Raw genomic sequence first — 113,807 nt, forward strand, 5'->3', positions numbered from 1 at the left:
GGCGCCGATCCTCCTCGTTCGCGGGGCGGATCTCCCGGCGGTCGAGGTCGAGCCGATAATCCGCGCCCTGCTGCGCCACTTCGTCGCGGATGTCGGGGATTTCGAGCGCGGCGCGGTGAATGCGCGGATGCGAAACGAAGGTGCCGGCGCGCTTGCGGCTTTCAATCAACCCCGCCTCGACCAAGGCGCGCAGCGCCCGGTTCACGGTCATCCGCGAACAGCCATAGGTCGCCATCAATTGATGTTCATAGGGGATGCGGTCGCCGGGCTTCCATTCGCCCGACATGATCCGCGCTTCGATATCGCGGCGGATCTGCGCATGGAGAGCGCCGCTCTGCTTCATGCGAGCAGCGCCTGCATCGCGGCCCGATAGCGCGCGTCGATCGCCGCGCGCGCGACATGGCGGCCGCCGGCAACGCATTGGACGCCGCGGCGCCAGACGCAGTCGACCAGCCGCGCCCCACGCCCGAATATCCAGCTATCGAGGATCGCATCGCCGCGCCGCGCGGCGAGCGCGGGGTCGGCCGCAGTCAGGCTGACAAGATCGGCCCCCGCGCCGGTCGCAATGCCGTGCCCCGCCTGGCCGAGCGCCTGTGCCCCGCCCGCCTGCGCCGCCTGGTGGAGCGCGGCGCCGGTCGAACGCCCCGCACCGCCCGCGAGCAGATTGCGGCCGCGATGCGCCAGCCGCTGACCATATTCGAGCAGGCGCAGTTCGGCCGCCGCGTCGATCTCGACATTGGAATCCGAGCCGACCCCGAAGCGGCCACCGCCTGCCAGAAATTCGCGTGCCTGGAACAAACCGTCGCCAAGATTGGCCTCGGTGATCGGGCACAGCCCGAGGACCGCCCCGCTCTGCGCGACCGCGCGCCATTCGGCTTCGGTGACATGCGTCGCGTGAACGAGGCACCAGTCGGCGCCGACCTCGGCGTTCGCCATCAGCCATTCGACCGGCCGCGCGCCGCTCCATGCGCGGCATGCCTCGACCTCGGCGATCTGTTCGGCAATATGGATATGCAGCGGCGCAGCGGCGGCCATCGCGGCAACCGCGGTCAGTTCGGCGGCGGTCACCGCGCGCAGGCTGTGCGGCGCGACGCCGATGATGGCATCGCCCAGCCCCGCAACCGCGGCACGCGAAGCCTCGATCAATGCGGCATAGCTGTCGAGGTCGTTGACGAAGCGCCGCTGCGCCGCAGTCGGCGCCGCGCCGCCGAACCCCGAATGGGCATAGAAGACGGGAAGCAGGGTCAGCCCGATCCCCGTTTCATCGGCCGCCGCCGCAATCGCCTGTGCCATCGCCGCCACATCGCCGTAGGGTCGGCCGTCAGGCGAGTGATGCAGATAATGAAATTCGCCGACGCGGGTAAAACCGCTCTCCAGCATTTCGGCATAAGCGAGCGCCGCGATCGCGCGCATACCGTCGGGATCGAGGCGATCGACGAAGCGATACATGACCTCGCGCCATGTCCAGAAACTGTCGTCGCCTTCGCCCGCGCGCTCGGCAAGGCCCGCCATGCCGCGCTGAAAGGCGTGGCTGTGCAGATTGGGCAGACCGGGGATCAGAATGGCGTGCCGGTCGTCGCCCGGCTGCGGCGGCGCCGCCACCTCGATCGCACCGACATGGCCATCGGCGATCGTCAGCCGGACATTCTCAGCCCAACCCTCCGCCAACCATGCCTGTTCGCACCAAAGCGCCATCGCCTCATCCCGTCTGGACAATCTTCCGCGTTCGGATTTATGTATATACATTATTGAGTCGATGCCACAAGCCGGAGGAGAGGGCATGCGCTGCGATCGCCTGTGGACCAACGCCCGTCTCGCCACGATGCGCGCCGACCTGCCCGGTCTCGGCGTCGTCGAGGGCGGCGCGATCGGTTTGCGCGAAGGCCGGATCGCCTTTGCCGGCCCCGCAGCCGACGCCCCCAATGCCGCCGATGTCATCGACTGCGACGGTCGCTGGATCACCCCCGGGCTGATCGACGCGCACACCCATCTGGTCTTCGCGGGCGACCGCATCGCCGAGTTCGAACTGCGCCAGAAGGGCGCGTCCTATGAAGAGATTGCGCGCGCGGGCGGCGGTATCGCGTCGACGGTGGCGGCGACGCGCGCGGCGAGCGAAGCGGCGCTGGTCCGCAGCGCGCTGCCGCGCCTTGACGCACTGATCGCGGAGGGCGTCACGACGATCGAGATCAAGTCGGGCTATGGCCTGACCCTGACCGACGAAGCGAAGATGCTGCGCGCCGCACGGGCGCTGGGCGACGCGCGCCCGGTCACAGTGCGGACGACCTTTCTCGGCGCCCACGCGCTGCCAGGCGAATTTGTGGGCGACCCCGACGGCTATATCGACTTGCTATGCGAGCAAGTGTTGCCCGCCATCGCGGCCGAAGGGCTCGCCGATGCCGTCGATGCCTTTTGCGAAAATATCGGCTTCACGCCCGCGCAGACCGAACGGATGTTCGCCGCCGCCGCCGCGCAGGGCCTGCCGGTCAAGCTGCATGCCGAGCAGCTTTCCAACCAGCATGGCGCGGCGCTCGCCGCGCGGCATGGCGCGCTGTCGGCCGATCATCTCGAATATCTCGACGGACCGGGAATTGCCGCGATGCGCGATGCGGGGACGGTCGCAATGCTGCTGCCCGGCGCATTTTACTTCCTTCGCGAAACGAAGCTGCCGCCCGTGGCGGCGCTGCGCGCGGCGGGCGTGCCGATCGCCCTCGCAACCGATTGCAATCCCGGCACCTCGCCGCTCACCTCGCTGCTGCTGACGATGAACATGGGCGCGGTGCTGTTCGGCCTCACTACCGACGAATGCCTGCTCGGCGTAACGCGCCATGCGGCGCAGGCGCTCGGCCTGTCGGACAGCATCGGCACGATCGAGGCGGGCAAGCGCTGCGACCTTGCGATCTGGGATATCGAACGGCCGTCCGATCTGGTCGGCCGCATGGGCCTCAACCCGCTGCACCAGCGGATATGGATGGGACAGACGACGTGACGCAGATTGTCATCAAGCCGGGCGGCATGACGCTGGCCGACTGGCGGGCCATTTACGAAGGCGCGGCGGCGCGGCTTGCCGCGCCGGCCTGGGACGCGATCGACGCAAGTGCCGCGGCGGTCGCGCGCATCGTCGCGCGCGGCGCCCCGGTCTATGGCATCAACACCGGCTTCGGAAAGCTGGCGAGCGTCCGGATCGCCGACGACGAGCTGTCGATCCTGCAGCGCAACATCGTGCTCAGCCACGCCGCCGGCACCGGCCTCGCTTCACCCACGCCCGTCATCCGCCTGATGATGGCGCTCAAGCTCGCCAGCTTCGGCGTCGGCGCCTCGGGGGTACGGCGCGAAACGGTCGGACTGCTCGAAGCGATGCTGGCCAAGGGCCTCTCCCCCGTTGTCCCGTCGCAGGGTTCGGTCGGCGCAAGCGGCGACCTCGCCCCACTGTCGCATATGGCGGCCGCGATGATCGGCGTCGGCGCGATCGAGGTCGGCGGCAAGATATTGCCCGCGGCCGAGGCCCTTGCCGCCGCCGATCTGGCACCGCTCGAGCTCGGCCCCAAAGAGGGCCTGGCGCTGCTCAACGGCACGCAATTTTCGACCGCCAACGCCCTCGCCGGGCTGTTCCGCGCCGAAACGCTGTTCCAGTCGGCGCTGATCACCGGCGCGCTCTCGACCGAAGCCGCCAAAGGCTCCGACGCGCCGTTCGACGCGCGCATCCACGCGCTGCGCGGTCATGCGGGGCAGCGCGAGGTCGGCGATGCGCTGCGCGGCCTGATGGCGGGTTCGGCGATCCGCGCCTCGCACGCCGAAGACGATCCGCGCGTGCAGGATCCCTATTGCCTCCGCTGTCAGCCGCAGGTGATGGGTGCGGCGCTCGACCTGCTGCGGCAGGCCGGCACGACGCTGCACGTCGAGGCCAATGGCGTTTCGGACAATCCGCTGATCTTCGCCGATAGCGACGAGGCGCTGTCCGGCGGCAATTTCCACGCCGAGCCCGTCGCCTTCGCCGCCGACATGATCGCGCTGGCGCTGTGCGAGATCGGGTCGATCGCCGAACGGCGCATCGCGATGCTCGTCGATCCCGCGCTGTCGGGCCTGCCCGCCTTCCTCACCCCGCGGCCCGGCCTCAATTCGGGCTTCATGATCCCGCAGGTCACCGCCGCCGCGCTGGTCAGCGAGAACAAGCAGCGCGCCTATCCCGCCAGCGTCGATTCGATCCCAACCTCTGCCAATCAGGAGGATCATGTCTCGATGGCGGCGCATGGCGCGCGGCGCCTGCTCGACATGGCCGATAATGTCAGCGCAGTGATCGGCATCGAATTGCTCGCGGCCTGTCAGGGCATCGACTTCCACACCCCGCTGACATCGAGCGCCGCGCTCGAGGCGTCGCGCAGGCATCTGCGCGCGGTCGTCCCCACGCTCGGCGACGACCGGCATTTCCATCCCGATATGGAAGCCGCGACCGCGCTGATCCGCACCGGCAGCCTTGCAACCGCGGTGGCCGCGGAGCTTCCGGGGATCGGCTGATGGACTGGCTGCGCATCCACCGCGGCGACGCCCCGCTGATCGTCGCCTTCCCGCACGGCGGCACCGATCTTGCGGGCCTCGATGATCAGTTCGTCTCGCCATGGCGCGCGCAGCTCGATACCGACTGGTGGATCGCCGATCTTTACGCCTTCGCGCTCGATCTGGGCGCGACGACGATCGCGACCGCGATCTCGCGCAGCGTGATCGACATGAACCGCGATCCGTCGGGCGCCTCGCTCTATCCGGGGCAGGCGACGACCGAGCTCTGCCCGACGACGACCTTCGACGGCGACCCGCTCTATCGCTTCGGCGCGCCAGACGAGACCGAAGTCGTCCGCCGGCTGGGCCTCTATCACCGCCCGTATCACGATGCGATCGCGGCAGAGATCGAACGACTGAAGGCGCAGCATCGCAAGGTCATTCTTTACGACGCCCATTCGATCCGCAGCCATGTGCCGCGCCTGTTCGACGGCGAATTGCCGCAATTCAACATCGGCACCAACAGCGGCGCGACCTGTGCGCCCGAACTGGAAACCGTGGTTGCAAGCATCTGCGCCGCGAGCGGCCACAGCCATGTCGTCAACGGCCGCTTCAAGGGCGGCTGGACAACGCGCCATTACGGCCGCCCCGACGCGGGCATCCACGCGATCCAGATGGAGCTCGCCCAGCGCGGCTATATGGTCGAACCGGCGTCTTTCGACCCCGGCAACTGGCCAAGCCCGCTCGACTCCGATCCCGCGATCCTGCCGACGCTGCAGCAAGTGATCGCCGCGACCCTCGATTTTGCGAAAGGATATCCATGAGCCGCCTCGACAACAGCCGCGTCATCAAGGCACCGACCGGCGACCGGCTCAACGCCAGGAGCTGGCTGACCGAAGCGCCGCTGCGCATGCTGATGAACAATCTTCATCCCGACGTTGCCGAACGCCCCGAGGAACTGGTCGTCTATGGCGGCATCGGCCGCGCCGCGCGCGACTGGGAAAGCTATGACCGCATCGTCGAGACGCTGAAGCGCCTCGAAGACGACGAGACGCTGCTTGTCCAGTCGGGCAAGCCGGTCGGGGTCTTTCGCACCCACCCCGACGCGCCGCGCGTGCTGATCGCGAACAGCAACCTCGTCCCGCATTGGGCGAATTGGGAGCATTTCGGCGAACTCGATAAGCGCGGGCTCGCCATGTACGGGCAGATGACCGCGGGATCGTGGATCTATATCGGCACACAGGGCATCGTGCAGGGGACGTACGAAACCTTCGTCGAAATGGGGCGCCAGCATTATGGCGGCGACCTCGCGGGCAAATGGCTGCTCACCGCCGGGCTTGGCGGTATGGGCGGGGCACAGCCGCTCGCGGCAGTGATGGCGGGCGCATCGTGCCTCGCGATCGAGTGCCAGCCGAGCCGGATCGAGATGCGGCTGCGCACCGGCTATCTCGACGTCGCGGCGCAGACGATCGAGGAAGCGATGGCGATCATCGAAAAGAGCTGCGCCGACAAAAAGCCGGTGTCGGTCGGCCTGCTCGGCAACGCCGCCGAAATCCTGCCCGACCTGTTCGCCCGCGGCATCCGTCCCGATCTTCTGACCGACCAGACGAGCGCGCACGACCCGGTGAACGGCTATCTCCCCATCGGCTGGAGCGTCGCCGAATGGATGGAGAAGCGCGAAAGCGACCCGCAGGCTGTCGCGAAGGCGGCCAAGGCGTCGATGGCGGTGCATGTCCGCGCGATGCTCGATTTTCAGGCCGCGGGCGTGCCGACGACCGATTATGGCAACAATATCCGGCAGGTCGCGAAGGACGAGGGCGTCGAAAATGCCTTCGATTTCCCCGGCTTCGTTCCCGCCTATATCCGCCCGCTCTTCTGCCGCGGCATCGGTCCGTTCCGCTGGGCGGCGCTGTCGGGCGATCCCGAGGACATCTACAAGACCGATGCCAAGGTGAAGGAACTGCTGCCCGACGACGCGCATCTGCACAACTGGCTCGACATGGCGCGTGAGAAGATTCACTTCCAGGGCCTGCCCGCGCGCATCTGCTGGGTCGGGCTCGGCGATCGTCACCGGCTTGGGCTCGCGTTCAACGAGATGGTCGCGTCGGGCGAACTCAAGGCACCCGTGGTCATCGGCCGCGATCATCTCGACTCGGGATCGGTCGCCTCGCCCAACCGCGAAACCGAAGCGATGCGCGACGGGTCGGACGCGGTCAGCGACTGGCCGCTGCTCAACGCGCTCCTCAACACCGCGAGCGGCGCGACCTGGGTGTCGCTGCACCATGGCGGCGGCGTCGGCATGGGCTTTTCGCAGCACAGCGGCATGGTGATCGTCGCCGACGGCACCCCCGATGCGGCCAGGCGGCTCGAACGCGTGCTGTGGAACGACCCCGGCACCGGCGTCATGCGCCACGCCGACGCGGGCTATGACATCGCGATCGACTGCGCGCGCGAAAAGGGACTCGACCTGCCCTCGCTCGGTTAGGCGGGCTGCGCTGTTACCGTTTCTCCGGCACGTATGCGGCGGCGGAGCAGGAACAGCCCGGCGCCGAGAAGGGCCGTCGGCACCAGCATCAGCGTGAAGGCGGTGCGCCCGTCGAGATGCGCGAACAGCGCCCCGGTAATCAGCGACCCGGTCGTGCCGCCAAGCGCCGAAAAGACGACGACCAGCCCCATCAGCGACGGGTGGTGCCGGTTCGGCATCGCGCTCAGCATCACCGAAATGATCGTCGGATAAATGGGCGCGAGCGCGAAGCCGATCATCGGGAAGAGAAAAGCCGCGACCGGCGCATCGCGCCAGCTTTCGATCGGCACCGGACGCAGGCCATCGGCGAGCGGCAGCACGAGGATGATCAGCGCCGCGAGTACGGCCAGGCAGGCATTCAGGACCGGATACCAGTCGAAGCGCGCCATCACCGCGCCGGCGCCGAAACGGCCGAGCGCGATGCACGCCGCGAACAGACTCGCCGCCTGCACGCTCATCTGCGCCGGCAGGTGCAGCACCTCGTTGTTGAAGGTCGGCAGCCAGGTACCGATGCCCTGCTCGATCAGGACAAAGACAAAGGCGCAGACGATGAAGACGAGCACCAGCGGCAGCGCCGCGAGCCGCAGCATCGCGACGAGCGGCGGCCCCTGTTCGTCGGCGGCCTCCTCCCCCGCATGGGTGCGGCGCTCGTCAAGCGATGCAGACAGGATGAAGGCCAGCGCCAGCGCCGGGATCACCGCCAGCACCCAATAGGCGTTGAGCCAGCGCAGGCCCATCGGGTCGATGAAGGCGCTGAACACCCAATAGGACGACAGCACGCCGACCATGAACATGCCTTCGATCAGGCTGGTCAGGCTGGCGTGGTGCCGCGCGTCGTCGGTGACGAGGCCGATCATCGAATAGACGACGACTTTGGCGACCGCGAAGGCCGCGCCGACCATCGCGAAATGCAATTGCGCTGCGCCGAAGCTTCCCGCGAGCGGCATGACCGTACACGCCGCGATCGCGAGGAGCAGCGCCCCGATCAGCGCGTTACGCAGGCCGATGCGCGGCAGATAGCTCGCGGTCAGGAAAGAGACGATCGCAATCGTGATATCCTTGAAACCTTCGAGCGTGCTCGCCTCGGGCTTCGTGACATGAAAGCTGGAAATCGACTGCAGGATCACCGTCCCGACGCTGTTGAGCAGCATCGCGAAGGCGACATAGGTCAGAATCATTGCGGCAATCAAACGCGTGCGGGCCATGCCAAGTCCTTTGCCGCAAAGAGGGGTGGTCGCGAAGAGGCCGCGACCACCCAGGGAGGGATGACCTAGAATTTATAGGCGGCGCTGAAGCGGAACGACCGGCCGAGGATCGGACGGGCATTCAGCACTTCAGCCGCATTCTGGCCCAGCGTGCGCGGATCGCCTTCGGTCAGACCGATCTCGTTGGTCAGATTGTCGGCGGTGACCGCAAAGCTGAGCGCACGGTTGACGTCGACCGTCACGCCGGCATCGATCTTGAAATAATGCGGCAGCGACTGGGTGTTGCCGGTATCCGAGAAGCGATCGCCGATATAGGTGAAGGTCGAATAGACGCCGACCTTGCCGTCGTTGCCGAACGGCAGTTCATAGGCCGGGGTCACGCGCCATTGCCACTTCGGCTGCCGCTGGACGCGGTTGCCGCTGAGGTCGGTCGCACCGTTGTTGGTGAAGAAGTCGCGATATTTGGCGTTGAGCCACGTGCCCGAGAAGGCGAGCGTGAAATTGTCGACCGGCCGAAGCTGTCCTTCCAGCTCGACACCCGTGCTGCGCGCGCCGCCGATCGACGCCTGCGGTGCGCCATTCTGGATGACAGTGGTGACAAGGCCTTCGAACTTCGTGTGGAACAAGGTGGCATAGAGCGACAGCATGTCGGTCCGCACCTTCACCCCGCCTTCGAAATTGTCGACGCGCGGCGAGACGCGGATGCCGTCGCGCAGATTGTCGAAGAAGGGATTGGTGTTGCCGCGGTTGTAACGGACATAGGCGCCGACCGACGACGAGAAGTCGTAGTTCAGGCCCGCCGTCCATGACCAGGCGCCCTTGCTGTACGAAATATTGCGGAAGGTGCCGTCGAGCACCGCGACATTCTGGTCGTAAAGCGTGTTCGGGTCGCCGTCGGCGTCGAGCACGGTCGCGTTGTTTTCCAGCGTGCCGGTTGCCTTGTAATGCTGATAGCGCAAGCCCGCGTCGAAGCGCAGTTCGGGCGTGATCTGGAACTCGTCGACCGCATAAAAGGCATATTCGCGGCCGTCATAGGCGGCGTTGACGTTGAAGAAGCTGCCTTGCGTAAAGCCGCGATCGGTCACGACCCGGCCATCGGCGAGCGTCAGGTTGAGCAGCCGCGCATTGTTTTCGGCAGTCAGCAGCTGGATGTTGCCGAGGTTCCACTGGTCCTTCGACGAAAAGTCGGAGAAATAGGCGCCCAGCGTGAACTTGTTGTTGCCGCTGTCCCATTCGACGTTGAGGTCGTTGGTGAAATCCTCGATCTGCTTGCGCACGATCCAGGTGCCGGCGCGGATCACCTGCTGGCTGCCCGCATTGGCGACCGCATCGCCCCCATTGACATAGGTCAGGCTGCCGATCGTGCTGCCGAGGCTCGCCGCATAGTCGGCGGCCGACATCGCGGTGCTCGCGGGAACCAGTCCGGTCGTATCGGCATCGCCCTTCAGATAGCTTGCGCGATACCGCAGCTGGAGCCCGTCGCCGATCTCGTAATCGAAATTGGTGCCAAGGTTGATCAGCTTGGCGCCGCGACCGTCGCCAAGGTCGGCGCGCGTGCCGTCGGGAAGCACCGACAGGCGCGTTTCGGGGCCGGCGATCACGCCGGTGCCGGGGTCGATATTGCCGAACTGGCGCACCTTGTCGCCGTCGCGGATCACCGGGATCGGCAGCAGCCACTGGCCATGATCGTTGAGATAGCGCGCGAAGACGAGGATCGAACCCTTGTCGAGGTCATGGCGGATATTGGCGGTGATCTGCCCGCCCTTTTCGGCGGTGAAGCCCGGATTGCGGATGCCGTGGCCGCTCGAATAATAGCCGCCGACCATGAAGGTCGTGTTGTCGCCGAGCGGACCCGACAGGCGCAGGTCGCCGCGCATGTCGCCGAAATCGGTGACGCTGGCCTTCACAAGCCCTCCGAATTCGGGGCCGCCCTCTTTCTGGACGAAGTTGACGGTCAGGCCGGGTTGGCCGTTGGCGAACAGCGCGCCGGTGCCGCCGCGCACCGCCTCGACCCGCGCGATCGTTTCGTCGATGCGGATAAGCTGCGTGTTTTCGAGGAACGACAGCGTCGGCGGCGAGAAGAAGGGCACGCCCTGCGTCGTCAGCGTGACGAATTCGGCGTCGCCGCCCGACGGATAGCCGCGCACGAAGATGTTGGCGCCATTCTGGCCGCCCGAGCTTTCGGCCATGACGCCCGGCACGACCTTCAGCAGGTCGGCGGTGCTGTTCGGCGCGGCCTGTTCGATGGCATCGGCCGAAATGCTGGTAATCGCAAAGGCCGCGGCTTGGCGGCTGACCCCGCCGCCGGCGGTGCCGGTTACGACGATTTCATTGCCTGCCGCATCGTCGGCGGGCTGAGGCGCTTCCTGGGCATGGGCCACCGCCGGCAGCGCGATGAGCGCGATCGACGAGAGCAGATAGGTCCGTTTCAACATGGCTGTTCCTCCACTTATCCTGTTTTCTTTGAAAGGTTGCCCGCGCTCGCCGCTTCCCGTTCTGCTGACAGGATCTGGTCGACCGAAAGCGCCCCGATGGCGGGGACGTGCACGTCGGCATCGGGCAGCGCCTCTTCAGACCCGATGCCAATCGCCACCATGCCCGCCGCATGGATGGCTGAAATTCCGGCCTGCGCATCTTCGATACCGATGCAGCGTTCCGGGGGGAGGCCCATGCCGTCGGCACAGGCCAGGAATATGTCGGGCGCCGGCTTGTTCGCCGCGATCGCGCCCGCGTCGGCGATGAAATCGAACTGGTCGGCGATGCCGAGCAACCGAACGACGTCGCCGGCATTGCGGCTCGCCGAGGCGAGGCCGATCTTGATGCCCGCGCTGCGCAGCGCGGCAAAAAGCGCGCGCACGCCGTCGAACAGATTGGCGGGCGAATAAGCGGCCAGCCGCGCGCGGTAGAGCGCATTCTTCTCTGCAAGCATCGCCTCGAAGCGCGCGTCGTCGACCGACGCGCCCGCGCCGTCCAGGATAAGGCGCAGCGATCCCGCGCGATCGACGCCCTTCAGCCGGTCGTTGGCGGCGCGGTCGAAGGCATAGCCATATTGATCGGCCAGCGCCTGCCACGCATGGTAATGATCCTCGGCCGTGTCGGTCAGCACGCCGTCGAGGTCGAAGATCACGCCCTGCACCGCCGGGCGCGCCATCCGGACCGCCGCGTCGGCAAGACGAACCGGGCGGCCGTGATCGACAATATCGACCGGCGCGCCCGACAGGCGGCGATAGGTCGCCCCTTCGGCATCGACCGCAACCTCGATCACGCTGCCGCGCCACATCAGGCGGAAATGATAGCGCGCCCAGCCGGCGGGGATGCGCGGCGCGAAGGCGGGGCAATCGCCGCCGAGCCACAGACCGCCCCAGCCGTGCGCAAGCACGAGCCAGCTTCCCGCAAGCGCCGCCATGTGCAGGCCGTGCGAGGTGTTGCCGTGGCGATTTTCCAGATCGACGAAGGCGGCCTCGCGATGGAAATCGAGCGCCTCCCCATCCTCGCCGAGCCGCGCCGCCACAATTGCGAAGGCCACCGACGACAGCGTCGAATCATGCGCGGTGACGCGGCTGTAATAGTCGAAATTGCGCCGCTGCAACGCGAGCGGCAACGACACGAGATCCATCGCCATCGCCTGCAGCACATTGCCCTGCTTGGCGATTTGGTGCCGGAACAGGATCATCGGGTGATAGCGCATCAGCAGCGGCCCGCGCTCGTCGAGCGGTGCCAGATCAGCCAGCTTCGGCCGTCCCAGAAAGGCGTCGTCCTGCGGGCTTACCCCGGCCTCTGCATCGACCGGCAACCACATCGCCTCGGCGGCGCGGCGCCACATCGCGACTTCTTCGGCGTCGAGGCCGATGGCCTGCGCCAGCGCCGCGAAGGCCGCGGGATCGGTGTGCGCCAGCCAGTCGGCGGTGTCGGCAGCATAGGCAAGGTGCCGCGCCGCGATCGCGTTGGTGTAATAATCATTATCGACGAGCGCCGAATATTCGTCGGGCCCGGTCACGCCATAGATGCAGAAGGCCCCGCCGCGGCGCGGGTCGAAGGCGCCGATCTCGGGCCAGATGCGCGCGGTTTCGAACAGCATTTCGGCCGCAGCGCGGCGGACGTCGCTATCGCCCGTCGCCGCGACATACAGCGCAACGCCATGCGCCATGTCGCCGTTGATATGATATTGCGCCGACCCCGTCGGATAATGTGACGAACATTCGGCCCCGCCGATGGTCCGCCACGGATAGAGCGCGCCGCGCGCATGGCCAATGCCGCGCGCATGCGCCCGCGCCGCCGCAAGCTTGCCGATGCGATACTGCAGCAGGGTGCGCGCCCGGTCGGGCATCTGGAGCGCCAGCACCGGGAGCATGAAGGATTCGGCGTCCCAGAAATAATGGCCCTCATAGCCTTCGCCCGACAGCCCCTTGGCCGCGATACTGTGGTCCGGGTCGCGGCTGGCCGACTGGTGGAGCTGGAACAGGTCGAAACGCAGCGCCTGCGTCAGCGCGTCGTCGCCCGCGATCGCAAAATCGGCATGCGCCCACAATTGGTCGACCGCGCGCTGCTGCGCCGCCGCAATGGCGTCGAACGGCTGCGGTTCGGGCAGCGCATCGATGTCGACCGGGTGGCCGCGGGTGCAGGTCATGGCGACCACCCGGTCGACGCTCAGCGTGCCGCCGGCGACCAACGCGCCGCGCACCATATGGCCGCCGTCGATGCGCACCACCGGCGCATCGAGGCTGGCGACCCGCTGGCGATAGGCGAGTTCGACGGCACCCTGGGCAAACCGGACCACGGAAGGGGTGTCGCCCGGTTCGGAAGGCTGAACGGTCCAGACCGGCCGCAGCCGCCCGGAAATACGCGGATCGTCGGCCGCATCGGCGTTGCCGCCATCGGCATCGGTGCCGAAGATCAGATCGATCTCGATCGTCGCGGCGAAATCCACCGGCGAGACCGACAGACGCGTTGCGACGCAGGCATCGCCGTCCAACGGAACGATGCGAACGGCCGCAATCTCGATCGTCCGGCCATCGGCGAGACGCCAGCGGGTGCGGCGGCGAAGCTGTCCCCAGGCAAGATCGAGCAGGCTCTCGGCTTCGAGGCGCTCGGCAGCCGCAAAATCGACCGGCGCGCCGTCGATCCGCAGGCGCAGGGCCACCGGGCTCGGGCATTTGATCCGCGTGTCAGTCGCGGTCGCGTAGCCGGGAAAGCTTTCATGATAATCGATCGGGCGGCTGACATAGGCGCCGGGGAGATAGGCGCAGGGCGCAGCGGCGCATTCGTCGGCGACGCCCTCAACGCCGACCAGGCCGTTGGCGAGCGCGAACAGCGCGGCCGCCTGATCGCCGACGGCGTCGCCGCCGTGTCGGACAAGCCGCATCGTATCAGAAGCTGCGCTGGAAATTGCCACTGTCATCCTCACCCGCGGCGCACGCTCGGCCGGCGCGCGCTCCATCGAAGCCATCTTGTGGTGCAAAAATGGTATCGATGTCAAGTTATCGATACCATTGCGGGAAAGGACGTGCGAACTACGGCGCGTTCGCGCAGTGATTCAGCTTTCGCGTGCGACCAGTTCCACGCTCATGGCGCGCGAATCGGCGCCCTTGCCCGCGACGAGATCGAGCACCTTCTTGGCGAGCAATTCGCCGCCGACCGCCCAGTCCTGCCGGATGGTGGTGAGTTTGGGCGATACGATCGCTGCGCCGGGGGAATCGTCGAAGCCGACGACCGATACGTCGCCGGGTACGGACAGGCCGCGCGCCTGCAACGCTTCGATCGCGCCCATCGCAATGGCATCGCTCGCCGCGAAGACGCCGTCGAAGGCAGTGCCCTTGGCCAGAAGCCGATCGATCGCCTCGCGCCCGGCGGCGGCGGTGAAGGCGCAGGCGATCCGCTCAATCACCGCGGCGTCGCTGCCCTTCAGCGCGTCGGCAAAGCCCTGGAGCCGATCCTCGACCTCGCCATGCTGGGTTTCACCAAGGAACAGCAGCGCGCGGCGCCCGCGCGCGCGCAGATAGTCGGCGGCGAGCCCGCCGCCCGCGCGATTGTCGCTGCCGACGACGACGCGTCCGGGCGGGCCGTGCGCCGCGCCCCAGACCACATACGGCAGCCCGGTCGCCTCGATCGCCGCGGCGGCATCGTCATGCACGCCCTGCCCCAGCAGGATGACCCCGTCGGCCGACGGCGGGTGCTGTGCGAACAACTCGATCGTCGTCAGCACCATATTCTGTCCGGCTGCAGTCAGTTCCTGCATGATCCCGCCGAGCAGCGAGAGCGGATAAGGTTCGCTCATCAGGCGGTCGTGCGAGGGGGCCATTTCGATGACTACGGCGATGGTCCGGGTGCGTTGCTGCCGCAGATTGCGCGCCGAAATATTGAGCCGGTAGCCCATGCGTTCGGCGGTGTCGCGGATCAGCCGGCGCGTGCTTTCCTTGACCGTCGGGCTGTCCGAAAGCGCGCGCGAAACGGTGATCTTCGCGACGCCCAGCTCGCGCGCGATGTCGGCCATCGTCGGGCGCGCATTGCCGCCGCCAAGGGGACCGGTGCCATTAGCCATGGCTCCCCTTAACGCGCGTCCGCCTTGTTTCACAAGCGCCTAAGAGGAGGGCGGCGGGGACGGAAGCCCGCCCCCGCCGCGACCGGTCAGAGCGCCGATCCTCCCAATTTGTAGGTGAGCTGCAGGAACACGCTGCGTCCGATGCTGTCGAACCAGCTGGTGTTGTAATAGGGATAGCTCGACCAGGTCGGGTCCTTGACGGGGTTCGTGTCGAACAGGTTGCGCACCGTCAGCGAGCCGCGCAGATGATCGGTGAAATCATATTGCATGGTCGCATTGAAGAGGTAGCTCGCCTTGATGAACGCATCCTCGTCATAATTGGGCAGCTTGCCGAGCCGGGTGCCCGAAAAGGTCAGCTGAAAGCCCTCATTTTCGTATGAGATGCTGCCGTTCGACTTGTCGCGCGGCAGGTAATAGCCGCTATCGACGGCGAGCTTGTCGACGAACGGATCGCCCGGATATTGCTGGAAACTGTGCTTGAACACATGGCTGTGCGCGAGCGACAGGGTGAAGTTGCCGATACCGGTTGGCAGGCTGCCGCGGAAGGCGATATCGATCCCGCTCGTCCTTTCGCGCGCAATGTTGATCGGATTGACGCGGATCGACGAGATCTGCCCGGCATTGCCGCCGCTGGCAAAGCGCGTGATGCGCGCGAAGGCATCCTGACAGGTCGGCGAATTGGGATCGAGCTTGGGCGTGCCGCCCGCGGTCAGCACGCTGCAGTCCGCCTCGGTCCGGGCCAGCGTGTCGATGCTGAGATCGTCGACCTGATTGTCGAGCGTCACGCGGAAATAATCGACCGAAACATGGAGGCGGCTCGACGGCGAAAAGACGATGCCTCCCGTCAGCGTTCGTCCGGTTTCGGCGTCGAGGTTGCGGTTGCCGGTCCGGTTCACGACGACGCCGGTCCCCGAATAGCTGCAATCGCCGATATCCTCGTCGGGCTCTTCGACCGCGCACAGATAATAGTCATCGACGCTGCTCTGCACATTGCCCGGCCCCGTAAAGACATAGTGGAGGTCGGGCGCGCGGAAGGCAGTGCCATAGGCGGCGCGCAGCAGCAGGCTGCTCGTCGGTCGGACTTCGACCCCGCCATTATAGGTGAACTTGCCGACATCGCGGCCGGCAAAGCCGAAGGTGTCATAGCGGCCGGCACCCGTCAGCGTCACGAAATCGAGCACCGGCACGCGCACTTCGCCGCCGATCGCGGCATGGCTGCGCTTGCCCGCACCGTCGCTGTCTTTCCAGCTGTAATAATAGTCGGTGAGCGCCAGCGGATCGGGACGCAGATTATAGCCCTGCTTGCCATATTCGGCGACCACCGCGACCCCGACCGGGCCGGCCGGAAGCTGGAACAGCTCGCCATTGGTCAGCGTCGCCTGCAAATTGCTGGTCCAGCTATACGGACGATAGACCGTATCGGCCGAAATGCTGTCATATTCGGCAGGCGTCAGCGCGGTGTAGAGCCGCGCGGGATCGGCGTTGAAAATCGGATAGCCGCTGTCCTCGTCGACCCCCAGCTGTTCGCCCAGAAAGAAGGCGATCGCCTTGGAATTGACGATCTGGGGCCAGCGCACGACCGACTGGTAGCGGCTGTAATTGAAAGATGCCTCGTAATTCCAGGCATTGCCAAAATTGCCGCGGATACCGGGCGTGATGCTGTAGGTCGTCTGCTTGCTGCGCTGCATTTCCAGCCCGCCGGTTTCTTCCGGGGCAAACTGGCGCGACCAGTCGTCGATCGTATCGTCGAACGCGTTGTAAACCCACATTCTCCAAGTAAGTCGCTGATTTCGCTGTCGTAATCGTGATATTTCGCATATAAATCATGGCGTTGACGGCTGCGAGGGGCGCGTTTCATGGATCACCTGGAGGGTGCGGGCTTGGCGCGGGGAGATCGGGTTGATTTCGACCGCCGTGTGCGTCTGGAGTTCCGTGGTGCGCAGATCAGTTCAGACGGTGGCCTGCTGGTGATGCGCGAGCTTGATGACGTGCTCGGCCTGTCCAATCTGGCGTCGGAGGCGCTGCGAGACAGCCGCACCGGGAAGAACACGCTCCATCGGCTTGACGGATTGTTCCGGCAATCGGTGTTCGGACGACTGGCCGGATACGAGGATGTGAACGATGCCGACCGCTTGGCCCTCGATCCCGTGATGCGTCAGGTCGTTGGCGGCAGGGCCGTCGAGGCGCAAGCTGCTTCGGCATCGCAGATGGGACGGTTCGAGACCGAGACGCTGGCTCTGGCCGCGAACCGGGCGGCGCTGGCCGATCTGAACGGCCAATGGATCGACCGGTTTCATGACCGCAACGGGTTGAAATACATCGTGCTGGACATGGACAGCTCGGTCAGCCCCACCCACGGCGATCAGGAAGGTACTGCCTGGAACGGGCATTTCGACTGCACCTGCTATCACCCCATCTTCTTGTTCAACCAGTTTGGCATGCTGGAGCGCTGCGCCCTGCGTAACGGCAATGTCCACAGCGCCGATGGCTGGCGGGATGTCCTTGATCCCGTCATTGCCCGATATGCTGGCCGCGACCTTGGTGGACGCTTCTTCCGGGCCGACGCTGCCTACGCGATCCCCGCGATCTATATGCGGCTGGAAGAAGCCAGGTTCTTCTACGCCATCCGTCTGCCCGCCAACGCCGTCTTGCGCGAGAAGATCGCGCATCGGCTGACACGGCCCGTGGGACGGCCTTCGCTGACCAAGGTCAAACGGTTCTTCGAGGACTTCGAGTATCAGGCGGCGTCCTGGGACAAGCCGCGCCGCGTCATCGCCAAGATCGAATGGCATCCGGGCGAGCTGTTCCCCAAAGTCGGCTTCATCGTCACCAACCTGCCGATGGAGCCAGACTGGGTGGTGAGGTTCTACAACCAGCGCGGCACCGCAGAGCAGCACATCAAGGAAGGCAAATATGCCTTTCGCTGGACGCGGCTGTCATGCCGGAAGTTCCGGCACAACGAGGTGCGGCTGCAACTGCACGCGCTGGCCTACAACCTGGCAACCTTCCTGCGCTGCATCGAACTGCCCGAGGCCATGGCGGACTGGTCGTTGACCAGCCTGCAACTCAAGCTGATCAAGATCGGCGCCCGCGTCGTCCGCCACGCCCGCGCCATTACCTTCCAGTTGGCCGAGGTCGCCGTCACCGGCCCGATGGTGCGGGCCGTCCTTGCCGCCATCCGCCGTCTTCGAACGCCTCCGTCATGCGCATGACCACGATCCATGCCCAAGCTGAACGAAAGCGGCAGGACAGGTCCGTCTGCCGCGCGGAAAAGCGGCTCTGCCGGGCCAGAATGCTGCGGGTTCGAGGCTTGATCCACCCGACTTCGGCCGTTTGCGCGACGACAGACACCGCTCGGGGCGAAAAACGCTTGCCCAGCGAGCAAAATCAGGCGATCTTGAAGTCAAGCGGCGGGCCACTTGGGGAATGTCGGGTGATTAGCAAGATCGGGACCGCCATGGCGTCGACCTATGCCTTCAGCGCCGGAGCGCACGGAGACTGGCGTATCTCCTCGATCGCGGCCTATCGCGGCGCCGGCCTCGCACCGGCCGAGGCCCTGACCATCCACCCCTGGGAGCCCGGCCCGATCGATGACCCTACAAGTTGGCGCCTGCTCGGCACGGTCAGCAACCTCCGCTATGCGACGCGAGACGAGGTGGCCGGCCTGAGGGCGCGCCAGGAGGGCCTCGACCGCCGACAGGCGACCCATGCAGCCCTGATCCCAATCAAAAAGTCGGCGGCCTGGTGGGACCTCGCGCAGGATGACAGACGCGCGATCTTCGAAGAGACCTCGCAGCACACGGCGATCGGCATGGAGTACCTTCCGGCGATCGCGCGCCGGCTGCACCACAGCCGCGACCTCGGCGAGCCGTTCGATTTCCTGACCTGGTTCGAGTTCGCACCGGCCGATGAGCCGGCGTTCGACAGGCTTTTGGCGCGGCTGCGAGCGACGCGGGAATGGGATTTCGTTGAGCGCGAGGTCGATGTCCGGCTTGTCCGGACCGAGCCTGTCTAAGCGAAGCCTCAGACCCGCCCCGACACCGGAATGAACGCACCGGTGACGCCGCTGGCATCCTCGGCGAGCAGGAAGGCGATGGCGTCGGCGATCTCACGCGGCCGCACCCAGGCGGTGTGGTCGGCGTCGGGCATGGCCGCCCGGTTCTGCGGGGTGTCGATGATGCTGGGCAGGATCGCGTTGACGCGTATGCGGTCGGCCTTGAGCTCGTCGGCGAAGCTCTCGACAAGCCGATGGACGGCGCTCTTGGCACCGGCATAGGCGCCAAGCCCCGACGGCGCCTTCACGGCCGCACCGGCGCCGATGGCCAGCAGGCTGCCGCGACCGGCTGCGCACATGGGCGGCAGCGCGGCCCGGAAGATGTTGAGCGTGGTCAGGACGTTCAACCGGTACATCTGCTCCCAGAGATCGGGGCCTCCCTCGGCGGCGGCGGCCGAGGCGAAGCCGCCCACGGTATGGGCGATGCCGTATAATGGCTATCCGTCGCTGACCATCTCCGGCCAGGCGGCGCCGGGCGAGTCCTCCGGGACCGCGCTCAAGGAGATGGAGAAGATCGCGTAAAAACTGTTGTCCGAACTCGACGACGAGCTTTCGAACGCCCAGCTCGTGACGTCGTACATCAGCCGGACCTTACTGATTCCGAACTGAAAGTCGGCGAACAATTTGGCATTGTCCGACAGCTCGTACGACATCGTGCCGAAGCTGTTGAAGCCCTTGCGACCCGAAACGATCGTGCCGTAGCCGATCGACGTCTTGCTGCCGCAGTAATAGCCGGGGCCGTAATCGTCGATCGCCGGATCATAATCGCCGTAGCGCGGACGCGACGTATAGATGGTCGAACCGCCGTTGAGGTTCGCAACCCCGGCGCAGGCCGCCGGACCCGGATCGATATAGCTGTCGTTTTCGATGCTGTAGCGCAGGAAGGTGCGGCGCGCGATCGTGCTGCCGGGACTGTCGTCGGTGCTGTCCTGGATCGAACGATCATAAGCCCACAGCGGACGCTGGTCGAGATATTCGATACCGGCCGCGATGCTGAAACGGTCGGTCGACCAGCCGCCGGTCGCGGTGAAGCGATGCGACATGCCGCCACCATGCTGGGTGCGGCCGTGGCGATAGTCGAGCGTCAGGCCGTCCAGATTTTCCTTCATCTTGAAGTTGATGACGCCCGCAATCGCGTCCGAACCATAAATGGCCGAGGCTGCACCCGACAATATCTCGACCTTGTCGATCAGCCCCACCGGGATATTCGAAATGTCGGTGAAGTTGCTGCGGCCGATATAGGGCAGCGGGAAATCGGCGATGCGGCGCCCGTTGACGAGCACGAGCGTGTGGTTGGGGCCAAGCCCGCGCAGGTCGACCTGCTGCGCGCCGGGGGTGAAGTCGGCGCTGCTGCCCGACTGCGGGCTTTGCGTCTCGCCGCTGTTCTGGGTCATCGCCGCGAGCAGTTCGGGGACGCTGGTATAGCCGTTGGCGCGGATCGCATCGGAATCGATGGTCGTGACCGCCGACGGCCCCTGATCCTTTATCGTGGGAATGCGCGAACCGGTGACGATGATCTCCTGCACCGCGCCCTCGTCCGACGCGTCCTGCGCCAGCGCCGGCGTGGCGAGCGCGGGAAGGCAGACGCCCAGCCCTAGAATGATGCGAAGCGACCGTCGGCCGAGATGTTCCATCGAAAAGCCCCTATCCTGTCTGCGGCGCGAATCGGCGCCCCCAATGCCCTGTCACGAGACGCGCCCTATCAGCCAGAACGGACCGAAAATTTCAATCATTATGACTAAAACAGGAATCATATTGTCATTTTGCGTGTCGATTATGTAACATCCATCGATCAGAGTTGCCGAAGGAGATATGCTGATGCCGCCGATCAGACTGTTCAAATGGATCACCGCACTGCTGTACGCGCTCCTTCTCGCCGCGCCGCCAGCGGCGGCGAAAGACCAGCCCTACGAACATTATGTCTATGGCGCGCTGAACACGCCGACGCCGGGTCCGGTATCGGGCGGACTGCTGCTGATGGGCGGAGGCGACCGGAATATCGACGCGATGAAATGGTTCTTCGGCAAGGCCGGAAAGGGCCACATCGTCGTCCTCAGCGCTTCTTACGGCAAGGAAATCGGCGAGGAATTCTATCGCGACATCGGCGGCATCCAGTCGGTCGAAATCTTCGTTTTCCACGCGCGTTCGCAAGCGACCGACAAGAAGATTCTCGACCGGCTGCGCAAGGCCGACGGCATCTTCATCGCCGGCGGCGACCAGTCGCGATATGTGCGCTTCTGGCGCGGCACGCCGGTCAACGAGATCATCGACGCGCATGTCGCGGCGGGCAAGCCGCTCGCCGGGACCAGCGCCGGCCTCGCGATGCAGGGCGAAAAACTCTATGGCGCGATGGACGACGGCAGCATCAAGAGTCCTGAGGCGCTCGCCGATCCGCTCGGCCCCGCTAACACCATCGAAGGCGAATTCCTGCACCTGGCGCTGCTCAAGGGCATCGTCACCGATACGCATTTCAAGGAACGCGACCGGCTCGGCCGCCTTTTCGCCTTCGTCGCCAAGGCGCAGGTCGGACGCGCTGCCGACGCGCCCGCGATGATCGGGCTCGGCGTCGATGAAAGCGCCGCGCTCGCGGTCGAACCCGACGGGTCGGGGCGCATCTATGCGACCGCACCCGACGGCTATGCCTGGGTCGTGGACGGATCGGAACTGCGCAACGTCAGCGACCGCAGGCCGCTCGATGTGCCGCGGGTGAAGGTGACGGGGGTCGGGCCGGGCTCGGTCGTTCACCTGCCCTCGGGCCGCGTCGATGCGCCGGTGTTCGTGCGCAACTATGCCGCGCGCGCGGGCGAACTGGTCGAGGTGCCGCGCTGGTCGCTCGCGATCCATGGCGGCGCCGGGGTCATCAAGCCCGGCTCGCTCACCCCCGACAAGGAAGCCGCCTATCGCGCCGGCCTCGACGCCGCGCTGCGCGCCGGATCGGCGGTGCTCGACAAGGGCGGCCCGGCGCTCGACGCGGTCGCGGCGGCGGTGCGCGTGCTCGAGGACAATCCGCTTTTCAATGCCGGTCGCGGCGCCGTGTTCACCGCCGAGGGGACCAACGAACTCGATTCCGCGATCATGGACGGCGCCACGCTCAAGGCCGGTGCCGTCGCGGGTGTCACGCGCACCCGTCACCCGATCGACCTTGCCCGCGCGGTGATGGACAAGAGCCCGCACGTTCTCTTGGCGCGCGACGGCGCCGACCGCTTCTCGGTCGAACAGGGGCTCGAACAGGTCGACCCCGCCTGGTTCCGGACGGATCAGCGGTGGCAGCAGTTGCTCGCCTGGCGCAAGAAGCATCAGGCCGCGCTCGACCCGACGCATCTGTTCGGCACCGTCGGCGCGGTTGCGATCGATGTCAACGGCAATCTCGCCGCCGCAACCTCGACCGGCGGCATGACCGGCAAGCGCTGGGGCCGCATCGGCGATTCGCCGATCATCGGCGCGGGCACCTATGCCAGCAACGGCCGATGCGCGGTTTCGGCGACGGGATCGGGCGAATATTTCATCCGCGAAAGCGCGGCGCGGCAGGTCTGCGACCGCGTCGCGTGGAAAGGCGAAAGCCTGAACGACGCGGCGCAGGCGACCATCGCGGCGGTCGGTGCGATCGGCGGCGACGGCGGCCTGATCGCGATGGGCCCCGACGGCCGCCCGGTCTTTGCACTCAACGACCTTGGCATGTATCGTGGCCGGATGACGGCCGGGGCGGAACCACAGACGGCGATCTTCGCTGACGAGGCATGGGCGGACTGATGGCGCCGATGACCGTCAGTCTCGACGAGATCGACGATCGCCTGCTCACCCTGCTGCGCGACGATGCGCGCCAGACCATCGCACAGCTTGCGAAGGAACTCGGCATCTCGCGCGGCCAGGTCTATTCGCGGCTCGCGCGGCTGGAAGAGGATAATATCGTCGCGGGCTATACGGTGCGGCTGGGACAAGCCTTTGCCGCCGGCCGCGTCCGCGCCCATATGATGATCAAGACGTTGCCGCGCTATCACCGCGAGGTCGAGGCCGCCCTCGCCGGCTTTACCCAGGTTCAGGCGATCCACGCGATCAGCGGCGAATATGACATCATCGCGATGCTGGAAGCGGAGGACAGCGCCCTGCTCAACGAGCTGATCGACGAGATCGGCCTGCTCGACGGGGTCGAACGCACGACGACGTCGGTCATATTGGTGACCAAGATCGAACGCTGACCCCTTCCCTCCGGCGACGACCGAACCGGTCAGTTGGTCCAGTAGATATAATCCTGCCCGTCCTTCCACGGCGCGTTGAGCGGCACGTCGATCCGCACCGGCCCCTCGATCAGCCCCGGCCAGATCGGCTTGGCCATCCCCTTGTTCTGCGCCTCGATCATCGCACGAAGCTGTGCGACGCGCTGCGGCTCCTGCGCCGACACATCATGCTGTTCGGTCGGATCGATAGCGACATTATAGAGGCGAACCTTTTCGGGCCGCTTCGTTACCTGCAATTTCCAGTCGCCCGCGCGCACGACGCGATAGTCGCCCGAACGCCAGTACATCTCCTGGCGATGCGCCGGCCCGGCAAGGATATTCTGGCTGTCGACGATGCGATCGGTCGGCACCTTCGCCCCCGCCGCGGCGGCGATCGTCGAATATATGTCGATATGCCCGGTCACGTCGGCGCGGGTAGAACCCGGCGCGATATGGCCCGGCCAGCGCATGAAGAAGGGCGTGCGGATGCCGCCCTCGAAGAAGGTCGCCTTCCATCCCCGATAGGGCGCGTTGAGGTGCGGGATGCCGGTGTACCAGGCCCCGCCATTGTCGCTGGTGAAGATGACAAGCGTATTGTCGTCGATCCCCGCCTGCTTGAGCTTCGCCATGACATCGCCGATGCGGCGGTCGAGCTGCGCGATCATCGCTCCGTAAACGCGCGTCTTGTGATCCTTGATCTGCGGCAGCCGGTCATATTCCTCGCGCGTTGCCTGCAACGGCGTGTGCGGCGCATTGAACGCCAGATACATGAAGAAGGGCCGGTTCTTGTTCGCCTCGATCGCCTTTTCGGCTTCGGCGGCGAAATAGTCGGTCATATGCCCCTGGGGATGAAAGCGCTTGCCGCCGTTGAAGGTGACGGCGTGGCGCAGATTGGCCCAGATGAAACGGTCGATCGGATCCCACGGCAGCTTGGCGTTGACCGTATCGGGATCGTCGTCGGGCAGGAATTTCGCGCCCCCCGCCAGAATCGCGAGGCTTTCGTCGAAACCCTGCGCATTGGGCTGCAAGCGCGGCGCTTCGCCCAGATGCCATTTGCCGATGTGGATGGTGTGATATCCCGCCGCCTTCACCGCTTCGGCAATGGTAATTTCGCTCGGCGGGACGCCCATGTCGGGATAGTCGGGAATATCGTCGGTGATCAGTTCCTTGTGGAATACCGCCTTCAGCGGGCCAAGGCCGCCGCCATGCGCCAGATTCTCGGCAAAGGCGGTCGGCACCGCGGTGAACTCGAAACCGAAGCGAGTCGGATAGCGGCCGGTCATCATCGCCGCGCGCGACGGCGAACAGGTGGCGTTCGCGGCATAGGCGGTGGTGAAGTTCAGCCCCTGACGTGCCAGCGCGTCGATGTTGGGCGTCTTGACGATCCCGCCCGCAACGCCGCCGCCGTTCAGGCTGATGTCGTTCCAGCCCAGATCGTCGGCGACGATCAGGATGATGTTGGGCGGGCGCTTGGTCCCCGGCGCGGTGACGGGGGCCGCACCCGGCCCCTGCTGCCAGACCACCGCGTGGTTCGGCTGCACCGGGTCGCGCCAATCCTGGATCATCCCGGGCAGACGATATTTATTCTCCTGAAAACCCCAATAGCCACCCGCGCCGATCAGCGCGACGACGCCCAATGCAATCCAGCGTTTCTTCATCGGTCCCCTCCGGCCCCCTCTAAGCCCATGTCAAAAGCGCGATATGCGCAAGCGCCGCAGCGAGCGCGAGCCCCAGCCCCACCGTGACCCGCGGGCTGGCATAAAAGGCGATCTGTCGCTGCGTCGGGAAAGAGAAGGTCGTCTCGATCCCCAGTGTCTTGTTCGGATGCACGGCGCGAAAGGCCGGATCGGCCGCCATGCGGATCAGATCGCGGCGGCTGCGGTATCGCATCGTGCCGACCAGCGACCAGCCGGGGTCGGCGGGTGTGTTCCACGCGTCGATATAGCCGCCGACCTTGGCGCCGACATAGAGCGGATGCCCGCCGCGCGCGATCAGCCCGCGCACGAAGGGGTCCGAATAGCGGCGCAGCCATTCGCTGCCCGCGCGCGTCTCGCCGCTGGCGGGATCGGTGACTTGGCCCGGCCGCGTGCGGACAAGATTGACCATGACGAATTCGCGTCCGTCGTCGTCCTCCAGAAAAGCGCGCAGGCGGGCGCTGTCGTTGCCCGTTTCCTCCATGCGATCGCCGAGCGTGCCCAGAAAGGCGTCGATCTCGGCGCGCGTCAGCGGGCGGTGGAACCCATCGTAGAACAGCAGGAAGGCGAGCCAGAGCAGCAACGCGCCCGCCCAAATCGCGCCGACAAGAAAAGCCTGCTCCCCCATCATTCCCCCGACTCTTCGGTTGCCCCGAAACTATTGGCACTATATGTGTCATTATATCGGGCGCGGCGCAAGATGCTTCGAAGCGGGCATTGACCACGGCGCCAAGCTGCGCCAGCGGGGAGGACATGACGACAACGGCGAAAGCGGAGGGCGAGGCAAAGGCGAATCCGGCGAGCGAGACGCCCCGGATCGATGGTCGGCGCGAACGCAGCCGGTCGAGCCACAAACGCATCGTCAAGGCGATGATGGAGCTGATCGCTGGCGGCGACCTGATGCCCAGCGCGGCGCGCGTCGCCGACGAAGCCGGGATCGGCATTCGCACCGTTTTCCGCCATTTCGACGATATGGATTCGCTCTATAGCGAGATTTCGGCGACGATCGCCGAACGGGTGATGCCGATCGTCACCGCCCCCTATCTCGACAACGACTGGCGTGCGAACATGCGCGATCTCGCCCGCCGCCGCGTCCGCGTGTTCGAAACGATGCTGCCGTTCCGGCTCGCGGCCAATATCAAGCGCTATCAGTCGCCCTTTCTGATGGCCGAATATGGCCGCGTCATCACGGTCGAGCGCGAACTGGTAATGCGCCTGCTGCCCGCGCCTGTCCTTGCGAACAAGGTGGCGGCGGAGGCGCTATGTGCCACCCTCTCCTTCCAGAACTGGCGCGCGTTGCGGCACGACCAGGGCCTGCCGGCCGAAGAAGCGGGGACCGTCACCGCGCATATGGTCGAAGCGCTGCTTGCCGCGCTTCCGCAAGGCGGCGATCGGTGAAGCGCAGCGCAGCGCTGATCGCTTTCGCCGCGCTGGGCGCCCTGGCCGCATGCGGCGCCAAAAAGACCGAACAGCATGCCGAAGCGCAGACCCCGACCTGCCCGCCGATGCCGGCGCGCGACTATGTCTGGATACCCGGCGCGACCTTCACCATGGGCGCCGACGCGACGCTGCCCGAAGAGGCACCGGCGCGCGAGGTTTCGGTCAAGGGTTTCTGGATGGCAACGCATGAGGTGACGAACGCCGAATTCGCCGAATTCGTGAAGGCGACCGGCTACAAGACGCTTGCCGAGAAAGACCCGCCGAAACTGCCCGGTGCGCCGCCCGACATGCTGATCCCCGGATCGGCGGTGTTTACAGCGCCGACTGACGGCAATCCCAACTGGTGGCGCTGGGTCGTCGGGGCCGAATGGCGGCATCCCGAAGGACCGAAGACCGGCATCGCCGGCCGCGATCGCGACCCGGTGGTCCAGGTCGGCTACGAGGACGCGCTCGCCTACGCGCACTGGAAGGGCAAGGCGCTGCCCGACGAGGCGCAATGGGAACTTGCCGCTGCAACCGGCGGCGCGCGGCGCGATGTTCCCGTCGATGCAAACGGCAAGCCGACCGCCAACTATTATCAGGGCGTGTTCCCGGTCCGCGACCTCGGCACCGACGGCTTCAAGAGCCGCGCGCCCGTCGCCTGCTTCCCCGCCGACAAGCACGGCGTCCACGACCTGATCGGCAATGTCTGGGAATGGACGGCAAGCGCGATCGACCCCGACCGCAATGTCATCAAGGGCGGCAGCTTTCTGTGCGCGGCGAATTATTGCGCGCGCTATCGCCCCGCCGCGCGCCAGTTTCAAGAACGCTCGCTAGGTACCGATCATGTTGGCATTCGCCTGATCGACACCGCGCGCCCGCCGCCGCCGGACGAAAAGCCACAAGAGGGCTGACAGCGCGACGATCGCCCCGCCGAGCACCAGTCCGGCCTGGATCGCCCGCTTGCGGCCCTGTTGCCGCCACGCATAAAGGTTGATCTGTTCGTCGGCGGTGTAACCCGCCGGCATTTCGAGCACCTGGTTGGTCTTGGCGAACGCCGCATAATCGGCCTTCATCGCCGCAAAGCGATCGGGCATCGCGGCGGCCAGATCGCGCGTCTCGCCGGGGTCGCTGGCGATGTCGAACAGTCGCCATTGACCGTCGCCCGTCGGCGGCAGATTGCGCACCAACTTGTAATCCCCCCGGAACAGCGCGGCATTGCCCGACAGTTCATAACCAATCGGCGCGTCGCCATGAACGCTGCCCGCGCCGCCTGCCAGCATCGGCACCAGACTGCGCCCCGCGATCGGCTCGACCGTCCGCCCGCTCCAGCTGCCGCCGTGACCCGGCACGCCGGCGAGGTCGGTCAGCGTCGGGACGATGTCGGTGACATGCGCGAGCCCCTTCGAGATCGCGCCCGCGCGCACCTGCGGATGGCCGGGCCAGGCGATTATCAGCGGTACGCGCAGCCCGCCCTCGGTCGCGCTGAACTTGTACCCCGATAGCGGCGCCGCAGCCGCGCTGGCCCAGCCCGGACCGATGGCGCTGAAGCTGTGGCGGCGGCCGATGTTGCCGATCGACGTGTTATATTGCATCCCCAGGAACAGCCGGTTGCGCAGCCGGTTATAGGGGTTGGTCGGTTCGGGGCCGTTGTCCGACAGAAAGACGAAGATCGTATTGTCGTAATCGCCCGTCGCCTTCAGATGCGCGACAAGGCGCCCGATCTCGCGGTCGGCGGCGGTCGCCATCCCGGCATAGGCCTGCATGACGCGGACCGCCGCCTTGCGTTCGTCGCTGTCCAGCTTTTGCCAGTCGGGGGTGGTCGCCATCGTCACCATCGGCGCGCCCGCGGGCATGATGCCGAGCGCCGCGGCGCGCTTGGCCCGTGCGGCGCGCAGCGCGGTCCAGCCTTCGCGATACATCGCCTGATAGCGCGCGATATCGCTGTCGGGCGCCTGCACCGGAATATGGTTTGCTAGGAAATTGACCGACGCGAAAAACGGCTTTCCGCTCGCGCGGTCGGAGTCGATATAATCGATCATCTTCTGGACGACGAAGCGCGACGAATAATAATCCTTGGGCAGCACCCCCGGCTTGCCATTGTCGGTCCAGTTCGCCTTGTCGTAGAGGCCCTTTATCGGCTCCTGATCGAAATTGTCGGCGCCCGCATCGGCCAGGCTGAAGGCGCGATCATAGCCGCGCGCTTCGGGAAGCCGCGTCGGATCGCTGCCCAGATGCCATTTGCCGGTCAGATAGGTGCGATAGCCCGCCGCCTTCAGCATTTCCGCGATCGTGACGACGCTGTGGTTCATCACCGTCTCGTACCCCGGCTTGCCGCGGTGCGCGTCGGGGATCGTCTCGGGCATATTGCCCAACCCGGCGCGGTGGTTCATCACCCCCGTCTGCAGCATCGCGCGCGTCGGTGAGCAGGAACCCGACACATGGAAATTGGAAAAGCGCATCCCGGCATGCGCCAGCGCGTCGATGTTCGGGGTCGCGAATTCGGCCCCGAAAGCGCCGACATCCGAAAAACCCCAGTCATCGGCCAGCAGGATGACGATATTGGGATGGCGCGGCGCTGCGGGCGCGGTCGGCACCGCGGTCTGCGCGGCCAGCGGCGCCGCGACCAGCGCAGCGGCGATCCCGGCGGCGAACGCGCGCCTCATGCCGACACCAGCGCGGGCAGGCAGCCAGTCCGCTCGAGCAGCGGATCGACCGCGGCGCGCGCCGCGTCGTTCAGCGCCGCGTAGCGCATGCGCAGGTCGGCAAGGCATTTCGCCTGATATTTGAACACCCCCTGGTCATAGCCATGCCCCATCGCCTCGAACCGTATCATCGCCTCCCCCTTTTCCAGTGCCGCCGCATTCGCCCGCAAGAAGGGCAGATAGACCGCGCCCGCCACCGCCAGCAGCGCATCGACCACGGGCGGCAGCCGCGCATCGGCCGCGTCCCATTCGCCGTCGATCCCCGACATGTCATCGATGTGCGAAAGCCAGCGATAGGCAAAGGGATAGTCGGTGCGCATCATCGCCTGCGCGGTCGGATCGACGCCGAACTGCGACAATTGGCCAAAGAGGCCGAATTCGGCGAGCGATGGCCGCGTGCCGAACAGGCAGTGCCGGTCCTGGACATGCGTCTCCAGCGCCGCGAGCACCGCGCGGGTCGACGCTTCGATCAGCGGGAAATTCGCCGGCGTGCAGCCGACGATCGCCAGGCGCCCCACCTGCCGCTCGCGAAAGCTCGCCGCAAAGCGCTCGCGCTGCTCCGCACCGCCGCCCTTGAACGCGTCGAAGGCCAGCCAGCGACTCATCTGAAGCTGGTCGACCTCGGCCTGCCAGCGATAGCCGAACATCGCCTTGGTCAGCCATTCGTCAGCGAAATCCTCGATCAGATGCGCCAGAAAGGCGCGCGCGGGATCGGGCGGCACCACCGAACGGCTGCCCGGATGGCGATCCTCGAGCAGATAGAGGAGCGGGGTCGAATCATTGTGCCAGCTATCGTCGGGAAAGCGCACCACCGGGATCACCGGCGCGCGGACATGCGCCAGCGCCCCGCCCTGCGTCGCGGCGCCATGCACCCAGATATGGGGCAAACGGCGATAGCGCATCGCCGCGCGAATCTTCATCGAATAGGGCGAACCCAGCGCACCATGGACTTCATAAGGCCGTACGTTCACCCGTCCCTCCCCATGTTTTGACATATGCTATGCCAATATATCGGCGAGCGCAATGGGCGGCGTCCCGGACAGCCACACGGACAAATCAGGGGAGCGTGTGGGACGCGGCCCTGCATGGCGCCGGAAAGGGTGACGAGGGCCGCATATTCAGCGCGCACTCGAATTTCCTGCGTCAAAGGCATGAACTACCCTCAGTTGAGCGGTCCCTCGCATTCGCATAGCGGCGCTTTGCAGAAGAGAGCGTGAGGTACGCTGCCGCTCCCTCGGCTCAATCAGATTTGCCCGGCGGGTCAAGAACCCGGTCTATGCGCGCGAGCGCGCGTTCGAGGCGCGGAATGACGAAATCCATGAATGCGCGCAGCTTCAGCGGTTGCAGCGTCTGGGCGGCATGGACGAGATGGACGGGGATCGGCGGCGGGCTGAAGGTTTGGAGCACCGGCACCAAGGCGCCGTCACCGACGGCTTGCGACGCCTGATAGGACATGATTCGGGCAATCCCCAGTCCGTTGATGGCCCCGTCAATGACCGCGTCGGCGGTGTTGACCGAAAAACGCGGCCGGATCGTCACCGACAATGGATGCGTCCCGGCAAGGAATGGCCATTGGCGATAGGTCTGGAAACCTTCGAAAGCGATGCAGTCGTGGCGGACCAAATCCCCCGGCGCGCTCGGCGCCGGGTTATAGGAAAGATAGTGGGGGCTGGCGCAGATCAACCATCGCACCGTGCCCACCCGCCGCGCAATCAGGCTGCTGTCGGGCAGCTTTCCTATCCGCACCGCCACATCGACGTGATTTTCGACCAGGTCGACCAGCGTATCGGCCAGCACGAGTCGCACAGTGACCTCGGGATAGGCGGACAGGAAGTCATGGACGATCGGCGCGACGTGCAATTTGCCGAACATGATCGGTGCCGTGACCAGCAACTCCCCGCGCGGGGCCCGATATTCGCCCGAGGCAACGCGCTCCGCCTCGCCCAGATCTTCCAGAACGCGCCGCGCCGCCACGAGGAAAGCGGCGCCCTCCTCGGTCGGTATCAGTTTGCGGCTCGTGCGAACGACCAGGCGGGTGCCGAGCCGCGCCTCCAAATCCGATACCCGCCGGCTCACGGTCGCGAGCGGGATGCCGAGCGCACGCGAGGCCGCCGACAGGCTGCCCCCGTCGATGGCAGCGACAAGCGTCCGCATAGCCTCGAAACGATCCATTTTCCTTCCATATTACGGAAGGATGGTTTGCGCAATTGACCCATACTCTCGAAAATCAGGAGGACCTACTTCGCGGCCAGGCCAAATCCGGCCCAGACGAAAGGTCCACCTAATGTCCCTGATTCCCACCCCCGCCACTGTCGAAGCCGCCCCGGTCGCATCGCAGGCGATGCTCCAGGCCGTGCAGGCCCAACTCGGCAGTGTACCCAACCTGTTCCGGTTGGTGTCGACCAGCCCTGAGACGCTCGAAGGCTATGTCGGCCTGATGGGCGCGCTCGGCAAGGGAAGCCTGCCCGCCGCAACGCGCGAGCGTATCGCGCTGGCCATCGCAGAGATCAACGGCTGCAGCTATTGCCTGTCGGCGCACAGCTATCTCGGTCGCAATCTCGCCAAGCTCGACGATGCCGAAATGACCGCAAACCGGAGCGGGGCTTCGAATGATCCGGTTGCCGATGCCGCCGTTCGCTTCGCTGCAGCGCTCGCGCACAACCGCGGCCATGTCACCGAGGCCGAAGTCTTGGCGCTTCGCGAGGCCGGTTACACCAACGCGCAGGCGCTGGAAATCGTCCTGCACGTCGCGCTCAACAGCTTCACCAACTACGTCAACGAAGCCTTCGGCACCGAAATCGACTTCCCCGTGGTGCGCGCCCGAACCTCGGCCTGATCTTCAGGTAACGGGCTCCGCAACCCGGTATCCGGTCCGTGCCCTCCCTACATTCCATCAACAGGAATTCTCATGACCCAATCTTCCAAACTGATCCACGCGGCCGCGGTCGCGCTTTCTGCCGCAGCCCCGCTGGCCGCCGAGGCGGCACCAGCTGCTCCGGCCGCGACAGCCGCGTCCGCGCATCCCACCAGCTATCATTTTGCGACGGTCAACGGCCGCAAAATATTCTACCGCGAAGCCGGCGACCCGGCCGCGCCCACGATCCTGCTGCTTCACGGCTTTCCCAGCAGCAGCCAGATGTATCGCGACCTGATCCCGCAGCTGGCCGACAAATTTCACATCATCGCCCCCGACTATGTGGGCTTCGGCCAGTCCGACGCCCCATCCGCCGCAGAGTTCGATTATAATTTCGACAATCTCACCTCGCATGTCGCCGGTCTGATCGATCAGCTCGGGCTCCAATCCTATGTTCTCTATATGCAGGATTATGGCGGGCCGGTCGGCTTTCGCCTCTTCGCGCAGCGGCCAACGCATGTGAAAGGGTTCGTGATCCAGAACGCCAATGCCTATCTCGACGGCGTCGGCGACCCGGTGAAGCAGGCGCTGCTCCCCATCGGCCAACAGCGTGACGCTGCATCGGAAGCCGCGGCGCGCACGCTTCTCACGCTCGACACCACCAAGTTCCAGTATAGCTATGGCGCGAAAAACCCGGCGGCGATCAATCCCGACAATTGGGTGATCGACCAGGCGCTGCTCGACCGGCCGGGCAATGATGCCATCCAGCTCGACCTGTTCGAGGATTATCGGTCCAATGTCGCGTCCTATGACAAATGGCACGCGCTGTTCCGCCAATATCAGCCGAAGACGCTTATCCTGTGGGGCAAAAGCAATCCGATCTTCATCGCACCGGGGGCAGAGGCCTACAAGCGCGACTTGCCCGGCGCGCGCCTCGTCTGGCTCGACGCTGGCCATTTCGTGATCGACGAAAATGCGGCAACCATCGGCCGCGAAATCAAGGCGAGCTTCGCCGGCCGCTGAGCGGCAAGGCAGGCAAAGGGTTGATGTCGGGTGGGCGGCGCGCAGCCGTCCGCCCGGCATCTTCGGGCGCGATCAGGCGATCTCGCGCCACGTTCCGGGCGCCAAATCCCCAATCTCCCACCCCCCGATCCGCCACCGCACCAGCCGCAGCGTCGGATAGGCGACCGCGGCGGTCATGCGGCGGACCTGGCGGTTGCGCCCCTCTGTGATCGTCAGTTCGATCCAGCTATCGGGCACGCTTTTGCGATATCGCACCGGCGGATCGCGGTCCCATAGCTGGGGCGGGTCGATGCGGCGGACGGTCGCGGGGCGCGTCGGGCCGTCGTTCAGCGTGACGCCGCGGGCGAGCGCCGCCAGCGCGGCGTCGTCGGGCTCGCCCTCGACCTGCGCCAGATAGGTTTTGGGCATCTTGTGCTGCGGCGACGAAATCCGCGCCTGCAGCGCGCCGTCGTCGGTCAGGATCAACAAGCCCTCGCTGTCGCGGTCGAGCCGGCCGGCGGGGTAGACGCCGGGTACGTCGATATAGTCTGACAGCGTCGCGCGCGGGCCGTCGGCAGGCGCGGTCGTGCCCTTGTCGGTAAATTGCGACAACACGCCATACGGCTTGTTGAACAGGATCAGGCGGTTCACCGCGTCTTTCCTCGCATGGCCTCCCGCCTCCCTCTTCCTTCGTCACGCCGGACTTGATCCGGGGTCCATGACTTCAGCGCTGCGATGGATCCCGGGTCAAGCCCGGGATGACGAAGGCGAGGAAAAGACTGGGACAAGCCGTCAAAAAGAAAGAGGGCGACCATCGCTGGCCGCCCCCTTGATCTTACGCCGCTTCCTTCTTGCGGCTCGCCTTCTTCCGCTCATGCGGATCGAGGATCGCCTTGCGGATGCGGATGTTCGCGGGGGTCACTTCGACCATTTCGTCGTCGTCGATATAGGCGATCGCCTGTTCCAGCGTCATGCGGCGCGGCGGAGTCAGGCGGATCGCATCGTCCTTGCCCGTCGAACGGAAGTTCGTGAGCTGCTTCGACTTCATCGGGTTGACCTCAAGGTCGTCGGGCTTCGCATTCTCCCCGATTATCATCCCTTCATAGAGCGCCTCGCCGGGCGAGACGAACAGGATGCCGCGTTCTTCCAAGGGGCCGAGCGCATAGGCGACGGCTTCCCCCGCGCCATTCGAGATGAGGACGCCGTTCTTGCGGCCCTCGATCGCGCCTTTGTAGGGGCCATATTTTTCGAAGAGGCGGTTCATGATCCCGGTTCCGCGCGTGTCGGACAGGAATTCGCCGTGATAGCCGATCAGGCCGCGCGACGGGCCGCTGAAGCTGATGCGAGTCTTGCCGCCGCCTGACGGGCGCATGTCGGTCAGCTCGGCCTTGCGGATCTGCATCTTCTCGACAACCGTGCCGCTATGCTCGTCGTCGACGTCGATGACGACGGTTTCATAGGGCTCGGTGCGCTGGCCGTTCTCGTCGGTCTGGTACAGCACCTTGGGGCGGCTGATGCCGAGTTCGAAGCCTTCCCGGCGCATTGTTTCGATGAGCACGCCGAGCTGAAGCTCGCCGCGGCCCGCGACTTCGAAGCTGTCCTTGTCGGCGCTTTCGGTGATGCGGATCGCGACATTGGTTTCGGCTTCGCGGTACAGGCGGTCGCGGATCATGCGGCTCGTCACCTTGCTGCCTTCGCGGCCAGCCATCGGACTGTCGTTGACGGCGAAGCGCATCGACAGCGTCGGCGGGTCGATCGGCTGCGCGGCGATCGGCTCGCTGACGCTCGTGTCGGCGATCGTGTTCGCGACCGTCGCGTTGGTCAGGCCCGCGATCGCGACGATGTCGCCTGCGCGCGCTTCCTCGACCGGAACGCGGTCGAGCCCGCGGAACGCCAGCAGCTTCGACGCGCGGCCGGTTTCGATGACCTTGCCGTCCATGTCGAGCGCGTGGATCGGCTGGTTGACCTTGACCGTGCCCGACTGGACGCGGCCGGTCAGGATGCGGCCGATGAAATTGTCGCGGTCGAGCAGCGTCGCGAGGAAGGTGAAGGGCGCCTCTTCGTCGAGGCCGGGCGTCGGAACATGCGACACGATCGTCTTGAACAGCGGCTCGAGCGTGCCTTCGCGCGCGTCAGGGCTTTCCGAGGCATAGCCGCCGCGACCCGAGGCATAAAGGATCGGGAAATCAAGCTGTTCGTCATTGGCGTCGAGCGTCAGGAACAGTTCGAATACTTCGTCGAGCACTTCGGCTGCGCGCGCGTCGCTGCGGTCGATCTTGTTGACGACGACGATCGGCTTGAGGCCGAGCGCCAGCGCCTTGCCGGTGACGAACTTGGTCTGCGGCATCGGGCCTTCGGCGGCATCGACGAGCAGGATGACGCCATCGACCATGCTCAGGATCCGCTCGACCTCGCCGCCGAAGTCGGCGTGGCCCGGCGTGTCGACGATGTTGATGCGCGTCGCATCGGCGCCTTCGCCCCACTCGACCGAAGTACATTTGGCGAGAATCGTGATCCCGCGTTCCTTTTCCAGGTCGTTCGAATCCATCGCTCGTTCTTCGACACGCTGGTTGTCCCGAAATGTGCCCGACTGGCGGAAAAGCTGATCGACGAGGGTCGTCTTGCCATGGTCGACGTGTGCGATAATCGCAATATTGCGCAAAGACATGCGGTAGGAGCCTTGATGGAAGGGGGCAGCGCCTGGAGCGCCGCTAAACGCCGCGCCCCTAACAGAAGCGGTGCTGCGGCGCAACAAGAGAGGCGCGGGCGTCCGATTTGACACTGTGTTGCTCGAGCGATACACCATGGGCGTTCAGCTCAAGGAAATATCGATGCGCCTCTCCCTCGCTCGCGGTATCGTCGCCGCCCCCCTTTCCGCTGCCCTAGCTGCCACCCTCGCCGCCGTCACGCCTTCGAGCGCGGCCGAGCCCGATGCGGGCCTCGCGCTCACCTATCAGCCGGTCGTCGCAGCCGACGGCCGTTTCCGCGCGATCGAAGTGACGCTGCGCTTTCGCGGCGCCGCGAGCGGCGTCACCATCGTCGATCTGCCGGACGAATGGGGGGGCTTTGACAAGCTTTATAATTATCTGGGCGACATCCGCGCCGAGGGCGCGACGCTGGCCCCATCGTCCGACCCCGCCAAGATCGCGTTGCGGCACGCTCCCGGCGCCCCGATCGTCCTGCGCTACCTTGTGCGCGGTGCCAACCGGGCCGAGCAATTGCAGGACGGCGAAGTCGTCAATGACTATCGCCCGCTCATCCAGCCGACATGGTTCCACCTGATCGGCGACGCGGTGGTGGCGCGGCCAGAACATCTGGATGGCGATACCCCGGCAAGCTTTTCGGTCCGCGGGATGCCGGCGGGGACGCGCTTTGCGTCCGACCTCGAACATCCCGGGCTGACCGTCGATGGCCTGATCGAAAGCATCGCCGTCGGCGGCGATTTCCGCCTGATCGATGCAGGACATGGCGCACGGCTCGCAGTGCGCGGTAGCTTTGCAACACGCGACGATGCCGGCTGGACGCAAAGCTTCCGCCGCGTCGCCGCAGCCATGTCAGAATATTGGGGCAACGACGCCGGGCGCTACCTCGTCACCATCATTCCCTTCGCGCCGCCGGGACCCGGCGCAACCTCGATCGGCGGCACCGGACGCGGCGATGCGTTCGCCTTTTTTGCGACGACCAACGCGCTGCCCGAGATGCTCGACCGGCTGATGACGCATGAAATGGCGCATAGCTGGGTCAATGCCCGGATCGGCGGCTTTTCCGACACAGTGCCCGAAGCCGAGCAATTCTGGCTGTCGGAGGGCTTCACCGATTTCACCTCGTGGCGGGCGCTGGTCCGCGCCGGAGTGTGGACGCCCGAACAATATTTTGCGCAGTTCAACGACGCGCTGCGCGAATATGATGCCTCGCCGCTTCGCGCCGCGCCCAACAAGGAGGCGGCGCGGCTGTTCTGGACCGACGAGAAGGCGCAGCGGCTCGCCTATTTGCGCGGGATGCTTTTCGCGCACTGGGCTGACGACCGGCTGCGGCGCGCGCCAGGCGGATCGTCGATGCGCAACCTGCTGCTGGCGATGCAGGCAGCTGCTCCGGCAGCCCGCAGCGATGCTGTTACCCTGTTCAGTGCCGAGGCGCAGCGCCGCGACGCGGCGATCGGCGAAGGCATCGCCCGATTCATCGATCGCGGCGAACCGATTGCGCTGCCCGCCGACATGCTCGCCGCGTGCGGCACGTTGCGCCAATTCGAACGACTGGTGTTCGATCGCGGCTTCGATGTCGACGCGACGCTCGCGAACGACCGCATTATCGCTGGCGTCGCCCAGGACGGCCCGGCATGGCAGGCCGGGATGCGCGACGGCATGACGCTGATCGGCCGCAGCGGCGGGGAGATCGGCAACAGCCAGAGCGAAATCGCCTATGATGTCGACGATGGCGGCACGAAGCGCACGCTGCGCTATATGCCGCAGGGGCGAGCCCGCGAAACGGTGCGCGAATTCGCGCTCGACGATCTTTCGCCTCCCGCCGCGCGGCAGGCCTGCATCGGTGCGCTCAGCCGCTGACCCGCGCGACCAGACGCTCGATCGCCGCTCCCGCGATGCGCGCCGCGCGCACGAGATTGGCACGGAAGTCGCCCGCGCTGTCGCCGTTGGCGTCGTCGGTCACCGCCTTGATTGCGGCCCAGGGCTTGCCGAGCCGCATCGCCGCCTGCGCCACTGCGCCGACCTCCATATCGACCAGCGCGGCGCCCAGATCGCGCACCAGTCCGGCCGCGGCGTCGGGGCAGGCGACGAAGCTGTCGCCGCTTGCGATGCGCGCATGTGGCAGGTTCAGGCCGGGGTCGGGCATCGCGGCGAAATGCGCCTCGCCCGCTTCGCCGATCGGCCATTCGCCGGCCCGATAGCGGCGGAACAAACCGGGCTGGGCCGCGCCATAATCGTGCTGCACCGCCTCGGCGATCCAATAGGCGCCAGGTCCGGGGCCGAGCGAGCCGCAGGTGCCGCTCATCACCAGCAGATCGGCCGCGCCGCCGAGCATCCCGGCGCATAGCGCCGCGTTGACCTTTCCGAGACCGCAGGTGGCAATCGTTACGCCATGCTCATGCACTGACAGCGAACGAAGCGCAAAAGCGGCCGCTTCGGCGGCGCCTTGGCCGGGAAAAACGGCATCGGCCTCTTCGGGCAGCGCGGCGAGGATTAGGATGCGGGCCATCCGCGCGCCATAATCCTCTTTCGCGCCATGTCGAGTGTTGTCGCCGCCGCGACCGACGCGCGGACTTGCCAAGGCGCCGCCTTCCGGCCATCGCTCCGCCCCATGCTCGCGCGCCTGTTCCCCGACCGCTTTGTTCCCGTCCTCCTCGCCACCATCGTCGTCGCGAGCCTGCTGCCGGTGCGCGGAAGCGCGGTGCCGGTCGCGCAAGGGATTTCGACCGCGGCAATCGTGCTGCTCTTCTTCCTCAACGGCGTCCGCCTGCCGCGTCAAGAGGTACTGCACGGCATCCGCAATTGGAAATTGCAGGGCGGCACCTTCGCCTTCTGTTTCGGCGCGATGGCACTATTCGGGCTCGGCGCGCAGGCGTTGACGGCGCCGCTCCTGCCGCCGACACTGGCACTCGGCTTCCTCTTTCTCGGCATATTGCCTTCGACCGTCCAGTCGGCGACCGCCGCCAGTTCGATGGCGGGCGGCAATGTTGCCGCAAGTATTGTCGCGGCGGCGCTGCTCAATCTGGCCGGCGTGTTTCTGTCACCGCTCCTCTTTGCCGCACTCGCGGGCAAGGCGGGGGCGATCCACGGTGCCGCGGCGCTGCGCATCGTCGCAATCCTGCTGCTTCCCTTTCTGGCCGGACAAACGGCGCAGCGCTGGCTTCGCCCGCTGGTGCTACGGCACCGCGGCCTCGCGACGCTGATGGATCGCACCGCGATTGCGACAGCGGTTTATGTCGCCTTTTCCGCGGCCGTGGTTGGCGGCATCTGGACGCAGCTTGACGGGCGCGAGATCGCGATCGTGCTCGGCGTCGATGCGCTGCTGCTCGGTAGCGCCTTCGGCGGTGCCTGGCTGCTCGGCTGGCTGCTCGCGCTCCGCCGATCCGACCGGATCACCCTGCTGTTCTCGGGCGCGCAAAAGAGCCTCGCCGTCGGCGCGCCGCTCGCCGCGACGCTCTTTCCCTCGCCGATCGCCGGCATGGTGCTGCTGCCGATCCTCGTCTATCATATGGCGCAACTGATCCTCTCGGCATGGATCGCGCCGGCGCTGGCGCGCCACCAAGAGGTGTAGTGCTTGAATAACACAGGTCCGCATGTCATATAGGCAGGCGGCCCACTATCGACCTGGGGCTGGAAGGATTGTTATGAGCGAAGAGACCGCGACGGCGACCGCAACCGACGAACTGAAACTGACGCCGCCCGAACCCGTCCCCGCCGTCGCGCCCGAAAAGGCCGCCGGCCTTGTTCCGCTCTCGACCGAGCAGAAATCTAAGCTCGAGGAACGCGTCGACAGCTTCATCGACGATCTGGTGGCACAGGACGAAAATTCGCCCGAGTTCGGCAAGCGCATCGACCAGATCACCAATATGGGGCGCAAGGAAATGCTGGAGGCGGCGAATCATTCGAACCGCTTCCTCGACCGCCCGATCAAGGCGATGGATCGCGATACCGACATCGGCCAGAATCTGATCGAACTGCGTACCACGGTCGAACGTCTCGATCCCTCGGCGAACGGCAAGCTGCTGACCAAACGCGGCTTTCTGGACAAGATCCTGGGCAGCAAGATCAACAATTATTTCGCGCAATACCGCAGCGCCCAGACCCACATCGGCGGCATCCTGACCGCGCTTGCCAACGGCAAGGACGAGCTGCTGATGGACAATGCCGCCATCGACGTCGAGCGCCGCAAGATGTGGGAATCGATGGGCAAGCTCGAACAGATGATCCACATCGCGGGCACGCTCGATCAGCGGCTAGAGGCGAAAGCGGCCGAACTCGACGGCAGCGATCCCGCCAAGGCAAAGGTCATCCGCGAAAATGCCCTGTTCTATGCGCGGCAACGCACGCAGGATCTGCTGACCCAGATGGCGGTGACGGTACAGGGATATCTCGCCCTCGATCTCGTCAAAAAGAATAATGTCGAGCTGGTGAAGGGCGTCGATCGCGCCTCGACCACCACCGTCGGCGCGCTCAAGACCGCGATCACCGTCGCACAGGCGATGACGAACCAGAAGCTCGTGCTCGAACAGATTACCGCGCTCAACACGACCACCGCCAACATCATCGATGGCACTTCGAAGATGCTGAAGGACAATACGGCGCGCATCCACGAACAGGCGGCGTCGAGCACGATCCCGATGGAGACGCTCAGCCGCGCTTTCCAGAATATCTACGACACGATGGACGCGATCGATACCTTCAAGCTCAAGGCGCTCGACACGATGAAGACGACCGTGACCTCGCTCGAGGGCGAGGTCGCCAAGTCAAAGGGCTATATCGCGCGCGCCGAAGGCGCGAGCCAGGCGCAGGCAAGCGTCGGCGGCGCCGAGAGCCCGCTGGCGGCGATCGAGGGCTAGGATGAGCATGAGCGAGGTCGACAAGATTAGCGCGCTCGGCAACGCCGCGATCGAACGCTCGCGCGAACGGCGGCGACCGATCGGCACCAAGAGCGTCGCGCTGCGCCGCCAGCATCTCTACAAGAAGCTCGGTCGCGTCCTTGTTGCAGGCGGGATCGTGCTGATCGGCGCGGCGCTGTTCGGCGCGCTCATCAAGCCGCTCGGCTTCACGGGCCTGCTCGCGCTCACGGTGCTGTTGATCGGTGTCGCTGTGCTGTTCGGCAAATGGCCGCCCTTTCCCGAACCGCGCCAGACCGATCTGCCCAAGGCCGACCTTAAGCAGCTCGCCGGCCGCACCGAAATCTGGCTCGAGGCGCAGCGTCCGGCGCTTCCCGCCCCGGCACGCCAGCTCGTCGACGGGATCGGCGTCCAGCTCGACCTGCTCGCCCCGCAGCTCCAGACGCTCGACGCCGCGACGCCGGCGGCAGCTAATATCCGTAAGCTGGTCGGCGAGGATCTGCCCGAACTCGTCGCGGGCTATCAGCGTATCCCCGCGGGGCTGCGCGGCGAAGCGCATGCGGGACGTACGCCCGACGAAACGCTGCTTGGCGGGCTCAAGATGCTCGAACGCGAGATCGGCGACGCGGCGCGCAGCCTGGCGGCTGGCGAGATCGACAAGCTGGCGACGCGCGAACGCTATCTCCAGCTCAAATATCAGGGTCTCGAAGCCGACGACACGCCGGGCGCGGCCTGATCCGCCTCAGGCGGGATAGGCTACTCCGCGATCGTCGGCGCCGGGTTCCCCGTCGCCGCGCGGCGGCACACGCTGGACATTGATCCGGTTCCGGCCGGCGCGTTTCGCATCGTAGAGCGCCTCGTCGGCGATCCGATAGAGATATTGAAAATCGGGGGCCGGCCGCACTTCGGCGACGCCGACGCTGGCGGTCACCGGCCGGTCGCCCATCGTGTCGCTATGATCGCACAGCGCGATTTCGCGGCGGATGCTCTCGGCAAAGCGATCGAGCATGATGCCTTCCATCCCGATGGTCAGCAGGCCGAACTCCTCGCCGCCCAGCCGCGCGACGCTGCACATCGTCCCTTCCCACCGGGCGATGCGTTCGGCGATGCGGCAAAGGACCGCATCGCCGGCTTCATGGCCGTAGATATCGTTGATCGACTTGAAGCGATCGACATCGACGAGCAGCAGCGCCGCCGGCAGCGCCCCTTCGCGCGCCTGATCGAGCAGCGGGGTGACGGCATCGACGAAGCCCCGCCGGTTGAGCAATCCGGTGAGCGGATCGCGGCGCGCAAGCTCGTTCGCCTGCGCCTCGGCCGCCAGCGCATCGTCGCGTTCGATGCGCAGATGCGCGAGCCGCCGCGTCGATGCCGCCGACAGCCACAGCGCCTGCCAGGTTGCGGCGACCAGCACCGCCAGTTTCGACCCCCCGCCCCAGAATCCGTCCTCGACATCGACCAGATGAATGATCGCGAGCGTCGCCATCGGCAGACACCAGGCGAGCGCGAAATCGCGCGCCTCGACCGATCCCTTGCGCCAGCTCCAGCCGATGCACAGCGCGACCGCGACCAGATCGACGAGGACCGCGATGCCCAGCAGATTGCCGAGCATCTGCAGATTGTCGGTGCGAATCAACGCCAGCGGCACGCCAGCGATGGCGATCGCCAGCCCCAGCGCGAGGGTTCCCCGGCGCAAAGCCCGCGGAAGATGCCGGGCGTCGATCGCGGTCACCGCGCTGGCGGTCGCGACGCCGATGGCAAGGCAGGCGAGCAAGGTCGATGCCTGCGCCGAGACCGTTCCCGCCATGGCGGGAAAGATCACCAGATGAATCTGCGACCAGAAGGCGCCCCAGACGATCATTACGCCCGACCATGCCGCCTGCCACAGCAGATATTGGCGGCGCACCGCGACCGCGAGCGACAGGCTATAGATGCCGCTGACGAGCAGCAGGGTGAGCGAGGCGCCGACGAGCGCCGCCATCCCCGCCGCCTGCAGGCTCGCATTTTCCTTGGGGATGAGGCGCGCGCGCAGCAGGCTGTGGTCGGCGAGGCGGTCGAAGCGCATGGTCACCGCGGTCAGCGGCGCGCCGCGGGCCGGGGCCTCGAACAATATCTGGCCGCCGACGCGCCAGTGCGCGCCATAATCGCCGCGGCGCACTGTCTGCCAGCGCGTTTGTCCGTCGGCATAGGTGAACCCCACCGCAACCCGGTCGAAGCGCGAGAAATGCACCATCAGTGCGGCGCCGTTGCGATCCTCGGAACGATTGCCGACATCGGCCCGCAACCACAGGCTGCCGTCGCGATACCCCGTCGGCTCGCCGCTGCAGGAAAAGCGCAGCGCGGACAGCGCGTCGTCGGGTGCGGCCAGCGGTCCGACCGAGTGGCAGAGCGGCGCATTGATGTGCAGCGGCGTCGCCGCAGCGGGCACGGCCCAAAGCGCGGCAGCAAGCCACAGCAAAACAAGCGTCCAAGACGCCCGTCTCCGTCCGCGATTTTCCTCCGCCCCGATCATGCGATTCCCTTTAGACCCCAATATCTTGGGAAAGCGTAACCGCCCAGCCCCGATCACGCTGTGGCCGCAATCACTGGCGCGGCCGGTTGGCGGCAAGGGAGGCGCCCAGCCTCGGCTTCTCGCGCTCGGGTTCTTCAGGCGTTCGCTCCCTCAATCCACGGGGAGATTGCCGCAATGCGAGGCGTCCTCGAGATCGTGCGACGGCTAGGCTATCAATATCCTATGGGTGATGAAGCCCGGGCGCGTCAGAACAAGGAAACGGGCAGGCCTAGCCGCGCCGGGCCAGACCATATTGCATCAGGCCTTCGGGTCCGAACAAGCGGTTGCGCGCGTCGGGCTGCGCCGCCGCTGCGCGCAGCGCGTCCGCCCTCGGATCGTCGATCGGCCAGCGACCATCGTTCAGAAACGCGATCCACGCATCGATGGCGTATTCGATCGACGGGCAGGTGCCGCCGCGCCTTTGATGCCAGGCCCGCGTTTCGAGCCAGCGCTGCGGGATCTTCTGGCTGCCGTCCATTGCGATCTGGATCAGGCGATGATCGAGCGCCGGGTTGGCGAAGCGATCGAGCAGCGCATCGGCATAAGCATTAAGGTCTTGCCCCGGCGCGGCGTCGATGGTCGGTGCGGCCTCCTCGCGCATCAGCCGTTCGACGAGCGGCCGGATAGCGGGATCGGCGACCGCCCGATGGACATGCTCATGCCCCGCCAGCAGTCCGATATAGGCCAGCGCCGAATGCGCGCCGTTGAGCATGCGCAGCTTCGCGGTCTCATAGGGCGCGACGTCGGCAACGAATTCCGCCCCGACCGTATCCCATCGCGGACGCGGGCCAGCGAAATCATCCTCGATCACCCACTGGCTGAATGCTTCGGTGACCACCGCACCTTCATCGCGCACGCCCAGCACCGCCTCGACAGCCGCACGGTCGGCATCGGTCGTCGCGGGCACGATGCGATCGATCATCGTCGCGGGGCATCGGCACGTCGCATCGAACCATAGGGCGACGTCTGGATGGTCGGTGGCGAGATATTGGCGCATCAGCGCGCGCAGCACTGCGCCATTATTCGCCAGATTGTCGCAGCTGAGCAACGTCAGGCCGGGCAATCCCGCCGCCTTGCGCGCCGCCAGCGCCGCCCCGACGAAGCGATAGAAGCTCGATGGCCCCTTTGCCGCGTCAAGATTGAGCTGGCCATCGGCGGTGCGCAGATAGCCCTTCTCGGTCACGGTGAAGCTGACGATATGCGTTGTCGGAGCAGCGAGGACGTCGATGACGGCCTGCGGTTCCTGCGCCGCGACGAGCACGCGCTGAACCGCCCCGATCAATCGAATTTCAGGTCCGGCAGCGGTCCGGCTGCTCACCGTATAAAGCCCGTCCTGCGGGCCAAGCTGTGCCGCGACATCGCCCGAACGCAGCGACACGCCAACGATGCCCCAGTCGCGATCGCCCGCGCCCATCGCATCGTCGGTATAAACCGCCTGATGCGCGCGGTGAAAGGCACCGATACCGAAATGGACGATCCCTGCCGCTTGCCGGCGACGGTCGTAAGCGGGCGCGCGCACGGCTGCCGGCAGCGCGGTTTGCGCCGACAGCCTCACAGCCGGTACGCGGCCTTGGCGAGATTGTAGCTGAGGTCGACCGCCAGCTCGGCCGCCTCCCATTCCTCCATGCGATGCTCGGCAACCAGCGCAGCGAGGAAGCCGCAATCGATGCGCCGCGCGACATCGTGGCGCGCCGGGATCGAGAGAAAGGCGCGGGTGTCGTCGTTGAAACCGACGCCGTTGTAAAAGCCCGCCGTCTCGGTGGTCTGGGCGCGAAAGCGGCGCATGCCCTCGGGGCTGTCGTGAAACCACCAGGCGGGGCCAAGCTTCAGCGCCGGATAATGGCCCGCCAGCGGCGCAAGCTCGCGCGCATAACTGCTTTCGTCGAGCGTGAAGAGGATGATCGTCAGCCCCGCTTCATTGCCATAACGGGCGAGCAGCGGCCGCAGCGCCCGGACATAGTCGGTGCGCGTCGGAATATCGGCGCCCTTGTCGCGGCCATAATGCGTGAACAGCCACGAATTGTGGTTGCGCAGCGCGCCGGGATGGATCTGCATGACAAGGCCGTCGTCGCGGCTCATCCCCGCCATCACCGTCAACATATGCGCTCGGAACAGCTCGGCGTCGGTGGCGCTGACGTCGGCGCGGGTAACGCGCACGAACAGCGCCTCGGCCTCCGCGTCCGACAGATCGGCGGTTGCCGCGGTCGGATGCCCATGGTCGGTCGAGGTCGCGCCCATGCCCGCGAAGAAGGCCCGGCGGTTGCGATGCGCGGCAAGATAGCCGGCATAGCTGAAAGCGTCTTCGCCCGATATATCAGAGAAGCGCGCGAGATTGTCGCGGAACCCTTCATATTCGGGATCGACGACCGGATCGGGGCGATAGGCGGTGATGACGCGCCCGCCCCACTCGCCGCGCACATTGGCGTCCTTGATGACCCGATGATGATCGAGCGTGTCGAGCGGACTTTCGGTCGTCGCGATCACTTCGATTCGGTAGCGATCGAAAAGCGCGCGCGGCCGGAACGCATCGGTCGCAAGCGCCTCGGTGATCCGGTCATAATATAGGTCCGACGTTTCGGACGAGAATTGCACGTCGAAGCCGAAGGCTTCGGCGAAAACCCAGTCCATCCACATCCGCGAGGGGGTGCCGCGAAAGAGATGGTAATTTTGCGCGAACAGCCGCCAGCTTTCGCGCGGATCGGCGTCCGGATTGCCGATACCGAGCGCATCGAGCGCGATGCCCTGCGAATAGAGCATCCGGAACACATAATGATCGGGATGCAGCAGAAGTTCGGCGGCATTGCCGAACGGCGCATTGCCGGCGAACCATGACGGATCGGTATGCCCGTGCGGGCTGATGATCGGCAGGTCGGCGACCTCGGCATAAAGGCGGCGCGCGATGGCGCGCGGAACCGGGTCCGACGGAAAGAGCCGGTCGGGATGGAGGGAGAGCGGCCGCGTCATCGGCGTCTAGACCTCGACGCGATCGAGCCGCGGCGACAGCAGATGCACCGCGAGTAGCGCAATGAAATAGGCGCTGGCGCAGATGCCGAACAATATCTGATAATTATTGTTCGTCGTCTCGAGGATGTAGCCGGTGAACAACGCCATGCTCATCCCCCCGATCGCGCCGACCGTGCCGCCGATCCCGACCACCGACCCCACTGCGCCGCGCGGAAATATGTCCGACGGCAACGTATAGAGATTGGCGGAAAAGGCCTGATGCGCGGCTGTCGCGAGACCGATGATCAGGACCGCGGTCCACACGCTGTCGATATCTTGGGCGAAATAGACGGGCACGACGCAGCAGGCACACACGAACATCGTGAACTTGCGCGCGAAATTGGGGGTGCGCCCCGCCTTGATCAGCCGCGAGGACATCCAGCCGCCCGCGATGCTGCCGAAGTCGGAGATGAGATAGATGGCGGCGAGCGGCAGACCGAAGGTCTTGAGGTCCATGTCGTAGCGTTCGAACAGATAGCCCGGCAGCCAGAAAAGAAAGAACCACCAGATCGGGTCGATGAAGAATTTGCCGAGCGCATAGGACCATGTCTCGCGAATACCGAGCAGGCGGCCCCAACCGATCGGCGTCACCGGGTCGGCCGGGTCTTGCTGAATCCAGGCGCGCTCGCCTTCCGACAGCTTCGGATGCTCGTCGGGATGGCGATAGATCAGCCACCACGCGATCAGCCACAGCACCCCGAACAGGCCGGTGACATAAAAGGCCACGCGCCAGTCGAACATCAGGACGAGGAAGGGAACGAGCAGCGGCGTAACGATGGCGCCGACATTGGCCCCGGCGTTGAACAGCCCGATCGCAAAGGCGCGTTCCTTTTGCGGGAACCAGTCGGTGACGGCCCGGATACCCGCCGGAAAGTTCCCCGATTCGCCGATGCCCAGCCCGAACCGCGCGAGCGCGAATTGCGTCACGCTCGACGCCAGACCATGCGCCATATGGCTGATCGTCCAGATGATGATCGCGACGGTGTAGCCGATGCGGGCGCCAACCATGTCGACGATGCGGCCGAAGCCGATGTAGCCGACGGCATAGGCGACCTGAAACCAGAAGACGATGTTCGCGAAGTCGCCTTCGGTCCATCCCATTTCCTGTTGCAGCGTCGGCTTGAGAACACCGATCATCTGCCGATCGACATAGTTGATGGCAGTGGCAAGAAACAGCAGGCCGACGATCACCCAACGATAGCGTCCGACATTGGGCTGCGGCGGCGCGCCTCCCTCTGCGATTGCCTGTGCCATTTCTCTCTCCCTTTTCCTGCCTTCTAGAGGCTTTCGATGCGGCAGCCGACGCGGATTTTTCCGTCGAACAGTGCTTCGGCGGTCTGACCCGCCCGGATTTCATGGACGCCGGTGATGGCGCCTGCCGACACCCATGTTCCCGGCGCAATGGGGATGCCGCGGGCGCGCAAGGTGCGGGCGAGGAATGCCGCCGACCCGAAAGGCCCGTCGAGCATCGTTTCCATCGTCGCCGCGCCGACCTGCGCGCCGTCGATGAACATCGCGACGGGCATGCGGATCAGATCGGCGTCGCGCCAGTCGGCGATCGGCGGACCGAGTACGAGCCCCTTGTTGTTGCCGTAATCGGACGCGGTAACTGCGGGGCCGTGCAGGTTGATTTCGGCGAAAGGAGAACTCGCGATCTCGATTCCGGTGCGCACCTCGTCGATGCAGTCGCGAATCGTATCGGCGTCATAATCACCGTCGCCGACGGCGCCGAAGCGCAAAAGGATTTCGGCCTCGGCTGCGGCGAATCCCGGCACGAAGACCGGCATAACGGGCCGGTCGCCCGCCGATCCGTCGCGGATTTCGTCGCTGAATATCGGCCCGGTCAGACGATTGCCGCCATAGCGGCCAACGAGCTCGGCCGCGATCCGCCCCACCTTCCAGCCACCGATTTGCCGCCCGTCGAGCCGGATCGCATGATCCTGGATCGCATAGGCGTCGGCTAGGCTGTCCGGCATGACGCCGGGATAGGAGGTAAGCGGTGTCTTTTTGGCGCGCGCGGCGAGAAGCGCCTGGGCCACATTTTCCGCTTCGCTGTTCGCGCTCATCTTTGTCATTTCCCTCTTCCGGCTTTCGCTCTAAAAGACACCGGTGTCAAAAGCAAGCGAATAGCCGCCGACCCGGTTGATTTCGGCGCCATGAACGCTCACTAGGTGGGAAATGGTGCCGATCTGCGGAACATCCGGCGGGGCAGCGAGCGGAGTGCAGACAATATGCCAGCGACGAAGGGCGGACAGGGTACGAAGCAGCCGACGATCAACGACGTCGCGGCGCTTGCCGGCGTGTCGAAAAAGACCGTCAGCCGCGTCATCAACCGGTCCGAATTCATCGCCGAAAAGACACGCAAGGCGGTTCAGGAAGCGATCGAAACCCTGGGCTTCGTGCCCAATCCGCAGGCGCGCGCCCTCGCCTTTCGGCGCAATTTCCTGATCGCGCTTCTGCACGACAATCCCAATGCCCAGACGGTGCTGAATTTTCAGCAGGGCGTGCTCGACGCGATCAAGGACAGCGACCTGGCGCTGCTCGTCCGCCCGGTCGATCGCGGGTCCGACCGGATGCTCGAGGATGTCCGCGTCTTCCTGGAAAAGCAGCGCCCGATCGGCGCGATGCTGCTCCCGCCCATTTCCGAGAATGATGCGCTCGCCGCTCTGTGTAGCGAATTGGGGGTGCGCTATGTTCGCGTCGGCTCGGCGCCGCTCGACGATGCCGCGCATTGCGTCTCGTCGAACGACCGCGAAGTCGTGGCCGAAGCGGTGCGCAAGCTGATCAGCCTCGGCCATCGCCGCATCGGCTTCGTGCGCGGCCCTGTCGGGTTCCGGTCGGCCGCCGAGCGCGAGGAGGGTTTTCACGCGGCCCTTCGCGAAGCCGGCCTGACGTTGCCGCCCGATTATTTCGCGCCGGGTAATTATCGCTATGCGGCGGGGGTCGAGGCGGGCGAAAAGCTGCTGTCGCTCGCCGAACCGCCAACTGCGCTCTTCTGCTCGAATGACGAGATGGCGGCCGGGGTTATGAGCGTGGCGCACGGCAAGGGCATCGCGGTGCCGGGCGACCTGTCGATCATCGGGTTCGACGATTCGCCGACTGCCACGCATATCTGGCCTGCGCTGAGCACCGTCCGCTGGCCGATCCGCGAAATGGGCGCGCGCGCCGCGCGAACGCTGGTCCCCGATTTTCTCGACGGGGCAGCGCGCACCGCAGCGGCCGACGAAAGCCCGGTGCTCGCGTCCACCTTTGTCGAGCGCCAGTCGGTCGCTCCTCCCACCACAGCCTGAGCCTTCCGGCGGATGGCAGAGAGAAACGCGCATATGACACCGGTAACCGCTATCAGGATCGCGCCCGAGGACAATGTGGCCACGCTGTTGGCCGACGCCGCGGCGGGCGACAGCGTCGCCGTCGATGGCGGGCGAATCGTCGCGGCGAACGCCATTCCGCGCGGGCATAAAATCGCTACCGCGGCTGTAGCGCGGGGCGACGCGGTGACCAAATACGGCTTTCCGATCGGGCGCGCCTCGGTCGCGATCGAAGCCGGCGACCATGTTCACAGCCATAATCTGGCGACCGCGCTCACCGCCGACACCGCCCCCCTTCCCATGTTCGCGCAGACCGATTCCAGGTCCGTCCGCGGCGCGGACCGCGCCTTCCGCGGCCATCGGCGCGCCGATGGCCGGGTTGGGACACGCAATGAGATCTGGATCATCCCGACCGTCGGCTGCGTCGGCAATCTCGCCGAACGGGTCGCGCGGATTGCGGCGACAAAACACGCCGGAAGCGTCGATGGCATCCACGCTTTCAAACATCCTTTCGGCTGTTCGCAACTTGGCGACGACCTTTCGCACACGCGTGCGCTGCTGGCCGGGCTGGCGCAGCATCCCAATGCCGGGGGTGTCCTGATCGTCGGCTTGGGATGCGAGAATAATCAGCTCGGGGCGTTGATCGAATCCATTCCCGCAGCGAGGCGGACGCATATTCGCAGTCTGGCCGCCCAGTCGGTCGAGGATGACGAGGCGGCCTGCCTGTCGCTGATCGAGGAACTGGTCGGCATCGCGGGGCAGGCCGAACGGAGCGAAGCGCCGCTTTCCGAGCTCGTCCTCGGGGTCAAATGCGGCGGGTCGGACGGCATGTCCGGATTGACCGCCAATCCGCTGGTCGGCCGTACGGGCGACAGCATTGCGGCATCGGGCGGGCGGGTGATCCTGACCGAAATTCCCGAAATCTTCGGTGCCGAGCCCATGCTGCTGAGCCGCGCGGCATCGCGCGACGTCTTCGATCGCGCGGTGGCACTGATCGACGACTTCAAGGCCTATTTCGTACGCCATGGCGAACCGGTGAGCGAAAATCCCTCGCCGGGGAATGTCGCGGGCGGCATCACGACGCTTGAGGAAAAGTCGCTTGGCGCGGTTCAGAAGGGCGGCAAGGTTCCGCTGACCGATGTGCAGCGCTATGGCGGTCGGGCGACGCGCCCCGGCCTGACCCTGCTCGAAGCGCCCGGCAACGATGCCGTGTCGTCGACAGCATTGACCGCGGCCGGTGCGACGCTGATCCTGTTCACAACGGGCCGCGGAACGCCGCTCGGCTTTCCCGCCCCGACGCTCAAGATCGCATCCAACACCGCCCTCGCCGACCGCAAGAGCGGCTGGATCGACTTCGATGCCGGCCGGGTGCTCGACGAAGGCTTCGGTGGCGCCGCCGACGCGCTGCTCGATCTGGTGATCGAGACGGCATCGGGACGCCCAACGCGGTCGGAAGCCAATGGCGAACGCGATATCGCGATCTGGAAATCTGGCGTTACGCTCTAGGGTCAGCTCAGCGCCGAGAAGCGGAAATTCCGGAAACGCGCCTGCCCCGACCCCGCTGCGTACAGCCCCGGGCGCAGCATCAGAAAGCCGCCGCGGACATTGTGGTGATAACCTGACACCTCCATCCCGCGATCGAAGCGGGTCCAGCTTTCGCCACCATCGCCGCTGGTGTCGAAGGTGACGATATGCGCATCGTTGGTAACCCGTAGGCGCATCCGGCAGCCATGCGGATTGACGGGCTGAGCCCGTTCGATCCCATATTGATGCGTCACGAAGCGGTCGGCATCGAAACCCAGTCCGCAATAGAGACGCTCGTCGTAAAAGAGGATCAGGCCCGCCGTCACGCCAGAGTCGATATCGATATCGCATTCGAAGCGGTAGGACCGGTCGCCCGCGATTAGGAGCAGCGGCGATGAATCGGACGGCGCCCGCCCGCGCGCCGCAAGGTGCAGCGCGCCGTCCGCAACGGCGGCACGCGCGCGCTCGTCGCGTGCGGGCTTGAAGAAATTCCATTTTGCGCCGAGCGCCAGCGACGTGAAATCGTCCGACAGCGCCATGCCATGCAGACCGGCAACGCCGCCAAGCGGCTTCGCGAGCGGCCGCGACAGGTCGCCCCCTGTCATCCGCGGCCAGCCGTCGGTGGTCCATTCGACAGGATCGAGCAGCGTCTGGCGCCCCAGCGTCCAGAAGTCCTTCTCATAGCCGTGATAGACGCTCCACCAATCGCCCGACGGACCTTCCACAAGCGTCGCATGGCCGCGCGACCACCAAGCCTCGTCGCGCGAAACGGTGCGGACGATCGGATTGGCAGGGCAGTTTTCCCATGGCCCGTGGATCGAGAGGGCGCGCGCCGCGATGACCATATGGCCGGTGGGCGGTCCCGCGGTGCCGCCCACCGCGGTGATCAGATAGAAATAGCCCTCGCGGCGCACGATCTTTGGCCCCTCGGGCGAAAATCCTTCGACGACCCAGTCGGCGGGGTAGCGCCAGGGATCATAGACATGCTCGGGTTCGCCTATCCGCGACAAGCCATCGTCCGACAGCCGCACGCGGTCGCCGCCCGACAGGAACAGCCAGCGCGAACCATCCTCGCCGACGGCATGCCCGGGGTCGATATGATCGGGCAGGTCGAGGTCGACGGGATCGCTCCACGGACCCTCGATGTGGTCGGCCCAGATCACCCAGCTCGTGTTCGGTCCCTTGGTCGGAATGTAGAGAAAATAACGGCCGTCATGCTTGCACAGCTCGGGCGCCCAGACCGATCCGATATTGCGGGTGAGCGCCGGGGCGACGGAGCGCCAGTTCACCAGATCGCGCGAATGCCAGATGACCAGGCCGGGATAGGAATCGAAGGTTGAAAAGGTCATGTAATAGTCGTCGCCGTCCTTGAGGATCGACGGATCGGGATGATCACCGGCCATGATCGGGTTGAGGAAGCGGCCGTCGCCGCAATCGGCGCGGCGCTGCCCATCGGCACCCCGCCCCCATTGCGGCTCCGATGCCGGGTCCGCGGGAGCCGACATGGCCCGCGCCTTGCCCGGCGCCGGACCGAGCCCGGCCGCCAGCAGGCCGGCGCCAGCCATTTTGAACAGGTCGCGGCGATCGGTCACAGGCGTCCTCCTCTTGCGCCAAAGAAAAAGGCCCGGCCCTCGCGCGCGAAGACCGGGCCTATTTCCGGGACTAATTCTGATGGATCACATCTTGAAGCGCGCGCCGAACAGGATGGTGCGGCCAAAATGATTATTCTCGTAATTCCGGTCAGCATCGAAATCGGTGTAGCGATAGCGATAGGTGTCGAGCAGATTATTGCCCTCGACCGACAGTTCGACCCAATCGGTCAACTTGTACCGGATCGAGGCGTCCATGTTCCACGTCGCGCCATAGCCTTCGAAGACGTTGCCGGTGCCGCTGTTCGCATCGATGTAGCGGCTGCGATAGCTGGCCGACACGCGCGCGCTGAAGGCGCCGTCGTCGTAATAGAGCGTGCCGTTGTAGGCGCGCTTCGACACGCCAAAGAGCGTCGCCGAGCGCACCGCATTGACCAGCGCCCCACCCGGGACCACCGCCGGCCCCTGAACATTATAATCTGCGTCCGAACTGATGAAGGTCGCGTTCGCAAGCACCCCGAAGTGGCTGATGAAACCACCGCTGGTGAAGGCGCTGAACGGAACCTGCGCAGCGAGTTCGACGCCTTTCAGCGTGGCCCCGGCCCCGTTAACGTTGGCAGTGATCGTATAGATCTGATTGGGATCGAAATTGAGGAAAGCCGGCGAACTCGGCGGGATCGCGTCCTTCGGCAGGCCGGTGGATGCAAAGCTGGCGCTGAAGGCCTGGCTGATCGGGAAGCTTTCAACCTTCTTCACGAAACCGGCGATCGACAGAACCGCCTGCGGCGCGAAATACCATTCGACACCAAGGTCGAAATTGGTCGCCCGATAGGGATCGAGCTGCGGGTTGCCATAGCTGATCTTGTAGTTGAAGCCGTCGATCGAGCCGCCTGGCGTCAGATTGCCGAGGGTCGGACGCGTGATGACCTTGGCGATCGCACCGCGGATAATCACGTCGCGGCTCGGGTAGAGCGCCACGTTGAACGACGGCAGCCAGTCGTCATAGGTGCGATCGACCGTGACGGTGGTTCCCGACAGGACGCCGGTCGACGATTGCGCCGTATGCGCATAGCGGATGCCGGCATTGCCCGCATATTCGAGCCCGAACAATTCGCCCTTGGCATCGAACTCGATATAGCCGCCCGAGACGGTTTCCTGGACCGCACGCGTATTGCCCGTGTCCGGATTGGCGGTGCGGCTGTAAAGCTGGGTGAAGTCCGTGGCCGCAGGGAAGGACGGGATAAGCCACTGGGTCGTCGTTCCCGCCGGCTGACCCGCCTTGCCGAGCGTGAACAGTTCGGCAAGCTGCGAGGTGACCGGAAAGCCGTAGACGGCAGTCGGCCCAAAGACTCCCGACGCCGAGCAGGTCAACGTACCCAGAACGCGGTCGACCCCGCCGTTGCCGCAAACCGCCGTGTCGCGGGTGAAGGCGACCGCATCGAAGTTGAAGCGGCGCCACATCGCGCCGGCCTTGACCTGAAAACCGTCGGTCACGTCCCATTCGGTACGGAGCTGGGCGGTCTTGAAGCGGTTGGTGACGTTCGAGGGACGATCGCGAATTTCGGCGAGCTGGAAATTCGCCGGATCGGTTACGCTGGTGCCGAAGGTGAGCACCGGGTGCTTCATGTCGCTGTAGTCGTAGGAATAGCCCTGCGCATCGCGGTCGTCGAACACGACGGTCGTTTCGACGGGAATGTCGGCGTCAGACTTCGACAGGCCGCCCAGAACGGTGAAGCGGAAACGGTCCGAAACATCCTGGTCCCAGCTTCCGCCGAACTGATAGAAGCTCGTCTTCGACTGGCGCAGATAATGTTCGGTGCGCACCCACGCATCGTTGAGCGTCGCCGAGATCATGTTGCCGTTCGAGTCATAGACGGGATCGACGACGTTGATCGACCGCTCATTCGAACGCAGCAGCACTTCACCCCATTTTTCCTCGCGATCTTCGCGGAAGCGCGAATAGAGGGCGTCGAGCGAAATCCGGGTGCTTTCGGTCGGTTCGAACTGGATCGAACCGGTCAGGCCGAGGCGTTCGCGGCGGTGTTCGATCTCGCCATAGCGCGGGATGCGCGGATGAAATGCGAGAGCCGCCGCGTCGCACGCTGCACCAGAGACATAGGTGCCGCCGCTGTTCGGGGCCGTCCAGCAATTGGTACCATCGACCGAGTCAAAACGCGCCTGCGCCCAACGCACGCTATTGTTGCCGAGTTCAAGCGTATTGCCCTTCGAATAGGCTGCGGAAACCGAGGCGCCAAAGGTGCCCGCATCGTTGCGCCAGCTGAGCAGCCCGGCGACACGCGGCCCCAGATCCTTCGACAGGTCGTTGTAGGAACCGACGACCGACAGCGCGCCGTGCAGCCCGGCCTTGCCGCCGAGCGGATTGCCGGTGTTGAGATCAACCACCGCGCCGAGCGAGCCTTCGTCGAGCGAGGCTTCGGCGGTCTTGTGGACGACGATGCTGCTGAAAAGCTCCGATGCGAAGACATTGAAGTCGAAGGCGCGATCGCGATTGGCCGAGGCGCCGTCGGTCGAGGTTGCGACGGTTTCCAGGCCGTTCAGCCGAACGCGGGTGAATTGGGCGCCCAGACCGCGCACGGTGATTGCGCGCCCTTCGCCGCCGTCGCGCTGGATCGAGATGCCGGGAATGCGCTGAAGCGATTCTGCAAGATTCTGATCGGGAAATTTGGCGATGTCTTCGGCCACGATCGCGTCGACCGCCGCCACCGAGTCGCGCTTGACGTTGAGCGCGGCCTGCAGCGACTGGCGAAAACCGGTCACGACAATCTCGTTGCTTGCCGCATCGTCGGCAGCGCCCGCATCTGCTGCGTCCTGCGCCCAGGCCGGCGTCGCGACCAGCACCGCAAGCGAAACCCCCGAAGCCAGCCTGACCAGAGTGCGGCCACCCCGCGCGTTATGAAAAGCCATCGTCATCCTCCCTTTTCGCAGCGCATTCCTGCCTTTGGCAAGGAATGACACCGGTTACTTTCGTCGAAGTGCAAAATCGGATCGACTGCACGTCCCCTGCGATAGAGAGTTGCGGATTGGCCGCCGTCATTGCGGTCGGCCCAAGCGCCCTCTCCCCAAAATATGTTCTTGACCGGTTTAGGTAACCGGTGTCAAAAATGATTGAAGCAAGCAGCGGTCTATGTCAAGACCCAATGCGAAGGAGAGATGCCATGTCGAAAAAACTGTGGATTGCCGCGCTGTTTCTGGCTGCGGCCGTACCCGGAGGCGCCGCGATGGCGGCTCAGGCGCAGGCAATCGCCTTCCCCGGCGCGGTCGGACCGGCCGCCGCGACTCCGGGAGGACGCAGCGGAAAAATCCTTCGCGTCACGACGCTCGCCCCCGACGGTCCGGGGTCGCTGAAGGCCGCGATCGAAACGCCGGGTCCGCGAATCGTCGTGTTCGAGGTCGGCGGCGTGATCGACCTCGGCCGCAGTACCCTGACCATCGACCAGCCCTATCTGACGATTGCCGGCCAGACGGCCCCCGGACCCGGCATCACGATCATTCGCGGCGGCATCGACGTGAAAGCGCATGATGTCGTGCTGCGCCACCTGCGCATCTATACCGGCGTTGACGGGCAGCCGAAGCGCAGCGGCTGGGAAGCCGATGCCTTCTCGACGGTCGCCGCGCACGATGTCGTGGTCGATCATTGCACCTTTTTGTGGGCGCTCGACGAAAATATGTCGGCATCAGGTCCGCGCTTCAAGGGCGCGACGGTCGCCGAATGGCGCGACGGGACCAGCCGCAATGTGACCTTTTCGAACAATCTGGCGGCCGAGGGGCTGGCCGACGCCAGCCACCCCAAGGGCGAGCATAGCAAGGGGTCGCTGATCCATGACAACACCACGGGCATCGTCTTCTATCGCAATGTCTGGGCGCACAATGTCGAACGCAATCCGCTGATCAAGGGCGGCGCGCAGGCGCTGATGATCAACAATCTGATCTACGATCCGGGCCACCGCGCGGTGCACTATAATCTGATGAATCTCGAATGGGTCGGCCACGACTATGTGACGGGCGAGATCACCGCGATCGGCAATGTCATGCGCGGCGGCAATCATACCGACGAGGGGCTGCCCTTTCTGATGCTCGGCGGCGATGGCGACCTGCGCTTCTATGGCCGCGACAATATTGCGGTCGACCGGCACGGCAACGCGCTGCCCGAATTCGGCCGCTATGGCGAAACCCGCGCGCAGCTTATCCGCTCGGAGGCCCCGCTTGCGCCCACCGATGGGTACAAAATCCTGCCGGTCCACGATGTCGAAACGTCGGTTCTGGCGACCGCAGGCGCGCGGCCCTGGGCGCGCGATGCCGAAGAGATCCGCATCCTGTTCTTCGTCGCCGAAGGACGCGGCGACATCATCGACGACGAAAAGCAGGTCAGCGCCTATCCGAAGGTGACCGAACCCGTACGCGCGCCCTTCGTAGAGAAGGATTGGGATCTGGCGACGATGGAACCCAAATCGGGCACTTATCCGGGCCAGACCACCCCCATGCCGCAAGAACATCTGTCGGCGCGCGACCTCGATTCGCGCGGCGGCGTCAAATGACGCCGCTGCTCGCGCTGCTGCTCGCCGGAAGCGCGGCACCGGCGATGGTGGTCATCGACGAGGCCGCGACGATTCGGGAAGAGCCGCCGCCGCACGGCGCCATCGGCCAGTCGACCGCGTGGCGGATCAGCGACGCCGTCCCCGCCCCGCGCAGTTTCGAATTTCGCAAGCGCGCGCTGCACGCGGGTGCGGCGATCGGCATCCACCCGATCGACCATGACGAAATCTATTATGTCGTCTCGGGGACCGGCATCGTCCATTCGGACGGCGAGGAACAGGCGCTGAAGCCGGGGATGGCGGCGTGGCTCTATCGGGGCGCCCGCGTCGGCATCCGCCAGACCGGCGACGAGGCCTTGGTGCTCATCATCGCTTATCCAGACGCCGATCCGAAACCGGAGGCACCGTAGATGGTGCTCGGTCGCCGCGAACTGATGGCCGCCAGCCTTGCGCTGCCCTTTGCGGGCGCCGCAGCCGGAGAAGTATGGACGCGGCCCGCCGGCCTTGTCCCCGACGCCAGCATCCCGCTGTGGCCGGGCGGGCATATCAAGCCGCCGCCGGGCCTTTCCGAAGAGATTGTCCAGCGCAGCGACGATCCCGACGCCAGTGACCGGATGCTTCAGCACATTACGCGGCCGCGGCTCGACATTTTCCGGCCCGACAAACCCAATGGCGCCGCGGTCATCCTCGCGCCCGGCGGCGGCTATCGCTACGTCGTGATCGACAAGGAAGGCTATGAGCTGGCGCGCTGGCTGAAGGCGCGCGGCGTGACGGTCTATGTGCTCTTCTATCGCCTGCCCGGCGACGGCTGGACGAACGGGTCCGACGTTCCGCTCGCCGATGCGCAGCGGGCGATGCGGGTCGTGCGCCGCCGCGCTGCGCTCGACGGCATCGATCCGGCACGCGTCGCTTTCGGCGGGTTTTCCGCGGGCGGGCAGGTCGCAACAAGTCTGCTGACGCGCTTCGATGCGCAGGTCTATGCACCGCTCGATGGGGCCGATACGCTGTCAGCGCGCCCCGACGCGCTCGCCGCCATTTATCCGGTCGTGTCGATGGACCCGGCAATCGCGCATGCGGTCAGCCGCGAAAAGCTGATCGGCGCGCATCCCGACGCGGCGCGCGAGGCGCTTTATTCGCCCGAGCGCAACACACGCGCCGACATGCCGCCGCTGTGGCTGCTCCACGCCGAGGACGACAGCGTCGTGAAGATCGACAACAGCCTGCGTCTGCAGGCGGCAACGCGGCGCGTCGGCGTGTCGTGCGAGGCACATTATTTCGCCGAGGGCGAGCATGGCTTCGGCCTGCTGAAAACGGCGGGCCTGCCCGTCGCCATCTGGCCCGAATTGCTGTGGGGCTGGTTGAAGGGGCGACAGATCGTCTGATCCATCGACGCTGCAGGCCGAATCAGGTTCCGGGCTGAATATAGGGGACACGCGCGAACAGCTCGCGCTCCCATCGCCGGGGATCGTTTTCGACGCGGCTCACGGTGTCGAAGATCATCGTCTCACGCTGCGCCAGTGTATAGGCGGACCAGCCCGGGTTGCCGGTGCGCGCAAAGCGCACGAAGGCGCCCATCACCACGTCGCTCATCGCCCGCTGTGCCGGCGTGGGATCGGATATGGTGCCGAAGCTGAGCCCGATGTCATCGGTATGCTTCGCCTGCTCGAAATCGAGCTGATAGACGAAGGCCGGCGCGCCGGCGCGGGCGCGCGCCTCGGCCTCCTCGACCTGCCCGCGCCAGCTCCGCGCTGCGGTGACGATGCGGTGGAACAATTCGGTCACCTCCGCCTGCGGATAACGGGCACGAAATTCGCTCACGACCCATTCGGGCAAGATGTCGATCCGCATCTGCGGCGCGATCCGGGCGGCCAGATTGTCCATCGTCAGCCCCGCAAGTGGCGGCTTGTCGGGCGCATAAAAGGCGCGTGTTTCCATCACGACATTGCCGAGCATCATCGGAATATCCAGCGACTGCGCCGGCGCGTCGGGCCAGAAGGGGTGGCGCATCAGATGCGTCATGTCGAGCACCGGCCCCATATAGAGGCCGCCGCCAAGGACCGGATCGGTCGCCGACAGCGCGGCGATCAACTGTTCGACCGGCGCGGTCGCGGGATCGACGCCGGGGCCGAGCCTGGCGAGAAAGGCTTCGGCGCGCTTTGTCGCGTTGAGCGGCCCCGACGCAGTGACCTGCTGCCCGCTCATCGTGATCGCTTTGTGGAACAGCCCCTTCGCTTCGGGCATCGCCATCAGCGTCGCGATCTTCGCGCCGCCGCCCGACTGGCCAAAGACGGTGACATTGCCCGGATCGCCACCGAAGGCCGCAATATTGCGCCGGATCCATTGCAGCGCGACGATCAGGTCGAGCTGCCCGGCATTGCCGCTGTCGGGAAAGCGCGGGTCGAGTCGCGCGAGATAGAGATAGCCGAGCGCGTTCAGCCGGTGGTTGACGGTAACGACGACGACATCGCCGCGCGCCGCCAGATTTGCGCCGTCGTTGATCGGGTCGGTGACGCTGCCGGTCGAATAGGCACCGCCGTGGAAATAGACCAGGACGGGGCGCTTGCGCTTCTCGTCGAGCGCGGGTGTCCAGACATTCAGGAAAAGGCAGTCTTCAGATTGCGGCTGGTAACGATCGCCGGTCTGGGGACAGGCAGGGCCGAAGCCGCTATCCTGCTGTTCGGCGTGGAGGACGGGAACGGGCGCACGAAAGCGCGCCGCGCGGGCATAACGGATCCCGGGATAGGCTAGGATTGGGGCAACCTCGTCTTCTCCCCAGCCCAGACTGCGATATTCCCCGTCGGGGGCGTCGATGACAGCATGCACGGGCGTAGCGCGGGCCGTTGGCGATGCGGCCACGACCAGCAGCCCCGCCGCGCCGCCCAGCAACGCGCGACGACTCATCCTCTCAGCGCCGGACATCGAGTCCGCCGCCGTGGAAGGCATCGATATCGGTTTCACCAAACCGGCTGGCATCGCCCGGCAGCGAATGTTTGAGGCAGGTGAGCGCAAGGCCGGTTTCGGCCATCGCCTTGACGTCGGCGCCCTTCAGGTGCGCGTGCAATACGCCAGCGGCAAAAGCATCGCCCGCCCCGATCCGGTCGACGATGCCGGTCACATCGACCTCGGCGGTCTGATGCGCGCCCCCGCGCAAATCGACGCGCGCGGCGATGCGGTGGTGATCGGCGGTCACAATGTGGCGCGCGGTCGAGGCGATGAGTTTGAGCGCGGGGAAAGCGGCAAAGCCAGCCTCGGCCGCTTCGCGCCGACGATCCTCGCCCTCCCCCGAAAATTCGCGCCCCAGCACGAGCGAGAGGTCGCGGTGATTGCCGAACAATATGTCGGCGCTGCCGATCAGTTCGGACAGGATCGCACGCGGATCGCTATCCCACGCGTCCCACAGCATCGCGCGGTAATTGCCGTCGAAACTGACGGGAACGCCGAGCCGCCTTGCGGCGCGTGCCGCCGCAAGCGCCGCCGCGGCCGAACGCGGCCCGAGCGCCGGGGTAATTCCCGACAGGTGGAGCAGCCGGGCGCCCGTCAGCAGCCGGTCGAAGTCATAATCCTCCGCCCCGCTTTCCGCGAAACTCGATCGCGCGCGGTCATAGACGATTTCGGAGGCGCGCAGCCCGGCGCCGACGCTCAGGAAATAGAGCCCCATGCGCCCCGGATGAAGCGTGACGGCGGTGCAATCGACGCCTGCGCCGCGCACCGCCGCCACTGCACCGCGACCCAGTGCATTCGAAGGAATTTTGCCAACCATCGCGCAATCGTGACCAAGATGCGCGAGGCCGATCGCGACATTCGCCTCGGCTCCCCCGACTTGGAGCGCAAGCGAGGGCGATTGCATCAGCAGCTCGTTGCCCGGCGCGGTCAGGCGGATCAGCAGTTCGCCGAAAAAGACAAGACGGCTACCCATCGCGCGAGTCTAGCGCGCGAGCCAGCCGCCGTCGACGGCGAGGATATGGCCCTGCACATAGTCCGACGCGCTCGACGCCAGAAACACGGCCGCGCCGCCGATATCGCTCGGGTCGCCCCAGCGGCCCGCCGGAATGCGTTCCATGATCTGGCGGTTGCGCGTCTCGTCGCCCTGTAACGCGGCGGTGTTGTTCGTCGCGATATAGCCGGGCGCGATCGCATTGACCTGTACACCCTTCGCCGCCCATTCGTTCGCAAGCAGCTTGGTCAGCCCGCCGACCCCCGATTTCGAGGCGGTATAGCTCGGGACGCGAATGCCGCCCTGAAAGGTGAGCATCGAGGCGATGTTGATGATCTTGCCCGAGCCGCGCGCGATCATGTGGCGCCCGACGCTCTGGCAGAGGAAGAAGAGCGTCTTGAGATTGGTGTCCATCACCGCGTCCCAGTCGGCCTCGGTGAAATCGACCGCATCGGCGCGGCGGATGATCCCCGCATTGTTGACGAGAATGTCGATGCGCCCGAACTCGGCGAGCACCGCGTCGACGAGCGGCTGCACCGCGCCGACGCTCGACAGGTCGGCGGCGAAATTCTCGCCCCTCCGCCCCAGCCCGCGCACCTTGCCGACAGTCTCGTCCGCGGGCGAGCGGCCCGCGGCCGCGATGTCCGCCCCCGCCTCGGCGAGCGCGAGCGCGAGCCCCTGCCCGATGCCCGTGTTGGCACCGGTGACGAGCGCCACCTTGCCCGACAGGTCAAAGAGGCCCGCCATTACGACAGCTGACAGATGTCGAGGACGTTCATGTCGGTATAATCCTGATTCTCGCCCGCCATCGCCCAGATGAAGGCGTAGGATTTCGTGCCCGCGCCCATGTGGATCGACCAGGGCGGCGAGATCACCGCTTCCTCATTCTGCATCACGATGTGGCGCGTCGCCTCGCCCTCGCCCATGAAATGCATCACGCGGTCGGTATCGACATTGTCGAGCTCGAAATAGAAATAGATCTCGCTGCGGCGCTCGTGGATATGCGGCGGCATCGTGTTCCAGACGCTGCCTTCCTTGAGCACGGTCAGCCCCATGACGAGCTGCGCGCTGTCGCACACGCCCGGAATGACGAGCTGATAAATCGTGCGCTCATTCGATTCGGCGAGGCTGCCGCGGTCGAGCGCATTGGCGTCGGCGATGCCGAGCTTGCGCGTCGTGAACGCCTTGTGCGCAGGGCACGACGCCAGATAATAACGCGCGCCTTCGCCCGCGAACTCGACGTCCTTCGCACCCATCGTCACATAGAGGCAATCCTTGTTGCCGAGCGTGAAGCTCTCGCCGTCAACGGTGACCGTGCCTTCGACCGACGAGACGTTGACGATCGCGAGTTCGCGGCGTTCGAGGAACGGGTGCCCCGCGACCGACGGCGGCTCGGTCTGCGTCGGCAGCTTGACCGGCGCGCCGCCCACGGCGACGCCGCCGATCACGAAGCGGTCGGCGTGGGTGTAGTTGAGGACGCATTCGCCCTCGCGGAAGAGGCCCTGGATCAGATAGCGATCGCGAAGTTCCGCGTTCGACACCTCCTCCATCATGGAGGGATGAGTAGCATAATAGGTGCGATCGAACATGGCGGCATCCTCAGGTCTGATTGATCTGAAGCTGGGTTAGTTGATAAGGTAACCGGTGTCAATCGATGACAAAAAGGCGCCCCGGCCATCATCATATCCGGAGAAAGACTACCACCCTCGGCGTTCGAGCGCGCCGACGCGCAATACGCAAGCAGCACCATCCTCTCGGCTTCCTCCAACGCGAGGAGAAAGTCTCAAAGATCGGCATCCTATGCAGGAGTCCGCTCGCACCATAGCTCGACTCGCATCGAGCGTGTACGGTTTACAATCACGAAAGACCTGCGCGCGCGATTTTACCCGGCTACTGCGGCATCGCGTTCCAGCGTCTTAAAGCGGGAAAATGGATGCCCCGTGAGGATTCGAACCTCAATAGACGGAATCAGAATCCGTAGTCTTACCATTAGACGACGGGGCAATGAGGGGCGCGCAATATGATTGCGTGGGCCGTCTGTCAAGGCCGGTGCGACCGCCCGGTCGGGTTCGCGCAACAGGCGGCTTGCCCTTATCCAATTCGCCGCTAGCATCGCGCGCAGAACAGAAGAACAGAGGGGCCGCGCCCCGGCGCAGGTCCTGCACTTGGAGGTGGGCTGATGCGTCATGTCGCGATCGTCGGGTCGGGTCCGGCCGGATATTATACCGCCGAAACCTTGCAGAAGGCGGAGGATATCGCCGTCGACGTGATCGATCGCCTGCCCGTTCCCTATGGGCTGATCCGCACCGGCGTTGCCCCCGATCACCAATCGATCAAGGCGGTGTCGCGGCGGTACGAGGGTGTCGCCCTGGCGGACAATGTGCGCTTCGTCGGCCATGTGTCGGTCGGCACCGACATCGGGATCGACGAACTGGCGCAGCTCTACGACGCCGTCGTGCTCGCGACCGGGGCACCCAATGACCGGCCGCTGGGGATTCCCGGCGCCGATCTACCCGGCGTCATCGGCAGCGCCGCCTTCGTTGGCTGGTACAATGGCCACCCCGATTTCGCCGACCTCGACCCGCCGCTCGACAGCCCCGGCGTCGCGGTGATCGGCAACGGCAATGTCGCGCTCGACGTCGCGCGTATCCTTGCCAAGACCCCCGCCGAATTCGCCGGCAGCGACATCGTCGCCCATGCGCGCGACCTGCTCGCGACGAGCAATATCCGGCACATCCACATTCTCGGCCGCCGCGGCCCGCACCAGATCGCGATGACACCGAAAGAGCTGGGCGAGCTGGGCCATCTCGAACGCGCCAGCCCGCGCGTCGACCCCGCCGATCTGCCCGACGAAGGCGACGATGCGCTGCTCGAACCCGGCATGCGCAAGTCGGTGACGCATCTACGGCAGTTCGCGGCGAATCCGGTTGCCAAGCCGGTGACGATCGACTTCGACTTCTTTGCCATGCCCGTCGCGATAGAGGGCGACGGGCGCGCCCAGCGCGTCATCGTCGAACGGACGCGGCTCGATGCCGATCTGCGCAGCCATGGCACCGGCGAAACCTATGCGATCGAGGCGGGTCTGGTCGTCAGCTGCATCGGTTATCAGACGCCGCCGATCCCCGGCGTGCCCTATGAACATGGTCGCGGCCGCTTCGCCAATAACGAGGGGCGGATCCTGCCCGGCCTTTATTGCGTCGGCTGGGCGCGGCGCGGGCCATCGGGGACGATCGGCACCAACAAGCCCGACGGCGCGCGCATCGCCGAAATGGTGCTGGAGGATATAGGCCGCGGTGGCGGCAAGCCGGGCCGTCCCGGACTCGACGCGCTGCTCGCGGGGCGCGGCATCGCGCCCGTCACCTTCCGCGACTGGCGCAAGATAGAGGCGGCGGAGGTCGCCGCCGCGCTCGAAGGCAATCCGCGCGAGAAATTCGTGCGCGTCGAGGCGATGATCGAAGCCATCGGGCGGTGACGATCCGCACGGCGCTGCGCTGGCTGCTCGCGCTCGCTTATGGCTATGCGGGCTACCGCCACCTTGCCACCCCCGCGCCCTTCGTCGCGATCACCCCGCCCTGGGTGCCGCAGCCGGCGCTGGTCGTCGCCGCGACGGGCATTGCCGAACTGGCGGGCGCGCTGGGGTTGCTGATCCCGGCGACGCGCAAGGCGGCGGGCTGGGGCCTTGCCCTCTATGCGCTGTGCGTGTGGCCGGCGAATTTCCATCACGCCTTCGCGCATGTCGCGATCGGCGGACAGACGCTCGGCTGGTGGTACCACGGCCCTCGCCTCGCCGCGCAGCCGCTCATCATCTGGTGGGCGCTGTGGGCGAGCGGCGCGATCGACTGGCCGTTCAAGAGGAAATAGCCGCCACCTCCGCCGTCGCGGCGGCGACGTGCATTATTTCGCCACCGGCGTCTCGATCGGCGGCTGGCCTTTCTGGCTCGCCGCATAGGCCTCGACCGCCTTCAGCACGCGCAGCATGTTGCCGCTCGCGATCTTTTCGAGGTCGGCCTGCGAATAGCCGCGCTTCGCCAGTTCGACGAACAACGCGGGGTAGCCCGACACATCCTCCATCCCGACCGGCGCCGAATCCATGCCGTCATAATCGCCGCCGAGCCCGATATGGTCGATCCCGGCCAGCTTGCGGATATGATCGATATGGTCGGCAACCTTCGCGACATCGGTCGTCGGCGTCGGGTTCGCCTTGTCCCAGTCGGCGAGCGCCTTGTCGGCCGCGGCGGGATCGCCCGGATACATCGCCTTCAACCGCGCCTGTTCGGCGGTACGCGACAGGCCATAGGCGCGCACCTGGGGGTCGAGGAAGGTCGGCAACAGCACCACCATCACGATGCCGCCGTTCGCCTTGACCAGCGGCAGCACGCTGTCGGGGACATTGCGCGGATGGTCGTTGACGCCGCGCGCGCCCGAGTGGCTGAACATCACCGGCGCCTTCGCGGCGGCGAGCGCGTCCTTCATCGTCGCCTCGCTCGTGTGGCTCAGATCGACGATCATGCCGATGCGGTTCATCTCGCGCACCACCTGTTCGCCGAACGGGGTCAGCCCGTCGTGCGCGGGCGCATCGGTCGCGCTGTCGCCCCACAGGGTGTTCCGGCTGTGGGTCAGCGTCATGTACCGCGCGCCGAGATCATACATGTCGCGCAGCACCGCCAGGCTCGATCCGATCGAATGACCGCCCTCCATGCCGAGCATGCCCACGATCTTGCCCGCCTTCATCGCCTTTTCGAGCTCGGCCGAACTGGTCGCGAGCATCAGGTCGTTCGGATAGCGCTGGACGAGACGCTTCATCACGTCGATCTGCTCCAGCGTCTGCTGCACCGCCTGCGCCTCGTTGCTGTTCGACGGGACATAGACCGACCAGAATTGCGCGCCGACATGGCCCTTGCGCAATCGGATCAGGTCCGTGTGCATCGCGATGCGATCGGTCGTCGCGGTATGGCTGGTGTCGTTGAAATCGAAACCGTTGATCATATTGTCGGCGCGCTCGCGCAGCGCCCAGGGCACGTCATTATGCCCGTCGAAGACCGGCGCCTTCTTGAGCGCGGCCTCGGCCACCGCCTCGGGCGAGGATTGCGCGGCGGCGGGAGTGGAGACAAGGGCGAGCGCGGCGAGGCCGGCGAGCAGGATAGATTTCGTCATAGATGGCGACCTTAAGGTGCATGGCGAGGAAATCGAGCCGAAATTTATCGTCTGTACGCCACCGCAAGGTCGCGCTTCCCTTGACGTTTACGTCAACCGGGCGCAGCATCGGGGTATGACTGCTTTCGACGATTGGTGCGCCCGTTCCCCCTATTATGACGAAACCCACGAGGCGCTGGCGCAAAGCGTCCGCCGCTTCGTCGAACGCGAGATCGCACCGCACATCGACCGCTGGGAGGCCGAGGGCGAGTTGCCGCGCGCGCTGCACAAGAAGGCGGCGGAAGCGGGTATACTTGGCCTGCGCTACCCCGAGCAATATGGCGGCCATTCCGAAGGCTTCGACAATTTCCACGGCCTCGTTCTGACCGAGGAGCTCGCCGCGGTCGGCGCGGGCGGACTCGGTGCCTCGCTGATGACGCACGGCATCGGCCTGCCGCCGATCCTCGCGCTGGGCTCGGACGAATTGAAACAGCGGGTCGCGCCGCCCGTGCTCGCTGGGGACAAGATCATCGCGCTCGGCATTACCGAAGCGGGCGGCGGCAGCGACGTCGCCAACCTCAAGACGACGGCGGTGCGCGACGGCGACGATTATGTTGTCAATGGCGGCAAGATGTTCATCACCAGCGGCATGCGCGCCGATTGGTTGACCTGCGCGGTGCGCACCGGCGGTCCGGGCGCGGGCGGCATCTCGCTGCTGCTCATCGACATGGACGCACCCGGCGTCGAACGCACGCGGCTCGACAAGATGGGCTGGCGCTGCAGCGACACCGCGGCGATCCATTTCGCGGACGTCCGCGTCCCCGCTGCAAACCTGATCGGGCCCGAGAACGGCGGCTTCATCGGCATCATGCGCAACTTCAATTCGGAACGGCTCGGCATGGCGATGGGCTGCTGCGCCTATGCCCGCGTCGCGCTCGCCGAGGCCGTAGAATGGGCGCAGAACCGCGAGACGTTCGGCAAGCCGCTCGTCGGCCACCAGTCGATCCGCATCAAGCTCGCCGATATGGAACGCCAGATCGAAGCGACGCAGGCGTGGGTCGACCTCTGCGCTTGGCAGGTGAAGACCGGCAAGGACCGCCCCGCCGATTTCGCGATGCTCAAGGTGCAGGCGACCCGGATGCTCGAGGCGGTCGCGCGCGAGGCGGCGCAGGTGCTGGGCGGCGCGAGCTACATCACTGGCAGCAAGGTCGAACGCATCTACCGCGAGGTTCGCGTCAACGCGATCGGCGGCGGCAGCGAGGAAATCATGCTCGATCTGGCGGGGCGGCAGCTCTTCGGCGGTCGGTGAGTTCGACCAACCTCGTTCTGCTCGTCGTCGCCGTCGCGACCGCGGCGGTGATGCTGTCGCCGCCGCTGCTGCGCTCGCGCGACTGGCGCGCGACCGTCACGCCACTCGCGTCGATCATCGGGTCAGGCTTCCTCGTCGCGGGGCCGATCCTTGGCCATGTCGCCGGCCATTATGCGGTCGCGGCGATGGCGGCGCTCTGCGCCATTTCCTATCTTTTCGGCCTTGCGGTGCGCGACAATATCAGTCGCCTCGAACCGATGCTCGCGGCCGAATCGCCGCCGCCGGTGCTGCTCTGGCTCGACCGCGCCGCCGATCTTGCGCTGATCCTCGCCTATTTCGTCTCGGTCGCTTATTATCTCGACCTGCTCGCCGATTTCGCGCTCAAGGCGTTCGGCGTCGTCGATCCGGTGGTTGCGCACGGGATGACGACCGCGATCCTCGCGCTGCTCGGCACCCTCGGCTATTTCGGCGGTCTGCGCTGGCTCGAGCATGTCGAGCTGGGCTCGGTCGGGCTTAAGCTGGCGATGATCGCCGCGCTCATCGCCGCGCTCGCCTGGGCGCTGGGGTCGGAAGTCGCGGCGGGAACGGTCGCGGTCCGTCCGCTCGCCGACCAGGCGGAGGGTTTCGACGCGGTCCGCATCCTGCTCGGCCTCATCATCCTCGTCCAGGGGTTCGAAACGTCTCGCTACCTCGGCGACAGCTACGACCGCGCGACGCGAGTGCGCACGATGCGCCATGCGCAGTGGATCGCCTTCGTCGTCTACATGCTCTTCATCGGCCTCCTGACGCCGTGGCTCGACGGGCGCCTGCCGCCCGAGGGCGGCGACACCCATGTCATCGAACTGCTGCGCCCCGTCGGCACCCTCGTTGCGCCGGCGATCATCGTCGCCGCCCTTCTGTCGCAGCTTTCGGCGGCGGTGGCCGATCTCAACGGCGCCAGCGGCCTCGTCGCCGGCGCCTCGCGCCAGCGAATCCCCGTCGCTATCGGCTATGTCATCGCAGCATCAGCCTCGATCGCGGTGGTGTGGGCGGGCGACATCTTCACCGTCATCGCCTGGGCGTCCAAAGCCTTCGTTCTCTATTATGGCATCCAGTCGGCGACCGCACTCGTCGTCGAATGGATCGACCCCGCCCCGACCCGCTGGGGCCGCATCGTCCTGCACGGCAGCGCCATCGCCATCGCGCTCGCCGTGCTGACCCTCGGCCGCGCCGCGGCAGGCTGACAAGCCGGCGGCGACGTTCTAGGATCGCGTGACGCCCCCAGTCGAGGATCGAGAGATGACGCTGACCGAAACAAGCCGCTGGCCCGCCGAGGCCGAAACCCTCCTTGATGATCTCGTCGATCTGCGCCGCGCTATCCACCGCGAGCCGGAACTCGGCCTTCAGAATCCCAAGACGCTCGCCAAGATCAAGGACGCTCTCGCCGGCCTGCCGCTCGAATTTCGCGAAGGGCCGTCGACCACGGGGCTGGTCGCGATCCTGCGCGGGGGTTTGGCGGGGAATGGCGGGAACGCGCGCACTGTGCTGCTGCGCGGCGACATGGACGCGCTGCCGCTGGTCGAGGATACGGGCCTCGCATTCACCTCGGAAACCAGCGGCGCGATGCATGCCTGCGGCCATGATACACATGTCGCGATGCTTGTCGGCGCGGCGAAGCTGCTCTGTGCGGCGCGCGACCGCCTGCCCGGCACGGTGATGTTCATGTTCCAGCCCGGCGAGGAAGGGCATCACGGCGCGCGGTTTATGCTCGACGACGGGCTGATCGATCCGCTGCCCGACGCGGCCTTCGCGCTCCACATCATGCCCAACGCGCCGCACGGCATCTTCGCGGGGCGCGCCGGGCCGCTGCTCGCTTCGTCCGACGTCCTCTCGATCACCGTCAAGGGCGCCGGCGGCCACGCCTCCATGCCGCAGGATGCGATCGACCCCATCCCCGTCGCCTGCGCGATCGTCACCGCGATCCAGACAATGGTGACGCGCCGCATCTCGGTCTTCGATCCCGCCGTCATCACCATCGCCAAAATCGCCGCGGGCACGACAAACAACATCATCCCCGAAACCGCGGACATGCAGGGCACGATCCGCACCTTGTCGCCGCATCGCCGCGCGATGGTCGCCGCCGAACTGCGGCGCCTCGTCCCCGCGATCGCCGAAGCGCATGGCTGCACCGCCGAGATCGTAATCGAGGAGGGCTTCCCCGTCACCGTGTGCGACAGCCGCGCCGCCGCCTTCGGTCAGAGCGTCGTCGAAGAGGCATTCGGCGAGGCGGCCTGGCTGACGATGGACAATCCGGTGATGGGGGCTGAAGATTTCGCCTATGTGCTCGAAAAAGTGCCCGGCGCGATGTTCTGGCTCGGCGCCAGCGAGGCGGGCAGCGACTGGCGCCAGTGCTGCGGCCTCCACTCGAACCGCATGATACTCGACGAAAAGGTCATGGCCCGCGGCGCCGCCCTCCACGCCGCCCTCGCCGAACGCTTTTTGAACGAGGGTTTTGCCTGACGCACCGGCGCTTTTTTGACTTCGGTCAATGCGCAGCAGGAATTGGCGCCGCATGGTGGGGGCGTTCCGGTCGACCGCTGCGATCCCTTCATCGCCGGCGGCCCTTCCGGGCCGCTCTGGCCGCTCCCGGAGGTGGGGCCTTCGGCCCCGCGCCGCATCGCGGGGTCATGGGGAGGCAGGGCGTAAGCCGGCGCGCCGTGGTGCAATATCCGCGGCGCGCTGTGCGTTTAAGGAACCAGCACCGTGTCGCGTGCCTCAGGAAGCAGACGCGGGTAATCGAGCGTATAGTGCAGCCCGCGGCTTTCCTTGCGATGCAGGGCGCTGCGCACGATCAGGTCGGCGCACTGGAGCAGGTTGCGCAGCTCGATCAGATCGGTCGTCACGCGGAAATGTCCGTAATAATCCTCGACCTCGTGCGTCATCATGTTGATACGGTGCTGCGCGCGCTCCAGCCGCTTCGTCGTGCGCACGATGCCGACATAGTTCCACATGAAGCGGCGGATCTCGGTCCAGTTCTGCTTGATGACGACTTCCTCGTCCGAATCGGTGACGCGGCTTTCATCCCACGCGCGGATCGGCGGCGGCGTTTCGAGCTGGTTCCAGCGGGCGATGATATCCTTCGCCGCCGCCTCGCCGAAGACGAAACATTCGAGCAGCGAGTTGGACGCCAGGCGGTTGGCTCCGTGCAGCCCGCTTTCGGTGCATTCTCCCGCCGCATAGAGCCCCGGCAGGTCGGTGCGGCCGTCAAGGTCGATCAGGATGCCGCCGCAGGTATAATGCTGCGCCGGCACCACCGGGATCGGCTGCTTCGTCATGTCGATACCCAGCGTCAGCAGCTTTTCGTGGATGTTCGGGAAATGCCCCGCGACGAAATCGGGGTCCTTTTGGCTGATGTCGAGGTGGACATAGTCGAGGCCGAAGCGCTTGATCTGATCGTCGTTCGCGCGCGCCACGATATCACGCGGCGCCAGTTCGGCGCGCGGGTCGTAATCGGGCATATAGCGATGGCCGGTGACGGGATGCTTCAATATCCCGCCCTCGCCGCGCACCGCCTCGGTAATCAGGAAATTCTTGACCTCCAGATTGTAAAGGCAGGTCGGGTGGAACTGCATCATTTCCATGTTGGAAACGCGCGCGCCCGCGCGCCACGCCATCGCGATGCCGTCACCCGTCGCGCCGCGCGGCGCGGTCGAAAATTGATAGACGCGCCCCGCCCCGCCGCTCGCCAATATGGTCGCGCGGCCGACATGCGCGTGGACCTTCCCCGTCTTTTCGTCGAGCGCATAGACGCCCCAGACATGGCCCGACCCCGAATAGCGTAGCTCATGACGTCCACTGATCAGGTCGATGCACGCCTGTCCCGGCAGCAGCGTGATATTCGGATGCGCCTCGGCGGTCTTGAGCAGCGCCGCCTGCACCGCCCAGCCGGTCGCATCGTCGACGTGGACGATGCGGCGGTGCGAATGGCCACCCTCGCGCGTCAGGTGCAGCGCCTCGGCCTCCTTGTTGAAGGGCACGCCCATTTCGATCAGCCGCTCGATCGCGTGGGGCGCATTTTCGACGACGAACTCGACCGTCTCGCGCCGGTTGAGCCCGGCCCCCGCGATCATCGTATCGTTGATATGATTTTCGAACGTGTCGCCCGCGTCGAGTACCGCCGCGATCCCGCCCTGTGCCCAGGCGGTCGACCCGCCGGTCAGCTCGCCCTTCGCAAGCACGAGAACACGGCAATGCTCCGCCAGCGCGATCGCCGCTGTCAGCCCCGCCGCGCCGGAACCGACGATGATGACGTCGTGGGTCGCGGCCTCAGCCATTCGCCGCGCGCGTCAAATTCAGGAACACATCCTCAAGGTCGGCCTCGCGCGTCGACACGTCGACGATGCCATGCCCCATCGCATTCACCGCCGCGAGCACCTCGCCCGCGTTGGTGCGATCCTTGTTGTAGCTGATCGCCAGCCCCCGTTCGCCCTCGCGCTCGACCTTGTCGAAGGCAGAGTGCGACGGCAGCACGCTGACATCGGCATCCAGCGTCACGACGACGATCTTCTCGCGCGCCATGTCGACCAGCTCGCGCGTCGGCTTGTTGGCGATCAGCTTGCCGTGGTTAATGATCGCGATACGGTCGCACAGCTCCTCGGCTTCTTCCAGATAATGCGTCGTCAGCACCACCGTTACGCCGCGGTCGTTGAGGCTTTGCACATATTCCCAAAGCTGCTGCCTCAGTTCGATATCGACCCCCGCGGTGGGTTCGTCGAGCACGATGATCGGCGGCGAATGGACCATCGCCTTGGCGACGAGCAGGCGGCGCTTCATGCCGCCTGACAGCGTGCGCGCATAGGCATCGCGCTTGTCGCTAAGGTGCACCGCCGCCAGCAATTCGTCCGAAATGCGCTTGCCCTTCGGCACGCCATACAGGCCCGCCTGGTTCTCCAGCGTCTCGAACGGCGTGAAAAATGGATCGAAGACGATTTCCTGCGGCACGATACCGATCGAATATTTGGCGTTGCGCGGGTCGGCGTCGATGTCGAAGCCCCAGATGCTCGCATGGCCGCTGGTCTTGTTGACCAGCCCCGCGAGGATGTTGATCAGCGTCGACTTGCCCGCGCCGTTCGGGCCGAGCAGTCCGAATATCTGACCTCGCGGCACATCGAAACTGACATTGTCGAGCGCTTGCTTGCCCCCGGCATAGATTTTGGAAACGGCGTCGATGCGGATGGCGGCTTCACTCATGGCGCCTTCCATAGCCGCGCCGGTGCGGGTGCGAAAGGGCCTCGGCGGCAAGCTTTTCTTTACCATAAGCTGTAAGCATATTTTGCGACCTCACCGCTAAGGGGGGATGCGTGAGGACCAGACACATCATCGACCCGCGCGCCATACTGCGCGGCTTCGCAGCGTGCGCTCTGCTGACGGCTCCGGCGATCGGACCGGCGGCGCATGCCCAGACCACATCGCCGCAATCGACGACGCAGGCACAGGCCGAAGCGATCGTGCTGCGGCCGCTGTCCTTCTTCAAGGTCAACGACCTCGATTTCGGCGACATCATCGCCTCGGGCAGCGCCGGCACCGTGCGGCTTGCCCCCGACGGCACGCGCAGCCGCACCGGCGGCGCGACGCTCGCGGGCAGTTCGGGCGAACCGGCGCGCTTCGCCGGGCTCGGCAGCTACAATCGCCAGGTCAATATCTCGCTCGGTTCGAACAGCATCTGGATCACCGGCCCCGGCCAGCGGATGCGCGTGCGCGATTTCGAGATCGGCAGCACCCCGACCGCGATCCTCTCGACCTCGCCGACGCGCTTCCGCATCACCTCGGCGCTGGGCAATTATAATTTTCCAGTCGGCGCGACGCTGGAGGTCAATGCCAATCAGGCGCCCGGCGACTACAGCGGCACCTTCACGATCACGCTGAACTATCTGTAAGCGTCGCCCGTTGCGGGCGGAGCGATCGAGACCGATTGCCCCGCCCGCACCTGCTTGCTAAAGGCGCGTCGATGACCCAGCCTGCACCCGCTCCCGAAACGATCCGCACGTCCAAGACCCGCATCGCATGCGACGGCACGGGCGACGGGCTCGCCAACGCCGCGCTCGGCCACCCGCGCGTCTGGCTGGAGATCGATCCCGACGATGGGTACGTCGATTGCGGCTATTGCGATCGGCGTTTCGTGCTGATCGGCGGGGTCGCTGACAAGGCATAGAGTCGGGGGCCTGACGCACCGCCTCCGCGCAAAGGTAAAGACCCGCTTTACCATGCCTGCGCATCCTCCCTTCATGCCCTGCTGGCATAGTGTGCCGGACAGGAGCAGAATCGTGGGAATTCAAGGGACCAACTTCCGACCGATGGCCTTATGCCTCGCCGCCGCTGCCACGGCAGCGGCGCTGATGGGGCCGTCCGCATCGGCGGCCGAGACGACCGGCACCGCGAATGCCGCGGTGGTGCGGCCGAACACGCTCATCAAGACCGACGACCTCGATTTCGGCACGATCGTCAGCGGCGCGACCGGGGGCACGGTGACGGTCAATCCGGCGACCAATGCGCGCGGCTCGGCGGGCGGCGTCACGCTCGCCGGCAGCGGCGCGCAGCGCGGGGTATTCCAGGGTACCGGCGGCCTGCTGCTGATCACTGTCAGCGGCAGCAATTCGGCGACACTGACCCGCGCAGGCGGCGGCGCGCCCGCAATGACCGCCACGCTGACCCGCGCGATGACGACAAGCGGCGGCGGCATTATCCTGCTCGGGTCGAGCGCGACGCTGCTGCCCAGCGGGGTGCAAACCTATTATGTCGGCGGCACGCTCAGCGTCCCGGCGAACCAGCCCGAGGGCGATTACAGCGGCACCTTCACGCTGACGGTCAATTATCTCTAGCCGGTTCGACCCTGGGCCGATCACCAATCAGAAGATAGCGAGCGGTCCTAGCGCACCCTGCGCCCCGTCCAGATGACCCGGCCGACGAGCCGGATCGCCGACAGCGGCAGATCGTCCCAGCTACGATAGTGCGGATTGTCGCTGATGACCGACACGCGCCCCGGCCCCGGCGCGCGCGCGATGCGTTTGACCATCAGCACATCGTCCATCCGCAGCACATAGATGCCGTCGCGCAGCCGGGCGGCCGCGTCGCCGCCATCGACCAATATATCGTCGCCATCGCCCAGCGTCGGCGCCATCGAATCGCCTTCGACGCGAATGATGCTCAGCGCGCGCGGGTCGGCGCCCAGATCGCGCAGCCAGCGCGGATCGAAGGCGACCTCACTTTCCACAGCTTCGCCATCGACGCTCGCGCCCGGCCCCGCGGAAGCGCCGATCGCCAGCTTTGGCACCAGCACGAGGTCGCGGCCGCGCGCGCGCGGCGTAGGCGCGGCGACGCGTAGCGCCGGGCCGCCCAGCAGCGCCTCCGACACGCCCAGATAGGCGGCGATGCGCGCCCGGTCCTGTTCACCCAACCGCCGCGGCGATCCGCGCTTGATATATTGCTGGATATAGGCGGGGTTGCGCCCGATGCGCGCCGAAAGCTGGGCATAATCCACCCCCTTTTCGGTCAGCAGCCGGTCGAGCATCCGGCGCGGGTCGTCGTCGATATCGGTCAAGGACTGGTCCTTCCTATTTCATCTCTAGCAATAGGATTTTTCCTAGACAAGTAGGAAAATGCCAATCAAATAGGAATTATCCTATTGATCGAATCGCGGGCAGGGAGATGACGATGCAGGGCATTTTGCTGGAACGGATCGAGGCCTTTCTGAAAGAGGCCGATATGCCGCCGAGCGTGTTCGGCCGCGCCGCCGTCCACGACCCGCGGCTGGTGAGCGACCTTCGCGGCGGGCGGATCTGTGGCCGCGCGGTGATCTGCCGTGCGGAACATTTCATGAACAAATGGCGTGCCGACTTCCGGGCCGGCCGCGTGACGCCGATCGGCGACCGCCGCGTCGGCAGCCGCGCCAACAAGAGCCGCCGCGCATGATCCGCTGGTCGCCCACCGCCCCCATGCGGCCCACCTGCCCGCACCGCCGCATCGCGCGCCTGCTGACGCGCTTGCTGCCGCCGGGATCGCAGCTCGGCGCATCGACGATGCGACCTTGGGCCAGCGCCAATTTCATCGGAGCGCGCCACCGGTTTGCGCTGACGCTGCCCGCCGGAACCGCCCTCACTGATTTTTCGGCGCGGCTCGCCGCCTTCGACTGGCGGCTGGCCGGCCACATCGTCGCCGATGTCGCGGTCGAAGCGCAGCCAGGCGGCCTATGGGTCGAATTATTGAGCGTGGAGGATTAAGCGCTAGCTCGCGGTGTGCGAATAGCCGGGTTTAATGGCCGAGGCGCATCGCGACCGACGCGAGCCAGGCTTCCTGCGCGGCCGCGGGCATCGGGCCGCGCGGTGCGCGCACCGCATCGTTCATCGCGTCGAGATAGGTCAGGACGGCGGCGCGATAGCCGCCCCCGGCCACTGCCGATTCGAGCTGGCTCGCCAGCGTTTCGACGATCGCGAAGCCATGATCGCGCGCAAGGCAACGAATGTCGTCGACCCCCTGCACGATCTGGGTCAACGCACAATGCGGGAGCGCTTCGGCAAGCGCGCCAATCTGCCCGGAAATCTGGTTTTCGATATCGGTGAAAAAATCGGCCTGGGTACGCATCATCCACCCCCTGTCCATAAAGGGAGGATGCGCGCCTTTGGTTAACGCTGGGTTAGCGGTGGGTGCGGGCGACTTCGCGCTGTTTGCAGCGATACATGTCGCGGTCGGCGGCGGCGAGCACGTCCGATTCGCTCATCCCGGTCTGCAGCATCGCGACGCCGAAGCAGGCCGACAGGCGAACCTCCTGCCCGTCATAGTTGGCGGGCTCGGCGCTCAGCACCTCGGCCAGCCGTTCGATCTGCGCGCGGGCGCCCTTTTCGCTCGACTGATCGAGGATCAGCCCGAATTCGTCACCGCCGATCCGCGCTGCGACATCGGTCGACCGGATCGACGCCGACAGGCGGCCCGCGATCTGCATGAGCGCGAAGTCGCCGGCGGCATGCCCCAGCGTGTCGTTGATCTGCTTGAGCTGATTGACGTCGATGAACACGACAGCCGCGCTTTCGGCATGGCGTTCGAAGCGCGCGAGGCGCTGGTGAATCGCGGTCAGGAAGTAGCGGCGATTGAACAGCGGGGTCAGCGTATCGCGTTCGGACACGCGTTCGAGCTCCGCGACCGCGATCTTCAGGATGCGGTTCTCACGGCGCAACGCATCGCGTTCGCGGCGCATTTCGCGCAACTGGTCCTCGATGGAGTCGACGGATACGAAACCGGCCCTTTCGACCGCGATCCGCGCCCCCCCTACGCTATCCATTCCCTATCCCCGATGCGCATCCGGTGGGTCGCCGGCAGGACGCCGGCAGGATGGGCATGGCAGGCAGGTTAGCCACGACTTGATACCAAGACGTAAACGCGGTGCCATTTTGGTGACATTGCCCGCGCGCGGTCGAGTCGCTAGGGGGAGGCAGCGGCGATTCATCGCCCGGGCAGGAGGGACGGAATGGGCGACGGCGCAGCCAGCGCGAAAGCCAGCATCGGCGTAATCATGGGCAGCCAGTCGGACTGGCCGACGATGGCGCATGCGGTCCAGATCCTCGAAGAATTCGGCATCGCGCACGAGGTGCATATCGTCTCCGCGCACCGCACCCCCGACCGGCTCGTCGCCTATGCCAAGGGCGCCGCCGACCGCGGGCTCCAGGCGATCATCGCGGGCGCCGGCGGCGCCGCGCATCTGCCCGGCATGGTCGCGGCGATGACGCGCGTTCCCGTGCTCGGCGTGCCGGTCCAGTCGGCGGCGCTCAGCGGCGTCGACAGCCTCTATTCGATCGTCCAGATGCCCGGCGGCGTCCCCGTCGCGACCTTTGCGATCGGCAAGGCGGGCGCGACCAACGCGGGGCTGTTCGCCGCCGCGTTGCTCGCCAACACCGATGCGGACCTCGCCGCGCGGCTCGACGCGTGGCGCGCGAAACAGACCGACAGCGTCGCGCCGACGCCCGTGCGCGAAGGCTGACCCGCTTTGCTTTCCCCCGGATCGACGATCGGCATCCTGGGCGGCGGCCAGCTTGGCCGGATGCTCGCGGTCGCCGCCGCACAGCTCGGCTACAAAGTTCATGTCTATGCCCCCGACGCCGAAAGCGTCGCGGCCGAAGTCACCGCCCACCACACGCAGGCGGCGTGGGACGATGAACCGCGCCTCGCGGGCTTCGCGGCCGCGTGCGACATCGTGACCTTCGAATTCGAAAATGTCCCGGTCGACACGGTGCGTTTCCTGTCGGGCCATGTCGCGGTCCATCCGGGCGGCAAGCCGCTCGAAATCGCGCAGGACCGGCTCACCGAAAAATCCTTCGTCGCCGATCTCGGCGGCCGCACCGCGCCTTTTGCCGCGGTGCCGACGCGCGCGGCACTCGATAGCGCGCTCACCGCCATCGGCACCCCCGCGATCCTCAAGACCGTGCGCATGGGCTATGACGGCAAGGGACAAGCGCGAATCGCCGCGCCCGCCGATGCCGATGCGGCGTGGGAGGCGATCGGCGGGCAGCCCGCGATCCTCGAAGGCTTCGTCGCCTTCGACCATGAATTTTCGGTTATCATGGTGCGCGGCATCGACGGCGAAACGCGCTTTTGGGACAGTTCGGCGAATGTCCACGAAGGCGGCATTCTCGCCGTCTCCAGCCTGCCGCCGCCGTCCATCGTCCTCGACCAGCAACCCGCGGCGCGCGCGATGATGGCGGCGATCGGCGATGGGCTCGACTATGTCGGCGTGCTCACCGGCGAATTTTTCGCCACCGACGCGGGGCCGGTGTTCAACGAGATGGCGCCGCGCGTCCACAACAGCGGCCACTGGACGATCGAGGGCGCGGTGACGAGCCAGTTCGAAAACCATATCCGCGCCGTCGCGGGCCTGCCGCTCGGCGATACGGCGGTGCCGCTACTGCCGGTGACGATGCACAATCTGATCGGCGCGCAGATCGAAAAGATTCCGGCGCTGCTTGCCGACGGCGCCGCGCACGTGCATCACTACGGCAAGACCGAGGTGCGCGACGGGCGCAAGCTCGGCCACGTCACTTGGGTTGGAGCCTCTCCCCGATGAACCGCCCGGATATCACGCTGGTCCTCGCACGCGCCGCCAATGGCGTGATCGGTGCCGGGGGCAAGATTCCCTGGCACCTGCCCGCCGACCTGCGCCGCTTCAAACAGCTCACCATGGGCCGCCCGATGATCATGGGCCGCAAGACCTTCGACAGCCTGCCCACGGTGCTGGAGGGGCGGCGCCACATTGTCCTCACCCGCGACGCGGGCTGGCAGGACGAAGGCGCCGAGCCCGTCGCCAGCGTCGAGGAAGCGCTGCGCCTCGCCAATGCGCCGCAGGCGATGGTGATCGGCGGCGCCGAAATCTACGATCTGTTCCTGCCGCTCGCGACGCGGATCGAATTGACCGAGGTTGCGATCGAACCCGCGGGAGATGCGACCATCGCCTATCCCGATTCCGCCGACTGGCAGGTCGTGGCGCGCGAGGATCATCCGGCCGACGACGCGGGGCGCCCGGCCTACAGCTTCGTCACCTTCACGCGCAAAGCGGGATGATGGCACGCGCAAAGCGGGACAATGGGGGAGAATTGACATGCGCCGCTGGCTGATCGGCATCTTAGCACTGCTCGTCGTAGGGGCGGCCGCCTTCTTCCTCCTCGCCCCCGGCATGATCGAGCGCGGGCTCAACAAGGTCGACGGCAAGCCGCTGCCAACGGTCAGCGCGCGCGCCGCCGCGCTGCACAAGACGCTGACGATCGTCGATCTGCACAGCGACAGCCTGCTGTGGGGGCGCAATTTCCTGAACCGCGCGACCCGCGGCCATATGGACCTGCCGCGGCTCGAAGAGGGCAATGTCGCGCTCCAGATCCTCTCCAGCACCACCAAATCGCCAAAGGGCCAGAATTACGACGCCAATGGCGACGACAGCGACAATATCACCCCGCTGGTGATCGCGCAGCTGCAGCCAGTGCGGACGTGGAACTCGCTGCTCGAACGCTCGCTCTGGCACGCGACGAAGCTGCACCGCGCCGCCGCGGCGTCGGACGGCAAGCTGATGGCGGTCGCGAGCCCCGCCGAACTCGACACGCTGCTCGCCGCGCGGCGCACTAAAACCCCACCGCCCGTCGGCGCGATGCTCAGTGTCGAGGGGCTCCACGATCTCGACGGCAATATCGACAATCTGGACAAGCTCTACGGCGCCGGCGTCCGCATGGCGGGGATCACCCACTTCTTCGACAATATCTTCGCCGGATCGATGCACGGGCTGAAAAAGGGCGGCCTCACCCCGCTCGGCCGCGACCTGATCGGCCGGATGGAAGCGAAGGGCATGATCGTCGACATCGCGCATTGCAGCCACGCCTGCGTCGTCGACATCCTCAAGATGGCGCGCCGTCCCGTCGTCTCCAGCCACGGCGGGGTGCAGGCGACGTGCAAGGTCAACCGCAACCTCACCGACGACGAAATCCGTGGGCTGGCCGCGACCGGCGGCGTCATCGGCATCGGCTATTGGGACGCGGCGGTGTGCGACACCTCGCCCGCCAGCGTCGCCAGGGCGATGAAGCATGTCCGCGACCTCGTCGGCATCCAATATGTCGCGCTCGGCAGCGATTATGACGGCGCGACCACGGTCCGCTTCGACACGTCGAAGCTGGTTCAGGTGACGCAGGCGCTGCTCGACGCGGGCTTCAGCGACGATGACATCCGCGCCGCGATGGGCGGCAACGCGCTCCGCGTCATCCGCGCGGGGATCGTGCCGCTGACGCCGCCGGCCCGATGACTCGATTTCCAAATCCGTCGGCCCTGAGCGTGTCGAAGGGCCGCCCTTCCTTCTGGCGAGGTTGAAAGAAAGAACAGTGCTTCGACAAGCTCAGCACGAACGGAAGACAGGGTGGCCATGATCCGCCTCGACGGCCACGAACGTATCGAGGGTGCGCTGCGTGGCGGCGTCATCGCGCTTGGAAATTTCGACGGCTTTCACGCCGGACACCAGGCGGTGGTCGGCCGCGCGGTGCATCATGCCAAGGACGACGGGCGCCCGGCGATCGTCGCGACCTTCGATCCGCATCCGGTGCGCGTCTTCAAACCCGACGCGCCGCCCTTCCGCCTGACCACGCTCGACCAGCGGCAGCAATTGTTCTGCGCGGCGGGCGCCGACGCGATGCTCGTCCTGCCCTTCGACGCCGCGCTCGCCGCGACGACGGCGGAGGATTTCATCACCGAATTGCTGCTCGAACGCTATGGCGCGGCGGGGGTCGTCACCGGTGCCGATTTCGTCTTCGGCAAGGGCCGGGGCGGCGATGTCGTGACCCTCGCCGATCATGCCCGCCGCCTCGGCTTCTTTACCGAGATGGTCGCGCCGGTCGACGACAGCACCGAGGTGATCTCGTCGAGCCGCATCCGCGACGCGCTGCGCGCGGGCGACTGCGCGACCGCGGCGCGCCTGCTCACCCGCCCCTTCACGGTGCGCGGAACCGTCCAGCATGGCGACAAGAACGGCCGCCTGCTCGGCTTTCCGACCGCGAACATCGACATGGGCACCTATTTGCGCCCGCGCTACGGGATCTACGCCGTCACCGGCCGCCTGCTAAGCGAGGGGCCGGGGGGCCGCATCCTGAAAGGCGCCGCGAACCTCGGCATCCGGCCGAGCTTCGATCCGCCCAAGGAATTGCTCGAACCGCATTTCTTCGATTTCGACGGCGATCTCTACGGTCAGGAAATCGACGTCGAATTCCGCGCCTTCATCCGGCCCGAGGCGAAATATGAGGGGATGGACGCGCTGATGGCGCAGATTGCGGCGGATTGTGACGAGGCGAAGCGGCTGCTCGCCGACGTCTGACATGCCCGCCATGAACCGGGGCCCGGGTCCAACTTGACGACGGGGGAAAGATGACCGACAGCGACGACTGGGCCGCCGGCCTCTCCGGCCCGCCCAAAAAGCCGATGAAGCGCGGCACCAAAATCTTCCTCTGGCTCTTCGCCGCGCTCGTCGCCTGGCTCACCCTGTCGAACGCGACCTGGCTCGCGCCCGATCCCGTCGGCAAGCGCGTCCTGATCGCGCACCGCGGCGTTTCGCAGCTTTTCGACCATCGCGGCGTCACCGACGACAGTTGCACCGCGACGCGCATCCATCCGCCCGAACATGCCTATATCGAAAACAGCCTGCCTTCGATGAAGGTCGCGATCGGCCGCGATGCCGGGGCGGTGAAGTTCGACGTCGCGGCGACGAAGGACGGCCGGCTTGCGGTGTTCCACGACTGGACGCTCGACTGCCGCACCGAGGGCAAGGGCAATATTCGCGACCGCACGATGGCCGAACTCAAACGGCTCGACATCGGCTACGGCTATACCGCCGACGGCGGAAAAACCTTCCCCCTGCGCGGCAAGGGGGTGGGATTGATGCCCAGCCTCGACGATGTGCTGCGCGACCTCGGCCATGCGTCGCTGATCGTCAACTTCAAGTCGCGCGACCCGCGCGAAGGCGCGCTGGCGCTCGCCGCCTTTGCCCGCGCGGGGATCGATCCGAACCAGCCGCGATTCGGCTTTTTCGGCAATGCGCGCGTGCTCCAGCCGATCCGCGCCCGCGCGCCGCGCGCCTGGACGCTCGACCCCGAAGGTGCCAAGCGCTGCACCGGCGATTACATCAAGTTCGGCTGGTCGGGCTGGTATCCGCCGAGCTGCGTCGGCGGCACAATTATGGTGCCGCTCGACTATCAATGGGCCTATTGGGGCTGGCCCGACCGCCTGCAGGCGCGCGCGGCGGCGCACGGCACCCGCGTCCTGATGACCGGCGCCCGCGGCGACAAACAGGGCGGCATGGGCCTGTGGCGCGTCGACCAGCTTACGCGCATCCCGGCCAGCTTTACCGGCTATGTGTGGATCGACGACATCTACAATCTCGGCCCGGCGCTCCGCCCGCGCCAGAAATAGCTCCGTTTCGGGCCTAGTGAACCCCGGCGAAAGCCGGGGCGCAGACGCCCTTCGAATCGCCTCGGACATGGCGCGATCAACTTAAACGTGACTAGCGCGCCTCACTTGCGCTAAGCGCCGCGACCATGACCGACAGCACCTCCGCCCCCGATCAGCGCGATTACCGCGACACCGTCTTCCTGCCCAAGACCGACTTCCCGATGAAGGCCGGCCTGCCGCAGAAGGAGCCGCTGATTCTGGCAAAATGGCTCGAGAGCAATCTGGAGGCGCAGATTCGCGAAGCGCGCCGTGGCCGCGACCAGTTCATCCTCCACGACGGCCCGCCCTACGCCAATGGCGACATGCACATCGGCCATGCGCTCAACCATATCCTGAAGGACATGGTCGTCCGCACCCAGACGCTGAAGGGCAAGGACGCGCCCTATGTTCCCGGCTGGGATTGCCACGGCCTGCCGATCGAGTGGAAGGTCGAGGAACAGTATCGCAAGAAAAAGCTCAACAAGGACGAGGTTCCGGTCGAGGAGTTCCGCGCCGAATGTCGCGCCTATGCGCAGCATTGGGTCGACACCCAGCGCGAGCAGCTCAAGCGTCTCGGCATCGGCGGCGACTGGGACCATCCGTATCTGACGATGGATTATGAGGCCGAGGCGACCATCGTGCGCGAACTCTTAAAATTCGCCGCCAACGACATGCTCTATCGCGGCGCCAAGCCGGTGATGTGGTCGCCGGTCGAAAAGACCGCGCTCGCCGAGGCCGAAGTCGAATATGAGGATATCGTCTCGACCCAGATCGACGTGGCGTTCGAGATCGTTGAAAGCCCGATCGCGGAGCTGGTCGGCGCGCATGCGGTGATCTGGACAACGACGCCTTGGACGATCCCGGTGAACCAGGCTTTGGCCTATGGGCCGGAGGTTGAATATGTGCTGGTAGCTACCGCGCGTGGCCAAGCCAAAATGCTCAACCCCGGCGATCCAATGCCCTTAGTTGAAGATCTCAAATATCTAGTCGCTGCACCGTTGCTGGACGAGTTCCACAAGCGCACCAAACATTCAATGCACGGGTTCGCACCGGGCGACGTCGTAAAAACGATCAAAGGCAGCGACCTCGCCGGCACCATCGCCCGCCACCCGATGCACGCACTCGGCGGCTTCTTTGCGCGTCCGCGCCCCTTCCTCGCGGGCGATTTCGTCACCACCGACAGCGGCACGGGCCTCGTCCATATGTCGCCCGATCACGGCGAAGACGACTTCGACCTCTGCAAGGCGAATGGGCTCGACCCCGTCTTCGCGGTCGAGGGCGACGGCAAATATCGCGAGGACTGGGGCTGGCTCGGCGGTCAGGGATCGGTGATCAACCCCAAGTTCAACGCCCCCGACGGCCCGATCTGCTCAGACCTTCGCGAAGCCGGTGCGCTGCTGGCCGCCAGCGCCGACTATAAGCACAGCTATCCGCACAGTTGGCGCTCGAAGGCCAAGATCATCTTCCGCTGCACCCCGCAATGGTTCGTGCCGATGGACAAGGTGATGACGCATATCGAGCCCAAGACGCGCGGCGAACGGCGCTGGGAAGGCGAAGGCGGCGCGATCAACCCCGCCGAAGAGGGCCTGTGCGACGCCCCGACCTTGCGGCAGGCGGCGATGCAGGCGATCGACGACACGCGCTTCGTCCCCGCCAAGGGCCGCAACCGCATCGGGTCGATGGTCGAAGGACGCCCCGACTGGGTGCTCAGCCGCCAGCGCGCATGGGGCGTGCCGATCACGCTGTTCGTCGACCGCAAGACCGGGCAATATCTCAACGACCCGCTTGTCAACGACCGCATCGTCGCGGCGGTGAAGGAAGCCGGCGTCGATGCGTGGAGCGACGCGCGCGCGCAGGAATATCTCGGCGATAGCTACAACGCCGCCGATTACGAGCGCATCACCGACATTCTCGACGTCTGGTTCGATTCGGGCTGCACCCACGCCTTCGTCCTCGAAAGCGGTCGCTGGCCCGCGCTCGTCCGCCACGACGGCGGCACCCACAGCGCCGACCTCTATCTCGAAGGCAGCGACCAGCATCGCGGCTGGTTCCAGTCGTCGCTGCTCGAAAGCTGCGGCACGCGCGGGCAGGCGCCGTATAAGGCCGTCCTCACCCACGGCTTCACGATGGACGCCAAGGGCTTCAAAATGTCGAAGTCGCTGGGCAACACGATCAGCCCGATCGACCTGATGCGCGACTATGGCGCCGACATCCTGCGCCTGTGGGCGCTCAGCGTCGATTTCACCGAGGATCACCGCATCGGCAAGGAAATCCTCGCCGGGGTCGCCGACCAGTATCGCAAACTGCGCAATACCTTCCGCTACCTGCTCGGCGCGCTCGACGGGTTTACGGAGGAAGAACGCATCACCGACGTCGCGGCGATGCCCGAACTCGAACGCTATATGCTCTCACTGCTCGCCGATCTCGACGCCAAGCTGCGCCAAGCGGTCGATGATTTCGACTATAATGCCTACACGCGCCTCCTCGCCGATTTCTGCAACGAGGATCTGTCGGCCTTCTATTTCGATATCCGCAAGGACGTCCTCTACTGCGACCTCGGCCCCGCCGCGCCGCTCGGCACCGACACCCGCCGCGCCTATCGCAGCGTGCTCGACGTGCTGTTCCACGCCCTCGTCCGCTACGCCGCGCCGGTGCTCGTGTTCACCAGCGAAGAAGTATGGGGCACGCGCTATCCCGACGCGGGCAGCGTCCACCTGCTGGAGTGGCCGGATTTCGCCGCCCTCCTCCGTCACCCCTGCGAAGGCGGGGGTCCAGCTTCCAACGACGGTGAAAAGCTGGATTCCCGCCTTCGCGGGAATGACGAGTTGATTGAGAAGTGGGCGCAAATCCGCGGCACCCGCGCTCTCGTCACCGAACGCATCGAGCCGCTGCGCCGCGAAAAGACCATCCGCTCCAGCCTCGAAGCCGAAGTATGGCTCCCGAACGGAGCCGGCGACGTGGATTATGAGGAAATCTTCATCACCTCGACCGTCCATCAAGGCGACTGGGACGTGAAGCGCACCGAAAACCACAAATGCGGCCGCTGCTGGCGCCATCTGCCCGAAGTGACCGCCGACGGCGCCTTGTGCAATCGCTGCGAGACGGTATTGGACGCGCAATGAGCACGCGTTCTCCCCACCTGCGCTTCGGCCTGATCGTCGCCGCGATTGCCTTCTGTCTCGATCAGCTCGTCAAATGGGTGGTGGTCGTGCCGCTGTCGCTCGAAACCCAGCCCTATGGGCAGATCGAGCTGCTGCCGGTCTTCAACCTGACCTGGGCGGAAAACTGCGGCATTTCGTTGTCGATGTTCGCCAAGTGCAACGATACGACGCGCTGGACGCTCGTCGCGGTGACCGCAATCGTCGCGGCGGCGGTCGCGCTGTGGATGACGCGCGAAAAGGCGCGCGGCGACGTCATCGCGCTCGCGATGATCCTCGGCGGCGCGCTCGGCAATATCATCGATCGCGTGCGTTTCGGCTATGTCGTCGATTTCGCCGATCTGCATTTCGGGGCCTTCCGCCCCTTCATGATCTTCAACGTCGCCGACGCCTGCATCACGCTCGGCGTGCTTTTGCTGGTTGCGCGCGCGCTGCTCTTCGGCGAAAAGACCCCCACGGCCGCCGACCAGGCGGCGAAAGAGTAAACGGGGCGCATAGGGAGTCTATTTGAAGTGAACCGGACCAAAGCCATCCTTGCCGCCTCGATCGTCGCGATGACGCTGTCGGCCTGCGGATCGAACAGCCTGTTCAGCCGCCAGCGCCCCGACGAAATGGCGGTGTCGCGGCAGGCGCCGCTCGTCGTTCCGCCCGATTTCTCGCTGACCCCGCCCGCCCCCGGCGCGGCGCGGCCCGGCAACGAAACCACCGCCGAACAGACGCTGCGCGCGCTCTTCGGCGGCGAATCGCCGCGCAGCCCGGCCGAAGACGCGATCATCGGCAGCGCCGACGGCGCGCGCGCCGACCCCGGCATCCGCAGCCAGGTCGGCAGCCCCGACACGCAGGTCGTCGACAAGGGCCTCGTCACCCGCGACATCATCGCCGCGCCGCAGGGCGACGGCCGCGAAGCCAGCGCGTCGATCCCCGGCGCCTGATCCTGCGCGCAGGCAATTGATCGAAACGGCCCGGCACCCCCGGGCCGTTTTCATATCCCCACGAAAATCAGCGAAATCGCGACGAAAGCGATCAGCGCCTCGACCATTGCGCGCGAGGCATGGAGCGCGGCCCGCAGCCGGCCGATCCGCAGATGCTGTGCGAACCATAATATCTGCAAACTGCCGAACCATAGCAGCGCGGCGATGAGCAGCGCCAAGCCCCAGAGGGGACTGTCACCCGGCTTGAGCTGCATCAGAATTCCGCTCGTCGACACCATCAGCGCAAAGGGCGCGGTCACATAGCATTGGCTGTAGAAGGGCGCCTTGAGCGGCACCCGGTCGAGCTTGACGTTGCGCGCGCGTACCAGCCGCGCCGCCATGATCAACGGAAAGAGGCTGAAAAAGGCGACGCGCAGCAGGATGTAGGTCGAATCATCATTGACCAGTCCGCCCAGTCCGGTCCGGCGCAAGATCACCGCATTCTGCCCCACGATAGACAGTTCGATCGCGTGGCAGATTACCAGCGTCAGCAGCAGGAACAGCGGCGGCGACAGCGTGTCGGTATATTGCCGCTCGGCCGGATCGCCCAGTTCGGCCTCCGAATAATCCATCATCTTGAGCGGCTTTGCGAGCGCCCGCCACAGCGTGACCGGATAGAAGATCAGCCACGACATGACCTCGTAGAGCAGTTCGTCGAGCGACTGGATCAGTTTCAGGAAATCCATCGAGGCTCCCTTTCCTGCGGATCAGCTCGACGCGCGCGCTTTAGCCACCCGACGCTCAACCTCTTCTTCGAATGCCGTGCGTGGCCGCATCCGGTCGAGCGCGTCAAAAATCGCCTCCGCGCGGCGGTCATACTGATATTTCATGATATAGATATCGCCCGCCGATCGTTGCAATTCGCCCCCGACGCGCAGCAGAAAGCGTCGCATCGGATTGGTCGTCGGATATTTTTCGGGCTTGTGCAGGAAGAGCCCCACGAACTGTCCCATGTCGCTCGCGCGCCGGATCGAACGATGCGCGATCACCTGATCCGACCATTCGCGCACCATGATTCCCTTGGCATCGATGCGAAGCTGGACGCGCCGGTCGAACAGGCGGCGGACGATAATCGCGGCGACAAAGCCGAAAAAAGCGATGCCGGCGACCGCAGCCACCGCGACCAGCCATGAACCCGACACAAGCCCGGTGTTTGCCATCAACAGCGCCGCCGCAACAAAGGCCAAAGCGCCGGCCAGCGCCAGCAGCAGCCGCGGAATCGAATAATATGCTTCGAAGACCTCGCCAGAGGCCGCCGCGCCGCTCAAGCCCGTGCGCCCGCTTCCTCGACCCCCGCGCTATTGTGACGCAGCGCTTTCAGCACCGTGTCGACGATCTGCGGCGCATTCAGCCCCGCGGCGTCATATTGCGCCTGCGGCGAATCCTGGTCCTGGAACATGTCGGGCAGCCGCATCGTGCGCAGCTTCAGCCCTGCGTCGATCAGCCCCGCGTCGCTCGCCAGCGTCAGCACATGCGCGCCCAGCCCGCCGATCGCGCCCTCCTCGATCGTCACGCACACCTCGTGGCTCGCCAGCGTCTTGCGGATCAGCTCCTCGTCGAGCGGCTTGGCGAAGCGCAGGTCGATCACGCTCGTCGACAGACCGCGCGCTTCCAATGTGTCGGCGGCCTTCAGCGCCTCGGCAAGCCGGGTGCCGAGCGAGAAGATCGCGACCGTTTTGCCGGCACGCACGATGCGGCCCTTGCCGATCTCCAGCTTCTCGGGCGTGTCGGGCAGCGGTACGCCGGTGCCATTGCCGCGCGGATAGCGAAAGGCGATCGGGCCGTCGTCATATTCGGCCGCGGTATAGGTCATGTGGACCAGCTCGGCCTCGTCGGCAGCCGCCATCACCACCATATTGGGCAGCGTTGCGAGATAGGTGACGTCGAACGATCCCGCATGGGTCGATCCGTCGGCACCGACCAGCCCGGCGCGGTCGATCGCAAAACGCACCGGCAGATTCTGGATCGCAACATCATGCACGACCTGGTCATAGGCGCGCTGGAGGAAGGTCGAATAGATCGCCGCGAACGGCCGCATCCCCTGCGCCGCGAGCCCCGCCGCGAACGTCACCGCATGCTGTTCGGCGATGCCAACGTCGAAGCTCCGGTCGGGATGCGCCTTGGCAAATTTGTCGACCCCGGTGCCCGACGGCATCGCGGCGGTGATCGCGACGATGCGCGGGTCGCTATCGGCGAGCTTGGCCAGCGTTTCGCCGAACACATTCTGATACGCGGGCGGCCCCGGCGGCGCCTTCGCCTGCTCGCCGGTAATGACATCGAATTTCTGGACGCCATGATATTTGTCGGCGGCGGCCTCGGCGGGGGCATAGCCCTTGCCCTTCATCGTCACCGCATGGATCAGCACCGGGCCATGGTCGCTGTCGCGGACATTCTCGAGCACCGGGATCAGATGGTCGAGATTATGGCCGTCGATCGGGCCGACATAATAAAAGCCCAGTTCCTCGAACAGCGTTCCGCCCATCGCCATGCCGCGCGCAAACTCGTCGGTCTTCCTCGCCGCCTTGTGCAGCGGCTGCGGCAGCTTGCGGGCGAAGCGCCGCGCGATTTCGCGCAGCTCGACGAAGGGCCGCGACGACACCAGCCGCGCCAGATAGGCCGACAGGCCCCCGACCGGCGGCGCAATCGACATGTCATTGTCGTTCAGGATGACGATCAGGCGATTGCCCGCCTGCTTGGCATTGTTCATCGCCTCATAGGCCATGCCCGCCGACATCGACCCGTCGCCGATCACCGCGATCGCGCGGCCGGGTTCGTTCTTCAGCTTGTTCGCGACCGCAAAGCCCAGCGCGGCGCTGATCGAGGTCGACGAATGGGCGGCGCCGAACGGGTCATATTCGCTCTCGCTGCGCTTGGTGAAGCCCGACAGCCCGCCGCCCTGGCGCAGCGTGCGGATCCGGTCGCGGCGGCCGGTGATGATCTTATGCGGATAGCATTGGTGGCCGACGTCCCACACAATCTTGTCGCGGGGCGTGTCGAAGACATAATGCAGCGCGGTGGTAAGTTCGACGACGCCCAGCCCCGACCCCAGATGGCCGCCCGTGGTTCCCACGGCGGAAATGGTTTCAGCGCGCAGTTCGTCGGCGAACTGGCGAAGCTGTTCGGGCTTGAGCTTGCGGAGGTCGGCGGGGACATCCACCGTGTCGAGCAGCGGCGTATGCGGACGGTCGGTCATCGGCCCGTCATAATGATAAGCGCCGATAGTGTCGAACGAAAAGGCGCTACTCGCCCTCGTCCTCGGCTCGCTCGGCCGCACCGATCTGTGCATAAAGCCCGCGCACCATCAGGTCGGTGAACACCAGCATCACGCCGATCATCCCGATCAGCAGTGCCACCGCCGCGACCGGAAACGGCCCCAGGCTCTCGATCAGCCCGCGCCGCATCGCAAGCGCCAGCAGCACCGCCGCCGCCATCAGCGCATAGCCGGCAAGGCGCGGAGCGCGGCTCATCGGCGCGCGGTCGGAAAGAGACGATCGGTCATCACCATGCCGTAGCGGAGCGCGGTGCCCGCGTCACCCCAGCCCCGCCGATCGCATCCGGCGCCGCATCGCCTCGATCAAAAGGCGGACCGCGGGCAGGCCGGCGCGCGACGGTTCGAAGACCAGATGGACAGGCAAGGGCGGCGGCTGCTTGGCGTTGAGCAGCGCGATCAGGCGCCCGCCATCGACGCCGTCCATCACCTGATAACTCAGCAGATTGGCGATTCCGATCCCCGCTTCGGCCGCCGCCATCGCCGCATCGACGGTGTTCACCACCAGCCGCGGGCGCGGCTCGACCCGCCAGCGACGCTCGGCAAAACTCCATTCGCCCGCCGCGCGCGGCCCGGTCGAGATGATCAGATCATGGTCGGCGAGCGCGTCGATCGTCGCGGGGGCGCCCCGCCGCGCCAGATAGCCGGGGCTCGCGACCAACATCTGCCGCACCGCGCCGATGCGGACCGCCTTCAGGCTCGAATCGGCAAGCGGTCCGATACGCAGCGCGATGTCGATGCCCTCCTCGACAATGCGGACATTGCGGTCGATCAGCATCATCCGCACCGCCAGCGCATCATGCCGGGCGAGCAGGTCGCCGACCACGGGCAGGACATGCAGCCGCCCGAACATCACCGGCGCGGTCAGGTAGAGTTGGCCGCGCGGTTCGGCCTCGCCACCGCGCAGCGCCCGCTCGGCCCCCGCAAGATCGGCCAGGATACGCCGCGCCTGCCCCAGAAAGACTGCGCCCTCGTCGGTCAGCGCGACCGCGCGGGTCGAGCGGTGGAAAAGGCTCGTGCCGAGCCGCTCCTCGAGCGCAGCAATGCCCCGCGTCACCGCGGGCGGCGAACTGCCGATCTTGCGCGCGGCGGCAGCGAATCCGCCTTCGCCCGCCACCGCCACGAACATCTCAAGAGTCAGCAGCCGGTCCATCGATTATTCCGCATATTGAAATAGAGATATCCATCAATCGCTGATTATCGCGCATACAGCAACACGATAGATAGGGTTTGCGAGCGAGGGAGGCCCCCAACCCCCGATCCCGGCGCCCCGCTCGCGCCCTCTTGTCGGAAGGCCCCCCGCATGGCGCAACATTATCTTCGCACTTTGTTCACCGACGCGGCGCGGCGCCTGCAGGCGCGGCACGGATCGCGCGCCAGCTACGCACGGATGGAGGCCGACAGCGACGGCAGCGACACGCTGACCGCCCGCGAACTCGACTTCATTGCCGCCCGCGACAGCTTCTATCTGGGCAGCATAACCGCCGACGGCTGGCCCTATATCCAGCACCGCGGTGGCCCGCCCGGCTTCCTGCGCCCGCTCGGCGGCAACCGCCTCGGCTTCGCCGACTTTACGGGCAACCGCCAATTTATCAGCACCGCCAATCTCGCTGAAAATCCGCGCGTCTCGCTGTTCCTGATGGACTATCCCAACCGCCGGCGGCTCAAACTGATCGGCGAGGGGCGGATCGTCGAGATCGCCGAAGATCCCGCGCTCGTGACCTCGCTGATGCCCGAAGGCTACCGCGCAACCCCCGAGCGCGGCTTCGTGATCGACGTCGCGGGTTTCGACTGGAACTGCCCCCAGCACATAACGCCGCGCTTCACCGAAGCCGAAATCTCCGCCGCCGTCCGTCCGATGGCTGCCGAGCTCAACCAGCTGCGCGCGCAGGTCGACGCATTGCGCGCGGCCCAGAAGGGAGAATGACAATGATCTGCCTCTATGGTTCGCCTCTGTCGGGCAATGCACACAAGGTGCGCATGGCGCTCGCCTTCCTCGGACTCGCCTATGAAGAAGAGACGGTCGACGCCGAGCGGCGGCAGGGCGATGCCTTTCGCGCGCTCAATCCGATGGCGCAGATACCCGTCTATGCCGAAGGCGATTTCGTCCTGCGCGACAGCCAGGCGATCCTTGCCTATCTCGCCGCCCGCCACCGGCCCGGGGACTGGGACGGCCACACGGCGGAAGAGCGCGGCGCGATTGCCGTCTGGCTGTCGCACGCCGCCAATGAAATCTTCAACGGCCCCGCGCTGCTGCGCGCCGAAAAGCTGTTCGGCTGGACGATCGACCGGTCGCGCGCGCACGCCGTGGCGATGCGGATCCTCCCGGTCGTCGATGCGCATCTGGCCGCGCGCACCTGGCTTGTCGGCGACCGGCTGACGATCGCCGACATCGCCGCAAGCCCCTATCTGGCGCTCGCGCCCGACGGCGGCATCGACCTCGACGACTGGCCCCATATCCGCGACTGGACGCGCCGCATCGCTGCGCTCCCGGGCTTTCCCGCCATGCGCGGATGGCCCGCCACGAACGAATGGGTGCGGGAGGCAGCACAATGACCGGCACCCGCGCGCCGCTGCCGCCATTCGACGCTGCAAGCGCAGCGCACAAGGTCCGGCTGGCCGAGGATGGATGGAACAGCCGCGACCCCGCGCGCGTGGCGCTCGCCTATACGCCGGACAGCGTCTGGCGGAACCGCGACATCTTTCTTGCCGGGCGCGGCGCCATCATCGACTTCCTCGCCGCCAAATGGCAGCGCGAGCAGGATTACCGCCTGATCAAGACGCTGTGGGCCTTCACCGACAACCGGATCGCGGTGCGCTTCGCCTATGAATGGCACGACCATGACGGCCAATGGTGGCGGTCCTACGGCAATGAAAATTGGGAATTTGCAGTGGACGGCCAGATGGCGCGGCGCATCGCGAGCATCAACGACCTCGCCATTGCCGAGTCGGCGCGCTTGCTCCATTGGGATCGCGGCGACACGGGCCGCCGCCCTGACAATCACCCCGGCCTCGACGAACTGGGGCTCTAGCCTCCGCCCCCCGCAATCAAGGACAGACCGCATGAGCGCAAACCCCGCCCCAACTTTTGCCTCGATCATGTTCCTCACCGGCGTCGGCATCCCGATCCTCGCCGCGCTCAACGGCGGGCTCGGCGGACGGCTTGGCAGCCCGATGGCGGCATCGGTCATCCTCTTCGGGCTTGCACTGCTCGTTGCGCTTACCGGGGCTGTCGCGACCGGCGCGCTCGGCGACATCCGCTTTTCCGCCGACATTCCCTTTCATTTCTATTTCGGCGGGCTGTTCGTTGCTTTCTACGTGATCTCCGTGACTTTCATCGCGCCGCGCTTCGGGGTCGGCAATGCGATCTTCTTCGTGCTGGTGGGACAGCTGACGAGCGCCGCGATCATCGATCATTTCGGCCTGTTCGGCGCCCAGCGCTTTCCGGTCGACACCGCGCGGCTCGCCGGAATTGCGCTGATGGTCGCAGGGGTCTGGCTGGCACGCCGCACCGGCTGACCGCGCGTCGGCACGGGCGCTTTTGATCCACATCAAAGCGGACTGGCGCGACTCATGCTCGATAGTATAGGGTAATCACCCTAACTAGAGAAAATGGGAGCGGACAAGCCATGACGACCACGACGGCGCGCGCCGCGGCGCGCGAAGCCACCACTGCCAAGGATGCCAATCATGTCGACGTGCTGATCGTCGGCGCGGGGATTTCGGGCATCGGTTCGGCCTATCATCTCCAGCATCAGTGCCCCGGCAAAAGCTATGCGATCCTCGAGATGAAGGACACGTTCGGCGGCACTTGGGAAACGCACAAATATCCCGGCGTCCGCTCCGATTCGGATCTCTACACCTTCGGCTATCGCTTCAAGCCCTGGGTCGGCGCGCCGATCGCCAGCGCCGATGAAATCCTGAAATATATGGGCGAGGTGATCGACGAAAACGGCATCGGCGACCATATTCATTACGGCCACCGCATCACCGCCTGCCGCTGGTCGAGCGAGCAGAACTGCTGGACGGTCGAGGCGGTGCGCAAGGCCGATGGCGCCGCCGTCGTCTTCACCGCCAATTTCCTGTGGATGTGCCAGGGCTATTACGACCATGAGAAGCCCTACATCCCCGACTGGCCGGGCCTTTCGGACTATAAGGGCCAGTTCGTCCACGCCCAGCTCTGGGATCCCGCGACCGACTATGCGGGCAAGCGCATCCTCGTCATCGGATCGGGCGCGACCGCCGCGACGATCGTCCCCGCCTTTGCCGAGAAGGCGGCGCATGTAACGATGCTCCAGCGCTCGCCGACCTATTTTTTCTGCTCCGAAAACAAGAACGAACTTGCCGACCGGCTGCGCGAGGTCGGGATCGACGAACCTACGGTCCACCGCGTCGTGCGCGCGCAGATCATGCACGATCAGGATCTGATGACGCGCCGCTGCCAGACCGAACCCGATCAGGTGTTCGAAGAGCTTAAAGAGCTGATCCGCGCCTTTTCGGGCGATCCCAATTTTGCGTTCGAACCGCATTTCACCCCGAAATACCGCCCGTGGCAGCAGCGGCTCGCCTTCTGCCCCGAAGGCGACATCTTCCGTGCCGCGACGGCGGGCAAGCTGACGGTCGTCACCGACACGATCGACCGCTTCACCGAAACGGGCGTCCGTACCGCGGACGGAACCGAGATCGAGGCCGATATCATCGTCGCCGCAACGGGCTTCAACCTCTCGGTCATGGGCGGTATCCCGTTCGAGGTCGACGGCAAGCCCGTCGATTGGGCCGACACCGTCACCTACCGCGGCATGATGATGACCGGCGTTCCCAACATGGCGTGGGTGATGGGCTATTTCCGCGCGAGCTGGACGCTGCGCGTCGACATGATGGGCGATTTCGTCTGCAATCTGCTCAACCACATGGACGATATCGGCGCAAAGAAGGTCGAGGTCGTGCTGCGCCCGCAGGACGAGGGGATGGCGATCATGCCGTGGATCGAGGCGGACAATTTCAATCCCGGCTATCTGATGCGCGGGCTCGATGCGATGCCGCGGCGCGGCGACAAGCCCGAATGGCGGCACAATCAGGATTACTGGGCCGAAAAGGATGCGTTCCCGCTCATCGACCTGCGCAGCGACGAATTCCGCTACGCCTGATCGCGATCCGGCGGATGGCTATTCGGCCATCCGCCGCTTGTGGTGGCGGGTGCGCCGCACGATCACGACGACGAACAGCGTCCAGCTGAGCAGCAGCGCCGCCCAGCCCCAATATTGCGTCGGCAGCGGGCCGAGCATCCACGGACCGCCCATCCGCGGTCCCATCAGCAACGCGAGCGCGAGCAGGCTTGCGGCAAAGCCGACGCGCCGCATCCCGCGCCCGACGCCGAGCAGTTCGCGGCGATAGGCGGCGCGCGCCTCGGGATCGTCCAGATCGGGTCGCATCGGCATCCTCCTACATCCCGCGATCGGCAAGATAGCGATTTATCTCTGCCCGTGAGGTCGCGGCGCTGCAACCGCCCTTCCGCTCGTACAGGCATTGACTGCCGTCGGCAGAACATATCGCCGCGCGGAAATCGGGGGTCAGGGCGTCCGCATGTCCTTTCCAGACCAGCGCGGCGTTGAACTGGGCGGGGTCGACGTGCGGATCGCCCGGCGCCTGAACGAAGACCGGCACCCGCCGCTGCAGCCGCGCATAGCCATAGACGCGGAAAAAGCGATTGCCGACCACCGCCATGCCGCACAGTCCCGGCTTTGCGCGCAGCCCGTCGGAGGCCGCGGCGCTGAAGGGCGTCACGACCCGCTCGCCCCAGTCGTGCAGCGCGGGCGCGACATGGGCCGCGGCGGCAAGCCAGCCCGCGCCCAGCACCAGCGCCACCCGCCACGCCTGTCGCCCCCGCTGCGCGCGCAGCTCAGCGATCGCATCGCCGGTACCGACGCCCGCGAGAAATATGATCGCCGTCACCGACAGGATGACAAACCGATATTCCTTGTGGCCGATCGCCGAGTGGACCAGGATATTGGCGATCGCAACCACCGCGAGCAGCGGATAGCGCCGCGCACCGAGCGCCGCCAGCACGAGGATTGGAGCGGTCCACAGGCCCCACAGCGCCAGAAGATCGACCGCATATTGGAATGGTCCCGACACGCCGTAACGCGCCGACACATTATCGACGATGTTGCGATCGACATTGTGCACCAACCATTCGAACGGCCAATGCCCCCCCGCAACATCGCTGACCGCGCCGATCGCCAGCCCGACCAAACCCCCGGCGACAAGCGGCCAGAGACTGCGCGGCCCGGCCCGCCAGACGTGCACGAGCAGCCCCAGCGCCAGCGCGGGCGCGACATGCGGCCGAAACACGACCGCCAGGCCCACGGCAGCGCCGATGATCATCAGCTGTCGTGCGCTGCGCCCTGGTAGCCCAAGCAGCGCGATCGCTGGTGCCGCGAGCAGGGCCGCCATCTGCTCGGTCAGCGGATGCGGCGCAAAGGCAACAAGGTCAGGCCAGCATGCGGCGATCAGTCCCGCGGTCCAGAAATGCAGCCGCGACACCCGCGCCCCGATCGCCCCGGCTGCGGCGACGATCGACAGCGACAATATCGCCATCATCATTCGCGGCAACCAGATGGTCAGGCTGCCGTCGGGCGCGATCCATTCGCCGAGCCGCATCGGCAGCGCGAGCAAGGCGGGATAAAGATCGCCGCGCATCCCGTCGCGATACTCCCAGGTCACGACCGAATAGCCGTGGAGCAGGCGAAACGCGCCTTCGAGATATTGGAAGACCTCGTCTGGGTGCAGCACGCTTTCCTGCCACGCCGCGACCAGCCGCAACACGAGCGCCAGCGCCAGCAACGCCGTCCAGTCACGCCGCGACACCGTCCCCGCGGCGATGCCGCTATCGGGCACCATATCTGCTTTCATGCTCAGATCATCCGGCGAGGCAATGGGCAAAGCCGGCCCCCGCACCCCGACCGGAAAGCCGCGACGCCCCTAGCCTTATTCGGCCGCGACGGGAAGATGGGCGACGATGGCGCGCAGCGCGGCGACATGCGCCTCGAGCGCGCGGTGCCCGGCGCGGGTCAGCGAAGCCCATGTCCGCTGGCGTCCCCCGAGCGGCGCCTTGCGCAAATCGACATAGCCTTCGTCGACCAGCGCGGCGAGATGCTTGGACAGCACCGAATCGCTGACCTGAACCAGCTCGCGCAGCTTGGCGAACTCCATCTCGCTGACCTTGGCGAGTAGCGCGGCGATCTGCAGCCGCGCCGGCGCATGCAGCACCATGTCGATCCCGTCCATGGCTCAGGCGGTGCCCTTCAGCAGCTCACGGCGATAGATGCGGCTCCAGGCGACGCTCGCGGCGACGGCGACGCCAAAGGCGATGGCGGCGATGCCTATCTTCGTGCCCAGCGTCAGTCCGGCTTCGCGGGCGTGGATTTCGCCGAACATCGCCGCCAGCATCGCGCCGAGCAGCGCCAGCGTAACCGGCAGGGTCCGGCCCTTGCGATAACCGTTTACAAAAAGGCCATAACGCCTCCGGTCGTCGGCGACGAGTAGCACCACCGACAGCATCGCGACCGCGAACAGCGGCGCCATGATCGCGATGCCGAAACCCTGTCCCAGCACTAGCAGCGCCATGACCGCGCCGAACGCCGCGTGGCGCCACGGCGGGCAATAGGTCGCCTTCAGTGCCAGGTCGCGCTGGACGTCGTCGATGCTGTCGAGCGCGGCGCGGGCTTCGATCGGGTTCATGTCTCTTGCTCCTCGGGTCTGATGCGGAAACGACCGGTGCCCCGCATCACTTTCCAGTTCGGAAAGTAATACGTCCGACTTTCCGATTCGGCAAGTGACAATTTTCCAGTCTGGAAAGTCAGTCGGCGACGATCCGCACCGGCATATGGACGAACCCGTGGAGGAAGGGGCTCGCCAGCCGCTCGGGCGCGCCTTGCGGTTCGATCCGGATGCCGCGCGCCACGATTTCCTCGATCAGCGTACAAAGCTGGATTTCGGCCAGCCGCGCCCCGACGCAGCGGTGGATGCCGTGACCGAAGGCGACATGGCGCCGCGCATTGTCGCGGCCGACGTCGAAAAGGTCGGCTTGCGGAAACACACTCTCGTCGCGGTTCGCCGAAATATACCAGAGGATCACCTTTTCACCCCGGCGGATCGTCTGTCCGCCCAGTTCGGTGTCAGCCATGCAGGTCCGCCGCATGTGCGTGACCGGCGATTGCCAGCGGATGATCTCCTGCGCCGCATTGGGGATCAGCGCGGGGTCGGCGCGCAGCCGATCGAGTTCGCCGGGAAAACGGTGCAGCGCCTCGACCAGCCCGCTCATCGAATTGCGGGTCGTGTCGTTGCCCCCGACGATCAGTAGCGCGATGTTGGCGAGCCGCTCCATCGGGTTGAGGCTGCCCATCGCCTCGCTGTGGACCATGCGCGACAACAAGTCGTCGCTCGGCGGCAGCGCCTTGCGCGCTTCGAGCTCGCGGTCGAAGCGCGCCAGCATCGCGCCCATTTCGGCCATCCATTGCGCGCGATATTCCTCGCTTGCCGTCTCGGGTGAAACATTGCCGCCATAGTCGGACCAGCGTTTGAGGTCGTGGCGTTCTTCCCACGGAAAATCGAACAGGATGCACAGCATCCCGATCGTCAGCGGCACCGACACGTTTTCGACCCAGTCGAACGTCTCGCCGACCGGCAGCGCGTCGAACAGCTCGCGCGTCCGCCGCTTCACCGTCTTTTCGCGCTCCGCCATCTGGCTCGGGTTGAAGGCGGGGGCGATCACCTTGCGCTGCGCGGTGTGGACAGGCGGATCGGCGGCGATGAAATTGGGCAGGTTCGATTCGGGGGGCGGATCCGCGATGACGATATTGCCATTTTTCCACGACGAGGAAAATGTCGCCGGATCAAGCTCGACTGCCTGAACCAGCGCATGCGTCGCGACCGACCAATAGCCGCCATATGGGCTTTCGGGACACCAGCTCACCGGCATCTCGGCGCGCAGCCGCGCGAAAGGCTCGCGCCACCGATCCTCGACATAGAGCGCGATGTCGCTGACATCGACCGGCGTGACCGCCCGCGCTTCGTCCATCACCGACGCCATATCGCTCTCCCGCTATCGTCGCTTTGACGGCGAGTGTAGCGGGGCCACGCCGCGCCGCAAGCCGCGACGTGCGGGGTAAATGGCCGTGCGCCGCGCGGCCCGCGGCGACGCACGGCGCGGCTTCACTTCTTGGGCGCGGGTGCCGGCGCGGTCTTCGCGGCCATCCTGCGATGCGCCGCCTTGCGATGCGCCGCAGCGTGGCGCCGGGCGGCGGCGTGCTTGCGCGCTCCCTGATGCTTGCGCGCCGCATGGTGCGTGGCCGCGACTGCATGGCCTTCGCGCTGCATGCAATTGTCGGTCACCGTCTTCGAGCAATAGGGCGTCGCATCCTGCGCGACTGCCGCCGTTCCCGACAGCGCCAGCAACGCGGCGACGCCAAGCGTGGCAAGTTTGATCCTCAACATGACAGGCCTTCCTTTCATCCCGATGGGAAGGCGAAGATGACACGCCCATCATGGCGCCCCTGCGTCCGCAACATTACAAAGGCGCAATCCGGCGCGCGCACCGCACCGCTGGACACGCCACCGCGACAGGCCTAGAAGCATCACGTCCCCGGGGAGCCTGCCGCGCAATCGCAGGTTGAGAGCGGAATAGACCGCGACCCGTCGAACCTGATCCCGGTAATACGGGCGGAGGGAGGGCGCGCGCTGGATCGTCACCGGACCGCTTGCACCCCCTTCCCGTCCGTCAGGAAGGAAGGAGAGCGTGCCATGCCCGATGCTGCCATCCCCGCCGTTCCTTATGCCGCGCAGGCGCCCGCCTGGTCGGCGCTGATCCTCGGCCTGTTCCTGCTCGCGGCCGCGATCGACGAGCTGCGCCGTCCCGGCCAGTGGCACCGGATGATCGAGGAGATCGAAGGCTCGCCCGCGCTCCACATGCTCACCGGGCTGTTCGAGATCATCTTCGGCACCCTGCTCTATCTCGCCAATCGCGGCCCCGAAGGCTGGCCCGCGGGCGATCCGCTCGCGCTTGTCCTCACCATCCTCGGCGGCCTCGCGGTGATCGAGGCGCTGGCGGTCACCGCCTTTGCCGATCTCTACGTCCGTTTCTGGATGCGCAAGCTGGGGACGCGGACGCGCCCGCTCGCCGTCCTCGCGCTCCTCCTCGGCCTCGGCTTCACCGCCGCGGGCCTCTTCCGTCTTGTCTGAACCCCACCCCAAGGAAAGCTGAACCCCATGGCCGACATCGATTCCCGCATTGAAGCCGCCGACCGCATCGGCGTCACCACCGGCCCCATTCGGGGTAGCCGCAAGGTGCACATCGCGAGCCCGACGGGCAGCGGCATCCGCGTGGCGATGCGCGAGATCGATCTCGACCCGCATTCGGGCGAGCCCAGCGTCCGCGTCTACGACACGTCGGGTCCCTACACCGATCCCAACGCGAGCATCGACATCGCGCAGGGCCTCCCCGAACTGCGCGCCGCGTGGATCCGCGCCCGCGGCGATGTCGAGGAAGTGACCCAGCGCGAGGTGCGGCCCGAGGATAACGGCCAGCTCGGCCCCGACCGGTCGGGCGGCGTCCCCGCCTTCCCCAACGTCCGAAAGACGGTGCTGCGCGCCAAACCCGGCCATAACGTCAGCCAGATGCACTACGCCCGCCGCGGCATCATCACGCCCGAGATGGAATATGTCGCGACCCGCGAAAATCTAGGCCGCGAACGCCTGAGCGAGTATATCCGCGACGGGCAGGACTGGGGCGCGAGCATCCCCGATTATGTCACCCCCGAATTCGTCCGCGAAGAGGTCGCGCGCGGCCGCGCGATCATCCCCAACAACATCAACCACCCCGAAAGCGAGCCGATGGCGATCGGCCGCAACTTCCTCGTCAAGATCAACGCCAATATCGGCAACAGCGCGGTCGCATCCGACGTCGCGAGCGAGGTCGACAAGATGGTCTGGTCGATCCGCTGGGGCGCCGACACCGTCATGGACCTGTCGACCGGGCGCAACATCCACGACACGCGCGAATGGATCATCCGCAATTCGCCCGTGCCGATCGGCACCGTCCCCATCTATCAGGCGCTGGAGAAAGTCGGCGGCATCGCCGAGGAGCTGACGTGGGAAATTTTCCGCGACACGCTGATCGAACAGGCCGAGCAGGGCGTCGACTATTTCACCATCCACGCCGGCGTCCGCCTGCCCTACGTCCCGCTCGCCGCGAAGCGCGTCACCGGCATCGTCAGCCGCGGCGGCAGCATCATGGCGAAATGGTGCCTCGCGCATCACAGGGAAAGCTTCCTCTACGAACGCTTCGACGAGATTACCGAGATCATGAAGGCCTATGACATCGCCTATTCCTTGGGCGACGGCCTCCGCCCCGGCAGCATCGCCGACGCGAACGACGAGGCGCAGTTCGCCGAGCTCTACACGCTCGGTGAGCTCACCAAGCGCGCGTGGGATCAGGATGTGCAGGTGATGATCGAGGGGCCGGGGCACATCCCGATGCACAAGATCAAGGAGAATATGGACAAGCAGCTCGAGGCGTGCGGCGAGGCGCCCTTCTACACATTGGGGCCGCTCACCACCGACATCGCGCCGGGCTACGACCATATCACCAGCGGCATCGGCGCCGCGATGATCGGCTGGTACGGCACCGCGATGCTTTGCTACGTCACGCCCAAGGAGCATCTCGGCCTCCCCGACCGCGACGATGTGAAGGTCGGCGTCGTCACCTACAAGCTCGCCGCCCACGCCGCCGACCTCGCCAAGGGCCACCCCGCCGCCAAGGTCCGCGACGACGCGCTATCGAAAGCGCGCTTCGAATTCCGCTGGCGCGACCAGTTCAACCTGAGCCTCGATCCCGACACGGCGGAGCAGTACCACGACCAGACGCTCCCCGCCGAAGGCGCCAAGACCGCGCATTTCTGCAGCATGTGCGGCCCCAAATTCTGCTCGATGAAGATCAGCCAGGAAGTCCGCGAGTTCGCCAAGCTGCAAAATCAGGACAGCGCCGGCTTCATCGCGGCGGAGGAAGCCGAGAAGGGGATGGCGGAAATGAGCCAGGTCTATGAGGACACCGGCCGCGAATTGTATATGGGGGCTGGTAGCCGGGAGCATGATTGATACGCAGCTGTGCGCACCAATTAGCCTTCTCGCTATAGCTTGGCCTCGTTAAGGGCGGGCTGCCCGCGACCATCGCCGCGCCGGACAGCTTCGCCGCGGCGCCCTTTCCGCTCGCCTTCGGCCGGATCGAGAACCGCAAGGCGGCGATGCTGCGCACGCGCGCGCCGCAGGCCGAGGCGCCGGCGTTCCAGAAGGCGCTAGGGAACCATCTGCTACGCGAAAAGGCGCCGAACATGGACGGCATCACCCCCGCACCGCATATCAAGATCACTTATCGCGGCGACCTGCGGGATTCGCAGAGTTTAAACGTGCTGAAATTGCCCCCGATCGGCTGGACGGTCGACGAGATCATCCTGACCGAAAGCATCGTCGGCAAGACCACCGATGTCGAACACGGCCGCTCCGCGCCGGCGCTTGAATCCGAGTGCCTGCGCCACTGCTAACTGGCCAATGCCATCCGGTTGCGGCCGCCGTCCTTCGCCGCATAGAGCGCGGCGTCGGCGCGCGAGAGCAGGCCGTCGAGCCCTTCGCCCGCCTGCGCCACCGCGACGCCGAAGCTGCACGTCATGCGTTGCAGCCCGGCAGCGGCGGGGACGGGCGTGTGCGCCAGATCGTCGGCGATGCGCGCGACCAGCGCCGCCGCGTCGGTTTCCGCGGGAACCAGCAGCGCGAATTCTTCGCCGCCGATCCGCGCCACTAGCCCGGCCTCGGGCGCGGCGCGCGCCAGAACGGCGGCGGCGTGGGTCAGGGCCAGGTCGCCTGCGGCATGGCCCATGCTGTCGTTGATCCGCTTGAAATGGTCGATATCGGCAACAAGCAACTGCATCGGCTCCCCCGCCGCCAGCCGCTCGCGCGCTGCCTCGACAAAGGCGCGGCGGTTCGCCAGCCCGGTCATCGCATCGCAGCGCGCCAGCTTATCCAGCGCCGCATTCGCCCGGTGCAATCGCCAGCTCAGCCACGCGATCCAGCCATAGGCGGGGCGCGCGACCAGCAACGGCACGATCGCCGATGCCCACATCGCATCGGCATAGTTCAGATCGCCGAACTGCGTATAACTTAGGTGGGTGAACAGCATCGACGCCGTGACCGAAAAGCCAACGACCAACACCCCGCCTAGGATCAGGCGCAGGGCGGGGTTGAAACGGCAGGCAGTACGATGCGGCATGGCCCGGTTGTAACGGCGCACGGCAAAAACATCTTAAGCAAAATGCCGCGCTGCCGCATGGCCCGGCCTTGCAAGGCCCGGAGCCGCAAAGTCGGATCGCCGCGCTGTCTGCCTTTACCCCGGCCGGCGCATCAACGCCTGCACCCCGACCGCCAGCGCAAGTTTATCGAGCCGCTCGCCGCAACGGCCTGCGTGACCGATGCAGCGTCGGGCTGTCGGCGACGTCGGCCTATAACCTCCGCCGCCGCCCCGATGCCCATGCGTTCCGCCATGCGTGGGATGCCGCGACCGATTGCGGGATGCGGCGGCTGGTCGACGCCGCGCTAGCTCGCGCGGTCCACAGCATGCCCGTTCGCATATTTTACAAGGGCGAACAGGTGGGCGCGCGGCGCGAATATCTCGAACGGGTCGCGATGTTCCTGATGCGCACGCGCGCCCCCATCGCTTTGGCGCCGCAGCGTCAGGCGACACAGGCCGCGGCGCCGCGATTGCCGATGGTGACGCTGCCGAAGCCCGGCTGGCCGAGGCGCTCGCGCGGATCGGCGTGCCCGCCGACCCGCCGCCCGCCGACCCGCTGCGCCTGCCCGGCCCGGCTGCCGACGACCGCGATGGCGCGGAACCAAGTGACTGATTTCAAAGGCCCGGAGGTGACAAGTTTGACAAGTTATGGCAAAGCGGGCCCGAATGAATGACACCGCTCCCACCGTCCCCGAACCCGGCGGCCCCGAAAAGGGCGCAACCTTCTATCACGGCACCCGCGCCGATCTGGCCGTCGGCGACCTGCTCGCCGCGGGTTGGACCAGCAATTACGGCACGGAAAAGCCGCTATCGTGGATCTATTTCTCCGCCGCGCTGGAATCCGCGATCTGGGGCTGCGAGCTCGCCGCGGGTGACGGCCGCGAGCGCATCTACATCGTCGCACCGACCGGCGACTGGTTCGACGATCCCAATCTCACCGACAAGAAATTTCCCGGCAACCCGACGCGCAGCTATCGCAGCCGCGCACCGCTGCGCATCGTCGGCGAAGTCGAAAGCTGGACCCCGCACCCGCCCGACGTTCTCGCCGCGATGAAGGACGGCCTCGCCCAGCTGAAGGCCGAGGGGAAGGATGTGATCATCGACTGACCGGGCGGGAGGGGCCGCGGCGCCGCCGGGATCAGCTGCTCGGGCGCTCGTCCTTGTAGAAGGGCCGGTCGCCGGAGATCGTCACCCGCTCCATCCGGCGCACCGCGGGGAAATAGTCGGATGCCGCATAATGCTGGCCGGCGCGATTGTCCCAAAAGGCGACCGACCCCGCCTCCCAGCGAAAGCGGCACTGATATTCGGGTATGGCCGCCTGCGCGTAGAGATGCGTCAGCAGCCAATCGCTCTCCTTCTCGATCAGCCCCTCGATATGGCTGGTAAAGGCGGTGTTGACGTATAGCGCCTGCTCGCCCGTTTCGGGGTGGGTGCGTACCACCGGGTGGCGCTGCGGCGGATATTGGTCGTGCAGTTCCTCGGGCCGCTTGCCCAGTCGGCGGGCAAAGACGCGGGCGATGTCGTGAACGGCGGTCAGGCCGCGGCACCAGTCCTGCATCGCCGGCGACAGGCCGCGAAAGGCGGCGCCCATGTCGGCGAACAGCGTGTCGCCGCCGACGGGCGGCACCTCGACCGCGCGCAGGATCGACCCCAGCGACGGTTCGGCGCGCCAGGTGACGTCCGAATGCCACGCATTCTCCTCCCCCTTCGAATCGGGGCCATAGGCGATGTGCAGCACTTCGGGATCGGGCTGGTCCTTGGGCGTCGCGGGGTGAATCTCCAACGTCCCGAAGCGGCGGGCAAAGGCGATATGCTGCTGCGCGGTGATGAACTGGTTGCGAAAGAAGATCACCTTATGTGCCAGCAGCGCGGCGCGGATTTCGGCGATCGTCTCGTCATCCTGCTCAGCCGACAGGTCGATTCCATCGATCTCGGCGCCGATCGACGGGGTCATCGGCGTGACTTTCAGGCGAGCAAAACTGCGCGGCGACGCGGCGACGTTCATGGCATCTCTCTCCAACCGTTCCTGTTTTCAGCAGCGAATAGGCGCCCTCGCCGCCGCCGAGTCAAGGCGGCCGCTCCGGCCCGCGACGGAACCACTGGAGGCATTCGCGGGTCTTCTATGACGGAAGACCTGCGCTCCACCCGGCCGTCCCCCGGCCTTCCCCCCGACAGGTCAGGAGAGACGATATGAAAAAAGCAACGATGCTCACCCTCGCCCCCCTCGCCGCGGCGACCGCGCTGGCGGGCTGCGCCTCGACCGGCAGCTATGGCTATGACGATGGCGGCTATGGCTATTACGACAACAGCTATCACGACCGCTACGGCCGCTACGACTGGAACAATCCCGATCCGCGCTACGGCGGCTATTATGCCGACAATTATTACCGGAACGACCGGCGCTACCGCGAACGCCGGATGTCTGATGGCGACCGCATCTATCGCGGCCGCGACGGCAAATATTATTGCCGCCGCTCCGACGGCACCACCGGGCTGATCGTCGGCGGCATCGCGGGCGGCGTCCTCGGCAACGTCATCGCGCCGGGCGATTCGAAGACGCTGGGCACGGTGATTGGCGCCATAGGCGGGGCGGTCGCGGGCAATGCGATCGACCGCGGCAGCAAGAAGGACGACGTGCGCTGTCGCTAAGCGTCTCCGCCGGGCCGGCCTGTGCCGGCCCGGCGCACCGCCTCAATTCTCGAGCGTGTGTTCAAGCGTGATTTCGCAGTTCAAAAGCTTCGAGATGGGACAATTGGCCTTCGCATCGGCGGCGATGGCCGCAAAACGGTCCGCCTCGATCCCCGGCACCCGCGCCGTCAGCGTCAGTGCCGATTTGGTCACTGCAAAGCCGTCGCCATCCTTGTCGAGCGTCACATCGGCCTTGGTATCGATCTGCCCGTCGCTGAACCCTGCCCGTGCCAGTGCGAAGGACAGCGCCATCGTGAAGCAGGACGCATGCGCCGCCGCGATCAGCTCTTCGGGATTGGTGCCGGGCCCGTCCTCGAAGCGCGAAGCAAAGCCATAGGGCTGCGCATCGAGCGCGCCGCGCGCCGTCCAGATATGCCCCTTGCCGTCCTTGCCGAACCCTTCGTACCGCGCCGAACCGCTGTTGACCGTCATCGCTTTGCTCCTTCTGATGGCTCTCTCTTTGCAGGAAGCCCGCAGCGCCGCGATGGTTCCGGATCAGCGGGCAACACCGGCCTCGTCGAGCTCGCGGCCCAACCGGCCGGTCAGCCACAGCGCCCACATGCGAAAATCGGCGGCGAGGCTCCACAAGGGATAGGTAAAGGTCGCCGGGCGATTCTTCTCGACCCCGAAATGCGCCGCCCAGGCAAAGGCATAGCCCGCGACAGGAAGCGCAGCGAACAACCACCAGCGCCCGGTCGCAAGCGCGGCTACCGCCAGCAGCACGACGAGCGATGTCCCCACATAGTGCAGCGCCCGCGTGCGCGGCTTGCTATGCTCGCGCAGGTAGAAAGGCCAGAATTCGGCAAAACTGCTGTAATTGCGCGCCATGAGGGCAAGATGCGCAGGGTCGCGGTGCGGGTCAAGCCCGGCAACGCACTACCCCGCGCGGCTCAACCGGACGAGTGCAGCGTCGAGCGCTTGCAGGAATTGCGAGCGGTCGGCCTTTGAAAAGGGTGGCGGACCGCCGATCCCGGCGCCCATGCCGGCACGCAGATCGGCCATGATCGCGCGCGTCGCGATGGCCGGTCCGATCGAGGCTGTAGTGAACGGCTTGCCATTCGGCGCCAACACGGTTGCCCCCGCCTTGAGCGCGCGGTCGGCGAGCAGGATATCGGCCGTGACGACGATGCTGAGCGCATCGGCCTCCGCCGCGATCCAGTCGTCGGCAGCATCGAAACCGTCGGACACGGTTATCCGCTCGATCAGCGGGTGGTCGGGGACGCGCAGACGGCTGTTGCTGACGACCTTCACCGGGACTTCGTGGCGCCAGGCGACGCGGTAGATTTCGTCCTTCACCGGGCAGGCGTCGGCGTCGACCAGGATCGTCGGCACCCCACTCATCCGGCAACCCCGTCCCACAACAGCTTCGCACCCAACAAGACCATCAACCCGTAGATGATCACATAGAAGCGTGCGCCGTCGATCCGCTTCAGCCAGCGCACCGTCAGCAGCGTCGCGACGATCGCCAGCGGCATCAGGAGCAGGGCCGCGACGATCACCTCGTGCGGGAAAGCGCCGAGCGCCAGATAGGCGGGAACCTTCATCCAGTTGACGATCGCGAACAGGATGGCGCTGGTCCCGATAAAGCTGAGGTGAGGCAGCTTGCGCGGCGTCACCCACATCTGGAACGGCGGGCCGCCGGCATGCGCGATCTGGCTGGTGAACCCCATCAGCCCGCCGAACAGCGTCCCCACCCAGCCCGGCGAGCGCGACGCCGCGACGATGCGTCCGCCGCGTTCGACCCACAGGCGATAGAGGCCGAAGGCGAGCGTGATCGCACCGAGCGCCGCCATCAACTGCGCCTCATCGACGCGGTCGGCATAATAATATCCCGCCGCAACGCCCACCGCCGCGCCGGGGAGCATCCAGCCGATGACCCAGCCGTCCCACGTCTTGCGAAACGACCACACGCTGATGACGTCCTGCACGATCAGGATCGGCAGCAACAAAGCCGCCGCGGTGGCCGGCGGCAGCACCAGCGCCGCCAGCGGTGTTGCGAGCGCGCCGACCCCGGCCAGCCCGCCCTTCGCCATGCCGAGCAGGATGACCGCGACGATCAGCACCGCGAGCGTCAGCGGATCGGCAAGGATGCTCATACGACCGGCGGGTCGACCGGGTCGGGCAGCCGCCAGTCGATCGCGCCCCGGCCGTGCGCCTCCAGAAAGGCATTCGCCTGGCTGAACGGCCGCGACCCGAAAAAGCCGTTATGCGCCGACAAGGGCGACGGATGCGGTGCGCGCAGGATCAGGTGCGGGCCGTCGGCGCCCAGTCCCGGCACGTTCGCCGCCTTGCGCTGCGCATGGCTGCCCCACAGGATGAAGACCTTGGGCGCGGGGTCGGCAGCGACCGCTGCGACCGCGGCGTCGGTGAACTTCTCCCACCCCTTGCCCTGATGCGACGCCGCCTGCCCGCTTTCGACCGTCAGCACATTGTTGAGCAGCAACACGCCTTGTTCGGCCCAATGCTTCAGATATCCGTGCCGCGCGGGCGGGATGCCGAGGTCGCTCGCCATTTCCTTGTAGATGTTGACGAGGCTGGGCGGCGTGCGCACGCCCGGCTGGACCGAAAAGCACAGCCCGTGCGCCTGTCCGAGCCCATGATAGGGATCCTGTCCCAGGATGACGACGCGGACGTCCTGCGGCGGCGTCGCATCAAGCGCGGCGAACCAGTCGCGGGGGCGGGGAAAGATTGTCTTCCCCTTCGCGCGCTGGTCGCCCAGAAAGGCCTTGAGCTGCGCCATATAGGGCTGGTCGAACTCGCCACCGATGCGCGCGAGCCAGTCGGGATGCAATTTGACATCGGCCATGCCGGCGCTTGACCAGAGCCGCGCCGCCTTGTCCAGCGTCCATTCCCTCGCTAGGCGGTCTGCAACGGCCATGGCACCGGAGGAGTGGGCGAATGACGCAGGAACGGGATGGCGCGATCGGCGATGCCTTGACGCTGCTTGAGGCCGTGGTGCGCGCGCGCCTGGCCGCGGGCGACGCCGGCGCCTCCTACGTCGCCAGCCTCGCCGCCAAGGGGCGCGGAAAGATCGCGCAAAAACTGGGCGAAGAAGCGACCGAAACGGTGATCGCAGCGCTGACCGAGGACGATGCGGCGCTGACCGGCGAGGCCGCCGACCTCGTCTTTCACCTGACCGTCCTGCTGGCCGAACGCGGCATCGGCTGGGATGCCGTCGCCGCCGAACTCGCCCGCCGCCACGGCATTTCGGGCCACGCCGAAAAGGCCGCGCGCGCGCCATAGCTGTGAGCCACAACCGGTACGAACCCAGGAGTCCCCATGCCCATCGACGCCACCCTGCCCTATGACGAGAATAATATCTTCGCGCGCATCCTGCGTGGCGATCTGCCGTCGAAACCCGTCTATGAAGACGAGTTCGCTTTCGCCTTTCACGACATCAATCCGCAGGCGCCGCTCCACATCCTCGTGATTCCCAAGGGCGCCTATGTCAGCTGGGACGATTTTTCGGCACGCGCCAGCGATGCCGAAATCGCGGGTTTCATCCGCGCCGTCGGCAAGGTGGCCCGCGACCGGCAGCTCGTCGAACCCGGCTACCGCCTGCTCGCCAACATCGGCGGCCATGGCGGGCAGGAAGTGCCGCATCTCCACGTCCATATTTTCGGCGGCCAGTGGCTCGGACCGATGCTCGCGCGCTGAGCTTTCCCATGCTGCTGTGACCCGTGTCACAGCGGCGCCCCGCCCTCCGGCTAGGCGGGACCGGTACGCGGGGCATGCTGGACAGTTGCACCTGTTTCCAGCAGGATAATGACGGGTCCAGACGGGGAGACGACTCGATGATGACGGGATGGCGTGGGCTGGCGAACCGGCTGGCCGGCAAGATGCGATTCGCGCTCATCGTGCCCGTCGCGGTTGCGCTTGCGGCCGCTGGCGGCGACACCGTCCCGCAGGTCACGCTCGCCACGCCGGGCAGCGCCGGAAACGGCGACGGCACGATCAGCCGTTTCACCCTGCGCTTTTCCGAAGACATGGTGCCGCTCGGCGATCCGCGCGCCAAGGCACCCGCGACGAACGACTGCAAAGTGCCGTCGACCGGACGCTGGGTCGATACGCGCACATGGGTTCTGGAATTTGCCAAATCGCTCCCCGGCGGTGTCAGCTGCCATGTCGAACTGCGCGCCGACCTGCGCACGGCGCGCGGCGTCAGCGTCGTCGGCAACGACCGGTTCGAGATCGACACCGGCGGTCCGTCGGCGCGCGCCGTCCTGTCGGGCGACCGCTATGACGGGATCGAGGAAGACCAGATATTCCTCGTCGCCACCAACGTCGCGGCCGATCGCGCCTCGGTGGGCCGCTATGGCTATTGCGCCGTCGATGGCATCGGAGAGAAGATTCCGCTCGACGTGCTGCCGCGCGAAACGACCACCGAAATCCTGACCGGCGTCGGCGACGGCGACTGGCGGCGACAGCAGTTCAGCTACGATGCCGGCCTGCCGCTGCGGCTGCCCGCAGCAGGCGCCGATCGCGAAGCGATGCTCGACCGGATCGTCCCGGTCAAATGCCGCCGTCCGCTGCCCCCCGGCCGCGAAATGGCGCTCGTCTGGGATGCCCGCATCGCCCAGTTTGGTGCGCCGAGCCGTACCGCCGGCCGCGATCAGCGCTTCGACTATGATGTGCGCCCCGCTTTCACCGCCAAGATGGCGTGCAGCCGCGTCAATCCGCAGGCGGGCTGCAACCCGATCAAGGATGTCGTGCTGAGCTTCGCTGCTCCGGTCGCGCGCGCGGCCGCGCTCGCCGCGACGCTGAAGACCTCTGACGGCAAACAGCTGACGCCCAAAGCGAGCGACGACGACAAGAACGATGCCTGGCTGACGCAGGTGCGCTTTGCGGGGCCGCTGCCGCAGAATGTCGACGCGACGATCGTGCTGCCCGCCGACATTCGCGATCAGAGCGGCCGTGCGCTGCAGAATCAGTCGAACTTTCCGCTGAAATTCCACATCGACCGCGCCCCGCCGCTGGTCAAGTTCGCGGCCGACTTCGGCATATTGGAGGCAAGCGAGGGCGGCGTCCTGCCGGTTACCGTGCGCGGGGTGGAAGCCTCGCTGGTCCAGCGCGGGCTCAAGATGCCCGCCGCGACCCTGCGCGTCGGCGATGACGATGCCGCGGTCGCGCGCTGGCTGAAGCGCGTCGAGGATGCCGGCAAGACCGACTTTCGCGATGAGAAGAACGCGAAGGGCGAGGATATCAGCGTCAATTACACCGGCACGACGTCGGTATTCGATGGCGCCCCCGCAGGCGGCGAGCGGCGCGACCTGCAACTGACCCCGCCGGGTGGCGGCAAGGAGTTCGAGGTCGTCGGCATCCCGCTCGCCGAAAAGGGCTTTCACGTCGTCGAAATCGCCAGCCCCGAACTCGGCGCCGCACTGCTGGGGCGCAAGGCGACCCGCTATGTCGCAACCGCTGCGCTCGTCACCAACATGGCGGTGCATTTCAAATGGGGCCGCGAATCCTCGCTCGCCTGGGTGACCGCGCTCGACACCGGCTTGCCCGTGGGCGGCGCCGATGTCCGGATCACCGACAGTTGCACCGGGCGCCTGCTCGCGCGCGGTACCGCCGACAAGGCCGGCCGGCTCGCCTTCCCAACCGGCCTCCCCGAGCCCGAAACCTATTCGAGCTGCGAAGAGGATGCCGACCCCGCGAACAGCGAAGGCCATGCGCTGATGGTGTCGGCGAGATCGGGTGACGATTACAGCTTCACGCTGACCGATTGGGGTGACGGCATCCGTCCCTATGATTTCGACCTGCCCTATGGCTGGTCCGAACGCGACGATCTGTTGCACACCCTGTTCGACCGCTCGCTGGTCAAGGCCGGCGAAACGGTCAACATGAAGCATGTTCTGCGCCGACAGGTCGGCCAAGGATTTGCGATACCCGAGGCGATGACGGGCAAGCTGCGCCTCGTCCATCGCGGTTCGGACACCGAATTCGACATGCCCTTCGCGATCGACGCCAACGGCAGCGGCGAAAATGTCTGGAATGTGCCTGCATCGGCGCCGATGGGCGATTACGACCTTGTCTTCGTCACCAAGGACAAGAAGGGCGAGGAAAAGACGATCTGGTCGTCCGAATCGATCCGCGTCGACGAATATCGCCTGCCGACGATGAAGGCAGCGATCACCGGCCCCAAGACGGCGTCAGTGCGGCCGACGCAGGTGCCGTTGTCGCTGTTCGTCGGCTATTTGTCGGGCGGCCCGGCGGCCAATCTGCCGATCGAGATCCGCACCGATTTCACCCCGCGCTGGTCACCGCCCGAAGACTATCGCGACTGGGATTTCGACGGCAAGCCGGTGAAGGAGGGCATCGTCCAGCTCGACGACAGCGGCGACGAGCCCGAACCCGACATGCCACTCGCGCGCTCGACGCCGCTCGTCCTTGACGCCAACGGCAGCGCGCAGACGAGCATCACCGTCGATCAGCCGATCGTCGAACCGACGCAGATGGCGGTCGAGATGGACTATGAGGATGCCAATGGCGAAACGCTGACCAGCCGCCGCGGCATCATGCTCTACCCCTCGGCGGTGCGCCTCGGGCTCAAGACCGACGGATGGCTGATGCGCGACAACGACCTGCGGCTCAAATTCATTGCGCTCGATCTCGACGGCAAGCCGATCGCGGGGCAGCGCATCCAGGTTGCGCTCTACAATCGCGAGATACTGACCGCGCGGCGGCGCCTGATCGGCGGCTTCTATGCCTATGACAACCAGATGCGCACGACCCGGCTCGGCACCAGTTGCACCGCAACGACCGACAAGCTCGGCCGGGCGAGCTGCGCGATGGCGCCCGGCGTGTCGGGCGAGGTGACGGTGGTCGCAACCACGGTCGATGCCGATGGCAACGAAGCGCGCGCGGTCCGTTCGGTCTGGCTTGCGGGCGATGACGATTGGTGGTTCGGCGGTGACAATGGCGACCGCATGGACGTGATCGCCGAAAAGCCGCGCTATGCCGCCGGCGACACGGCGGTCTTCCAGGTCCGCATGCCCTTCCGCGAGGCCACCGGCCTCGTCACCGTCGAACGCGAAGGCGTGCTGTCGAGCTTCGTCGTCCCGCTGAAGGGCACCGACCCGGTTGTGAAGGTCAAGCTACCAGCGACCTATGCACCCGACGTCTATGTTTCGGTGATGGCGGTGCGCGGCCGCGTAACCGGCGGCGAGAGCTGGTTTCGCAAGATGAAGCGCGCCGTCGGCTTCAAGATCGAGAATAGCGAAGGCGCGCCGCCGACCGCGCTCGTCGATCTTGCCAAGCCGAGCTATCGCCTCGGCATCGCGCGCATCAAGGTGGGTTGGGAAGGGCATCAGCTCGACGTCAAGGTCAAGGCGGACAAGGCGAAATATGCGATCCGCGACAATGCCAAGGTCGCGATCGAGGTGCGCACCCCGAACGGCAAACCCGCGGCGGGCGCCGACGTCGCCTTTGCGGCGGTCGATGAAGCGCTGCTCCAGCTTTCGCCGAACAAGAGCTGGGAACTCCTCGATGCGATGATGAGCGAACGCCCGCTCGACGTGCTCACCTCGACCGCGCAGATGCAGGTCGTCGGCAAGCGTCACTATGGCCGCAAGGCGCTGGCGCCCGGCGGCGGCGGGGGCGGCGACCTCAGCGGCCTGACGCGCGAGGATTTTCGTCCCGTGCTGCTGTGGAAGGGCCATGTCGCGCTCGACAGCAAAGGCCGCGCCGTCGTCGACGTGCCGCTTTCCGACAATCTTTCAGCCTTCCGCCTCGTCGCGATCGCGACCGACGGCGCCCAATATTTCGGCACTGGCGAAACGAGCGTCCGCACCGTTCAGGATCTGGGCGTCTTTGCCGGCCTGCCCGACCTTGTCCGCACCGGCGACACCTATGATGCGCGGTTCACGCTGCGCAACGGCACCGATCAACCGATGGAGGTGGTCGCCAACGCCACGCTGTCGCCCGCAATTGCGACCGCGCCGCCGCTCACCGTCACGATCCCGGCGGGCGGTGCGGTGCCAATCAGCTGGTCGATGACCGCGCCCGCCCAGCCCGGCCCGCTGCAATGGACGGTCGAAGCGGTGTCGAAAAATGGCAAGCAGCGCGACCGGCTCGTCTTCGACCAGCAGGTCGAACCGGCGGTGCCGATCGAAACCTGGGCCGCCAGCCTTGTTCGCGTCGGCTCGACCAGCAGCCTGCCGATCGGCGTGCCCGCGGGCGCCTTGCCCGGCGGCTATGTCGATGTCACCCTCGCGGGAACGCTCGCACCGCCGCTCGCCGGAGTGCGCGATTATATGGC

At 66.1% G+C, this 113,807-nt stretch carries 106 protein-coding genes, 1 tRNA gene and 1 riboswitch (2 of these 108 only partly in view); of the genes, 53 read left to right on the forward strand and 54 right to left on the reverse strand.

The genetic code is table 11. The annotated features are described in order from the left end of the window. A protein-coding gene (hutC, locus tag MU856_RS13465; protein WP_217372685.1) for a histidine utilization repressor crosses the window boundary here: on the reverse strand, positions 1-343 show its beginning. Its footprint begins 362 nt before the window's first position; only the first 343 of its 705 coding nucleotides appear in the window; the start codon lies at positions 341-343; the stop codon falls past the left edge of the window. Next, complete coding sequence (locus MU856_RS13470) at positions 340-1,695, reverse strand: formimidoylglutamate deiminase (protein ID WP_186402941.1); 1,356 nt, start codon at positions 1,693-1,695, stop codon at positions 340-342. The genes hutC and MU856_RS13470 overlap by 4 nt, the downstream gene beginning before the upstream one ends. Positions 1,696-1,780: 85 nt before the next feature. Here MU856_RS13470 and hutI point away from each other — a divergent pair, with 85 nt between their 5' ends. From hutI to hutU, 4 genes are read left to right on the forward strand one after another with little or no spacing between them, the layout of a single operon-like run. Further along, entirely contained in the window at positions 1,781-2,986 is a 1,206-nt protein-coding gene (gene hutI / locus MU856_RS13475; RefSeq protein WP_263587745.1) for an imidazolonepropionase, read from the forward strand. Beyond that, positions 2,965-4,512: a histidine ammonia-lyase gene (hutH, locus tag MU856_RS13480; RefSeq protein WP_412072793.1), complete on the forward strand. Its 1,548-nt coding sequence runs from the start codon at positions 2,965-2,967 to the stop codon at positions 4,510-4,512. Before hutI ends, hutH begins: the two co-directional genes overlap by 22 nt. Continuing rightward, complete coding sequence (gene hutG, locus MU856_RS13485; protein ID WP_263587747.1) at positions 4,512-5,315, forward strand: N-formylglutamate deformylase; 804 nt, start codon at positions 4,512-4,514, stop codon at positions 5,313-5,315. The genes hutH and hutG overlap by 1 nt, the downstream gene beginning before the upstream one ends. Next, positions 5,312-6,976, forward strand: coding sequence for a urocanate hydratase (hutU, locus tag MU856_RS13490; protein WP_186402937.1), 1,665 nt, complete (start codon positions 5,312-5,314; stop codon positions 6,974-6,976). Before hutG ends, hutU begins: the two co-directional genes overlap by 4 nt. Here the strand turns inward: hutU and MU856_RS13495 are convergent. The 5 genes from MU856_RS13495 to MU856_RS13515 all read right to left on the reverse strand — a co-directional run bounded on the left by MU856_RS13495 (position 6,973) and on the right by MU856_RS13515 (position 16,527). Then, the gene (locus MU856_RS13495; RefSeq protein WP_186402936.1) at positions 6,973-8,220 is read right to left on the reverse strand and encodes an MFS transporter; all 1,248 of its coding nucleotides are present in this window, start codon (positions 8,218-8,220) and stop codon (positions 6,973-6,975) included. The genes hutU and MU856_RS13495 overlap by 4 nt on opposite strands. 65 nt (positions 8,221-8,285) lie before the next feature. Continuing rightward, positions 8,286-10,655, reverse strand: a complete 2,370-nt coding sequence (locus tag MU856_RS13500) for a TonB-dependent siderophore receptor (protein WP_263587748.1) — start codon at positions 10,653-10,655, stop codon at positions 8,286-8,288. A gap of 14 nt (positions 10,656-10,669) precedes the next feature. Continuing rightward, positions 10,670-13,582, reverse strand: a complete 2,913-nt coding sequence (pgmB, locus tag MU856_RS13505) for a beta-phosphoglucomutase (protein ID WP_263587749.1) — start codon at positions 13,580-13,582, stop codon at positions 10,670-10,672. A 171-nt stretch (positions 13,583-13,753) separates the two neighbouring features. Continuing rightward, the gene (locus MU856_RS13510; RefSeq protein WP_263587750.1) at positions 13,754-14,758 is read right to left on the reverse strand and encodes a LacI family DNA-binding transcriptional regulator; all 1,005 of its coding nucleotides are present in this window, start codon (positions 14,756-14,758) and stop codon (positions 13,754-13,756) included. Positions 14,759-14,844: 86 nt separating this feature from the next. After that, entirely contained in the window at positions 14,845-16,527 is a 1,683-nt protein-coding gene (locus MU856_RS13515; RefSeq protein ID WP_263587751.1) for a TonB-dependent receptor domain-containing protein, read from the reverse strand. 87 nt (positions 16,528-16,614) lie between these two features. On the opposite strand from MU856_RS13515, the gene MU856_RS13520 reads away from it, so the two are divergent. Both MU856_RS13520 and MU856_RS13525 read left to right on the forward strand, forming a co-directional pair. After that, entirely contained in the window at positions 16,615-17,970 is a 1,356-nt protein-coding gene (locus MU856_RS13520) for an IS1380-like element ISPme1 family transposase (protein WP_011997539.1), read from the forward strand. Between the two features lie 245 nt (positions 17,971-18,215). Beyond that, complete coding sequence (locus tag MU856_RS13525; protein WP_199259175.1) at positions 18,216-18,773, forward strand: chlorite dismutase family protein; 558 nt, start codon at positions 18,216-18,218, stop codon at positions 18,771-18,773. An 8-nt stretch (positions 18,774-18,781) separates the two neighbouring features. Here MU856_RS13525 and MU856_RS13530 read toward each other — a convergent pair whose 3' ends face one another. Together MU856_RS13530 and MU856_RS13535 are read right to left on the reverse strand one after the other, a co-directional pair. Next, positions 18,782-19,225 (reverse strand): SDR family oxidoreductase, encoded by a 444-nt coding sequence (locus MU856_RS13530; RefSeq protein WP_230168310.1) that lies wholly within the window; start codon positions 19,223-19,225, stop codon positions 18,782-18,784. Positions 19,226-19,249: 24 nt separating this feature from the next. Continuing rightward, complete coding sequence (locus MU856_RS13535; RefSeq protein WP_263587752.1) at positions 19,250-20,446, reverse strand: TonB-dependent receptor plug domain-containing protein; 1,197 nt, start codon at positions 20,444-20,446, stop codon at positions 19,250-19,252. Between the two features lie 184 nt (positions 20,447-20,630). On the opposite strand from MU856_RS13535, the gene MU856_RS13540 reads away from it, so the two are divergent. After that, a complete protein-coding gene (locus MU856_RS13540) occupies positions 20,631-22,562 on the forward strand; it encodes an isoaspartyl peptidase/L-asparaginase (RefSeq protein ID WP_263587753.1) in 1,932 nt (643 codons plus the stop codon). Continuing rightward, positions 22,562-23,008 carry an Lrp/AsnC family transcriptional regulator gene (locus tag MU856_RS13545; protein ID WP_040590524.1) on the forward strand — a complete coding sequence of 149 codons (447 nt, stop codon included), beginning with the start codon at positions 22,562-22,564 and terminating at the stop codon, positions 23,006-23,008. Before MU856_RS13540 ends, MU856_RS13545 begins: the two co-directional genes overlap by 1 nt. 29 nt (positions 23,009-23,037) lie before the next feature. Here the strand turns inward: MU856_RS13545 and MU856_RS13550 are convergent, their stop codons facing one another. Both MU856_RS13550 and MU856_RS13555 read right to left on the reverse strand, forming a co-directional pair. Beyond that, a complete protein-coding gene (locus MU856_RS13550; protein WP_263587754.1) occupies positions 23,038-24,684 on the reverse strand; it encodes a sulfatase-like hydrolase/transferase in 1,647 nt (548 codons plus the stop codon). A 19-nt stretch (positions 24,685-24,703) separates the two neighbouring features. After that, positions 24,704-25,351 (reverse strand): hypothetical protein, encoded by a 648-nt coding sequence (locus MU856_RS13555; protein ID WP_263587755.1) that lies wholly within the window; start codon positions 25,349-25,351, stop codon positions 24,704-24,706. A 122-nt stretch (positions 25,352-25,473) separates the two neighbouring features. Between MU856_RS13555 and MU856_RS13560 the strand changes: the two genes are divergently transcribed. Then, the gene (locus MU856_RS13560) at positions 25,474-26,118 is read left to right on the forward strand and encodes a TetR/AcrR family transcriptional regulator (protein ID WP_062901828.1); all 645 of its coding nucleotides are present in this window, start codon (positions 25,474-25,476) and stop codon (positions 26,116-26,118) included. Further along, positions 26,115-27,053 (forward strand): formylglycine-generating enzyme family protein, encoded by a 939-nt coding sequence (locus MU856_RS13565; RefSeq protein ID WP_062901827.1) that lies wholly within the window; start codon positions 26,115-26,117, stop codon positions 27,051-27,053. The genes MU856_RS13560 and MU856_RS13565 overlap by 4 nt, the downstream gene beginning before the upstream one ends. On the opposite strand, the gene MU856_RS13570 is transcribed toward MU856_RS13565, so the two are convergent. The 3 genes from MU856_RS13570 to MU856_RS13580 form a co-directional block, all read right to left on the reverse strand. After that, positions 26,973-28,805 carry an arylsulfatase gene (locus MU856_RS13570; RefSeq protein WP_062901826.1) on the reverse strand — a complete coding sequence of 611 codons (1,833 nt, stop codon included), beginning with the start codon at positions 28,803-28,805 and terminating at the stop codon, positions 26,973-26,975. The genes MU856_RS13565 and MU856_RS13570 overlap by 81 nt on opposite strands. After that, on the reverse strand, positions 28,802-29,815 hold the full coding sequence (locus MU856_RS13575; RefSeq protein WP_263587756.1) for a glutathione S-transferase N-terminal domain-containing protein: 1,014 nt from the start codon (positions 29,813-29,815) through the stop codon (positions 28,802-28,804). The genes MU856_RS13570 and MU856_RS13575 overlap by 4 nt, the downstream gene beginning before the upstream one ends. 268 nt (positions 29,816-30,083) lie before the next feature. Continuing rightward, entirely contained in the window at positions 30,084-31,016 is a 933-nt protein-coding gene (locus MU856_RS13580; protein WP_062901824.1) for a LysR family transcriptional regulator, read from the reverse strand. 112 nt (positions 31,017-31,128) lie between these two features. Here MU856_RS13580 and MU856_RS13585 point away from each other — a divergent pair, with 112 nt between their 5' ends. Together MU856_RS13585 and MU856_RS13590 are read left to right on the forward strand one after the other, a co-directional pair. Continuing rightward, entirely contained in the window at positions 31,129-31,680 is a 552-nt protein-coding gene (locus MU856_RS13585) for a carboxymuconolactone decarboxylase family protein (RefSeq protein WP_062901823.1), read from the forward strand. 72 nt (positions 31,681-31,752) lie between these two features. Further along, positions 31,753-32,721 (forward strand): alpha/beta fold hydrolase, encoded by a 969-nt coding sequence (locus MU856_RS13590; RefSeq protein ID WP_263587757.1) that lies wholly within the window; start codon positions 31,753-31,755, stop codon positions 32,719-32,721. A 72-nt stretch (positions 32,722-32,793) separates the two neighbouring features. Here the strand turns inward: MU856_RS13590 and MU856_RS13595 are convergent, their stop codons facing one another. Then, on the reverse strand, positions 32,794-33,351 hold the full coding sequence (locus MU856_RS13595) for a pseudouridine synthase (protein ID WP_062901821.1): 558 nt from the start codon (positions 33,349-33,351) through the stop codon (positions 32,794-32,796). Between the two features lie 184 nt (positions 33,352-33,535). After that, positions 33,536-35,368, reverse strand: coding sequence for a translational GTPase TypA (gene typA, locus MU856_RS13600; RefSeq protein ID WP_003050854.1), 1,833 nt, complete (start codon positions 35,366-35,368; stop codon positions 33,536-33,538). A gap of 163 nt (positions 35,369-35,531) precedes the next feature. Between typA and MU856_RS13605 the strand changes: the two genes are divergently transcribed. Then, positions 35,532-37,262 carry a hypothetical protein gene (locus MU856_RS13605; RefSeq protein WP_263587758.1) on the forward strand — a complete coding sequence of 577 codons (1,731 nt, stop codon included), beginning with the start codon at positions 35,532-35,534 and terminating at the stop codon, positions 37,260-37,262. On the opposite strand, the gene MU856_RS13610 is transcribed toward MU856_RS13605, so the two are convergent. Next, positions 37,252-37,911 (reverse strand): 5'-methylthioadenosine/S-adenosylhomocysteine nucleosidase, encoded by a 660-nt coding sequence (locus MU856_RS13610; RefSeq protein WP_062901819.1) that lies wholly within the window; start codon positions 37,909-37,911, stop codon positions 37,252-37,254. The genes MU856_RS13605 and MU856_RS13610 overlap by 11 nt on opposite strands. A gap of 27 nt (positions 37,912-37,938) precedes the next feature. Between MU856_RS13610 and MU856_RS13615 the strand changes: the two genes are divergently transcribed. The 3 genes from MU856_RS13615 (at position 37,939) to MU856_RS13625 (ending at position 40,991) form a co-directional block, all read left to right on the forward strand. Continuing rightward, positions 37,939-38,973: a bile acid:sodium symporter family protein gene (locus MU856_RS13615; protein WP_263587759.1), complete on the forward strand. Its 1,035-nt coding sequence runs from the start codon at positions 37,939-37,941 to the stop codon at positions 38,971-38,973. A 73-nt stretch (positions 38,974-39,046) separates the two neighbouring features. Next, the gene (locus MU856_RS13620; RefSeq protein ID WP_062901818.1) at positions 39,047-40,258 is read left to right on the forward strand and encodes a toxic anion resistance protein; all 1,212 of its coding nucleotides are present in this window, start codon (positions 39,047-39,049) and stop codon (positions 40,256-40,258) included. 7 nt (positions 40,259-40,265) lie between these two features. Beyond that, complete coding sequence (locus tag MU856_RS13625; protein WP_234178506.1) at positions 40,266-40,991, forward strand: hypothetical protein; 726 nt, start codon at positions 40,266-40,268, stop codon at positions 40,989-40,991. Positions 40,992-40,997: 6 nt separating this feature from the next. Here the strand turns inward: MU856_RS13625 and MU856_RS13630 are convergent, their stop codons facing one another. The 5 genes from MU856_RS13630 to MU856_RS13650 all read right to left on the reverse strand — a co-directional run bounded on the left by MU856_RS13630 (position 40,998) and on the right by MU856_RS13650 (position 47,881). Beyond that, the gene (locus MU856_RS13630) at positions 40,998-42,764 is read right to left on the reverse strand and encodes a GGDEF domain-containing protein (RefSeq protein WP_263587760.1); all 1,767 of its coding nucleotides are present in this window, start codon (positions 42,762-42,764) and stop codon (positions 40,998-41,000) included. A gap of 268 nt (positions 42,765-43,032) precedes the next feature. Then, positions 43,033-44,358, reverse strand: coding sequence for a mannitol dehydrogenase family protein (locus tag MU856_RS13635; RefSeq protein ID WP_263587761.1), 1,326 nt, complete (start codon positions 44,356-44,358; stop codon positions 43,033-43,035). Next, positions 44,355-45,767, reverse strand: coding sequence for a glucuronate isomerase (gene uxaC, locus MU856_RS13640; protein ID WP_062901815.1), 1,413 nt, complete (start codon positions 45,765-45,767; stop codon positions 44,355-44,357). Before uxaC ends, MU856_RS13635 begins: the two co-directional genes overlap by 4 nt. A gap of 6 nt (positions 45,768-45,773) precedes the next feature. Beyond that, positions 45,774-47,060, reverse strand: a complete 1,287-nt coding sequence (locus MU856_RS13645; RefSeq protein WP_062901814.1) for an MFS transporter — start codon at positions 47,058-47,060, stop codon at positions 45,774-45,776. Positions 47,061-47,083: 23 nt separating this feature from the next. Beyond that, positions 47,084-47,881: a 2-keto-4-pentenoate hydratase gene (locus tag MU856_RS13650; protein WP_313906815.1), complete on the reverse strand. Its 798-nt coding sequence runs from the start codon at positions 47,879-47,881 to the stop codon at positions 47,084-47,086. Positions 47,882-48,037: 156 nt separating this feature from the next. Between MU856_RS13650 and MU856_RS13655 the strand changes: the two genes are divergently transcribed. Continuing rightward, entirely contained in the window at positions 48,038-49,096 is a 1,059-nt protein-coding gene (locus MU856_RS13655; protein ID WP_062903118.1) for a LacI family DNA-binding transcriptional regulator, read from the forward strand. 33 nt (positions 49,097-49,129) lie between these two features. Further along, positions 49,130-50,620, forward strand: coding sequence for a UxaA family hydrolase (locus MU856_RS13660; protein ID WP_062901813.1), 1,491 nt, complete (start codon positions 49,130-49,132; stop codon positions 50,618-50,620). Positions 50,621-50,622: 2 nt separating this feature from the next. Here MU856_RS13660 and MU856_RS13665 read toward each other — a convergent pair whose 3' ends face one another. Both MU856_RS13665 and MU856_RS13670 read right to left on the reverse strand, forming a co-directional pair. After that, positions 50,623-52,203: a family 43 glycosylhydrolase gene (locus MU856_RS13665; protein WP_062903117.1), complete on the reverse strand. Its 1,581-nt coding sequence runs from the start codon at positions 52,201-52,203 to the stop codon at positions 50,623-50,625. A gap of 111 nt (positions 52,204-52,314) precedes the next feature. Further along, complete coding sequence (locus tag MU856_RS13670) at positions 52,315-55,158, reverse strand: TonB-dependent receptor (RefSeq protein ID WP_062901812.1); 2,844 nt, start codon at positions 55,156-55,158, stop codon at positions 52,315-52,317. Positions 55,159-55,466: 308 nt separating this feature from the next. Here MU856_RS13670 and MU856_RS13675 point away from each other — a divergent pair, with 308 nt between their 5' ends. Genes MU856_RS13675 through MU856_RS13685 form a run of 3 tightly spaced genes read left to right on the forward strand, consistent with a single transcriptional unit; the run spans position 55,467 to position 58,162 of the window. Further along, positions 55,467-56,783: a polysaccharide lyase family 1 protein gene (locus MU856_RS13675; protein WP_238929777.1), complete on the forward strand. Its 1,317-nt coding sequence runs from the start codon at positions 55,467-55,469 to the stop codon at positions 56,781-56,783. Further along, a complete protein-coding gene (locus MU856_RS13680) occupies positions 56,780-57,190 on the forward strand; it encodes a cupin domain-containing protein (RefSeq protein WP_062901810.1) in 411 nt (136 codons plus the stop codon). Before MU856_RS13675 ends, MU856_RS13680 begins: the two co-directional genes overlap by 4 nt. Beyond that, positions 57,191-58,162, forward strand: coding sequence for an alpha/beta hydrolase (locus tag MU856_RS13685; RefSeq protein ID WP_062901809.1), 972 nt, complete (start codon positions 57,191-57,193; stop codon positions 58,160-58,162). It abuts the gene before it with no gap. A gap of 22 nt (positions 58,163-58,184) precedes the next feature. On the opposite strand, the gene MU856_RS13690 is transcribed toward MU856_RS13685, so the two are convergent. From MU856_RS13690 to MU856_RS13710, 5 genes are all read right to left on the reverse strand, one after another. After that, a complete protein-coding gene (locus MU856_RS13690) occupies positions 58,185-59,681 on the reverse strand; it encodes a carboxylesterase/lipase family protein (protein ID WP_238929630.1) in 1,497 nt (498 codons plus the stop codon). Positions 59,682-59,685: 4 nt separating this feature from the next. Continuing rightward, the gene (locus MU856_RS13695) at positions 59,686-60,696 is read right to left on the reverse strand and encodes a sugar kinase (protein WP_062901807.1); all 1,011 of its coding nucleotides are present in this window, start codon (positions 60,694-60,696) and stop codon (positions 59,686-59,688) included. 9 nt (positions 60,697-60,705) lie between these two features. Then, positions 60,706-61,461, reverse strand: a complete 756-nt coding sequence (kduD, locus tag MU856_RS13700) for a 2-dehydro-3-deoxy-D-gluconate 5-dehydrogenase KduD (protein ID WP_062901806.1) — start codon at positions 61,459-61,461, stop codon at positions 60,706-60,708. Further along, positions 61,461-62,303 (reverse strand): 5-dehydro-4-deoxy-D-glucuronate isomerase, encoded by an 843-nt coding sequence (kduI, locus tag MU856_RS13705; protein ID WP_062901805.1) that lies wholly within the window; start codon positions 62,301-62,303, stop codon positions 61,461-61,463. Before kduI ends, kduD begins: the two co-directional genes overlap by 1 nt. 341 nt (positions 62,304-62,644) lie before the next feature. Beyond that, positions 62,645-62,718: transfer RNA gene (locus tag MU856_RS13710), tRNA-Gln, on the reverse strand. A 175-nt stretch (positions 62,719-62,893) separates the two neighbouring features. On the opposite strand from MU856_RS13710, the gene MU856_RS13715 reads away from it, so the two are divergent. Both MU856_RS13715 and MU856_RS13720 read left to right on the forward strand, forming a co-directional pair. Then, positions 62,894-64,186, forward strand: coding sequence for an FAD-dependent oxidoreductase (locus MU856_RS13715; RefSeq protein ID WP_062901781.1), 1,293 nt, complete (start codon positions 62,894-62,896; stop codon positions 64,184-64,186). Continuing rightward, positions 64,183-64,575, forward strand: coding sequence for a DoxX family protein (locus MU856_RS13720; RefSeq protein WP_238929628.1), 393 nt, complete (start codon positions 64,183-64,185; stop codon positions 64,573-64,575). The genes MU856_RS13715 and MU856_RS13720 overlap by 4 nt, the downstream gene beginning before the upstream one ends. Before the next feature lie 33 nt (positions 64,576-64,608). Here the strand turns inward: MU856_RS13720 and MU856_RS13725 are convergent, their stop codons facing one another. Then, positions 64,609-65,868: a dipeptidase gene (locus tag MU856_RS13725; RefSeq protein WP_062901780.1), complete on the reverse strand. Its 1,260-nt coding sequence runs from the start codon at positions 65,866-65,868 to the stop codon at positions 64,609-64,611. Between the two features lie 115 nt (positions 65,869-65,983). On the opposite strand from MU856_RS13725, the gene MU856_RS13730 reads away from it, so the two are divergent. The 3 genes from MU856_RS13730 to MU856_RS13740 are packed head-to-tail and all read left to right on the forward strand — an operon-like array spanning position 65,984 to position 69,655. Continuing rightward, positions 65,984-67,156, forward strand: a complete 1,173-nt coding sequence (locus MU856_RS13730) for an acyl-CoA dehydrogenase family protein (protein WP_062901779.1) — start codon at positions 65,984-65,986, stop codon at positions 67,154-67,156. Then, complete coding sequence (locus tag MU856_RS13735; RefSeq protein ID WP_062901778.1) at positions 67,153-68,379, forward strand: hypothetical protein; 1,227 nt, start codon at positions 67,153-67,155, stop codon at positions 68,377-68,379. Before MU856_RS13730 ends, MU856_RS13735 begins: the two co-directional genes overlap by 4 nt. Before the next feature lie 55 nt (positions 68,380-68,434). Next, positions 68,435-69,655, forward strand: a complete 1,221-nt coding sequence (locus tag MU856_RS13740; protein WP_263587762.1) for a M20 metallopeptidase family protein — start codon at positions 68,435-68,437, stop codon at positions 69,653-69,655. A gap of 227 nt (positions 69,656-69,882) precedes the next feature. Here MU856_RS13740 and nadB read toward each other — a convergent pair whose 3' ends face one another. Together nadB and MU856_RS13750 are read right to left on the reverse strand one after the other, a co-directional pair. Beyond that, positions 69,883-71,469 carry an L-aspartate oxidase gene (gene nadB / locus MU856_RS13745; RefSeq protein ID WP_062901776.1) on the reverse strand — a complete coding sequence of 529 codons (1,587 nt, stop codon included), beginning with the start codon at positions 71,467-71,469 and terminating at the stop codon, positions 69,883-69,885. Next, positions 71,462-72,385 carry an ABC transporter ATP-binding protein gene (locus MU856_RS13750; protein ID WP_186402925.1) on the reverse strand — a complete coding sequence of 308 codons (924 nt, stop codon included), beginning with the start codon at positions 72,383-72,385 and terminating at the stop codon, positions 71,462-71,464. Before MU856_RS13750 ends, nadB begins: the two co-directional genes overlap by 8 nt. Positions 72,386-72,495: 110 nt before the next feature. Here MU856_RS13750 and MU856_RS13755 point away from each other — a divergent pair, with 110 nt between their 5' ends. From MU856_RS13755 to MU856_RS13765, 3 genes are all read left to right on the forward strand, one after another. Continuing rightward, the gene (locus MU856_RS13755; protein ID WP_234178503.1) at positions 72,496-73,071 is read left to right on the forward strand and encodes a DUF4402 domain-containing protein; all 576 of its coding nucleotides are present in this window, start codon (positions 72,496-72,498) and stop codon (positions 73,069-73,071) included. 71 nt (positions 73,072-73,142) lie between these two features. Next, complete coding sequence (locus MU856_RS13760; protein ID WP_062901775.1) at positions 73,143-73,346, forward strand: zinc-finger domain-containing protein; 204 nt, start codon at positions 73,143-73,145, stop codon at positions 73,344-73,346. 112 nt (positions 73,347-73,458) lie between these two features. Then, complete coding sequence (locus tag MU856_RS13765) at positions 73,459-74,013, forward strand: DUF4402 domain-containing protein (RefSeq protein ID WP_202988225.1); 555 nt, start codon at positions 73,459-73,461, stop codon at positions 74,011-74,013. Between the two features lie 47 nt (positions 74,014-74,060). Here MU856_RS13765 and MU856_RS13770 read toward each other — a convergent pair whose 3' ends face one another. Further along, the gene (locus MU856_RS13770) at positions 74,061-74,702 is read right to left on the reverse strand and encodes a helix-turn-helix transcriptional regulator (RefSeq protein ID WP_062903112.1); all 642 of its coding nucleotides are present in this window, start codon (positions 74,700-74,702) and stop codon (positions 74,061-74,063) included. A gap of 143 nt (positions 74,703-74,845) precedes the next feature. On the opposite strand from MU856_RS13770, the gene MU856_RS13775 reads away from it, so the two are divergent. Both MU856_RS13775 and MU856_RS13780 read left to right on the forward strand, forming a co-directional pair. After that, positions 74,846-75,103 (forward strand): hypothetical protein, encoded by a 258-nt coding sequence (locus MU856_RS13775; RefSeq protein WP_186402985.1) that lies wholly within the window; start codon positions 74,846-74,848, stop codon positions 75,101-75,103. Beyond that, the gene (locus MU856_RS13780; protein WP_263587763.1) at positions 75,100-75,411 is read left to right on the forward strand and encodes a hypothetical protein; all 312 of its coding nucleotides are present in this window, start codon (positions 75,100-75,102) and stop codon (positions 75,409-75,411) included. The genes MU856_RS13775 and MU856_RS13780 overlap by 4 nt, the downstream gene beginning before the upstream one ends. 31 nt (positions 75,412-75,442) lie before the next feature. Here MU856_RS13780 and MU856_RS13785 read toward each other — a convergent pair whose 3' ends face one another. After that, entirely contained in the window at positions 75,443-75,775 is a 333-nt protein-coding gene (locus tag MU856_RS13785; RefSeq protein WP_062901771.1) for a hypothetical protein, read from the reverse strand. A 49-nt stretch (positions 75,776-75,824) separates the two neighbouring features. After that, positions 75,825-76,466, reverse strand: a complete 642-nt coding sequence (locus MU856_RS13790; RefSeq protein ID WP_003040940.1) for a GGDEF domain-containing protein — start codon at positions 76,464-76,466, stop codon at positions 75,825-75,827. A gap of 186 nt (positions 76,467-76,652) precedes the next feature. Here MU856_RS13790 and purE point away from each other — a divergent pair, with 186 nt between their 5' ends. From purE to MU856_RS13835, 9 genes are all read left to right on the forward strand, one after another. After that, on the forward strand, positions 76,653-77,162 hold the full coding sequence (purE, locus tag MU856_RS13795; RefSeq protein WP_003040942.1) for a 5-(carboxyamino)imidazole ribonucleotide mutase: 510 nt from the start codon (positions 76,653-76,655) through the stop codon (positions 77,160-77,162). Positions 77,163-77,168: 6 nt separating this feature from the next. After that, positions 77,169-78,242: a 5-(carboxyamino)imidazole ribonucleotide synthase gene (locus MU856_RS13800; protein WP_082819897.1), complete on the forward strand. Its 1,074-nt coding sequence runs from the start codon at positions 77,169-77,171 to the stop codon at positions 78,240-78,242. Further along, entirely contained in the window at positions 78,239-78,736 is a 498-nt protein-coding gene (locus MU856_RS13805; protein ID WP_062901770.1) for a dihydrofolate reductase, read from the forward strand. The genes MU856_RS13800 and MU856_RS13805 overlap by 4 nt, the downstream gene beginning before the upstream one ends. 37 nt (positions 78,737-78,773) lie before the next feature. Next, positions 78,774-79,958: a dipeptidase gene (locus tag MU856_RS13810; protein ID WP_263587764.1), complete on the forward strand. Its 1,185-nt coding sequence runs from the start codon at positions 78,774-78,776 to the stop codon at positions 79,956-79,958. Between the two features lie 117 nt (positions 79,959-80,075). Next, positions 80,076-81,017: a bifunctional riboflavin kinase/FAD synthetase gene (locus MU856_RS13815; protein WP_062901768.1), complete on the forward strand. Its 942-nt coding sequence runs from the start codon at positions 80,076-80,078 to the stop codon at positions 81,015-81,017. A 50-nt stretch (positions 81,018-81,067) separates the two neighbouring features. Further along, positions 81,068-82,108 carry a glycerophosphodiester phosphodiesterase family protein gene (locus MU856_RS13820; protein WP_062901767.1) on the forward strand — a complete coding sequence of 347 codons (1,041 nt, stop codon included), beginning with the start codon at positions 81,068-81,070 and terminating at the stop codon, positions 82,106-82,108. A gap of 125 nt (positions 82,109-82,233) precedes the next feature. Further along, positions 82,234-85,248, forward strand: coding sequence for an isoleucine--tRNA ligase (ileS, locus tag MU856_RS13825; protein ID WP_263587765.1), 3,015 nt, complete (start codon positions 82,234-82,236; stop codon positions 85,246-85,248). After that, positions 85,245-85,769 (forward strand): signal peptidase II, encoded by a 525-nt coding sequence (gene lspA, locus MU856_RS13830; protein ID WP_263587766.1) that lies wholly within the window; start codon positions 85,245-85,247, stop codon positions 85,767-85,769. Before ileS ends, lspA begins: the two co-directional genes overlap by 4 nt. 27 nt (positions 85,770-85,796) lie before the next feature. After that, a complete protein-coding gene (locus tag MU856_RS13835) occupies positions 85,797-86,216 on the forward strand; it encodes a DUF3035 domain-containing protein (protein WP_003040968.1) in 420 nt (139 codons plus the stop codon). Positions 86,217-86,266: 50 nt separating this feature from the next. On the opposite strand, the gene MU856_RS13840 is transcribed toward MU856_RS13835, so the two are convergent. The 5 genes from MU856_RS13840 to MU856_RS13860 all read right to left on the reverse strand — a co-directional run bounded on the left by MU856_RS13840 (position 86,267) and on the right by MU856_RS13860 (position 90,676). Further along, entirely contained in the window at positions 86,267-86,941 is a 675-nt protein-coding gene (locus MU856_RS13840) for a hypothetical protein (RefSeq protein WP_263587767.1), read from the reverse strand. 21 nt (positions 86,942-86,962) lie between these two features. Next, entirely contained in the window at positions 86,963-87,523 is a 561-nt protein-coding gene (locus MU856_RS13845; RefSeq protein WP_263587768.1) for an STM3941 family protein, read from the reverse strand. Further along, entirely contained in the window at positions 87,520-89,448 is a 1,929-nt protein-coding gene (gene dxs / locus MU856_RS13850) for a 1-deoxy-D-xylulose-5-phosphate synthase (RefSeq protein ID WP_263587769.1), read from the reverse strand. Before dxs ends, MU856_RS13845 begins: the two co-directional genes overlap by 4 nt. Before the next feature lie 46 nt (positions 89,449-89,494). Next, positions 89,495-89,722, reverse strand: coding sequence for a hypothetical protein (locus MU856_RS13855; RefSeq protein ID WP_263587770.1), 228 nt, complete (start codon positions 89,720-89,722; stop codon positions 89,495-89,497). A 63-nt stretch (positions 89,723-89,785) separates the two neighbouring features. Continuing rightward, on the reverse strand, positions 89,786-90,676 hold the full coding sequence (locus tag MU856_RS13860; RefSeq protein ID WP_186402917.1) for a LysR substrate-binding domain-containing protein: 891 nt from the start codon (positions 90,674-90,676) through the stop codon (positions 89,786-89,788). A 150-nt stretch (positions 90,677-90,826) separates the two neighbouring features. On the opposite strand from MU856_RS13860, the gene MU856_RS13865 reads away from it, so the two are divergent. From MU856_RS13865 to MU856_RS13885, 5 genes are all read left to right on the forward strand, one after another. After that, positions 90,827-91,450 (forward strand): pyridoxamine 5'-phosphate oxidase family protein, encoded by a 624-nt coding sequence (locus tag MU856_RS13865; RefSeq protein WP_062901760.1) that lies wholly within the window; start codon positions 90,827-90,829, stop codon positions 91,448-91,450. 2 nt (positions 91,451-91,452) lie between these two features. Beyond that, complete coding sequence (locus tag MU856_RS13870; protein ID WP_186402916.1) at positions 91,453-92,079, forward strand: glutathione S-transferase family protein; 627 nt, start codon at positions 91,453-91,455, stop codon at positions 92,077-92,079. Next, positions 92,076-92,555: a DUF1348 family protein gene (locus MU856_RS13875; RefSeq protein WP_186402915.1), complete on the forward strand. Its 480-nt coding sequence runs from the start codon at positions 92,076-92,078 to the stop codon at positions 92,553-92,555. The genes MU856_RS13870 and MU856_RS13875 overlap by 4 nt, the downstream gene beginning before the upstream one ends. A 31-nt stretch (positions 92,556-92,586) precedes the next feature. Further along, positions 92,587-93,042: a DMT family transporter gene (locus MU856_RS13880; protein WP_062768265.1), complete on the forward strand. Its 456-nt coding sequence runs from the start codon at positions 92,587-92,589 to the stop codon at positions 93,040-93,042. 110 nt (positions 93,043-93,152) lie between these two features. Beyond that, positions 93,153-94,670 (forward strand): flavin-containing monooxygenase, encoded by a 1,518-nt coding sequence (locus MU856_RS13885; protein WP_217372698.1) that lies wholly within the window; start codon positions 93,153-93,155, stop codon positions 94,668-94,670. An 18-nt stretch (positions 94,671-94,688) separates the two neighbouring features. On the opposite strand, the gene MU856_RS13890 is transcribed toward MU856_RS13885, so the two are convergent. The 6 genes from MU856_RS13890 to MU856_RS13915 all read right to left on the reverse strand — a co-directional run bounded on the left by MU856_RS13890 (position 94,689) and on the right by MU856_RS13915 (position 99,018). After that, on the reverse strand, positions 94,689-94,955 hold the full coding sequence (locus tag MU856_RS13890) for a hypothetical protein (RefSeq protein WP_156000960.1): 267 nt from the start codon (positions 94,953-94,955) through the stop codon (positions 94,689-94,691). 10 nt (positions 94,956-94,965) lie between these two features. Then, positions 94,966-96,435: a hypothetical protein gene (locus MU856_RS13895; protein ID WP_263587771.1), complete on the reverse strand. Its 1,470-nt coding sequence runs from the start codon at positions 96,433-96,435 to the stop codon at positions 94,966-94,968. 75 nt (positions 96,436-96,510) lie between these two features. Next, entirely contained in the window at positions 96,511-96,810 is a 300-nt protein-coding gene (locus tag MU856_RS13900) for a transcriptional regulator (RefSeq protein WP_062901755.1), read from the reverse strand. Between the two features lie 3 nt (positions 96,811-96,813). Beyond that, entirely contained in the window at positions 96,814-97,263 is a 450-nt protein-coding gene (locus MU856_RS13905; protein ID WP_186402912.1) for a hypothetical protein, read from the reverse strand. Between the two features lie 118 nt (positions 97,264-97,381). Continuing rightward, the gene (locus tag MU856_RS13910) at positions 97,382-98,614 is read right to left on the reverse strand and encodes a cytochrome P450 (protein WP_186402911.1); all 1,233 of its coding nucleotides are present in this window, start codon (positions 98,612-98,614) and stop codon (positions 97,382-97,384) included. A 122-nt stretch (positions 98,615-98,736) separates the two neighbouring features. Continuing rightward, the gene (locus MU856_RS13915) at positions 98,737-99,018 is read right to left on the reverse strand and encodes a hypothetical protein (RefSeq protein ID WP_263587772.1); all 282 of its coding nucleotides are present in this window, start codon (positions 99,016-99,018) and stop codon (positions 98,737-98,739) included. Positions 99,019-99,157: 139 nt separating this feature from the next. Beyond that, positions 99,158-99,269: riboswitch (TPP riboswitch) on the forward strand. Between the two features lie 55 nt (positions 99,270-99,324). Here MU856_RS13915 and MU856_RS13920 point away from each other — a divergent pair. The 3 genes from MU856_RS13920 to MU856_RS13930 all read left to right on the forward strand — a co-directional run bounded on the left by MU856_RS13920 (position 99,325) and on the right by MU856_RS13930 (position 102,119). After that, positions 99,325-99,762: a hypothetical protein gene (locus MU856_RS13920; RefSeq protein WP_263587773.1), complete on the forward strand. Its 438-nt coding sequence runs from the start codon at positions 99,325-99,327 to the stop codon at positions 99,760-99,762. Between the two features lie 27 nt (positions 99,763-99,789). Beyond that, a complete protein-coding gene (gene thiC / locus MU856_RS13925) occupies positions 99,790-101,676 on the forward strand; it encodes a phosphomethylpyrimidine synthase ThiC (protein WP_263587774.1) in 1,887 nt (628 codons plus the stop codon). A gap of 146 nt (positions 101,677-101,822) precedes the next feature. Next, positions 101,823-102,119 (forward strand): hypothetical protein, encoded by a 297-nt coding sequence (locus tag MU856_RS13930; protein ID WP_263587775.1) that lies wholly within the window; start codon positions 101,823-101,825, stop codon positions 102,117-102,119. Here the strand turns inward: MU856_RS13930 and MU856_RS13935 are convergent. Both MU856_RS13935 and MU856_RS13940 read right to left on the reverse strand, forming a co-directional pair. After that, positions 102,116-102,841 (reverse strand): GGDEF domain-containing protein, encoded by a 726-nt coding sequence (locus MU856_RS13935; protein WP_263587776.1) that lies wholly within the window; start codon positions 102,839-102,841, stop codon positions 102,116-102,118. The genes MU856_RS13930 and MU856_RS13935 overlap by 4 nt on opposite strands. A gap of 460 nt (positions 102,842-103,301) precedes the next feature. Continuing rightward, positions 103,302-103,478, reverse strand: a complete 177-nt coding sequence (locus MU856_RS13940; protein ID WP_186402905.1) for a hypothetical protein — start codon at positions 103,476-103,478, stop codon at positions 103,302-103,304. Positions 103,479-103,525: 47 nt separating this feature from the next. Here MU856_RS13940 and arr point away from each other — a divergent pair, with 47 nt between their 5' ends. Continuing rightward, positions 103,526-103,966: an NAD(+)--rifampin ADP-ribosyltransferase gene (gene arr, locus MU856_RS13945; protein ID WP_062901746.1), complete on the forward strand. Its 441-nt coding sequence runs from the start codon at positions 103,526-103,528 to the stop codon at positions 103,964-103,966. Positions 103,967-103,997: 31 nt separating this feature from the next. Here arr and MU856_RS13950 read toward each other — a convergent pair whose 3' ends face one another. Beyond that, positions 103,998-104,864, reverse strand: coding sequence for a TauD/TfdA dioxygenase family protein (locus tag MU856_RS13950; RefSeq protein ID WP_263587777.1), 867 nt, complete (start codon positions 104,862-104,864; stop codon positions 103,998-104,000). Positions 104,865-105,049: 185 nt separating this feature from the next. On the opposite strand from MU856_RS13950, the gene MU856_RS13955 reads away from it, so the two are divergent. Beyond that, positions 105,050-105,508 carry a glycine zipper 2TM domain-containing protein gene (locus tag MU856_RS13955; RefSeq protein WP_062901744.1) on the forward strand — a complete coding sequence of 153 codons (459 nt, stop codon included), beginning with the start codon at positions 105,050-105,052 and terminating at the stop codon, positions 105,506-105,508. A 42-nt stretch (positions 105,509-105,550) separates the two neighbouring features. Here the strand turns inward: MU856_RS13955 and MU856_RS13960 are convergent, their stop codons facing one another. The 5 genes from MU856_RS13960 to ung all read right to left on the reverse strand — a co-directional run bounded on the left by MU856_RS13960 (position 105,551) and on the right by ung (position 108,353). After that, positions 105,551-105,979, reverse strand: coding sequence for an OsmC family protein (locus tag MU856_RS13960; RefSeq protein WP_062901743.1), 429 nt, complete (start codon positions 105,977-105,979; stop codon positions 105,551-105,553). Positions 105,980-106,042: 63 nt separating this feature from the next. Continuing rightward, entirely contained in the window at positions 106,043-106,375 is a 333-nt protein-coding gene (locus MU856_RS13965) for a DUF962 domain-containing protein (protein WP_186402903.1), read from the reverse strand. Between the two features lie 48 nt (positions 106,376-106,423). Then, positions 106,424-106,888, reverse strand: a complete 465-nt coding sequence (locus tag MU856_RS13970; RefSeq protein WP_186402902.1) for a YaiI/YqxD family protein — start codon at positions 106,886-106,888, stop codon at positions 106,424-106,426. Then, complete coding sequence (locus MU856_RS13975; protein WP_186402901.1) at positions 106,885-107,643, reverse strand: sulfite exporter TauE/SafE family protein; 759 nt, start codon at positions 107,641-107,643, stop codon at positions 106,885-106,887. The genes MU856_RS13970 and MU856_RS13975 overlap by 4 nt, the downstream gene beginning before the upstream one ends. Further along, on the reverse strand, positions 107,640-108,353 hold the full coding sequence (gene ung / locus MU856_RS13980; protein WP_186402900.1) for a uracil-DNA glycosylase: 714 nt from the start codon (positions 108,351-108,353) through the stop codon (positions 107,640-107,642). Before ung ends, MU856_RS13975 begins: the two co-directional genes overlap by 4 nt. A gap of 92 nt (positions 108,354-108,445) precedes the next feature. On the opposite strand from ung, the gene MU856_RS13985 reads away from it, so the two are divergent. The 3 genes from MU856_RS13985 to MU856_RS13995 form a co-directional block, all read left to right on the forward strand. Continuing rightward, entirely contained in the window at positions 108,446-108,790 is a 345-nt protein-coding gene (locus tag MU856_RS13985; RefSeq protein ID WP_062901739.1) for a phosphoribosyl-ATP diphosphatase, read from the forward strand. Between the two features lie 36 nt (positions 108,791-108,826). Then, complete coding sequence (locus MU856_RS13990; RefSeq protein WP_186402899.1) at positions 108,827-109,204, forward strand: histidine triad nucleotide-binding protein; 378 nt, start codon at positions 108,827-108,829, stop codon at positions 109,202-109,204. A gap of 137 nt (positions 109,205-109,341) precedes the next feature. After that, on the forward strand, positions 109,342-113,807 hold the 5' portion of the coding sequence (locus MU856_RS13995) for an alpha-2-macroglobulin family protein (protein WP_263587778.1). Its footprint extends 1,372 nt past the window's final position; only the first 4,466 of its 5,838 coding nucleotides appear in the window; its start codon is at positions 109,342-109,344; its stop codon lies off the right edge, out of view.

Source organism: Sphingopyxis sp. GC21 (assembly GCF_025727575.1).
Taxonomy (GTDB): Bacteria; Pseudomonadota; Alphaproteobacteria; order Sphingomonadales; family Sphingomonadaceae; genus Sphingopyxis; species Sphingopyxis terrae_A.

Excerpts from the sequence above, each read along its gene's own strand:
- MU856_RS13470 (WP_186402941.1), bottom strand. The coding sequence starts at position 1,695 with ATGGCGCTTTGGTGCGAACAGGCATGGTTGGCGGAGGGTTGGGCTGAG.
- hutI (WP_263587745.1), top strand. The coding sequence starts at position 1,781 with ATGCGCTGCGATCGCCTGTGGACCAACGCCCGTCTCGCCACGATGCGC.
- hutH (WP_412072793.1), top strand. The coding sequence starts at position 2,965 with ATGGATGGGACAGACGACGTGACGCAGATTGTCATCAAGCCGGGCGGC.
- hutG (WP_263587747.1), top strand. The coding sequence starts at position 4,512 with ATGGACTGGCTGCGCATCCACCGCGGCGACGCCCCGCTGATCGTCGCC.
- hutU (WP_186402937.1), top strand. The coding sequence starts at position 5,312 with ATGAGCCGCCTCGACAACAGCCGCGTCATCAAGGCACCGACCGGCGAC.
- MU856_RS13495 (WP_186402936.1), bottom strand. The coding sequence starts at position 8,220 with ATGGCCCGCACGCGTTTGATTGCCGCAATGATTCTGACCTATGTCGCC.
- MU856_RS13500 (WP_263587748.1), bottom strand. The coding sequence starts at position 10,655 with ATGTTGAAACGGACCTATCTGCTCTCGTCGATCGCGCTCATCGCGCTG.
- pgmB (WP_263587749.1), bottom strand. The coding sequence starts at position 13,582 with ATGCGGCTTGTCCGACACGGCGGCGACGCCGTCGGCGATCAGGCGGCC.
- MU856_RS13510 (WP_263587750.1), bottom strand. The coding sequence starts at position 14,758 with ATGGCTAATGGCACCGGTCCCCTTGGCGGCGGCAATGCGCGCCCGACG.
- MU856_RS13515 (WP_263587751.1), bottom strand. The coding sequence starts at position 16,527 with ATGTGGGTTTACAACGCGTTCGACGATACGATCGACGACTGGTCGCGC.
- MU856_RS13520 (WP_011997539.1), top strand. The coding sequence starts at position 16,615 with ATGGATCACCTGGAGGGTGCGGGCTTGGCGCGGGGAGATCGGGTTGAT.
- MU856_RS13525 (WP_199259175.1), top strand. The coding sequence starts at position 18,216 with ATGGCGTCGACCTATGCCTTCAGCGCCGGAGCGCACGGAGACTGGCGT.
- MU856_RS13535 (WP_263587752.1), bottom strand. The coding sequence starts at position 20,446 with ATGGAACATCTCGGCCGACGGTCGCTTCGCATCATTCTAGGGCTGGGC.
- MU856_RS13540 (WP_263587753.1), top strand. The coding sequence starts at position 20,631 with ATGCCGCCGATCAGACTGTTCAAATGGATCACCGCACTGCTGTACGCG.
- MU856_RS13545 (WP_040590524.1), top strand. The coding sequence starts at position 22,562 with ATGGCGCCGATGACCGTCAGTCTCGACGAGATCGACGATCGCCTGCTC.
- MU856_RS13550 (WP_263587754.1), bottom strand. The coding sequence starts at position 24,684 with ATGAAGAAACGCTGGATTGCATTGGGCGTCGTCGCGCTGATCGGCGCG.
- MU856_RS13555 (WP_263587755.1), bottom strand. The coding sequence starts at position 25,351 with ATGATGGGGGAGCAGGCTTTTCTTGTCGGCGCGATTTGGGCGGGCGCG.
- MU856_RS13560 (WP_062901828.1), top strand. The coding sequence starts at position 25,474 with ATGACGACAACGGCGAAAGCGGAGGGCGAGGCAAAGGCGAATCCGGCG.
- MU856_RS13570 (WP_062901826.1), bottom strand. The coding sequence starts at position 28,805 with ATGAGGCGCGCGTTCGCCGCCGGGATCGCCGCTGCGCTGGTCGCGGCG.
- MU856_RS13580 (WP_062901824.1), bottom strand. The coding sequence starts at position 31,016 with ATGGATCGTTTCGAGGCTATGCGGACGCTTGTCGCTGCCATCGACGGG.
- MU856_RS13585 (WP_062901823.1), top strand. The coding sequence starts at position 31,129 with ATGTCCCTGATTCCCACCCCCGCCACTGTCGAAGCCGCCCCGGTCGCA.
- MU856_RS13590 (WP_263587757.1), top strand. The coding sequence starts at position 31,753 with ATGACCCAATCTTCCAAACTGATCCACGCGGCCGCGGTCGCGCTTTCT.
- typA (WP_003050854.1), bottom strand. The coding sequence starts at position 35,368 with ATGTCTTTGCGCAATATTGCGATTATCGCACACGTCGACCATGGCAAG.
- MU856_RS13605 (WP_263587758.1), top strand. The coding sequence starts at position 35,532 with ATGCGCCTCTCCCTCGCTCGCGGTATCGTCGCCGCCCCCCTTTCCGCT.
- MU856_RS13610 (WP_062901819.1), bottom strand. The coding sequence starts at position 37,911 with ATGGCCCGCATCCTAATCCTCGCCGCGCTGCCCGAAGAGGCCGATGCC.
- MU856_RS13615 (WP_263587759.1), top strand. The coding sequence starts at position 37,939 with ATGTCGAGTGTTGTCGCCGCCGCGACCGACGCGCGGACTTGCCAAGGC.
- MU856_RS13620 (WP_062901818.1), top strand. The coding sequence starts at position 39,047 with ATGAGCGAAGAGACCGCGACGGCGACCGCAACCGACGAACTGAAACTG.
- MU856_RS13625 (WP_234178506.1), top strand. The coding sequence starts at position 40,266 with ATGAGCGAGGTCGACAAGATTAGCGCGCTCGGCAACGCCGCGATCGAA.
- MU856_RS13630 (WP_263587760.1), bottom strand. The coding sequence starts at position 42,764 with ATGATCGGGGCGGAGGAAAATCGCGGACGGAGACGGGCGTCTTGGACG.
- uxaC (WP_062901815.1), bottom strand. The coding sequence starts at position 45,767 with ATGACGCGGCCGCTCTCCCTCCATCCCGACCGGCTCTTTCCGTCGGAC.
- MU856_RS13645 (WP_062901814.1), bottom strand. The coding sequence starts at position 47,060 with ATGGCACAGGCAATCGCAGAGGGAGGCGCGCCGCCGCAGCCCAATGTC.
- MU856_RS13650 (WP_313906815.1), bottom strand. The coding sequence starts at position 47,881 with ATGACAAAGATGAGCGCGAACAGCGAAGCGGAAAATGTGGCCCAGGCG.
- MU856_RS13655 (WP_062903118.1), top strand. The coding sequence starts at position 48,038 with ATGCCAGCGACGAAGGGCGGACAGGGTACGAAGCAGCCGACGATCAAC.
- MU856_RS13660 (WP_062901813.1), top strand. The coding sequence starts at position 49,130 with ATGACACCGGTAACCGCTATCAGGATCGCGCCCGAGGACAATGTGGCC.
- MU856_RS13665 (WP_062903117.1), bottom strand. The coding sequence starts at position 52,203 with ATGGCTGGCGCCGGCCTGCTGGCGGCCGGGCTCGGTCCGGCGCCGGGC.
- MU856_RS13670 (WP_062901812.1), bottom strand. The coding sequence starts at position 55,158 with ATGACGATGGCTTTTCATAACGCGCGGGGTGGCCGCACTCTGGTCAGG.
- MU856_RS13675 (WP_238929777.1), top strand. The coding sequence starts at position 55,467 with ATGGCGGCTCAGGCGCAGGCAATCGCCTTCCCCGGCGCGGTCGGACCG.
- MU856_RS13680 (WP_062901810.1), top strand. The coding sequence starts at position 56,780 with ATGACGCCGCTGCTCGCGCTGCTGCTCGCCGGAAGCGCGGCACCGGCG.
- MU856_RS13685 (WP_062901809.1), top strand. The coding sequence starts at position 57,191 with ATGGTGCTCGGTCGCCGCGAACTGATGGCCGCCAGCCTTGCGCTGCCC.
- MU856_RS13690 (WP_238929630.1), bottom strand. The coding sequence starts at position 59,681 with ATGAGTCGTCGCGCGTTGCTGGGCGGCGCGGCGGGGCTGCTGGTCGTG.
- MU856_RS13695 (WP_062901807.1), bottom strand. The coding sequence starts at position 60,696 with ATGGGTAGCCGTCTTGTCTTTTTCGGCGAACTGCTGATCCGCCTGACC.
- kduD (WP_062901806.1), bottom strand. The coding sequence starts at position 61,461 with ATGGCGGGCCTCTTTGACCTGTCGGGCAAGGTGGCGCTCGTCACCGGT.
- kduI (WP_062901805.1), bottom strand. The coding sequence starts at position 62,303 with ATGTTCGATCGCACCTATTATGCTACTCATCCCTCCATGATGGAGGAG.
- MU856_RS13715 (WP_062901781.1), top strand. The coding sequence starts at position 62,894 with ATGCGTCATGTCGCGATCGTCGGGTCGGGTCCGGCCGGATATTATACC.
- MU856_RS13725 (WP_062901780.1), bottom strand. The coding sequence starts at position 65,868 with ATGACGAAATCTATCCTGCTCGCCGGCCTCGCCGCGCTCGCCCTTGTC.
- MU856_RS13730 (WP_062901779.1), top strand. The coding sequence starts at position 65,984 with ATGACTGCTTTCGACGATTGGTGCGCCCGTTCCCCCTATTATGACGAA.
- MU856_RS13740 (WP_263587762.1), top strand. The coding sequence starts at position 68,435 with ATGACGCTGACCGAAACAAGCCGCTGGCCCGCCGAGGCCGAAACCCTC.
- nadB (WP_062901776.1), bottom strand. The coding sequence starts at position 71,469 with ATGGCTGAGGCCGCGACCCACGACGTCATCATCGTCGGTTCCGGCGCG.
- MU856_RS13750 (WP_186402925.1), bottom strand. The coding sequence starts at position 72,385 with ATGAGTGAAGCCGCCATCCGCATCGACGCCGTTTCCAAAATCTATGCC.
- MU856_RS13760 (WP_062901775.1), top strand. The coding sequence starts at position 73,143 with ATGACCCAGCCTGCACCCGCTCCCGAAACGATCCGCACGTCCAAGACC.
- MU856_RS13770 (WP_062903112.1), bottom strand. The coding sequence starts at position 74,702 with ATGCTCGACCGGCTGCTGACCGAAAAGGGGGTGGATTATGCCCAGCTT.
- MU856_RS13775 (WP_186402985.1), top strand. The coding sequence starts at position 74,846 with ATGCAGGGCATTTTGCTGGAACGGATCGAGGCCTTTCTGAAAGAGGCC.
- MU856_RS13780 (WP_263587763.1), top strand. The coding sequence starts at position 75,100 with ATGATCCGCTGGTCGCCCACCGCCCCCATGCGGCCCACCTGCCCGCAC.
- MU856_RS13785 (WP_062901771.1), bottom strand. The coding sequence starts at position 75,775 with ATGATGCGTACCCAGGCCGATTTTTTCACCGATATCGAAAACCAGATT.
- MU856_RS13790 (WP_003040940.1), bottom strand. The coding sequence starts at position 76,466 with ATGGATAGCGTAGGGGGGGCGCGGATCGCGGTCGAAAGGGCCGGTTTC.
- purE (WP_003040942.1), top strand. The coding sequence starts at position 76,653 with ATGGGCGACGGCGCAGCCAGCGCGAAAGCCAGCATCGGCGTAATCATG.
- MU856_RS13805 (WP_062901770.1), top strand. The coding sequence starts at position 78,239 with ATGAACCGCCCGGATATCACGCTGGTCCTCGCACGCGCCGCCAATGGC.
- MU856_RS13810 (WP_263587764.1), top strand. The coding sequence starts at position 78,774 with ATGCGCCGCTGGCTGATCGGCATCTTAGCACTGCTCGTCGTAGGGGCG.
- MU856_RS13815 (WP_062901768.1), top strand. The coding sequence starts at position 80,076 with ATGATCCGCCTCGACGGCCACGAACGTATCGAGGGTGCGCTGCGTGGC.
- MU856_RS13820 (WP_062901767.1), top strand. The coding sequence starts at position 81,068 with ATGACCGACAGCGACGACTGGGCCGCCGGCCTCTCCGGCCCGCCCAAA.
- ileS (WP_263587765.1), top strand. The coding sequence starts at position 82,234 with ATGACCGACAGCACCTCCGCCCCCGATCAGCGCGATTACCGCGACACC.
- lspA (WP_263587766.1), top strand. The coding sequence starts at position 85,245 with ATGAGCACGCGTTCTCCCCACCTGCGCTTCGGCCTGATCGTCGCCGCG.
- MU856_RS13840 (WP_263587767.1), bottom strand. The coding sequence starts at position 86,941 with ATGGATTTCCTGAAACTGATCCAGTCGCTCGACGAACTGCTCTACGAG.
- dxs (WP_263587769.1), bottom strand. The coding sequence starts at position 89,448 with ATGACCGACCGTCCGCATACGCCGCTGCTCGACACGGTGGATGTCCCC.
- MU856_RS13855 (WP_263587770.1), bottom strand. The coding sequence starts at position 89,722 with ATGAGCCGCGCTCCGCGCCTTGCCGGCTATGCGCTGATGGCGGCGGCG.
- MU856_RS13860 (WP_186402917.1), bottom strand. The coding sequence starts at position 90,676 with ATGGACCGGCTGCTGACTCTTGAGATGTTCGTGGCGGTGGCGGGCGAA.
- MU856_RS13865 (WP_062901760.1), top strand. The coding sequence starts at position 90,827 with ATGGCGCAACATTATCTTCGCACTTTGTTCACCGACGCGGCGCGGCGC.
- MU856_RS13870 (WP_186402916.1), top strand. The coding sequence starts at position 91,453 with ATGATCTGCCTCTATGGTTCGCCTCTGTCGGGCAATGCACACAAGGTG.
- MU856_RS13875 (WP_186402915.1), top strand. The coding sequence starts at position 92,076 with ATGACCGGCACCCGCGCGCCGCTGCCGCCATTCGACGCTGCAAGCGCA.
- MU856_RS13880 (WP_062768265.1), top strand. The coding sequence starts at position 92,587 with ATGAGCGCAAACCCCGCCCCAACTTTTGCCTCGATCATGTTCCTCACC.
- MU856_RS13885 (WP_217372698.1), top strand. The coding sequence starts at position 93,153 with ATGACGACCACGACGGCGCGCGCCGCGGCGCGCGAAGCCACCACTGCC.
- MU856_RS13890 (WP_156000960.1), bottom strand. The coding sequence starts at position 94,955 with ATGCGACCCGATCTGGACGATCCCGAGGCGCGCGCCGCCTATCGCCGC.
- MU856_RS13895 (WP_263587771.1), bottom strand. The coding sequence starts at position 96,435 with ATGAAAGCAGATATGGTGCCCGATAGCGGCATCGCCGCGGGGACGGTG.
- MU856_RS13900 (WP_062901755.1), bottom strand. The coding sequence starts at position 96,810 with ATGGACGGGATCGACATGGTGCTGCATGCGCCGGCGCGGCTGCAGATC.
- MU856_RS13905 (WP_186402912.1), bottom strand. The coding sequence starts at position 97,263 with ATGAACCCGATCGAAGCCCGCGCCGCGCTCGACAGCATCGACGACGTC.
- MU856_RS13910 (WP_186402911.1), bottom strand. The coding sequence starts at position 98,614 with ATGGCGTCGGTGATGGACGAAGCGCGGGCGGTCACGCCGGTCGATGTC.
- MU856_RS13915 (WP_263587772.1), bottom strand. The coding sequence starts at position 99,018 with ATGTTGAGGATCAAACTTGCCACGCTTGGCGTCGCCGCGTTGCTGGCG.
- MU856_RS13920 (WP_263587773.1), top strand. The coding sequence starts at position 99,325 with ATGCCCGATGCTGCCATCCCCGCCGTTCCTTATGCCGCGCAGGCGCCC.
- thiC (WP_263587774.1), top strand. The coding sequence starts at position 99,790 with ATGGCCGACATCGATTCCCGCATTGAAGCCGCCGACCGCATCGGCGTC.
- MU856_RS13930 (WP_263587775.1), top strand. The coding sequence starts at position 101,823 with ATGCTGCGCACGCGCGCGCCGCAGGCCGAGGCGCCGGCGTTCCAGAAG.
- MU856_RS13935 (WP_263587776.1), bottom strand. The coding sequence starts at position 102,841 with ATGCCGCATCGTACTGCCTGCCGTTTCAACCCCGCCCTGCGCCTGATC.
- arr (WP_062901746.1), top strand. The coding sequence starts at position 103,526 with ATGAATGACACCGCTCCCACCGTCCCCGAACCCGGCGGCCCCGAAAAG.
- MU856_RS13950 (WP_263587777.1), bottom strand. The coding sequence starts at position 104,864 with ATGAACGTCGCCGCGTCGCCGCGCAGTTTTGCTCGCCTGAAAGTCACG.
- MU856_RS13955 (WP_062901744.1), top strand. The coding sequence starts at position 105,050 with ATGAAAAAAGCAACGATGCTCACCCTCGCCCCCCTCGCCGCGGCGACC.
- MU856_RS13960 (WP_062901743.1), bottom strand. The coding sequence starts at position 105,979 with ATGACGGTCAACAGCGGTTCGGCGCGGTACGAAGGGTTCGGCAAGGAC.
- MU856_RS13965 (WP_186402903.1), bottom strand. The coding sequence starts at position 106,375 with ATGGCGCGCAATTACAGCAGTTTTGCCGAATTCTGGCCTTTCTACCTG.
- MU856_RS13970 (WP_186402902.1), bottom strand. The coding sequence starts at position 106,888 with ATGAGTGGGGTGCCGACGATCCTGGTCGACGCCGACGCCTGCCCGGTG.
- MU856_RS13975 (WP_186402901.1), bottom strand. The coding sequence starts at position 107,643 with ATGAGCATCCTTGCCGATCCGCTGACGCTCGCGGTGCTGATCGTCGCG.
- ung (WP_186402900.1), bottom strand. The coding sequence starts at position 108,353 with ATGGCCGATGTCAAATTGCATCCCGACTGGCTCGCGCGCATCGGTGGC.
- MU856_RS13985 (WP_062901739.1), top strand. The coding sequence starts at position 108,446 with ATGACGCAGGAACGGGATGGCGCGATCGGCGATGCCTTGACGCTGCTT.
- MU856_RS13990 (WP_186402899.1), top strand. The coding sequence starts at position 108,827 with ATGCCCATCGACGCCACCCTGCCCTATGACGAGAATAATATCTTCGCG.